The 115,343-nt window shown below is 41.4% G+C and carries 106 protein-coding genes, 1 tRNA gene and 3 pseudogenes (2 of these 110 running past the window's edge); 67 read left to right on the top strand and 43 right to left on the bottom strand.

What is annotated here, in order from left to right; all coding sequences use genetic code 11:
* The 5 genes from V7K84_RS08625 to V7K84_RS08605 form a co-directional block, all read right to left on the bottom strand.
* Positions 1 to 610, bottom strand: the 5' portion of a protein-coding gene (locus V7K84_RS08625; protein ID WP_334837375.1) for a glycosyltransferase family 2 protein. The gene continues 359 nt to the left of window position 1, outside the view; only the first 610 of its 969 coding nucleotides appear in the window; the start codon lies at positions 608 to 610; its stop codon lies off the left edge, out of view.
* Between the two features lie 153 nt (positions 611 to 763).
* Positions 764 to 1,828 (bottom strand): polysaccharide pyruvyl transferase family protein, encoded by a 1,065-nt coding sequence (locus tag V7K84_RS08620; protein WP_334837374.1) that lies wholly within the window; start codon positions 1,826 to 1,828, stop codon positions 764 to 766.
* 156 nt (positions 1,829 to 1,984) lie between these two features.
* The gene (locus V7K84_RS08615; RefSeq protein WP_334837373.1) at positions 1,985 to 3,223 is read right to left on the bottom strand and encodes a lipopolysaccharide biosynthesis protein; all 1,239 of its coding nucleotides are present in this window, start codon (positions 3,221 to 3,223) and stop codon (positions 1,985 to 1,987) included.
* Between the two features lie 47 nt (positions 3,224 to 3,270).
* Entirely contained in the window at positions 3,271 to 4,563 is a 1,293-nt protein-coding gene (locus V7K84_RS08610) for an O-antigen ligase family protein (protein ID WP_334837372.1), read from the bottom strand.
* Positions 4,563 to 6,008, bottom strand: coding sequence for a GumC family protein (locus V7K84_RS08605; RefSeq protein WP_334837371.1), 1,446 nt, complete (start codon positions 6,006 to 6,008; stop codon positions 4,563 to 4,565). Before V7K84_RS08605 ends, V7K84_RS08610 begins: the two co-directional genes overlap by 1 nt.
* A 309-nt stretch (positions 6,009 to 6,317) precedes the next feature.
* Here V7K84_RS08605 and V7K84_RS08600 point away from each other — a divergent pair, with 309 nt between their 5' ends.
* From V7K84_RS08600 to V7K84_RS08590, 3 genes are all read left to right on the top strand, one after another.
* Positions 6,318 to 8,456: a WD40/YVTN/BNR-like repeat-containing protein gene (locus tag V7K84_RS08600; RefSeq protein WP_334837370.1), complete on the top strand. Its 2,139-nt coding sequence runs from the start codon at positions 6,318 to 6,320 to the stop codon at positions 8,454 to 8,456.
* A 385-nt stretch (positions 8,457 to 8,841) separates the two neighbouring features.
* Complete coding sequence (locus V7K84_RS08595; RefSeq protein WP_334837369.1) at positions 8,842 to 10,281, top strand: ATP-binding protein; 1,440 nt, start codon at positions 8,842 to 8,844, stop codon at positions 10,279 to 10,281.
* A gap of 5 nt (positions 10,282 to 10,286) precedes the next feature.
* Complete coding sequence (locus V7K84_RS08590) at positions 10,287 to 10,967, top strand: response regulator transcription factor (RefSeq protein ID WP_334837368.1); 681 nt, start codon at positions 10,287 to 10,289, stop codon at positions 10,965 to 10,967.
* A 2-nt stretch (positions 10,968 to 10,969) separates the two neighbouring features.
* On the opposite strand, the gene V7K84_RS08585 is transcribed toward V7K84_RS08590, so the two are convergent.
* Positions 10,970 to 11,263, bottom strand: a complete 294-nt coding sequence (locus V7K84_RS08585; protein WP_334837367.1) for a hypothetical protein — start codon at positions 11,261 to 11,263, stop codon at positions 10,970 to 10,972.
* Positions 11,264 to 12,481: 1,218 nt separating this feature from the next.
* On the opposite strand from V7K84_RS08585, the gene V7K84_RS08580 reads away from it, so the two are divergent.
* The 4 genes from V7K84_RS08580 (at position 12,482) to V7K84_RS08565 (ending at position 15,305) form a co-directional block, all read left to right on the top strand.
* On the top strand, positions 12,482 to 13,366 hold the full coding sequence (locus tag V7K84_RS08580) for a WecB/TagA/CpsF family glycosyltransferase (RefSeq protein WP_334837366.1): 885 nt from the start codon (positions 12,482 to 12,484) through the stop codon (positions 13,364 to 13,366).
* 102 nt (positions 13,367 to 13,468) lie between these two features.
* Positions 13,469 to 13,804 carry an STAS domain-containing protein gene (locus V7K84_RS08575; RefSeq protein WP_334837365.1) on the top strand — a complete coding sequence of 112 codons (336 nt, stop codon included), beginning with the start codon at positions 13,469 to 13,471 and terminating at the stop codon, positions 13,802 to 13,804.
* Between the two features lie 203 nt (positions 13,805 to 14,007).
* Positions 14,008 to 14,667, top strand: a complete 660-nt coding sequence (locus V7K84_RS08570) for a sugar transferase (RefSeq protein WP_334837427.1) — start codon at positions 14,008 to 14,010, stop codon at positions 14,665 to 14,667.
* A 362-nt stretch (positions 14,668 to 15,029) separates the two neighbouring features.
* The gene (locus V7K84_RS08565; RefSeq protein WP_334837364.1) at positions 15,030 to 15,305 is read left to right on the top strand and encodes a hypothetical protein; all 276 of its coding nucleotides are present in this window, start codon (positions 15,030 to 15,032) and stop codon (positions 15,303 to 15,305) included.
* A gap of 76 nt (positions 15,306 to 15,381) precedes the next feature.
* On the opposite strand, the gene V7K84_RS08560 is transcribed toward V7K84_RS08565, so the two are convergent.
* Positions 15,382 to 16,179, bottom strand: coding sequence for a hypothetical protein (locus V7K84_RS08560; RefSeq protein WP_334837363.1), 798 nt, complete (start codon positions 16,177 to 16,179; stop codon positions 15,382 to 15,384).
* A 373-nt stretch (positions 16,180 to 16,552) separates the two neighbouring features.
* Between V7K84_RS08560 and V7K84_RS08555 the strand changes: the two genes are divergently transcribed.
* Entirely contained in the window at positions 16,553 to 16,999 is a 447-nt protein-coding gene (locus V7K84_RS08555; RefSeq protein ID WP_334837362.1) for a TOBE domain-containing protein, read from the top strand.
* Between the two features lie 219 nt (positions 17,000 to 17,218).
* Here V7K84_RS08555 and shc read toward each other — a convergent pair whose 3' ends face one another.
* Positions 17,219 to 19,135, bottom strand: coding sequence for a squalene--hopene cyclase (gene shc / locus V7K84_RS08550; RefSeq protein WP_334837361.1), 1,917 nt, complete (start codon positions 19,133 to 19,135; stop codon positions 17,219 to 17,221).
* A 177-nt stretch (positions 19,136 to 19,312) separates the two neighbouring features.
* On the opposite strand from shc, the gene V7K84_RS08545 reads away from it, so the two are divergent.
* Positions 19,313 to 20,578, top strand: a complete 1,266-nt coding sequence (locus V7K84_RS08545; protein WP_334837426.1) for a glycosyltransferase — start codon at positions 19,313 to 19,315, stop codon at positions 20,576 to 20,578.
* Between the two features lie 157 nt (positions 20,579 to 20,735).
* On the opposite strand, the gene V7K84_RS08540 is transcribed toward V7K84_RS08545, so the two are convergent.
* The 4 genes from V7K84_RS08540 to V7K84_RS08525 all read right to left on the bottom strand — a co-directional run bounded on the left by V7K84_RS08540 (position 20,736) and on the right by V7K84_RS08525 (position 22,808).
* Positions 20,736 to 21,350 carry a pentapeptide repeat-containing protein gene (locus V7K84_RS08540; RefSeq protein WP_334837360.1) on the bottom strand — a complete coding sequence of 205 codons (615 nt, stop codon included), beginning with the start codon at positions 21,348 to 21,350 and terminating at the stop codon, positions 20,736 to 20,738.
* A 120-nt stretch (positions 21,351 to 21,470) separates the two neighbouring features.
* A complete protein-coding gene (locus V7K84_RS08535) occupies positions 21,471 to 21,884 on the bottom strand; it encodes an HNH endonuclease (RefSeq protein WP_334837359.1) in 414 nt (137 codons plus the stop codon).
* 1 nt (position 21,885) lies between these two features.
* Positions 21,886 to 22,266, bottom strand: coding sequence for a hypothetical protein (locus V7K84_RS08530; protein ID WP_334837358.1), 381 nt, complete (start codon positions 22,264 to 22,266; stop codon positions 21,886 to 21,888).
* Between the two features lie 191 nt (positions 22,267 to 22,457).
* On the bottom strand, positions 22,458 to 22,808 hold the full coding sequence (locus V7K84_RS08525; protein WP_292812728.1) for an ArsR/SmtB family transcription factor: 351 nt from the start codon (positions 22,806 to 22,808) through the stop codon (positions 22,458 to 22,460).
* Between the two features lie 80 nt (positions 22,809 to 22,888).
* Between V7K84_RS08525 and trxA the strand changes: the two genes are divergently transcribed.
* From trxA to V7K84_RS08505, 4 genes and pseudogenes are all read left to right on the top strand, one after another.
* Entirely contained in the window at positions 22,889 to 23,212 is a 324-nt protein-coding gene (gene trxA, locus V7K84_RS08520) for a thioredoxin (protein ID WP_012412473.1), read from the top strand.
* A gap of 132 nt (positions 23,213 to 23,344) precedes the next feature.
* Positions 23,345 to 24,139 (top strand): SDR family NAD(P)-dependent oxidoreductase, encoded by a 795-nt coding sequence (locus tag V7K84_RS08515; protein ID WP_334837357.1) that lies wholly within the window; start codon positions 23,345 to 23,347, stop codon positions 24,137 to 24,139.
* Between the two features lie 205 nt (positions 24,140 to 24,344).
* Positions 24,345 to 25,457: an alkene reductase gene (locus V7K84_RS08510; protein WP_334837356.1), complete on the top strand. Its 1,113-nt coding sequence runs from the start codon at positions 24,345 to 24,347 to the stop codon at positions 25,455 to 25,457.
* A gap of 177 nt (positions 25,458 to 25,634) precedes the next feature.
* Positions 25,635 to 25,751, top strand: a pseudogene (locus V7K84_RS08505) (nitroreductase family protein); the annotation flags it as partial.
* Here the strand turns inward: V7K84_RS08505 and V7K84_RS08500 are convergent.
* Positions 25,739 to 25,939 (bottom strand): hypothetical protein, encoded by a 201-nt coding sequence (locus V7K84_RS08500; protein ID WP_334837355.1) that lies wholly within the window; start codon positions 25,937 to 25,939, stop codon positions 25,739 to 25,741. The pseudogene V7K84_RS08505 and the gene V7K84_RS08500 sit on opposite strands and share 13 nt — an antisense overlap.
* On the opposite strand from V7K84_RS08500, the gene V7K84_RS08495 reads away from it, so the two are divergent.
* Together V7K84_RS08495 and V7K84_RS08490 are read left to right on the top strand one after the other, a co-directional pair.
* Entirely contained in the window at positions 25,938 to 27,227 is a 1,290-nt protein-coding gene (locus tag V7K84_RS08495) for an MFS transporter (RefSeq protein ID WP_334837354.1), read from the top strand. The genes V7K84_RS08500 and V7K84_RS08495 overlap by 2 nt on opposite strands.
* 143 nt (positions 27,228 to 27,370) lie before the next feature.
* The gene (locus V7K84_RS08490) at positions 27,371 to 28,258 is read left to right on the top strand and encodes an NAD(P)-dependent oxidoreductase (RefSeq protein WP_334837353.1); all 888 of its coding nucleotides are present in this window, start codon (positions 27,371 to 27,373) and stop codon (positions 28,256 to 28,258) included.
* A gap of 112 nt (positions 28,259 to 28,370) precedes the next feature.
* On the opposite strand, the gene V7K84_RS08485 is transcribed toward V7K84_RS08490, so the two are convergent.
* Positions 28,371 to 31,079 carry a PAS domain S-box protein gene (locus V7K84_RS08485; protein ID WP_334837352.1) on the bottom strand — a complete coding sequence of 903 codons (2,709 nt, stop codon included), beginning with the start codon at positions 31,077 to 31,079 and terminating at the stop codon, positions 28,371 to 28,373.
* 267 nt (positions 31,080 to 31,346) lie between these two features.
* Entirely contained in the window at positions 31,347 to 32,648 is a 1,302-nt protein-coding gene (locus tag V7K84_RS08480; protein WP_334837351.1) for an adenylate/guanylate cyclase domain-containing protein, read from the bottom strand.
* Positions 32,649 to 32,780: 132 nt separating this feature from the next.
* Here V7K84_RS08480 and V7K84_RS08475 point away from each other — a divergent pair, with 132 nt between their 5' ends.
* The 4 genes from V7K84_RS08475 to V7K84_RS08460 are packed head-to-tail and all read left to right on the top strand — an operon-like array spanning position 32,781 to position 36,088.
* Complete coding sequence (locus V7K84_RS08475) at positions 32,781 to 34,403, top strand: DEAD/DEAH box helicase (protein ID WP_334837350.1); 1,623 nt, start codon at positions 32,781 to 32,783, stop codon at positions 34,401 to 34,403.
* Positions 34,306 to 35,520 carry a DUF790 family protein gene (locus V7K84_RS08470; RefSeq protein WP_334837349.1) on the top strand — a complete coding sequence of 405 codons (1,215 nt, stop codon included), beginning with the start codon at positions 34,306 to 34,308 and terminating at the stop codon, positions 35,518 to 35,520. The genes V7K84_RS08475 and V7K84_RS08470 overlap by 98 nt, the downstream gene beginning before the upstream one ends.
* A gap of 15 nt (positions 35,521 to 35,535) precedes the next feature.
* Positions 35,536 to 35,778, top strand: coding sequence for a hypothetical protein (locus V7K84_RS08465; RefSeq protein ID WP_334837348.1), 243 nt, complete (start codon positions 35,536 to 35,538; stop codon positions 35,776 to 35,778).
* Positions 35,759 to 36,088, top strand: coding sequence for a type II toxin-antitoxin system VapC family toxin (locus V7K84_RS08460; RefSeq protein WP_334837347.1), 330 nt, complete (start codon positions 35,759 to 35,761; stop codon positions 36,086 to 36,088). The genes V7K84_RS08465 and V7K84_RS08460 overlap by 20 nt, the downstream gene beginning before the upstream one ends.
* A gap of 368 nt (positions 36,089 to 36,456) precedes the next feature.
* Here the strand turns inward: V7K84_RS08460 and V7K84_RS08455 are convergent, their stop codons facing one another.
* On the bottom strand, positions 36,457 to 37,146 hold the full coding sequence (locus tag V7K84_RS08455; RefSeq protein ID WP_334837346.1) for a PD-(D/E)XK nuclease family protein: 690 nt from the start codon (positions 37,144 to 37,146) through the stop codon (positions 36,457 to 36,459).
* Positions 37,147 to 37,562: 416 nt separating this feature from the next.
* Here V7K84_RS08455 and V7K84_RS08450 point away from each other — a divergent pair, with 416 nt between their 5' ends.
* Positions 37,563 to 37,985 (top strand): hypothetical protein, encoded by a 423-nt coding sequence (locus V7K84_RS08450; RefSeq protein ID WP_334837345.1) that lies wholly within the window; start codon positions 37,563 to 37,565, stop codon positions 37,983 to 37,985.
* A gap of 123 nt (positions 37,986 to 38,108) precedes the next feature.
* Positions 38,109 to 40,258, top strand: a pseudogene (locus tag V7K84_RS08435) (tetratricopeptide repeat protein).
* A 179-nt stretch (positions 40,259 to 40,437) separates the two neighbouring features.
* Here the strand turns inward: V7K84_RS08435 and V7K84_RS08430 are convergent.
* The 4 genes from V7K84_RS08430 to V7K84_RS08415 all read right to left on the bottom strand — a co-directional run bounded on the left by V7K84_RS08430 (position 40,438) and on the right by V7K84_RS08415 (position 43,458).
* Positions 40,438 to 40,572 carry a hypothetical protein gene (locus tag V7K84_RS08430; RefSeq protein WP_334837343.1) on the bottom strand — a complete coding sequence of 45 codons (135 nt, stop codon included), beginning with the start codon at positions 40,570 to 40,572 and terminating at the stop codon, positions 40,438 to 40,440.
* Positions 40,573 to 40,645: 73 nt separating this feature from the next.
* A complete protein-coding gene (locus V7K84_RS08425; RefSeq protein WP_334837342.1) occupies positions 40,646 to 40,918 on the bottom strand; it encodes a type II toxin-antitoxin system HicB family antitoxin in 273 nt (90 codons plus the stop codon).
* A gap of 655 nt (positions 40,919 to 41,573) precedes the next feature.
* Entirely contained in the window at positions 41,574 to 41,708 is a 135-nt protein-coding gene (locus tag V7K84_RS08420; RefSeq protein WP_334837341.1) for a hypothetical protein, read from the bottom strand.
* Complete coding sequence (locus V7K84_RS08415) at positions 41,695 to 43,458, bottom strand: Rieske (2Fe-2S) protein (RefSeq protein WP_334837340.1); 1,764 nt, start codon at positions 43,456 to 43,458, stop codon at positions 41,695 to 41,697. The genes V7K84_RS08420 and V7K84_RS08415 overlap by 14 nt, the downstream gene beginning before the upstream one ends.
* A 573-nt stretch (positions 43,459 to 44,031) precedes the next feature.
* On the opposite strand from V7K84_RS08415, the gene V7K84_RS08410 reads away from it, so the two are divergent.
* Both V7K84_RS08410 and V7K84_RS08405 read left to right on the top strand, forming a co-directional pair.
* Complete coding sequence (locus tag V7K84_RS08410; RefSeq protein ID WP_334837339.1) at positions 44,032 to 45,672, top strand: metallophosphoesterase family protein; 1,641 nt, start codon at positions 44,032 to 44,034, stop codon at positions 45,670 to 45,672.
* A 75-nt stretch (positions 45,673 to 45,747) separates the two neighbouring features.
* Positions 45,748 to 46,500 (top strand): hypothetical protein, encoded by a 753-nt coding sequence (locus V7K84_RS08405; RefSeq protein ID WP_334837338.1) that lies wholly within the window; start codon positions 45,748 to 45,750, stop codon positions 46,498 to 46,500.
* A 499-nt stretch (positions 46,501 to 46,999) separates the two neighbouring features.
* Here V7K84_RS08405 and V7K84_RS08400 read toward each other — a convergent pair whose 3' ends face one another.
* A complete protein-coding gene (locus tag V7K84_RS08400) occupies positions 47,000 to 47,932 on the bottom strand; it encodes a serine hydrolase (RefSeq protein WP_334837337.1) in 933 nt (310 codons plus the stop codon).
* Positions 47,933 to 47,941: 9 nt separating this feature from the next.
* On the opposite strand from V7K84_RS08400, the gene V7K84_RS08395 reads away from it, so the two are divergent.
* The 3 genes from V7K84_RS08395 to V7K84_RS08385 all read left to right on the top strand — a co-directional run bounded on the left by V7K84_RS08395 (position 47,942) and on the right by V7K84_RS08385 (position 51,204).
* Positions 47,942 to 48,646, top strand: coding sequence for a C40 family peptidase (locus V7K84_RS08395; protein ID WP_334837336.1), 705 nt, complete (start codon positions 47,942 to 47,944; stop codon positions 48,644 to 48,646).
* Positions 48,647 to 48,660: 14 nt separating this feature from the next.
* On the top strand, positions 48,661 to 49,674 hold the full coding sequence (locus V7K84_RS08390) for a glycosyltransferase family 2 protein (RefSeq protein WP_334837335.1): 1,014 nt from the start codon (positions 48,661 to 48,663) through the stop codon (positions 49,672 to 49,674).
* A gap of 276 nt (positions 49,675 to 49,950) precedes the next feature.
* Positions 49,951 to 51,204, top strand: a complete 1,254-nt coding sequence (locus V7K84_RS08385) for an MFS transporter (RefSeq protein WP_334837334.1) — start codon at positions 49,951 to 49,953, stop codon at positions 51,202 to 51,204.
* 38 nt (positions 51,205 to 51,242) lie between these two features.
* Here V7K84_RS08385 and V7K84_RS08380 read toward each other — a convergent pair.
* A tRNA-Arg gene (locus tag V7K84_RS08380) sits at positions 51,243 to 51,316 on the bottom strand.
* Between the two features lie 34 nt (positions 51,317 to 51,350).
* On the opposite strand from V7K84_RS08380, the gene moaC reads away from it, so the two are divergent.
* Positions 51,351 to 51,857, top strand: a complete 507-nt coding sequence (moaC, locus tag V7K84_RS08375; RefSeq protein ID WP_334837333.1) for a cyclic pyranopterin monophosphate synthase MoaC — start codon at positions 51,351 to 51,353, stop codon at positions 51,855 to 51,857.
* 173 nt (positions 51,858 to 52,030) lie between these two features.
* Here the strand turns inward: moaC and V7K84_RS08370 are convergent, their stop codons facing one another.
* On the bottom strand, positions 52,031 to 52,723 hold the full coding sequence (locus tag V7K84_RS08370) for a Uma2 family endonuclease (protein WP_334837332.1): 693 nt from the start codon (positions 52,721 to 52,723) through the stop codon (positions 52,031 to 52,033).
* A 124-nt stretch (positions 52,724 to 52,847) separates the two neighbouring features.
* Here V7K84_RS08370 and V7K84_RS08365 point away from each other — a divergent pair, with 124 nt between their 5' ends.
* The 3 genes from V7K84_RS08365 to V7K84_RS08355 all read left to right on the top strand — a co-directional run bounded on the left by V7K84_RS08365 (position 52,848) and on the right by V7K84_RS08355 (position 54,027).
* Positions 52,848 to 53,105: a hypothetical protein gene (locus tag V7K84_RS08365; RefSeq protein ID WP_334837331.1), complete on the top strand. Its 258-nt coding sequence runs from the start codon at positions 52,848 to 52,850 to the stop codon at positions 53,103 to 53,105.
* 118 nt (positions 53,106 to 53,223) lie between these two features.
* The gene (locus V7K84_RS08360; RefSeq protein ID WP_334837330.1) at positions 53,224 to 53,532 is read left to right on the top strand and encodes a DUF3181 family protein; all 309 of its coding nucleotides are present in this window, start codon (positions 53,224 to 53,226) and stop codon (positions 53,530 to 53,532) included.
* A gap of 279 nt (positions 53,533 to 53,811) precedes the next feature.
* Positions 53,812 to 54,027: an acetyltransferase gene (locus tag V7K84_RS08355; RefSeq protein WP_292731719.1), complete on the top strand. Its 216-nt coding sequence runs from the start codon at positions 53,812 to 53,814 to the stop codon at positions 54,025 to 54,027.
* Positions 54,028 to 54,113: 86 nt separating this feature from the next.
* On the opposite strand, the gene V7K84_RS08350 is transcribed toward V7K84_RS08355, so the two are convergent.
* Together V7K84_RS08350 and cobW are read right to left on the bottom strand one after the other, a co-directional pair.
* The gene (locus V7K84_RS08350) at positions 54,114 to 54,596 is read right to left on the bottom strand and encodes an ABA4-like family protein (RefSeq protein ID WP_334837329.1); all 483 of its coding nucleotides are present in this window, start codon (positions 54,594 to 54,596) and stop codon (positions 54,114 to 54,116) included.
* A gap of 110 nt (positions 54,597 to 54,706) precedes the next feature.
* Positions 54,707 to 55,747, bottom strand: a complete 1,041-nt coding sequence (gene cobW, locus V7K84_RS08345) for a cobalamin biosynthesis protein CobW (protein WP_292809685.1) — start codon at positions 55,745 to 55,747, stop codon at positions 54,707 to 54,709.
* Between the two features lie 107 nt (positions 55,748 to 55,854).
* On the opposite strand from cobW, the gene V7K84_RS08340 reads away from it, so the two are divergent.
* The gene (locus tag V7K84_RS08340; RefSeq protein ID WP_334837328.1) at positions 55,855 to 57,090 is read left to right on the top strand and encodes a tetratricopeptide repeat protein; all 1,236 of its coding nucleotides are present in this window, start codon (positions 55,855 to 55,857) and stop codon (positions 57,088 to 57,090) included.
* A 159-nt stretch (positions 57,091 to 57,249) separates the two neighbouring features.
* Here V7K84_RS08340 and V7K84_RS08335 read toward each other — a convergent pair whose 3' ends face one another.
* From V7K84_RS08335 to sfnG, 3 genes are all read right to left on the bottom strand, one after another.
* On the bottom strand, positions 57,250 to 58,434 hold the full coding sequence (locus tag V7K84_RS08335; protein ID WP_334837327.1) for an acyl-CoA dehydrogenase family protein: 1,185 nt from the start codon (positions 58,432 to 58,434) through the stop codon (positions 57,250 to 57,252).
* 174 nt (positions 58,435 to 58,608) lie between these two features.
* Complete coding sequence (locus V7K84_RS08330) at positions 58,609 to 59,817, bottom strand: SfnB family sulfur acquisition oxidoreductase (protein WP_334837326.1); 1,209 nt, start codon at positions 59,815 to 59,817, stop codon at positions 58,609 to 58,611.
* Between the two features lie 256 nt (positions 59,818 to 60,073).
* Positions 60,074 to 61,171: a dimethylsulfone monooxygenase SfnG gene (gene sfnG / locus V7K84_RS08325; RefSeq protein WP_334837325.1), complete on the bottom strand. Its 1,098-nt coding sequence runs from the start codon at positions 61,169 to 61,171 to the stop codon at positions 60,074 to 60,076.
* Between the two features lie 385 nt (positions 61,172 to 61,556).
* On the opposite strand from sfnG, the gene V7K84_RS08320 reads away from it, so the two are divergent.
* A complete protein-coding gene (locus tag V7K84_RS08320) occupies positions 61,557 to 62,039 on the top strand; it encodes an LLM class flavin-dependent oxidoreductase (protein WP_334837324.1) in 483 nt (160 codons plus the stop codon).
* A 170-nt stretch (positions 62,040 to 62,209) separates the two neighbouring features.
* On the opposite strand, the gene V7K84_RS08315 is transcribed toward V7K84_RS08320, so the two are convergent.
* Complete coding sequence (locus V7K84_RS08315) at positions 62,210 to 62,926, bottom strand: biliverdin-producing heme oxygenase (RefSeq protein WP_334837323.1); 717 nt, start codon at positions 62,924 to 62,926, stop codon at positions 62,210 to 62,212.
* Positions 62,927 to 63,498: 572 nt separating this feature from the next.
* On the opposite strand from V7K84_RS08315, the gene glmM reads away from it, so the two are divergent.
* From glmM to pnuC, 3 genes are all read left to right on the top strand, one after another.
* The gene (glmM, locus tag V7K84_RS08310) at positions 63,499 to 64,971 is read left to right on the top strand and encodes a phosphoglucosamine mutase (protein ID WP_334837322.1); all 1,473 of its coding nucleotides are present in this window, start codon (positions 63,499 to 63,501) and stop codon (positions 64,969 to 64,971) included.
* Between the two features lie 287 nt (positions 64,972 to 65,258).
* Complete coding sequence (locus V7K84_RS08305; protein WP_334837321.1) at positions 65,259 to 66,287, top strand: AAA family ATPase; 1,029 nt, start codon at positions 65,259 to 65,261, stop codon at positions 66,285 to 66,287.
* Between the two features lie 11 nt (positions 66,288 to 66,298).
* Positions 66,299 to 66,946 (top strand): nicotinamide riboside transporter PnuC, encoded by a 648-nt coding sequence (gene pnuC / locus V7K84_RS08300; RefSeq protein ID WP_334837320.1) that lies wholly within the window; start codon positions 66,299 to 66,301, stop codon positions 66,944 to 66,946.
* Between the two features lie 403 nt (positions 66,947 to 67,349).
* On the opposite strand, the gene fdhD is transcribed toward pnuC, so the two are convergent.
* Positions 67,350 to 68,189, bottom strand: coding sequence for a formate dehydrogenase accessory sulfurtransferase FdhD (gene fdhD, locus V7K84_RS08295; protein WP_334837319.1), 840 nt, complete (start codon positions 68,187 to 68,189; stop codon positions 67,350 to 67,352).
* A gap of 143 nt (positions 68,190 to 68,332) precedes the next feature.
* Here fdhD and V7K84_RS08290 point away from each other — a divergent pair, with 143 nt between their 5' ends.
* Positions 68,333 to 69,514: a serine hydrolase domain-containing protein gene (locus V7K84_RS08290; RefSeq protein WP_334837318.1), complete on the top strand. Its 1,182-nt coding sequence runs from the start codon at positions 68,333 to 68,335 to the stop codon at positions 69,512 to 69,514.
* Positions 69,515 to 69,551: 37 nt separating this feature from the next.
* Here V7K84_RS08290 and V7K84_RS08285 read toward each other — a convergent pair whose 3' ends face one another.
* Positions 69,552 to 70,262 (bottom strand): Uma2 family endonuclease, encoded by a 711-nt coding sequence (locus tag V7K84_RS08285; protein WP_334837317.1) that lies wholly within the window; start codon positions 70,260 to 70,262, stop codon positions 69,552 to 69,554.
* Positions 70,263 to 70,593: 331 nt separating this feature from the next.
* Here V7K84_RS08285 and V7K84_RS08280 point away from each other — a divergent pair, with 331 nt between their 5' ends.
* Entirely contained in the window at positions 70,594 to 71,043 is a 450-nt protein-coding gene (locus tag V7K84_RS08280) for an orange carotenoid protein N-terminal domain-containing protein (RefSeq protein ID WP_334837316.1), read from the top strand.
* A gap of 210 nt (positions 71,044 to 71,253) precedes the next feature.
* Here V7K84_RS08280 and V7K84_RS08275 read toward each other — a convergent pair whose 3' ends face one another.
* The 5 genes from V7K84_RS08275 to V7K84_RS08255 all read right to left on the bottom strand — a co-directional run bounded on the left by V7K84_RS08275 (position 71,254) and on the right by V7K84_RS08255 (position 79,107).
* Positions 71,254 to 73,485 carry an FdhF/YdeP family oxidoreductase gene (locus V7K84_RS08275; protein ID WP_334837315.1) on the bottom strand — a complete coding sequence of 744 codons (2,232 nt, stop codon included), beginning with the start codon at positions 73,483 to 73,485 and terminating at the stop codon, positions 71,254 to 71,256.
* Positions 73,486 to 74,416: 931 nt separating this feature from the next.
* Positions 74,417 to 74,722: a hypothetical protein gene (locus V7K84_RS08270; protein ID WP_094352832.1), complete on the bottom strand. Its 306-nt coding sequence runs from the start codon at positions 74,720 to 74,722 to the stop codon at positions 74,417 to 74,419.
* Positions 74,723 to 75,009: 287 nt separating this feature from the next.
* Positions 75,010 to 77,229 (bottom strand): CHASE2 domain-containing protein, encoded by a 2,220-nt coding sequence (locus tag V7K84_RS08265; protein WP_334837314.1) that lies wholly within the window; start codon positions 77,227 to 77,229, stop codon positions 75,010 to 75,012.
* Positions 77,230 to 77,352: 123 nt separating this feature from the next.
* Positions 77,353 to 78,102: a DUF928 domain-containing protein gene (locus V7K84_RS08260; protein ID WP_334837313.1), complete on the bottom strand. Its 750-nt coding sequence runs from the start codon at positions 78,100 to 78,102 to the stop codon at positions 77,353 to 77,355.
* 327 nt (positions 78,103 to 78,429) lie between these two features.
* On the bottom strand, positions 78,430 to 79,107 hold the full coding sequence (locus V7K84_RS08255; protein ID WP_334837312.1) for a Mo-dependent nitrogenase C-terminal domain-containing protein: 678 nt from the start codon (positions 79,105 to 79,107) through the stop codon (positions 78,430 to 78,432).
* A gap of 481 nt (positions 79,108 to 79,588) precedes the next feature.
* Here V7K84_RS08255 and V7K84_RS08250 point away from each other — a divergent pair, with 481 nt between their 5' ends.
* The 9 genes from V7K84_RS08250 (at position 79,589) to V7K84_RS08210 (ending at position 87,117) form a co-directional block, all read left to right on the top strand.
* Positions 79,589 to 79,717, top strand: a complete 129-nt coding sequence (locus tag V7K84_RS08250) for a hypothetical protein (RefSeq protein ID WP_334837311.1) — start codon at positions 79,589 to 79,591, stop codon at positions 79,715 to 79,717.
* Between the two features lie 24 nt (positions 79,718 to 79,741).
* On the top strand, positions 79,742 to 80,842 hold the full coding sequence (locus tag V7K84_RS08245; RefSeq protein WP_334837310.1) for a glutamate-cysteine ligase family protein: 1,101 nt from the start codon (positions 79,742 to 79,744) through the stop codon (positions 80,840 to 80,842).
* A gap of 556 nt (positions 80,843 to 81,398) precedes the next feature.
* The gene (locus V7K84_RS08240; RefSeq protein ID WP_334837309.1) at positions 81,399 to 81,755 is read left to right on the top strand and encodes a hypothetical protein; all 357 of its coding nucleotides are present in this window, start codon (positions 81,399 to 81,401) and stop codon (positions 81,753 to 81,755) included.
* 291 nt (positions 81,756 to 82,046) lie between these two features.
* The gene (locus V7K84_RS08235) at positions 82,047 to 82,586 is read left to right on the top strand and encodes a Dps family protein (RefSeq protein WP_334837308.1); all 540 of its coding nucleotides are present in this window, start codon (positions 82,047 to 82,049) and stop codon (positions 82,584 to 82,586) included.
* 334 nt (positions 82,587 to 82,920) lie between these two features.
* The gene (locus tag V7K84_RS08230; protein ID WP_334837307.1) at positions 82,921 to 83,688 is read left to right on the top strand and encodes a ChaB family protein; all 768 of its coding nucleotides are present in this window, start codon (positions 82,921 to 82,923) and stop codon (positions 83,686 to 83,688) included.
* A 365-nt stretch (positions 83,689 to 84,053) separates the two neighbouring features.
* Entirely contained in the window at positions 84,054 to 84,287 is a 234-nt protein-coding gene (locus V7K84_RS08225; RefSeq protein WP_292783841.1) for a hypothetical protein, read from the top strand.
* Positions 84,280 to 84,561, top strand: coding sequence for a hypothetical protein (locus V7K84_RS08220; RefSeq protein WP_334837306.1), 282 nt, complete (start codon positions 84,280 to 84,282; stop codon positions 84,559 to 84,561). Before V7K84_RS08225 ends, V7K84_RS08220 begins: the two co-directional genes overlap by 8 nt.
* Positions 84,562 to 85,686: 1,125 nt before the next feature.
* Complete coding sequence (locus V7K84_RS08215; RefSeq protein ID WP_334837305.1) at positions 85,687 to 86,244, top strand: hypothetical protein; 558 nt, start codon at positions 85,687 to 85,689, stop codon at positions 86,242 to 86,244.
* Between the two features lie 321 nt (positions 86,245 to 86,565).
* On the top strand, positions 86,566 to 87,117 hold the full coding sequence (locus tag V7K84_RS08210; protein WP_334837304.1) for a L,D-transpeptidase: 552 nt from the start codon (positions 86,566 to 86,568) through the stop codon (positions 87,115 to 87,117).
* 114 nt (positions 87,118 to 87,231) lie between these two features.
* Here V7K84_RS08210 and V7K84_RS08205 read toward each other — a convergent pair whose 3' ends face one another.
* From V7K84_RS08205 to V7K84_RS08185, 5 genes are all read right to left on the bottom strand, one after another.
* Positions 87,232 to 88,461, bottom strand: coding sequence for a glycosyltransferase family 4 protein (locus V7K84_RS08205; RefSeq protein WP_334837303.1), 1,230 nt, complete (start codon positions 88,459 to 88,461; stop codon positions 87,232 to 87,234).
* A 25-nt stretch (positions 88,462 to 88,486) separates the two neighbouring features.
* A complete protein-coding gene (locus V7K84_RS08200; protein WP_334837302.1) occupies positions 88,487 to 90,019 on the bottom strand; it encodes a hybrid sensor histidine kinase/response regulator in 1,533 nt (510 codons plus the stop codon).
* The gene (locus V7K84_RS08195; RefSeq protein WP_334837301.1) at positions 90,019 to 95,985 is read right to left on the bottom strand and encodes a hybrid sensor histidine kinase/response regulator; all 5,967 of its coding nucleotides are present in this window, start codon (positions 95,983 to 95,985) and stop codon (positions 90,019 to 90,021) included. Before V7K84_RS08195 ends, V7K84_RS08200 begins: the two co-directional genes overlap by 1 nt.
* A 368-nt stretch (positions 95,986 to 96,353) precedes the next feature.
* On the bottom strand, positions 96,354 to 96,986 hold the full coding sequence (locus V7K84_RS08190) for a response regulator transcription factor (RefSeq protein WP_334837300.1): 633 nt from the start codon (positions 96,984 to 96,986) through the stop codon (positions 96,354 to 96,356).
* A complete protein-coding gene (locus V7K84_RS08185; protein WP_334837299.1) occupies positions 96,983 to 97,819 on the bottom strand; it encodes a S1C family serine protease in 837 nt (278 codons plus the stop codon). Before V7K84_RS08185 ends, V7K84_RS08190 begins: the two co-directional genes overlap by 4 nt.
* A gap of 56 nt (positions 97,820 to 97,875) precedes the next feature.
* On the opposite strand from V7K84_RS08185, the gene V7K84_RS08180 reads away from it, so the two are divergent.
* Positions 97,876 to 98,139, top strand: coding sequence for a hypothetical protein (locus V7K84_RS08180; protein WP_334837298.1), 264 nt, complete (start codon positions 97,876 to 97,878; stop codon positions 98,137 to 98,139).
* Here the strand turns inward: V7K84_RS08180 and V7K84_RS08175 are convergent.
* Positions 98,107 to 99,009, bottom strand: coding sequence for a S1C family serine protease (locus V7K84_RS08175; protein WP_334837297.1), 903 nt, complete (start codon positions 99,007 to 99,009; stop codon positions 98,107 to 98,109). The genes V7K84_RS08180 and V7K84_RS08175 overlap by 33 nt on opposite strands.
* Positions 99,010 to 99,322: 313 nt before the next feature.
* On the opposite strand from V7K84_RS08175, the gene V7K84_RS08170 reads away from it, so the two are divergent.
* From V7K84_RS08170 to V7K84_RS08135, 9 genes and pseudogenes are all read left to right on the top strand, one after another.
* Positions 99,323 to 99,841 (top strand): pentapeptide repeat-containing protein, encoded by a 519-nt coding sequence (locus V7K84_RS08170; protein WP_334837296.1) that lies wholly within the window; start codon positions 99,323 to 99,325, stop codon positions 99,839 to 99,841.
* Positions 99,842 to 100,168: 327 nt separating this feature from the next.
* Complete coding sequence (locus V7K84_RS08165) at positions 100,169 to 101,032, top strand: uroporphyrinogen-III synthase (protein ID WP_334837295.1); 864 nt, start codon at positions 100,169 to 100,171, stop codon at positions 101,030 to 101,032.
* Between the two features lie 109 nt (positions 101,033 to 101,141).
* Entirely contained in the window at positions 101,142 to 101,453 is a 312-nt protein-coding gene (locus V7K84_RS08160) for a ferredoxin (RefSeq protein ID WP_334695450.1), read from the top strand.
* A 25-nt stretch (positions 101,454 to 101,478) separates the two neighbouring features.
* Complete coding sequence (locus V7K84_RS08155; protein ID WP_334837294.1) at positions 101,479 to 101,637, top strand: hypothetical protein; 159 nt, start codon at positions 101,479 to 101,481, stop codon at positions 101,635 to 101,637.
* Positions 101,638 to 101,762: 125 nt separating this feature from the next.
* Positions 101,763 to 101,996 (top strand): hypothetical protein, encoded by a 234-nt coding sequence (locus V7K84_RS08150; RefSeq protein ID WP_334837293.1) that lies wholly within the window; start codon positions 101,763 to 101,765, stop codon positions 101,994 to 101,996.
* Between the two features lie 62 nt (positions 101,997 to 102,058).
* Positions 102,059 to 102,271, top strand: a pseudogene (locus V7K84_RS34240) (endonuclease domain-containing protein).
* A 53-nt stretch (positions 102,272 to 102,324) separates the two neighbouring features.
* Positions 102,325 to 103,014, top strand: a complete 690-nt coding sequence (locus V7K84_RS08145) for an SDR family NAD(P)-dependent oxidoreductase (RefSeq protein ID WP_334837292.1) — start codon at positions 102,325 to 102,327, stop codon at positions 103,012 to 103,014.
* A 34-nt stretch (positions 103,015 to 103,048) separates the two neighbouring features.
* On the top strand, positions 103,049 to 103,825 hold the full coding sequence (locus tag V7K84_RS08140) for a class I SAM-dependent methyltransferase (RefSeq protein WP_334837291.1): 777 nt from the start codon (positions 103,049 to 103,051) through the stop codon (positions 103,823 to 103,825).
* 64 nt (positions 103,826 to 103,889) lie between these two features.
* Positions 103,890 to 104,588: a glutathione binding-like protein gene (locus tag V7K84_RS08135; protein ID WP_334837290.1), complete on the top strand. Its 699-nt coding sequence runs from the start codon at positions 103,890 to 103,892 to the stop codon at positions 104,586 to 104,588.
* A 34-nt stretch (positions 104,589 to 104,622) separates the two neighbouring features.
* Here the strand turns inward: V7K84_RS08135 and V7K84_RS08130 are convergent, their stop codons facing one another.
* Entirely contained in the window at positions 104,623 to 104,763 is a 141-nt protein-coding gene (locus V7K84_RS08130) for a hypothetical protein (RefSeq protein ID WP_334837289.1), read from the bottom strand.
* A 44-nt stretch (positions 104,764 to 104,807) separates the two neighbouring features.
* On the opposite strand from V7K84_RS08130, the gene V7K84_RS08125 reads away from it, so the two are divergent.
* The 11 genes from V7K84_RS08125 to V7K84_RS08075 all read left to right on the top strand — a co-directional run.
* Positions 104,808 to 106,112 carry an O-acetylhomoserine aminocarboxypropyltransferase/cysteine synthase family protein gene (locus tag V7K84_RS08125; RefSeq protein ID WP_334837288.1) on the top strand — a complete coding sequence of 435 codons (1,305 nt, stop codon included), beginning with the start codon at positions 104,808 to 104,810 and terminating at the stop codon, positions 106,110 to 106,112.
* Positions 106,113 to 106,288: 176 nt separating this feature from the next.
* Complete coding sequence (gene metX, locus V7K84_RS08120; RefSeq protein WP_334837287.1) at positions 106,289 to 107,368, top strand: homoserine O-acetyltransferase MetX; 1,080 nt, start codon at positions 106,289 to 106,291, stop codon at positions 107,366 to 107,368.
* Between the two features lie 91 nt (positions 107,369 to 107,459).
* On the top strand, positions 107,460 to 107,582 hold the full coding sequence (locus V7K84_RS08115; protein WP_334837286.1) for a hypothetical protein: 123 nt from the start codon (positions 107,460 to 107,462) through the stop codon (positions 107,580 to 107,582).
* Between the two features lie 194 nt (positions 107,583 to 107,776).
* A complete protein-coding gene (locus tag V7K84_RS08110; RefSeq protein ID WP_334837285.1) occupies positions 107,777 to 108,412 on the top strand; it encodes a YybH family protein in 636 nt (211 codons plus the stop codon).
* Between the two features lie 8 nt (positions 108,413 to 108,420).
* Complete coding sequence (locus V7K84_RS08105; RefSeq protein ID WP_334837284.1) at positions 108,421 to 109,725, top strand: glycosyltransferase; 1,305 nt, start codon at positions 108,421 to 108,423, stop codon at positions 109,723 to 109,725.
* A 13-nt stretch (positions 109,726 to 109,738) separates the two neighbouring features.
* Complete coding sequence (locus V7K84_RS08100; RefSeq protein WP_334837283.1) at positions 109,739 to 110,155, top strand: XisH family protein; 417 nt, start codon at positions 109,739 to 109,741, stop codon at positions 110,153 to 110,155.
* Entirely contained in the window at positions 110,143 to 110,478 is a 336-nt protein-coding gene (locus tag V7K84_RS08095; protein ID WP_334837282.1) for a XisI protein, read from the top strand. The genes V7K84_RS08100 and V7K84_RS08095 overlap by 13 nt, the downstream gene beginning before the upstream one ends.
* Before the next feature lie 181 nt (positions 110,479 to 110,659).
* Positions 110,660 to 111,445 carry a hypothetical protein gene (locus V7K84_RS08090; protein WP_334837281.1) on the top strand — a complete coding sequence of 262 codons (786 nt, stop codon included), beginning with the start codon at positions 110,660 to 110,662 and terminating at the stop codon, positions 111,443 to 111,445.
* A 92-nt stretch (positions 111,446 to 111,537) separates the two neighbouring features.
* A complete protein-coding gene (locus V7K84_RS08085; RefSeq protein WP_334837280.1) occupies positions 111,538 to 112,425 on the top strand; it encodes a hypothetical protein in 888 nt (295 codons plus the stop codon).
* Positions 112,426 to 112,581: 156 nt separating this feature from the next.
* Positions 112,582 to 114,288, top strand: coding sequence for an N-acyl-D-amino-acid deacylase family protein (locus V7K84_RS08080; protein WP_334837279.1), 1,707 nt, complete (start codon positions 112,582 to 112,584; stop codon positions 114,286 to 114,288).
* 72 nt (positions 114,289 to 114,360) lie between these two features.
* On the top strand, positions 114,361 to 115,343 hold the 5' portion of the coding sequence (locus V7K84_RS08075; RefSeq protein WP_334837278.1) for a type IV toxin-antitoxin system AbiEi family antitoxin. It continues 100 nt past the right edge of the window; the window shows 983 of its 1,083 coding nt (coding positions 1-983); it begins with the start codon at positions 114,361 to 114,363; the stop codon falls past the right edge of the window.

Raw genomic sequence — 115,343 nt, 5'->3', positions numbered from 1 at the left:
AAGAGTGACGATAGAGAATTTGAGGTTTGGGAACTACTGCAAAATCCCAGCGCTGTGCTACACGAAACCAATAATCCCAATCTTCCACAGAAGAAAGTGTTGGGTCAAATTCTCCAGCAGATTCAATTGCTTGTTTACGAATTAAAGGATTGGAACCATTGGAAATAAAGTTACTGAGTAATAATTTTTCATACACATTACCTTCATAGACTACATTATGGCCGGGGTGAAAAATCTCTGCTGTTTCACTCATGTTCAGAGTCCAGCTATAAGCAAGTCCTGCCTCTGGATGTTTTTGCAATATTGCTAGTTGTAGCTCTAATTTATCAGGTGTCCATAAGTCATCGGCATCGAGAAATGCCATAAACTCTCCAGTGGCATGAGAAATACCACGATTACGAGCTACTGATAGACCAGCATTGCTGTATGAAAAAATCTTGAGACGAGAATCTTCAATAGTCTTCAATAGTTCTAAAGTCCCATCGGTTGAGCCATCATTAATAACAATTAGCTCAAAATCAGAAAAGGTTTGTTGAAGAACGGATTTTATCGTTTCTAAAATAGTGCGTTCAGCATTGTAAGCAGGAATAATAACGGATATAGTTGTCACGTCGCTTCGCTCCGAATTCAAAATTTAAAATTCAAAATTAATGATCCCCATAAATAAATTTAGTTGCTCTGTATCCTTTTCGTTTTTGGTCATAGAGTTTATGGAAAGTAAAAGGATTTTTGTAAGTCCTAGTGCAGGTGGAGCATAAACCAGTTAGTTTGGGAATAGTTCCAAGAGTTCTTGTGCAGCCACCTGAATTTGTGAAGGTTCTTTTACAAATCTGCAAAAGGGAATTGAGTAAGTCCAAGCTTGATAAAATGCCTCATTTTTATGGTAAGCATTAGGTAGAAAGACATGAGGAATACCCATAACAATGCAAAGAATATGCCCATGCAAGCGGTTTGTAATAATTAGACGATGCTGCTTGAATTGATACATTCCATGATGCATATAACTTAAGGATTTAAGATGCATTGAGGAGTTATATAAGCTATTAAATCCAAAGGAATAATGATGGAAGTATTTCCAGAGATGTCGGTATATCCACTCACCAGGAATCACTGTACCTTTTTGCAAGCCTTCCCGAATTCGCTCCATGCGTTCAGTTGTGTCATATTTGAAAGAAGTCCAATCTTCTACAACTAAATTAGGGAGTTCGATAGAAGTCTGAGAATTACTTGGATTCAACTCTTTGTCATTTCTATAATGATACAAAATAGAGTTGCTGCGGTTAGACCTAGATAATAAACCAGGTAAGTTGACCATTTGAAAAGCCATATCAGGTGCTTTAATTACCTGACAGTTGTAGAAATATTTTAGAGCAAGTTCATAGCTGTATTCGTCCCGGACAAACAAAGTCAAATTAGGATGTGAGTTGAATACATTTGCTGCTTCCATTAAATTGCTTGGTTCAACAAAATAAATACTTTGTGGTAGGATAATTATTGGTCGATCCTGGTATTTGGAAATAATCTGTTCGCGAAATTTTTGATGAGCAGTCCAAAGATCGCCTAAATTCCCTCCTCCTTGCAGGAAAATAGGAGATTTTCCAATTCTTTCTTCCATTACTTGGCTAGAAAAGTTGTTAGGACTAGCAGTATATTTAATTTTTGTTTTTTGCACATTGATTAAATAGAGTACAGTACCTAACCCAATAAGATGATCGCCAATATTAGGATAGTCGGGATAGTCTAATAATGCACACTCTTCAAATGTCTCTAATTTCCCTAGTGATTTATGCAGAAGTTCTTTCAGCTGTTCCGGTTGGGGGGTAGCCATTAATTTTAGTTCCTCGTTGTTATTCGTTATTTATCAATGAATGAGTGTAGCTAGAAGAAGCTATTTTTATAAAAAGCCAAATTTTTACTTAGCTTTAATTAAATCTTGAGAGCCATTTAATTTTTATTTTGCGATTGATAAAGATTGAGTTCTAGATCAAACATATTTACTAGCCCAAATGCTGTAAAGAGGTAACGCTAATAGATGAGTCATTAGCACTGCAACAGCTACCCAAAAAATTCCCCATTTCACAGCTACTAGTAATGAAATTGTAAAAATTACAGTAAAAATTAGGTTCCAATAAAGATTAATGTGACTTTTATCTACAGAGTTAAGTAACATAGAAGCAGCATCAGCAAATGGGCGTGGTAGCGCTGACAAACAGATAACTATCAATATTGGAATTGCTGTTACCCACTTTTGCCCAAAAACAATTGGGACATAAAATGGAGCTAGACTTGACTGTAGCAAAATTAATGGGAATACAATTAATGCAAATGTTTTTAGGCTACTAAAATAACGTTCTTGAAACTGCTTAACGTTTCCGCGAGCAGCACAAAGATGGGGGTATAAAGACCAAGTCATTGTATTTATGACATTCATGCTGATTCCTAACCCAGCATTGAAAGCGAAATAGTAAATTCCTAGCGCTTGGACTCCTAAAAAACGTCCAATGATCAGGTAATCAAGATTCGCTCTTAGCTTATTTAGTAACTCAACTCCAAGAATATTTCTAGCATAACTAACAACTTCTTGCCACTTATTAAAACTAAACGACATGGTAGGACGCCAAGGATGATTCATCAAATTGATAACAATCCATACTGGAGTCGTAATAACAATAGGTATAACAACAGCCCACATTCCCATCCCTAATAGAGCTAAAGCTATAGTGAGAATATTGATTAGAATCGACTGCGTGGCATTGCATAATGCTGTAATTTTCAGGCGGTTCTCTCGCTGGATTAAGGCAGACTGAACTGCAAAGATTGGTAGCATTAAGTAGACTAATGCCATAATGCAGATAGGTAAGATAACTTGGTTATTACTATAAAACAAAGCAACTGGTAAAGCGGCAAGACACTGAAGAATAAACATTACTCCACATAGTATCCAATTAAGGCAGTAAGATGTCTGACAAATAATTTTTAGATCCTTCTCTGCTGCCTGAACAATCTTAGATCCAATTCCAGCTCTTAAGGTAAAAACAGTTGCAAATTCATTGGTAGTCAAAACGATTGCTATCAATCCATAATCGTAGGGATTTAACAGTTGAGATAAAGTAACTGTTGTTCCCAATCGGAAGACACGATTCACTAACTCTGCTCCCCCCATCCAACCAATATTACGCACATATTGACTAGATACTTTTTGCCTTAGCTTTTTGATTAACATGAGGGCATCCTTAAGAGAAAATTAGATATTTTTTATCAATTTAAAATTTAAATATAAGTAGCTTCAGGCTTTTTATGAAGAGAAGAGTTAGGAAGCTGCACTTCTTCTTTAAATGCAATTCCCATGATAATTAAACCGGGATAGTATAAGTAACCTAAAACTTCTTGGCTATCATTGAATGTAAAAAGTAATAGAGTGACAAGAAAATACAATGCTACCCTAGCAGTTGTGCTTTTCTGTGCTTTAATCAGCAACACTATAAAACTCAATAAAATTGGTACTAAAAAAGCAATGAAGCCAACTATCCCTTTAACAAACAAGAGACCAAACCAAGTATGGTGAGAGCCGATAGGCATTTCTGCTAATGCTTTAGGCCCTGGTGCTTCTCGAAAACCATGACCCCAGATAGGAGCTTCTTTCCATTTATCCAAGGCAATCATACCTAAAGCTTCATGCACTCGTGAAGAGTCCGGTCTAGCATTATAAAATGCTTCTTTAACATCCTTAATAGTACCAAGAAGTGCCGTGCTAAAAATACCTGCTAAAAAGCTAACAAACCCGATCGCAATTTGCGTAGTAGGTTTAGTAATTTTTGTAAGCAACAAAATTAATATGAAAACTATTGGTAAAGCTATAAAAGATAAGCGAGAAACAGATACTATACTCATAGCTAAAGAGCCGACTATACCAATGAAGCGCCACTTATTGTTACGTTCTTCAAGAGCAAGAAAGAAGTAGATGTTTCCAATAAGACCTAGCGCAGGTGCCCAAGGTGCAAATAGAAATAGACGGACATTATTCGTACCGTAATCACTACCATAGAGATTGACATTGTAAAAAAGCGCACCATTCTGGATTAATCTTTCAATTGGAGAAGAATATAGGTGTGCAGGCAAGTGTACTATCCAAGCTAGATAAAAGAAGGGAATTAAAATCAAACTTTGAAGGCATAAGATACAGACGGCTCTATAGATTAGTTGTGGTCGAATATTCAGACAGCCGCTTAATGGAAATAGTGCTAGCAAAGCCCAATCTGTAAACCAATTAATTAATGACCTAAGAGTTTGATTTGTACCTACATCATAATTTATACAGCCGACAATTGTAGCGATCGCTATGACCAGAATAGAGACAATCCAAACCCAATGTATCCAATAAACTTTGATTATTTTGTCACTACTAGTGTGCGCTGTTTGGTTCCAAAGTCGCTTACATAGGTAAAAAAACAGTATCCAAGCTAATAAAAAATTTACAGGATATAAAATACCAATAAAATAAAATACATAGGTACTAATTATCCAATACCAAACAAGACTTTCTTCAAAGTTTTGAGGTTTCATTATTCCATTCTCTTCCTCTCTGTACTTCCAGTCTTATCAGATATTAAATTTTTACGTTCGCGCCACCAAAGTAACACCAGTCCAAGGGATACGAAAAGGGAGCCTAAAGCTGAACCTAGTAAAACCAATTTATCTTTTGGTGAAGTCGGTTTCTCAGGTAATGTAGGCTGTATAACAAGTTGAATCAGTGGATAAGATCCAAAAGTATTCGACTTGCCAATATCCAGTCTGGTCAAATTGGAGGAAAAGACCGCTCCAGCAATTTGCGTATTTCGCTTCAGCGAATCCAAGGTGCTTTCCAACTGTGTTAAATTTTTGAGCCTACTTTCAAGCTGGTTAAGCTGTTGTTCTATTGCTTGAGCTTGAGCGGTGAATCCCTTTTGGTCTGCCTGAACTATAACTAGTTCTTGGGAAAGAGCGTCTCGAGGAGCGTTGTTACCAGAGTTATTGCTACTAAGGCTTAACTGCTTTAGAACTGCCAAAGTAAATTTTCGCCCTAAAAGAGACTGACCTCGAACTATCAGGGCCTGTTGAGCAGCGTCTCTTTTCGCTTGCTCTGCAATTAATGTCGGATGGTTAGGCAAAAATTTTGATTCTAAAACAGTCACAGAAGCGCTAGCATCACTATAATTTTTTAAGTTCTGTTGAAATATCTGGTCTGTTTGAAGGGTAAAAGCATCTGTAGCTTGTCCAGCAGATAGCTTTAAATTATTCGATAATTCTGCTAGACGAGTAGTAGCCTGTTGCTGTTGACCGATTATTTCAGCTCGTTGTCTGCGGAGCTGTTCAATGTTGGTTGTCAGATCCTTAATTTGATCTTCAGAGTTCAAACCCGAACGTGCTTTGTAATCGGAAAGCCGCTTATGAGCATCTGCTAATTTTTTTTGCGAAGAAATCAGGGAAGTTTGATAACCTATATCTCTTTGAACAGCTTCTTGATTTCGTAGCATGTTGAGTCTTGCTTGCAAGGCTTTGTAAAAAGCTAAAGATTTATTTTGAGCTTCATCGGGACTTGCACCTTCAAAGTCAACGCTCATCATGGAAGTATTAATTATTAGCTTGAGCCGAGGTTTGCCAAACTCTTCTAAAGACATATTAAGTTGATCCGCTGCCGCTTTTAATATAGGGTCGCTTTCAGCAATAAATTTATAAATTTCTCTGGGATCTTGAGAAGAAAGAGCAGCGTATGGAGACACATTTTCATAATTAGCATAGCCAATGTCTGGTAAATTAATATTGGCATTTGACCATGCTCCTGGCAGATTAATCGCTGAAGAACTAGTATAGGTCGGTGGTGTAAGCTTTAGATAAAGAAAAGTTGCAGTCCAAAATGCTATGTTGGTAGCTAGACCTAGAAGTAAGTAACGCTGCCAAGATGCTTTTTTGGTTACTGATTTTCTCAAACTGCTAGGGTAACCCGCAGAGATTTCTGTATGATTGGCCATTAAAAATCCTCTAAAGTCGGGAACTGGCTGCGGAATTACAAAATCTAGGTGGGGTTTTGCGATTCGCCTAAGTAAACTTACAGGATCGTACTACATGGTTGCTTCAAAATTTATTAATAATTCTTATTAAAGTTTCCTTCTTAAACAGCAATGACAAAACTGCCTGATGGTCAATATTGTCTCAATGCAGACAGCATCCTCTAGGGTTCAATAAAATTATCCACCCAGATATCCACCTACCTGTACCCGATTTACTTTACTTTAATTTACTTCTTGTAAAGTAACTTAAAGTAAATACTTGCAAATCTTATGAAAATAGCAATGAGCGATCGCCGTTTCTGGAGGCTGCTAGCGCAAACAACTTGTATTGCTATACTTGCGCTGGCTATTGTCGTCAATTTTACACCCCTTAAATCTACTTGGAGTACTACATCAGGCTATCACTGGGCTAATGTATCTATTGGAGGAGGTGGTTATGTTACAGGCATTTATTTGCATCCACAAGAGCGAAATTTAGCCTACATCAAAACTGATATGGGTGGCTTTTATCGTTGGAATTCAAAAGACTACAAATGGATTCCGCTAACAGATATATTTAGCTTGCAACACAGCAATTACTACGGGGGAGAAGCCTTAGCACTTGACCCAAATAATCCAGATATTGTATACATCGCAGCAGGTAAATATACTACTAGTTGGGGTGGATTAGGAACAATTTTTAAATCGAGCGATCGCGGTCAAACCTGGAATAAGCTGAAAATAGACTTGCCAATGGGCGGCAATGAAACTAAACGTTGGCTAGGAGAGAGGCTAGCCGTGAATCCCTTTAATTCCAATGTTATTTTATTTGGTTCGCGATTGAATGGGCTATGGAAGTCTTCAGATGGTGGTACAACATGGGGCAAGGTTAGCTCCTTTCCCGAAAAGTCGGAAGCAAAGATTGGAATTGCAGGTATTGTATTTAGCAAAAATGTATCTGGACTAGTCTATGCCAATGCCTATGGAGATGGCATATATAAATCCACTGATACGGGTGTTACCTGGAGCAAAATATCAGGAAGCCCATCACACGTGAATCGAATGGCTCTCGCAAAGGACAAAGTTCTGTATGTAACGCATACATCAGGTGTCAGCAAATATGCAAACAGTATTTGGAGCGAGATCGCACCAAGTAACGCGAAAACTACATTTAATGCCATTTCTGTAGATCCAAATAATCCCAATCACCTTTTAATTGTTTATGACCAGTATGTTTCCACAACAAACCATCGTGTAATATTTCAATCTACTGATGGTGGAGCTACATGGCAACAGAAACAGCGTACCTTGAAACCTCAAGTGCCCTGGTGGCCTGAGTGGTATTTTGCCTCCGCAACCTCAGCTATTGAGTTTGACCCAAAAACTCCTGGACGGTTATGGTTAACAGACTGGTATGGAACATGGCGGACAGACAACATCAACGCAGAACCATCTGTTTGGTCGAACTATGAAAAAGGACATGAGCAGATAGTTAGCTTCGCCCTAGCCTCGCCTCGAAGTGGCTCTAAATTGTTGAGCGGTGTTGCTGATACGGATGGGTTTAATCACAGCAATGGGCTAGATGTCTACCCATCTACGCAATTGGGCGGTAAAAATAGTCCTCGGTTCCAGGATACCTATGGCCTTGCTTATAGCGAAAGCAATCCTTCACGAATGGTACGTGTTGGTGGTAATCGATGGAACAATACTTATACAGGAGCAACTTCGGGGGATGGGGGAGTGACATGGAAAAAATTTTCCTCGTTTCCAAAGAACACAATACCGTTGCGTGTAGCCATGTCAGCAACAAATTCAAATCTATTTGTCGCAATTATTCATCAAGGACAGCCTATTCGCACAACCAATGGCGGATTTTCTTGGAGCAAAGTATCAGGATTACCCAAAGGCCCCAAAGGGCCGTGGTACTGGGGTCAACCATTAGTAGCTGACAAATTAGATGGCAACACTTTTTACTATTACAGTGGTGGCAAGTTATACCGTAGTAAGAATGGAGGCGCATCTTTTAGGATTGTAAACTCATCATTGCCTTCAGAAAGTTGGTCTATGCTCAAAACAGTTCCGGGAGTTAATGGCGAAGTCTGGCTCAGTCTTAATTCTCACGGACTTTATCGCTCAACAAATGGCGGTGTGAACTTTGCCCAGATTCCGAAAGTGAAGAAAGCTCATTTATTCGCCCTTGGTAAGGCACAAAAAGGAAGTAAAATTCCTGCACTGTATTTGTATGGGGAAATTGCTGGTATAGGCGAAGGAGTATTTCGCTCTCTCGACAAAGGAAAAACATGGATAAATATCGCCTTTTTACACCAACCTATGGGCAATGAGCCTAATGTAATGGAGGCTAGCTGGCAGAAATTCGGACTAGTCTTTATTGGCACTAATGGTAGAGGGATATACCGAGGTAGTCTGTAAAAAAATACTATTGTTTGTACAACTGACATCAGTTGTATGAAAACCACAAAGCTAAAAGATTATTAATTTTTATGCTCTATGTTAATTTTTGTAAAAAACAGAGTAGGATAATTTTTGCAACGTTATTTAATACAATTAGGTTGTTAATATGAGGTATACGGATATGTAGTATATGTATAGTTAACGCTTATGGAATCACAGCTTAACATCAGCAAAGCTTTTAGGGGTGCTGTAATATACAGGTTTTAAGTAGTATTCTAGGTAACTTTAATTAAGGTGGTAGAGATATTAGATAGTGATAGCTATTAGCTTGATACCTTTCTTAATTCATTCATCTAGGAAAGGTAATTTTTTAAACCCTCTGCATACTAGTATTTTCCTGCTAGTGTTGTATTTATTCGGACAGCAAGTCTTCAACCTCTTGATAGCACACCTAAATCATGAAGTATATGACCGGGTAACTCATGCTTTAATCGTAGGGCGAGAAGGAGAACGTCTACTCAATGCTGTGATAGATAATCAAGAAAAAGGTTTTCTAGAAAATTCCACTCAGGGACAAACTAATCCTACAGATTATCGTCAGAAGAGGCCCAGCTTCCACAACAGCTTCAACCATCTGTACAATCTCGTACAAGACAACCCCGATCAAATAAAACAACTCGATAAAATTAGATATATCTATAACCAGTGGCAAAGGGAGTTGAAGCAAAAAGCGCTTTCTGGTTCTGCGAGCAACTCTGCTCTGCCAAGAAGCACTTTATTTGATTCCTTGCACTACGAAATTAGGAAACTCATTCAGCACGAAGAGATGCTTTTGAGGGTTCGCAAAAATCGCGTACAGTATTTAAATGATATTAACACTGCGATCAATATTTTCAGCACATTAATCATTTTGTTAGGAGCAATTTTAAATCTCCAGTTATTGCATTGGCGAGTCAAACTTCCATTAAGCAAATTGACACAAGTTTGTAAACTTTGGCAAGCGGGACAAATGGAAGTACAACTCTCCCATTCTTCTCTAGATGAGATCGGGCAACTAGCTGGAGTTCTTAACGCGATCGCTGATAAGACTCGTCACCGTCAACAAAGTATTGAGGTGCGTAACCAACAGCTTGAAGATATGATATCTGCACTTTCCCACGACCTACGTATTCCTTTACTTGCCACTCGTAACACTTTAGATTGTATGCTCAAAGGAGCTTTTGGTTCAGTAAATGACACTTGGAAGGAAGTTTTTCAAGAGTACCATGAAGCTAATGAGGATCTGCTTAAGCTAGTGGAACTGCTCTTAGATATCTCCCGTTATGAAGCACGCAGCGCTTGTTTAATGTGCGATCGCCTGAATTGGGAAAAGATTTTAATTAAAGTAATTAGTCAGATAAAAGCAACATCTACACGTGAGTTAGCCTTCATTTGTAAAACTTCTCAATTGCTGCCAACTGTCTATGGTGATGAACTAGAAATTCAAAGGGTTTTACAAAACTTACTTGATAACGCTGTGCGGGTAAGTAAGCCTAACGGGGAAATTCTGATTGAGATAACGCCTGATGGAGAAGAGCGAGTGCGGGTTTCGGTGCGCGATCGCGGTTCAGGAATTGCACCGCAAGCTCAGGAAAAGCTATTCCACCGCTTTATTCAAGGACGGGGGCATCGTGGGAGAAGTGGGCTTGGTCTGTACTTGTGTCGTCAAATTATTGAGGCTCACGGAGGAAACATTGGTGTTGAAAGTTCTCTTGGAAAGGGAAGTACTTTCTGGTTTACTCTCCCAAGTGCCATAAATCAAGTTGATTGCAACGATGAACAGAATACAACCAAATATATATAGTAATAATGATACCTAATATTGACAAAGAGAAAACTGTGCGGGTTCTATTAGTTGACGATCACGCTTTAATCCGCCGAGGGATGAAAGGGCAATTTAGCCTAGAACCTGGTTTTAGTATAGTTGGAGAGGCATTGGACGGTGGAGAGGCTGTTGAATTAGCTAGCCAACTCCAACCAGATGTAGTTTTAATGGATATCGATCTACCAGTTATGGATGGGATTACAGCCACCCAGCATATAAAAAGTAATTGCTTGACTACTTGTGTTCTAGCCTTAAGTGCCTTCGACGACGATATCCAGGTCATGGGGATGCTTGCAGCTGGTGCTGATGGTTACTGTCTTAAAACCATTGAATGGGAACAGCTCATCGCTGTTATTCAATTGATACTTCAAGGTGGTGCTTATTTAGATCCTCTAATCGCTCAAAAAGTTGCTCGGATGCTTAGGTCAACCGCTGTCGTTCCCGATGTTCCTGTATCTCAGGTAATAGCGCAACCTATTCTCAGTAATCGCGAACGCGAGATTCTTAAACTTATTGCACAAGGACGCTCAAACCAGCAGATTGCAAACCAACTCTACCTCTCACTTGGAACCGTCAAGTCTTATGTACGTATGGTTCTCAACAAACTGAGCGTTGACGATCGCGTTCAAGCAGCAGCTTTAGCTGTACGCCAAGGGTTGATTTAAGCTTAGAGGAATTTATGTAAACAGTCAGATAATTCTGCCAAAGTGGTAGCCAGTGGTGAGATGTTATTCACAAGTTGTTCTGACCACAAAATGTAAGGCTGAAGTAGTTGATGCTGGAATTGCTCAGGTATGGGTAGACATAGCACCAATACATGAGGTTCAAACAAAGCGATCTCTTCCGGCGTGGGAATACAATAATATGGAAAAACTTCTGCATTTTGTTTTAGGCAATGACTGCTGACGCGCTGCACGGTCACGACATTGCTACCAACAACCATAATTCGGTGTCTTTTCATAGTCTTTTCATATCTTTAGACTTATCTGCAAATGGGAAATTCCTACTAGAAAATAGTTTTAGCGATCGTCAGCGTTGAATGGACGTAACCATAAGGCTTTGGGTGGATAAGTTGAGCTAAATCATCAGTTAAGAGCGGAAAGTATAGAAAGAATAAATATTTATTTTTTCCCAGGCAGGCTCAAGTCACGTGGCTTCTCTTCGAGACGCCAAGGGCGAACGCTCTGAATTCAAAATTCAAAATGACGCTCACAGATTCGCTAACGCTGCGCTAACAAAATTCAAAATAAATGATCTCCATAAAGAAATTTAGTTGCTCTGTATCCTTTTTGTTTTCGGTCATTGACAGATAAAGAGCATAAGCAATTAAATTGCAATCGACAAGTCCACAGACTGTCATTATTATCTGACTAGAGAAATGACGCGAGAAACAAAACTTCTCACTCGCTACTTGATTGAAATATTTTCACTCAACATATCATCTGTTCAACACTAATTATGCGTGGCAATAGTTGTTTGTTATCTTAATTTCTGTAGTTATCAAAATCTCTGATTTTTTATCTGGTGTAGTCAGTCAATCGGCGTTGAAAAACCAAGCTATGTAAAGAAATGTAAATTCATCGAATAGCTTACAAATTGGTTATTGTACGGATTTGAAAAAATTAAACATACGTTTGTTTGGTTGTGCCTAATTACCTTATTATGAAATTTAGACTATCTGTACGCTACAGCCAAACGGATAGTTAGCTGGATAATTTTATTCCTCATTAGGATACTGTATAAAAAATAATTTAAGTAGCCATCAGATAGTATTTTCTATCGGTATTTGCGTACGAAAGTATACATATAGTTCACTAAGTTTTGACTCAACCTCGTGAACAAAGTCTCAAGTCCTATCAAATCTTTGGCGTTGTATAAATGCGGTATGAATCGGCAGTTGAAACAATTGAAAAGCCGTTCCAAATTGAGTGAAATCATCCCATAATTCAGCAACACCAAATCTTTTATGGTGCTTATGCGTAGCAATGCAACTGTATTAAAAACTTTGACAGATAAAAATTGAAGTCTGGCAACAGACATTGTTCATACTTTTAGCATTTATATGGTTTGACATCACCCAAACGTAACACTCTTCTAAATATACCTGCATAAGTAGAAAACATCGGCAATGCTCTAAATTTTACTATTTCTCAACTGTAGATAGCGAACTTCAAATTATATGGCACAAAAAAATAGTCTCTTTAACATTCGCTTTGACCGTATTTTCTCATCTGAAACACTCAGTTTTTTCCCAGTACAGCTTTTCAAACATCAGAGTAAATCCTTTGAATGGAACAACAACCAAGTACAAAAGGTTAATCTCTTAAATATTGAGATTAACAATGTCTTGACAACAGAAGTTTTAGAAAATCTTAAATATGGTACTGTATTTACTCCCAATGTAGATCACATAATGAAATTGCAAAACGATCGGGAATTTCTTGAAGCTTATAAAACCGCTGATTACAAACTATGTGATAGTCAAATTTTAATATATGCATCTCGTTTCTTAGGTCAGCCCATCCAAGAAAAAATTTCCGGTTCTGACTTTTTTCCAGCATTTTATAACTTTCACAAACAAAATGAAACAATTAAAATATTTTTATTAGGTGCAGCACAAGGTGTAGCTATTAAAGCTCAAGAGAAAATTAATGCCAAAGTTCATAGAAATATAATTGTAAGCTCGTATTCACCACCTTTTGGATTTGAAAAAAAAGAAGCGGAATGTAGAAAAATAATTGAGATGATTAATTCTTCAGACGCCACAGTATTAGCTGTTGGGCTAGGCGCACCAAAACAAGAAAAATGGATATATAAATACAAAAAGCAACTGCCAAATATCAAAATATTTTTAGCAATAGGCGCCACTATTGATTTTGAAGCAGGTAATATACAAAGGGCACCAAAATATATAAGTAGTATGGGTTTTGAATGGTTATATAGAATGGTATCGGAGCCTAAAAGATTATGGAAAAGATATTTAATAGAAGGATTACCATTTTTTTGGTTAATTTTGCAACAGAAATTTCAGATTAATAAAATAACAAATGATCGAGGATCTTAAATACCTTATCAGTTAATTATCATGAAACGAGCATATGTGGTAAAGCACATAGTTTCATGCTTTTTAAAGTCAGCTTTTTAGCTAATTAAATCTAGAAAACTTATGACTCTGACACAAGAAAGGCAACCGATCGTGATTCAACCTCAGCAATGCTTAGATTTTGAGCATGGTAATACCTTAAGGGAACAGCTATCTAGCTTAGTACCTCACCCCAAACATCTTTGGGCGATCGATCTAGTCAAAGTAAATTTTATGAATAGTTCGGGTTTAGCTGCTTTACTTAAGGGGGTTTCAGCTATACGTTCGGGTTGTCGTTTGATAATTTGCAATCTGCAAGCACCTGTTCGGACGATCTTTGAACTGACTCAGATGGATTCAGTGTTTGAAATTTATGAGAATTATGATGCCGTCGTAACGATGTTCAATGCTCAACCATGAGTATTCACCGCTACTGTCACTGCAAATATCTTAAAGAACAGATTGGTTGGTTATATATTTACTTGCTGAAGCTATTAGAAAATTTTATTCTCACTTTTACTAGTTACTTAAATAAGGAAATGTACAGACTATCGAGTTCATAAACTTACCTACTGAAACTGTAATTACTCATGTCTAATACCTTTACTTCCCATCGTTTTGATATGCAAGTTCTAGATAATACCCATACTCTTCCTAAAGTTAAAGTTCCAGTTCATCCCTCTGTCATCAGTAAAGCCAAGCGACTGATTGACATCTTGGGTGCTGTTATCGGGCTATCGATTACAATATTCGTAGCAATTCCTATTGCGATCGCTATTAAGTTAGATAGCCCAGGTTCTATATTTTACAGTCAAATTCGCTGTGGTTTGAATGGGCGTCACTTCCGAATTTGGAAATTCCGGTCGATGTCAGTCGGAGCTGACCAACTTAAGCATCTAGTTAAGAATGAAGCTCAAAGCGATCGGATATTCAAAAATGAGAATGACCCCCGCATTACCTGTGTAGGAAAGTTTCTCCGCCGCACTAGTTTAGATGAACTTCCTCAGTTTTGGAACGTGCTGCTGGGGGAAATGAGTCTAGTCGGTACCCGCCCTCCCACTCCTAATGAAGTGATACATTACTCAAACCACCACTGGGAACGTTTGAATGTCAAGCCGGGTATGACTGGTGAATGGCAGGCTCATGGTCGCTCCAGTATTAAAGACTTTGAAGATATTGTTCACATGGACTTAGACTACCAACGTAAGTGGTCTATCGTTTATGATATGAGTCTCATCTTGAAAACTTTAAAAGTTGTGTCAAATAAGAGCGGTGCTTGCTAACCTACAGTTTACAGAAAAACAGTTATAAGTTTACTAAAAAATAAGCTTGCAATGGTTGCTCTAAAATTATGTAGGCAAACGCAAGTGTGTCTCTAAGAGTTGCCCGTCGTAGACATCGCAAATGAAGTATTGTCTCTGACTCAATTAGATGATTTCAGAGGTTGTTTGAAAAGTGTTTTGGTGTGACATTAGGTACTTTTAAATCCCCTCTCACCCACTTTAAAAATGGGCTAACTGGAATCAAAGATCCCCTTTAAAACGGGGATTTAGAGGGAGCTAAAACTTTTGATATCGACAACAGAACTTTTCAAACATCCTCTAATATCGAGTTTATTCAAAATTACGTTAAGGCAAGAGACGCGATGAATCGCCGTCTCTACAAAAGAATGATTATTGTAGAGACGGCGATTTATCGCGTCTTTGTGATGATTTATCGCATCTTTAGCGATTTAGAATTTTCATCAAAAAACCTTAATCGAACCCTATTATCTTATAGAGCAAAAACTTTTTCTATGTCACTGATTCACGGTGAAATTGAAAAAGTAAAACTAAGACCCCATATAGGTTTTAGCATTAGCGTTCGTGCAACGACTCCGCAGGAGTATCGCGTTGTGAAAAAATGGATAAAGTCAAGCTAAGTAAGGCGTTATTAGATTTATCGACTCCAGCGGATTTGAGCGGTTGGTTCAATAGTGTTAAAGAAAGCTGACCACTTTACTCAACTTCCTCACAATGAATTAACAGCTTTTCCATCGCTTCTGCTAGAGAAATCAACTCTGTCCAAGAGGAACCGCTAACTAAACTTTGGGCGTGAGCTAATCGGTTTCGCAACTGTTCAGCAGACTTGAGGAAACGTTCGCCAAACCGTTTTGATTTTAGTCCTAGTTGCTGGAGAAGTTCTGGTTGATTTAAAATCAACTCTCGCTTATCACAAAATTGTAGATAATCTAACAAATCCGTGGCTTCGTTTCTTTCCTGACTCTCTCGCCATAGTCTTTGAGCAGCTTCTAAGCGCTCAGGTTTAAGGACTTTTTGCCAAGAATCTTGGGGATAGTAAATCCGCACCAGCCGCAGCAAATTCATTTCTAGCAGCGTTACTAAGCCAAACAGTAGCATTCGCACGGGTGCTTTCTGCAAATCACCACAGGTAACAATACCACTTACTTGATTGCAATCTAAGACAAACAATCGCGGAGTTTGTTGCAAAATGGGTAGCAACTTTATCAGTGGGGTGGAAATGGCAATTAGTTCTTTGGGATGAAACACCCGTTGATAGTCGCTACATTTACCTTCTCTGCCTGGGATCAAACTAGAGCGTTCTACATAACCGCTAATAATATCTCCCGTCTCAACGCCAATAACATCAAAATTTTGTGCTTGCATCCAATGCAGCACTTCTTTCGCCTCCGCATCAGCTGGCATAGCTTTCAGGGGTTCTGCCACGTATTCAATGGTGATATTGTTCTCAAATAAACTCCGCAGGTCTTGAGAACGTGATTTTAGGTGTTTCATCCCCCGGCTGTGAACTCACGTTAAATAATCCTACGGCACTCACGCGATGTCTGCGACGGGCTACGCCTACGCCAGTGGAATTTTCTGTTAGATTATCCTTGCGTAAGCGTAGCTATCCCAACAAATACCATAGACCAATGTTATACCATCTTAGTTGGTATCATTTTAGTGATGATTTAGACAATTTCAAGTAACAAAATATTTCGCATCTATAAAAAAACAAATATATATGTAGTTAACTATATGAGAATAGTTGATTAGTTTGTGATAAAAATGCGGAAAATACCGACAAAAAAATGTTATTACTAAAACGACGTATCGAATTAATGCTTGGTAGAATTTTACCAAGATAACCAAAATTGATAATATTATTATGCCAAGAAAAGAACAAGGATGGGTTACATTTCAAACCTCAGAGGACGAGCGGAAGATTCTAGAGGAGTTCTGCGAACAGTCTCAACGCACTAAGACTGAGATTCTGCGGGAACTCGTGCGTAGTCTCACTCAGCAGTCCTCAACACCAATATCACCAGCAACTCAGCAAGAAAAACAGGAAGATATCTATTACACTCAAAAGCCTGACATAGAAAGTAGTATTCACAAGAAATCACTAAAAGTTAGCTCTCGCAATATTCTTAAAGGTGTGGTTAAACGAGTTGTTTATGGAGCAGTTAATAGTGAGGTTACTTTGGAAATTATTCACAAAGTAGAATTAACTTCGATTATCACCAGAGCTTCCGCAGAAGAGTTGGAATTATCTGAGGGAAAAGAAGCTTATGCAGTTATTAAATCTAACGATATTGTCATTGCTAGAGAATAGAAATACGTTGATTTTGGACGTTAGATATTAAGAGAATAAACTTTCTTCACTAAGATTTTGAAGAATTGAGTATATATAGTTGATGCGATCGCTTATGTAATATAACCCTCTTTCAAGAAACACATTCCGTGGAGTGAGAAATAGGGATAATAGCTGTTTTCGTATAAATGGAATACACGATAAGGTAGCATAGGTGTGCTACCTTACTGAAAACGAATATTAACCTTCTTTAATCGCTGCTTGATAGCGACCTAGTGCGATTAAAGGAAAGTATTGTTGATACAGATGATACTTAAGATAAAAATGACAAGGGAAGCCAGTACCTGTAAAGTCTGCCTCAAACCAAGTACCATCGGGCTGTTGAGTTGCCACCAAATAGCCAATTCCCCGCTCGATCGCATCAAGAGCTAATTTACCAGTAGCTTCACCTGCTGCTATCAACCCAATTAAAGCCCAAGCAGTTTGAGATGCAGTACTATTTCCTTTGCCTTTGAGACTGGGATCGTCGTAGCTGCGGCAAGTCTCACCCCAACCACCATCTGGATTTTGGCATCCAACTAACCAAGCTGCTCCCCGTTCTATACTTTTTTTATGCCTTTGAGGATCGATTAACGCCAAGGCTGATAAAACGCCACTGGTGCCGTAAATATAATTTACACCCCAACGACCAAACCAACAGCCTTCAGTTTCTTGTTCGCGCAAAAGATAAGTTAGCGATCGCTCCAAATTATCACTATCAATTGACAAATCACAAGCACCCAGCATTTCTAGTACCCTAGCGGTAACATCTGCGGTGTTTGGATCGATCATGGCTTTCAAGTCGCCATAGGGAATTGAGTTAAGCCAATCTTGGTCGTTATCTAAATCAAAAGCAGCCCACCCGCCTGGTTTACATTGCATAGATGCAATCCAGTTTAACGCACGAGCGATCGCAGCCTGCTTGATTTTTTCATTAGGGAGTTTCGCCAAATGTAGAGCCATCACCACCACAGCCGAGTCGTCTACATCGGGATAAAAGCGATTCTCAAACTCAAATGCCCAAGCCCCTGGTTTTCCTTGGCGATTTTTGACAGCCCAATCTCCGTAATCTAAAATTTGTTTTTGCAACAACCATTCTCCAGCCTTGACTACAGCTGGATGATCTGGTGCAAAGCCAGATTCTACTAAAGCACGCATCGCCCAAGCTGTATCCCAAACGGGTGAAATACAAGGCTGTATCCGGTAGCTATCCTCGGTTTCAATGGCAAAGTTATCAATTGCTTGCAAACCTCGTTCCACAATGGGATCGTTTCGGTCATAATCAAGACACCACAAAGCTAGCATTGAATTCAACATCGCCGGAATAATGCCGCCCCAGTCGCCTGTAGCTTCTTGGCGCTCTAAAATCCATTTTTCGGCGGCTTTGATACCTTCTTCACGGAAGGGTACTAAATTAAGGCTTTCTGCAAACTTGAAACCTTTATCGAGAGTGAGGAATAAATCTGTCCAATCACCACTTTGAGGTAATTCCCACTGGACTCGATCGACACCTTCAGCGTATAGCTCATCTAGATTGATTGCTGAGTCGGTGAGATAAACAGGTTTGCGATCGCATACAATCAACAACGGCACTGTGCTGGAACGCGCCCAACTAGACATCTCGTAGATATTGACAGGGAAAGCTTTTGGCAACAGCATTATCCAAGGTGGCAGCGAGGGAATACCGCGCCAGTTGTAGCAGCCAATCAAGGCAAGGTGTAACTTGGTAAAAATCCGAGTTTTGCTGATACCACCGCGTTGGAGAATAAACTTTCGCGCCCGAATCATCGCTGGATCGGTTGCTGGTACGCCTAGCAATCTTAGCGCCATGTAGGCTTCAACTGAGGTGCTAAGTTCTCCGCCATCACCATAGTAAAGTTCCCAACCGCCATGCTGTCGTTGCTGTTGACGCAAATATGCTGCAACTTTGTGCAAAGGTCTGGTTTGGTCTGTTCCCCAAATTTTATGTAAAAGGACGACTTCAGCAGTGATGGTGACATTAGATTCTAACTCTGCCCACCAATAACCTGCCGGATTTTGAATTGAAAGCAGATATTCTTGGCTAGCTGCGATCGCATCTGCGACTTGATTGACTTTTACCCTGTCTTGTGTTTGCATCAAATCCTGTTTAACCTCAACACCCAACCTAGTTATGAACGCGGCACTACAGTGAAAAATTTTTTTACTCTATTCAGTAGACATAGTATTGTGTCTGAGTCACTGAAAATTTGCAATAGGTCATTCTTTTTTTTTAATTTTTAATTTTGAATTTTGAATTGGAGCGAAGCGACGGTCATGGATGTAATTGTATTAGGATTGATGCTCTTATCCTTGACAATTTGGTTAGGATTACTGTGTTTTTGGGGACAGTTTTGGCGGACAGACCAGCAATTAGAGGTTACAGAAACTCAGCTACAATCGTTACCTGTGGTTTGTGCGGTCGTTCCAGCGCGTAACGAAGCTGAGTTAATACCAACTAGTTTGCGATCGCTCCTACTTCAAGATTATCCTGGTTCTTTCAACGTGTTTTTAGTAGACGATCGCAGCACAGATCGGACAGCAAATTTTGCCGAAGGGGTTGCACACGCTGTCGGTAAACCCCAGCAATTGCATATTATCTCAGGCGTTTCACTACCTCCTGGTTGGTCGGGCAAACTTTGGGCAGTTGAGCAAGGTATAAAGAGCGCGAGTTTATTTGCACCCGATTATTTTTTGCTGACTGACGCAGATATCGAACACGATCCTGGTAATCTTCGCCGACTGGTTGCGAAGGCTGTGCAGGAAGATTTAGACATGGTTTCTGTAATGGTACGACTCAGGTGTGAAAGCTTTTGGGAAAAACTTTTGATTCCAGCTTTCGTTTTTTTCTTCCAAAAACTCTATCCTTTTCGCTGGGTGAATAATCCCAACAATCCCATAGCAGGAGCCGCTGGAGGATCTATTCTGATCGCCCGTGAAGCTTTAGAGCGAATCGGAGGTATTCAAGTCATTCGTCAAGCTTTAATTGACGATTGCGCCTTGGCGATGGCTGTTAAGAAGAGTGGGGGAGCAGGGGAGCAGAGGAGCAGAGGAGCAGGGGAGCAGGGGAGCAAGGGATACAAGGAAAATAACCATACCCCATACCCAATGCCTAGTCAAGGGCGTATCTGGCTAGGATTGAGTAGCTTGACTCGCAGTTTGCGTCCTTATGACTCACTGGCGACGATTTGGGATATGGTTGCTCGTACTGCCTATACCCAACTGAATTATTCTCCATTACTACTATTGGGAACTTTGGTGGGAATGCCACTGATTTATTTAGCTCCACCTGTGTGTGTAATTCTGGGTGCAGTTTGGGGTAATTGGGCGATCGCACTTACAGGTATATTAGGATGGCTATTAATGACTTTTGCTTACTACCCGACAATCCGCTTTTATAAATGTTCTGTCTGGTTCGCTTTTAGTTTACCTGCGATCGCTTTTCTCTATACTTTAATGACTCTAGACTCAGCACTACATCACTGGCAAGGACGCGGCGGCGCTTGGAAAGGAAGAGTTTATCCCAACTCAGATAATTTATAGCTGGGATAAAATTAGATTTAAAAATTTGAATCAAGAAGCAAAAGACCTTATTCAAAATAAGATGGCTTTACGTGTTGATAATAAAAACAAGCCCATTGATTCACCGCCTAAATCATCTTTACTAGCTGAGACTTCAATAACTGATGATTTGGTAGAATTAGGGATTTCTGTAGTATGGACCTTGGATGATCTCACCATCTGGAAACGAGGTTTCCAAGAACAGAGCGCCTCTGCTACTGGGGAAGAGCATTCCAGTTTGTTCCAAGGATGGAATACCCAATTTCTTGGCTCCACTGAAATCAGTATTGGTCAGGATAGTCCAATCCAAATTAATTCCAGCAAATTCAACATTAGTCAAATTAGCACTGTCCAAAACAGCCCCCGAAAAATCACCATTGGTCAGGTTAGCGCCATCCAAGGAGGAGCAAGCCAAATTAGCACATCTCATGTTAGCGCTGGTCAAGTTGGCATTAGACAAAATTGCTCCTCTCAAATCAACACCTCGCAAATTGGCGTAACTCAAATTGGCACGCATCAACCTAGCATCTTCAAGATTGGCACCGATCAGGTCAGCCTCTTCCAAGTTGGCATCCTCCAGAAAAATATATGCCAAATTAGCTTCTCTCAAACTAGCTCTAGCCAAATTCGCTCCCCTCAAGTTGGCTTCACTCAAATTAGCTCTAACCAAGTTAGCTCCTTCCAAGTCAACCCCACTAAAATCCCTTTCACCAGCAGCATATCGCTGGAGCAACTCCTCAGCAGTTATCCTCATCTATAGACCTCCGCAATAAATTCTGGAATGAACTATATTTGGATTTTAGTAACATTAACATCTCTTAAGTTTACTAAATTCCCTATTGCTCTAGGAGCAGAATTGGACTTGATCTTATATCTACGGGTACTGTCCTTGACTTATCAACACTTGTCGAGAAAGCACCCGATTGGGAACATTAAATTGAAGTAACCTTGCAGTCCCTTGACCAATCTGAGTTTTTCCTTCTATCCTGGCATTTTCAAGATAAAAATGTTCATCCCAAACCAGGCGACGCGGATTAAACAATGGGACAATTTCTTGAGTAAATTGGTCTATAGTAGCGAAATCAGAGCCTTTATGACGGTTACAGGATAAACATGAAAGTGCCAAATTCTCAGCAGTAGTTTCACCCCCATGTTTGACGGCAATAATATGGTCTACTTCATGGGTATAAATAGAAAAGTTTTGATGGATTCGGCAATATTCACAGCGTCCTGAAGTTCTCTGCGTCACTAACCTACGGAGTTCTACAGAAATCGAATTAGAAGTCATGTTAGCTGATTGCAGAATAAGCTCGTGCTTTTAATAAAATCATCAAATGTTCTAGCTGCTCGTAAACATCTAATTCTGCTAATTCCATTTGACTGAGTGTTGCAGAGCGATTTTTTTCTAGTAATTCTTGTAGGCGTGTTTGAGATTGAAATGAAACTTTAAAATTAATAATTTGTTCTGGTTTTGGTCCCTTAATTAAAAAATCAATAACTTCTTGATAAACTGCTGGAATATTTGTAGTCTCAGAGTTAACTTTTGGCTCAATGGTTATTGGTACATTAACAATGTCTAGTAATCGCCAAAGCAATTCGGGTAAGCGATTTTGCAGAGGTTCTAAACGTTCAGCTAGTTCATCGGGAATTTGAATGGTGAATTCTGCCATTGGTGCTTTTGTTGCTATTTTGCACTCTTAAGAATATGGACTATAGCAGTCCTAAATCATTTTTGAAAATTATATATCTCTTTCTTCTTTCTTTCCTTTGCGGTTCGTTTTAAAATTTCATATTTTTCACGAATCAAATAGGACTGCTATATATCATAATTGTAGCTTTCAAACCTCTCCATCCAATGCCCCTAAATCCTTGAAGCTATTTGTTTCGTACTAACAGGGCTAACAGGTAATGGTTGAGCAGCTTTCAATACCACATCCAACAACCCTGGAAACAGCACCTCTAAATCTTCACGCCGCAGGATGTTAATATGGTGTGTCCCTTCTTTGCGTGTCAAGACTATCCCCGACTCCCGCAAAATCTTAAAATGATTGGACATCGTAGACTTAGCGATCGCAAAATCAAACTTCGCACAGCATTGTTCCCCCTCAGTCGCCAACAGCCGCACAATCTCTAGCCGCACCGGATCGCCCAATGCATACAACACGCCCGGTAAAGAAATATTTTTTCTATCTGGATGATAAAGGAATCTCATAGTTGCATTATCTCATCAGGTGGCATATATTTTTATTATTCGATATTATCGAATTATAGAATTAATTAGGAAGGCAATTTATGTCATCCATTACAAACGTCACAGAAGCCACATTCAAGCAAGAAGTCTTGGAAAGTGAAATTCCGGTATTAGTGGACTTTTGGGCACCGTGGTGCGGCCCTTGCCGGATGGTGGGCCCAGTCGTCGATGAAGTTGCTGCTGAATACGAAGGACAGGTGAAATTTGTGAAGTTGAACACAGATCAAAATCCTACTGTCGCTAGCCACTATGGAATTCGCAGCATTCCGACGTTGATGGTTTTTAAAGGAGGTCGCCAGGTCGATACTGTCGTAGGGGCGGTTCCAAAAACTACCTTGAATAAGACCTTAGCACAGCATCTTTAATCTAGGTACTATTGTGAGATGCATTTAGTTTGCAGTCTTCTTTAGAGGGAGCCAGGAGTCTAAATACATAAGACTCCTGACTCCTGACTTCTGAATTCTGAATTCTGTTTCAACTAATGGGGAAAGAGCGAAATGGACTTGAAATTGCATGGTAAATCCGCCCTGGTCAGTGGCTCAACCGCAGGTATTGGTTTGGCGATCGCTCTTGGGCTAGCTCAAGAGGGTGCATCAGTGATTGTCAACGGTCGGTCTGAAGAACGAGTAGCTCAAGCGATCGCTAAAATTAAGCATTCTACACCCGACGCAAAAGTTTCTGGTGTTGTTGCTGACGCAGGTACTACATCAGGGGTAGAGAAACTCATTCAAGAGGTTCCTCACGTTGATATACTCATAAACAATCTGGGTATTTATGAGCCAAAAACCTTCTTTGATATTACTGATGAAGACTGGTTAAAGATATTTGAGGTTAACGTCCTCAGTGGAGTCCGTTTGAGTCGGCAATATCTGCAAAAGCAGCTAGAGCAAAACTGGGGGCGGATAATTTTTATCTCCAGCGAATCTGCTATTCAGATCCCAGTGGAAATGATTCACTACGGCACAACTAAGACGGCACAACTTGCCATTGCCAGAGGTCTAGCAGAAATGACTACCGGGACTGGAGTTACAGTAAACTCCGTCCTCCCAGGGCCAACACGTTCAGAAGGAGTTGAAGATTTTATCACCAACTTGGCACAGGAACGTGGTATTAGTCCAACAGAAGTTGAGGCTGAATTTTTTCAAAATGTGCGTCCAAGTTCCCTAATTAAACGCTTTGCAACGCCTGAAGAAGTAGCAGCGATCGTAGTTTACCTTTCTAGTCCCGTAGCATCAGCAACGAATGGTGCAGCTTTGCGGGTAGATGGTGGCGTTATTCGGTCGATTGTTTAGTATTTGAACCACAACCGCATAGTCTATTTATCTGAAATAGCTGTAATGCGCTGTACGCAAAATTGGGTATGAGGAAAACTCTTTCCTTATTTTCCCGATCTCGCAGATGCGGGGTTCCAAATTTTGAATACTTCTCCTGGCGGAGAGGCTACGCCAACGACAAGCTCAGTACAAGTTTTGAATTTTGAATTGGAGCGAAGCGACCGTGACTACTGATATCAACTTATTTTCTCCTTACCAATTAGGAAATCTGGAATTACCTAACCGGATAGTAATGGCACCCTTAACCCGAAACCGGGCAGGTGAGGGAAACGTACCACACCAACTGAATGCTACCTACTACGTCCAACGTGCTTCCGCCGGACTGATTATTTCTGAAGCAACACAGGTAACTCCTGAAGGACAGGGCTATCCCGCGACACCAGGAATTCATTCACCAGAACAGGTGGAGGGATGGAAGTTAGTAACCGATGCCGTACATCAGCACGGCGGCAGAATTTTTCTGCAACTATGGCACGTCGGCAGGATTTCTCACCCCGATTTACAACCGAATGGAGTTTTACCTGTAGCACCTTCTGCCATTACTCCTAAAGGTGATGCCTCAACTTATGAGGGGCCAAAACCTTTTGTTACTCCCCGTGCTTTAGAAACATCGGAAATACCGCAGATAGTCGAACAGTACCGTCAGGGAGCGGCAAATGCCCTAGCGGCTGGGTTTGATGGCGTGGAAATTCACGCGGCTAATGGTTATTTAATAGATCAGTTTTTGCGCGATCGCACCAATCAACGTACAGATAAATATGGAGGTTCTATTGAGAATCGTGCCCGATTCCTGTTGGAGGTGACAGAGGCGGTAACTAGTGTATGGGATTCTAACCGAGTTGGGGTACGTTTTTCTCCCAGTGGGACTTTTAACGATATAGGTGACTCCAATCCCCTGGAGACATTCGGTTATGCGGCTCAAGCGTTAAATCAGTTTAATTTGGCATATCTGCATATTTATGAGGCAACAGAGGCAGATATTAGACATGGTGGGATAATTGTACCCACCAGTCATATACGCGATCGCTTTACAGGTACACTCATCGTCAATGGTGGTTATACCCGTGAAAAAGGCGATGCAGTACTGGCAAATAAAGCAGCAGATTTAGTTGCCTTTGGCACATTATTTATATCAAACCCCGATTTACCCCGACGCTTGGCTTTGAATGCACCACTAAATGAACCAAATCAAGCAAGCTTTTACGGTGGTGATGAAAAGGGATATACAGACTATCCATTTTGGTCGCCTGCTAGTGAAGCAGTAGCTAATGCGTAATTCGTAATTCGTAATTCCTAATTTGTAATTCGTAATTGTCCCTTGCGAATAATTTTTGTTTTTGTTTCATGAATAAATTCGCTTGTATGCTAATTACGAATTATTTGGTCAAAATCCAACTATCAGGAGAATCTCATGAGTTCCATCATCCAAACCCAACCTTTAGATGTACCCAGTGCGATCGCTGTTGTAGTTCCCGTTGGCTATGCAGCCGAACCACGCTTAAATCCCGGTCGTTTGCCATTCTCCTCCAACGTCTCTGTGGATAGAATCGGTAATCCTTACGCAGGGTAGTTATCCCTAAATTGGGCATTGGACACAACAGGCAGAGGTGCGGAGGGAAAGGACTTACCGCTCCCCTGCTCCTCTGCTCCTCTGCTCCTCTGCTCCTCTGCTCCCCTGCTCCCCTGCTCCCCTGCTCCCCTGCTCCCCTGCTCCCCTGCTCCCCTGCTCCCCTGCTCCCCTGCCCCCTCCCCAACCATGTCCCTAGCCTCCTTCCTAGCGCGTCGCTCGTTCCACTATGGCTGGATAGTAGCTGGTTTAACATTCCTAGCCTTGCTGGTGGCAGCCGGAATCCGCTCTGCTCCTGGAGTTTTTATAGTGCCTCTCGAACAAGAGTTTGGCTGGAGTAGAGCAACTATATCTTTGGCAATTTCCATTAACTTAGTACTCTACGGACTAATTGGCCCTTTTGCTGCCACAGTTATGGAGCGAATCGGCATTCGTCGGATGATGGTATTCTCACTTGCCATCATTGCGCTGGGTGTCGGTTTAACCACTTTAATGTCAGCTTCCTGGCAACTAGTCTTGCTGTGGGGTGTAGTTGTCGGTTCTGGTAGCGGAGTTATTGCCCTAGTTTTAGGTGCTATTGTTGTCAATCGCTGGTTTTTGTCAAAGCGGGGTCTAGTTCTGGGCATCTTAACCGCCAGTACAGCCACGGGACAACTAGTGTTTCTGCCGATACTAGCCTCAATGGCCGATCGCTTTGGGTGGCGAACTGCGGCTCTGGCTCTGACTGGTGCAGCACTTCTAATTATTCCAGCGATCGCAGTCTTTATGCGCGATCGTCCGGGAGATGTCGGTTTGCGAGCCTTTGGCGACAACAGCGAAACTGTGGAAGTGTTACAACCTAGAGTCAATTCCATTGCTTCCACTCTTAACGCCCTCTGGCTGGGAATGCGTAATCGAGACTTCTGGCTATTATTTGGTAGCTTTTTTATCTGTGGCGCCAGCACAAATGGGTTAATTGGAACTCATCTAATTCCTGCTTGCATTGACCACGGTATTCCTGAAGTCAAGGCTGCGGGTCTTTTGGCAATCATGGGAATATTCGATTTTTTTGGTACTACTATGTCCGGTTGGCTATCTGACCGTTGGAACAATCGCTACTTATTGTGCTGGTACTACGGATTGCGGGGTTTATCTTTGATTTTCTTGCCCTTCAGTTTTAACTTTTCCTTCTACGGACTTTCCATTTTCGCCGTCTTCTATGGACTTGATTGGATTGCTACCGTACCACCGACAGTTCGTCTTGTTGCCAACATCTTCGGTAAAGAAAATGTCGGTGTGATGTTCGGTTGGATTGTCGCAGGACACCAGCTTGGTGCAGCCACGGCAGCATTCGGAGCCGGAGTGTTGAGAACTTGGACGGGTAGTTATTTACAAGCGTTTATTTTATCAGGTGTTCTCTGTTTAATTGCCGCAGTTTGTGTACTGCAAATTGGTCAAACTCCCACTAAGAGTAATTATTTTGTAGAGAAGAATTTGTAGAGTCTGTGTAAATCCTAATAACTTGCTTGTTAAGCTTATCCGTGGTTTGACATAATACGGTATCTACATTCACTTATCGTAGTTTATTGACGACTCAATTACCTGAATTAACTTGTCGCCACGAAATAAATATAAAACTTTCCATGCCTATCCAAACTATTGGTATTTTAAGTCCGGGTGATATGGGACAAGCGATCGCAGCTGTTCTCAATCAACATGGACTGAAAACTATTGCCGCCCTAAACGATCGCAGCGAACGAACTCGGCAATTAGCAGCAGCAGCCAACATTCAAGATGTGGGTTCTCTCACCCAACTGGTAATTGAATCTGATGTGGTGCTGTCAGTTCTAGTCCCCGCAGCGGCTACCCAAGCAGCGAAGCAAGTAGCTGAGACGATTAGCAATGTGGGTAAACCCATTCTCTACGTTGACTGTAATGCGATCGCACCCCAAAAAGTTATAAATATCGGTCAACTCATTGAATCAGTTGGGGGAACATTCGTAGATGCATCAATTATTGGCCCACCACCGCGAGTTCCCAATCGCACCCGGATTTACACTTCAGGAAAACAAGCAAATCAACTCTTACAACTGCGAGATCGTGGCTTGGATGTGCGGGTGATTGGTGAGGAAATTGGTCAGGCTTCTGGGTTGAAAATGTCTTACGCAGCTCTGACAAAAGGACTTACAGCAATCGGCACAGAATTACTAATTGCAGCCCATCGTTTAGGTTTGGACAAAGAATTATGGGATGAAGTATCTAATAGTCAAAAAGAACTTGCTAGCATTTTAACCCGTTCCATTCCAGCGATGACACCAAAAGCCCATCGTTGGGTAGGAGAAATGGAAGAGATTGCAGAAACCTTTAAAGAATTGGGTCTAACTGAGCGCATTTTTGACGGAGCAGCCGACGTTTACCGTTTGGTGAAAGACACCTCTTTGGGTAAAGAAACACCAGAAGAGTCTAATCGCGATCGCCCTTTGGATGAAATCATTACAATCCTTTCCGATGAGGCAATTTCCGACACCTAATCTTGAGTATTTTATCGATGGGGAGCAGAGGAGAAGTTGCAGTAACTTTTTCCCCTCCGCCCCTCCGCCCCTCTGCCCCTCTGCCCCTCCGCCTCTTGCCCCTGCCCCCATCCTAAATAGCTTTCATTGGCAGACTGACAACGAATGTCGCGCCCTGTCCAACTCCTGGACTTTCGGCCGAGACTGTGCCACCGTGTAATTCTACCAAGTGACGGACGATCGCTAACCCTAATCCTAATCCGCCATGCGATCGCGTGCTGGAACTGTCAGCTTGACGGAAGCGTTCAAATACATGGGGTAGGAATTCGGCAGCAATTCCCCCTCCCGTATCACTCACCCGAATTTGCACGTAAGATTCAATGCACTCTAATTGCACATCAACTCTGCCGCCCTTGGGTGTAAACTTGACGGCGTTGGAGAGCAAATTCCACACAACCTGTTGCAAGCGGTTGGCATCGCCTACAACTACCTCTAATTTGGGGTCGAATTTACACTTGATATTAATCTCTTTAGCTTGGGCTGCTGGGTAGACAGTATCGATTGCCGCCTCTACAAGCGATCCAAGTTCAACCCGATCCATACTTAAATGGAGTGTGCCTCTAATAATCCGTGACACATCGAGAACATCTTCAATTAGTTGTGTCAGGGATCTAGTATTACGTTCAATTGTCTCTAGTGCTCGGCCAGTAGTAGCTTGATCGAATTTGCGAGTTCTAAGTAGCTGTGTCCAACCTAGTATAGCGTTGAGTGGTGTACGGAGTTCGTGTGAAAGTGTAGCAAGAAACTCATCCTTCATCCGGTTGGCGGTTTCGGCATCGGCGCGTGCTGCTTGTTCGCGTTTGAGCAGTTGTTCGCGTTCTTGCTCTGCTTGCTTGCGATCGCTAATATCAATCATGAATCCATGTAGTAGCTGCGGCCCATTTTCATCCCGCACCACATTTACAATGTCATATAGCCAGACAACTCTGCCATCAGCAGCCAACATTCTGTATTCAAATTCGTAATTATTCAGTGATAGGGAAGATTCTTGGCAATACTGAATAGCCCACTCCCGATCTTCTGGATGCATATTTTTTGCCCAAAAATTATCGGTGTACCAGTCTGACAATGGATAGCCAAGAATCTCAACAGTTTGTGGTCCTACATAAGTAAAATTCCCAGTAGTGGCATTTACCTCCCAAGGAATCACGCGGACTTTTTCGGTAAGTGTTTTTAACCGTTTCTCGCTTTGTTTGAGAGCTGCTTCGGCTAACTTGTGAAGTGTAATATCTGTGATTAGAGCAACAAATCCTGCAACTTTTCTCTCCTGACTGAACTGGGGAATGTAAGTGACATTCACGTAATGGTTTGTGCCATCTTTATTAGGTAATTGAGTTTCGTAAGTTACTTCTTCTCCTGAGAGTACTGCTTCTACATAAGGAAGAATTGACTGATAAACTGACTCTCCTAAAATTTCTCTAATGTGTTTACCATAAATTTCGGAAGCAGAAACCCCAAACCAGTCTTCATATTCTTTATTATTAAAGCAATAACGCTGCTGACTATCAACATAAGAAATCTTGGCGGGCACAGCATTGGTAATTAGACGCAGTTCATCTTCTCGTTGACGGAGTGCTGCTTCCGCTCGTTTGTGTTCTGTAATGTCGCGTTGAGTTCCCCACGCTCTAACTAAAAAGCCATTTTCAACAATTCCCACCAGATTATTCAAAAAATATTTGGAATTACCTTGCTTATCTATTTCATGAGACTCGGCATCGATTAGTCGGTAGTTAGAACGGATAAAATTACGCAGGTAGGCAATATTATGTGGATCGGAGGCAACAAGAAAGTCTCCTAGTCTGACACCGAGAATTTCTTCGGCACGAGAACAGCCATACATCTGCGCCATAACATTGTTGCATTCTGCCAGGTAAACATATTGGTAAAAATGTTGAATTTGTTCATCTTCTGGACAATCTACTGAAATTGGTACTTCCAGTTCGATGCACCAAATACCTTCTGAACTATGCTCTAAAAAAGCGCGGTAGCGTTCTTCGCTTTTGGAAAGGGCGAGTTCTACTTGTTTGTGTTTACTTAAATCAATCACAAAAGAAATAATATCATCTTGGTTATTTTCTAACAAAGCAGAACCTAACAGGATGGGAACGTGGCTACGATCTTTGCGGATGTATTCGTTCTCAAAAGGCTGACACACACCTTTAGTTGTGAGTTCTGCGTAGGCGTAGCCCGCACTTCGACAAAGCTCTGTTACCACCGTAGGCATCACACTGTTGTTAGTTTCAATATATTCTGGTGGAATCATGTCGCGCCATCGAAGCCCTGCTAGTAAATCCTCCTGCGAATAACCTACCATTTGTAAAAAAGCATCATTAGCCTCTGCAATCGCCCCGTCCATATTGGCTACAATTACCCCAATGATGTTGGACTCTACCAACTTTTTAAACCTTGCTTTACTCACCTGTAGCTTCTGCAAACTCGTTTGAAGATGTTGTTTGGCAGTGCGTAACTCTAAGTTCAGCAAGTTAATAATTGTTGTCACCAGCACAAACAAGCCTAAGCCCAGTATGTTGTCTAGACTCGCAACCAAGAGCGAAAATACTGGTTCTAAGAAAAAGTAGCTGACGGCTAAAATAGACAAAGCAGTAGCCAATAATCCTGCTTCCATGCCCCCATACCAGGCACTAACCGCCACGGCAGCAAAAAACAGCAAGAAAATCGTTTGTTTCAGTAGTGGCTGTAGCAATAGTGTTAGTAGCAATACGCTACCAACAGCCAATAGTGCCACAGCATAAGGCGCTAGAAGGGAACGTGTTCCTTTCAATGTGGCTTCTCCTTTATGCAGCTAGCTAAAGGATTATTCCCAAAATCAGCTAGAAAATGCGTAGGCGTAGCCCTTCTCCTGTCGGAGACGCTGCGCGTAGCTTGCTTCTTTGAAGGAGTACGGCTGCGCTCAGGAACCACCCGTCATGGACATCGCTCAACACTAAATAATGCATCGGAAAAATACATACTAACTTTATGGGTACAATATTCTGGATTCTGAATTCTGTTAGCGCAGCGGGGCGCAGCCCATTCTGACTCCTATTTATTAAGTTTTTAAATTAATTCCCTTTAGTATATAAGTCATCATTTCACCTTTACCTTTCACTTTAATTAAACCTCGTTTCTCCAAGAAGTATGTATCCTTTAAAAGCTGATAACTTGCTTCACAAACCTGGATACTACCTGCAATACCATGTGATTCCATTCTACTAGCTATATTGACTGTATCTCCCCAGAGGTCGTAGGCAAACTTTTTCAGCCCAATCACCCCTGCTACTACTGGCCCTGTACTAATGCCAACACGAATGCTAAAGGATTGGTTATTTTCTTTATTAAAAGTAGCTACAGCATTTTGCATATCCAAAGCCATGTTAGCTATTGCTGGAGCATGATTATTAGATTGATTTGGCAACCCAGCAACAGCCATATATGCATCGCCAATGGTCTTAATTTTCTCTACCCCATGACGTTCTGCTAATTGGTCAAACAGACAGAATATTGTATTTAATAACTCGACTAATTCTGCCGGTGAGGTGTGAGATGAAAGCTCTGTAAAGCCAACAATATCAGCAAATAGCACCGTAACTTCCAGAAAGTTATCGGCAATAGTTGCCGGCTGTTGTTTTAATTGTTCTGCAATCATCTCTGGCAAAATATTTAGTAGCAGCCGTTCTGATTTGTGCTGCGCTAGTTCCATTGCCTTACGAGCGTAAAATTCTTTTTTGCGTAAGCGTTCGTATAAATAGACAGAAAAAACACAAATTATGCAAGTCCAAAAGAAATATAATCCTTGCTCAATATAAAAAGCTGACGGATTTTTCAAGATGGGGCTATATAAAATATATAAAGTTAAATAGCAAAGGATTGTTCCGATTTGAGATATTAAATGCATCCACCATTGGACTGGAATAATTGTAGCTTGAGTGAAAAACATCAAAGTCCAAATATTGTTTCTCGGTTCTAGATTATTGAACAGCAAAGCTATATCAATTTGGACAGAACAAGTTACAGACCAGCATAAACTCAAAAAAAGTAAATCAGGATAGCGGCGACCGATAGGAGTTTTGCATAAACCCCAACAAATAAGAATAAATAGTTCTACTACAAGCCCAATTTTAAAGGCGTATATCTTGCCTTCTAATTGTGAATTTACCCAAAGAAAAAAAGCAATTAAAGTCAAGCCAGCTATTAATATAATCTGCGCCTGCAATTGCAGCCGTTTCAGCAAAAAGGTCTGTCGCTGTTCTTTGTAAGATTCGGACAGGTTATTGTTGGTTTGCCGATAGGACATTCCGTGACTAATGAGCGCATCTAGTTGGGTTTTGTCGGAGTTAGTTGGATGAATCATGCACTTTTTGCGTTATTAGTAATCAAGGGAGTGGGAGGATGAAGGAGATAAGGGAGAAAAGGGAGATGAGAAAGAATAACTCCTAACTCCTAACTCCTAACTCCTAACCCCTAACTCAGCACTCTCAAATAAATGGCTCGTACCCCTACATTAAATTTTGATCGTGGCACATTAATTTTGCATCCACCACCACGTGGCAAAGGTTGGATGGATTATGCTACGTGGGATGATAGAGTTGAAAAATTCCGCATCCCAGCAATTAGATACCGATCGCTAGTAGAAGCACTACAAGCGGAAGATGTGAATTTTATCGATGAGGCCAAGCAATTTTATCCTGTAGATTTGGTTCCTACTCTAGAAATGGAACCCTATCCCCACCAAACTGAGGCGCTAGCGGCTTGGAAACTGGCGGGTAGGCAAGGGGTAGTTGTGCTTCCCACGGCGGCGGGAAAGACTTATTTAGCACAAATGGCGATGCAGTCAACGCCACGCACGACGTTGATTGTAGTGCCAACTTTGGATTTAATGCATCAGTGGTATGCACATTTAGTAGCAGCTTTCCCCGATGCTGAGGTGGGATTGTTGGGAGGTGGTTCGCGGGATAGAACGGCAATTTTAGTTGCAACTTACGATAGTGCCGCAATTCACGCCGAAACGTTGGGAAATCAATATGCGTTGATTGTTTTTGATGAATGTCATCATTTACCCACAGATTTTAATCGGGTAATTGCCGAATATGCGATCGCACCTTATCGCCTGGGACTGTCTGCGACACCGGAACGTACCGATGGTAAACACGCTGACTTAAATATCCTCATTGGACAAGAAGTATATCGCAAACGCGCTGAAGATTTGGCAGGGAAGGCGTTAGCAGAGCATGAAATTGTCCAAATTAAAGTAAAGTTATCGCAACTTGAACGGGAAAGATACAATCAGTTAATTCAAACCCGCAACGACTTTTTGAAGCAATCGAAAATTTCTTTGGGGAGTCTGCAAGGTTGGCAAATGTTCGTGCAAATGAGCGCGCGATCGCAATCTGGACGTAGGGCGATGTTAGCGCACCGAGAAGCGAAAGATATCGCTTTGGGTACTGATGGGAAGTTACGAATTCTGATTAATTTATTGGCAGAACATTATCCGGCACGAATTCTGATTTTTACTGCTGATAATGCGACGGTTTACCGCATTTCTCAAGAGTTGCTCATTCCAGCAATTACTCATCAAACTCCTGTGAAGGAACGGCATGAGATATTAACAAAGTTTCGAGAGGGTAAATATAATACTTTGGTTGCTTCTCATGTGTTGAATGAAGGTGTTGATGTCCCGGCGGCTTCTGTGGCGATTATTTTATCGGGTACGGGTTCGGCTAGGGAGTATACTCAGCGCTTGGGGAGGATTTTACGGAAGGGGAATATTGAGAATAAGCAGGCGATTTTGTATGAGGTGGTGGCGGAGGATACGAGTGAGGAAGGGACTTCGGCTAGGCGAAGAGGGGAGAGGAGAGCAGGGGAGGCAGGGGAAGCAGGGGGAGAAAAAGAGAGGAAGGGGAAGTTACAGGTTGTTTATGGGAGTGGAAAAGAGAAGAGTTTGAAGGCTGCGGAACAGTTAGAAATTAATTATTCAACCGGAAGTTCAAAATCTAAAATCCAGAATTCAGATGTTACCGACAGACTTACTGATGCATCGCCAAAACGGGGAGGAGATCATCCCGAAGAGACTGAAGATCGATCGGGGAACTTCGGAATTGGCGATTGAGTTAATTAATTATTTTCAATCAGCAGTGGGAAAGACTCAAGGTGTGCTTGAGCGACAACTGACTGATTTTGAAGGAGATTCTACAGATTATCGGGTGAAGCGAGGATTAGCTTATATTCTCAAAAGCAGTTTTTGCACTTTTGAGGTGGTTAGTCCTTTGGAACCACAAATGTTAAGAGAACGGGTGTTTTCTCTGGCGGCAAAATCGGTTTCTAGTCGAGAATCTACACAAGTTACTCTGAGTAAAATTGCTGATGAGTTAACTCAAGAACTTGAGCGGGAAGTTTTATTAGAACAGGTTCGGAATGGATTATACGCTGATTTATCTGAAAATAAGATTTTGACAGTGTTTGATGCACCAACAGCGCCAGATTTATTAAATAGATATAACTTATCTCAGGTGCAGGGTGTGTTTTATAAGGCCAGTCAACTGGTGTTAAATGCTCACCGGAATGTTCCGGGTGAATATAAGCTGTTATTTCGCTATCTAAAGTTGTTTCAATTGATGGCTTATATTGAAGGTGATGCTGACCACGGGTTTACAATTACGATTGATGGGCCGACGAGTTTGTTTAATCCTAGTACGCGATATGGGTTAGCGATCGCTAAACTGATTCCGGCTTTACTCCACGTTACTAAATGGAGTCTTTCGTCGATTCTCCAAAGCCGTGATGCCTATACAAATACTTGGAAAACTGGACGTTTCACTCTCAATTCTGAATGTGGTTTGGTATCTCACTATCCACCAGGAAAGCCCTACGATAGTATGTTAGAAGCATCCTTTGCTGATAAATGGGATGCGTTGAAAAGTGGTTGGGCGTTAGAGCGAGAAGTTGATTTGATCCCAATTCCCGGTAGTGTGATGATTCCCGATTTTCGCTTAGTTCATGCTGATGGCCGCACCTTTTTATTAGAAATTGTTGGTTATTGGCGGCCAGAATATTTACAAAAGAAGTTTTCTCAGGTGCGGCGGGCTGGACGTGATGACTTAATTTTAGCAATTTCCGAGCGACTTAATTTAGAAAAGGCGGGAGTAAAATTAAATGATGTCCCCGCCAGAATTGTTTGGTTTAAAGATAAGTTATTGCCGAAAGCTGTGTTAGCTGTAATGGATTGATTAAGGAGGAATGAGATGAAAAGTATAGAAACAATTGCCACAGTTACCAAAGATGGTAAGATTACAGCGCAGTTACCATTGGATATTCCAGAAGGAGAACATCAGGTGGTAATAGTAATTGACGAAAAGCTTTTGACTGAGAAAGCAGAGAGTAAGGAAAAACGTCCTCCTCTAAACTTTCCTGTAGATAATTATGGCCCTTGGCCTGAAAATCTTTCTTTAAGACGTGAGGATATGTATGGTGATTGGGGTCGCTAACTCTGTATTTCTGGACACGAACATTTTAGTGTATGCAAATGTGTCCGAATCTCCCTTTCACCAAACAGCACTACAAGCTATTGAAAATCTTTATGACGCAGGAATTGAATTATGGATTAGTCGTCAGGTGTTGCGGGAATTCTTAATGACTCTTAGTCGTCCACAAGCATTGATGAATCCCCGACCTGTTGCGATCGTAATTGAGCGTACCCGATTTTTTCAAGCTCAATTTCGAGTAGTTGATGAAACCGCTCAAGTGACAGAAAGACTTTTATCTCTAATGGAGCAAATTACTATTGGTGGTAAGTAAGTTCATGATGCAAATATTGTCGCCACGATGCTAGTTTATGGCATTCCTCAGTTACTCACTCACAACACAAGTGATTTTGCAAGATTTTCTGGGTTAATTAGTGTGTTGCCATTACAAGGTTAGAGGTTGTTTTAAAAGTGGTTGGTTGTAATTTTAAGTACTTCTAGATCCCCCCTAGCCCCCCTTTTTAAGGGGGGAACCGGAATCAAAGTCCCCCTTAGAAAGGGGGATTTAGGGGGATCTAGAACGTTTTACTACTGACAAGAGGACTTTTCAAACAACCTCTTAGATTGCTTGTTATTACTACTCGTGAAAATTTACTTCACATTAGGAAATGCAGTCTTTCGGTAATTGTGCAATCCTACTGATTAATCCCAAACGCTTCTGCGTTCCCAATATTCAGCAACTCTTTTTTCCCACTGTTCCCAGTAATCTTTAATGACTGCTGATTCAAACCAAAATACCTCTGCTGGCATTTCTGGAATCGCTACTACCAAGAGAGCGTGCTTTAGCTGAATGCCATAATCTCGATAATATTCGTTAGCTGCTCCTATGTACGCCGTAAGTTGCAGTGGATGTTCATATAAATGCTCAATTGAACCTTTGGGTTTGTCTGCTGTTTTCCACTCGCAAATACAGGGAATACCTTGATAGCTGGCAATACAATCAACTTTGCCAGAATAGCTCAAATTATGATGAAAAACTGAGCCTTCCACCAGTCTAACTGTGTCGATTTGTTCTAAAACTGGCCTGATACTCTCCCAATAAGGGCGACTCGCTTCGGGACAAACAGGGTTTTGTCCAAGAAGGTAGCGCTCAATTTGTTTGTGTGTTTGGGTTCCCCGCCGGCTAGCAGTTGTAGTAATGCGGGTAGCTTCTTCTGTACCAACACGCGCTTTCCAGTTTAATAATCTGTCTCTGTCTGCTTGTGATTTGGTGGCATTAAGTATTGTAGTCACGCTGGGAAAGCGATTTCCCTTGGCATCTACATAATATTGTTTACCATTTTCTCTTTTGGCTGTGGCATTAATGCGTGGTAGCAATTGGGTATCATGCATCAGTTGCTATGTTGATTTTGAGATTCCCTCAAGAAGGAAAGTGAATAAAACCCTATTTCATTGTAAGAAATGGGGCTGAGGATAGGGGTTTGTTAGAGTGCAAAATGTCACTTTTACCGCTTATTTTTTCAAATCATCCGCTACTTAAAATCTATTAAACTCAAGTCCGTAAGTCTAAGATATTGCGTCTGTTGCATTACCCGCCATAGGTTAGAAACCTATGGCTAATAGCTAAAGTCTTCTAAAGAAGACTAAGAAAGGGTTTTAGTCCACTTGAGTGGACTTGGGCTATTAGCCTTGCAATTAATTGCAAGGCGGGATGTGGGATTAATTGCTAAATATGTGTGATATATTTCCGAAATAGAGAGAACTGCATTTGTATCTCCCAGTGCGATGTCGTATTTTATTACTAAATTATGGAACCTGTAACATTAACAGCAGTTGCAACTGCGATCGCTACTATAGTTTTAACTAAAGCTCTAGAAAAAACTGGCGAAAAGCTTGGGGAAGCTGCATTAGACAAAAGTCGTGAGTTAATCGAACAGCTACATAATAAAAATAAGTTACCCTTGCTAGCGGATGCAACACAGCAGCCGTTAGATTATGGCAAAGCAGTGCTGGAGTTAAAAGCAGCAGCAGATGCAGATACCGAAATTGCTCAATCTGTGCGAGAAGTCGAAGCAGCCGCAAATGCCGATCCTCAAGTAGCGCCGAAAGTCCAGGCGTTAGCGAATGACCTAAACTCGCAACCAGCAGGCGTTATTAATTCTACAAAGTTAGCTGAATCTATTAAAAATGTTTTTCAGGGAAATACTTTCACTGGTACTAATATCTTCTGACTACAGTCGCCCGAACAGGAACGGGTAAAGTTAAATCCCTCTACTGAAACACCGCAAAATTTACCTCTGAGTGGAGTGGTGAAGTTTGTTGGACGTGACGCTGAATTGCAAAACCTGCATGAGATGTTGCAGGAAAATAATCAGGTGGTAATTGCTGCGATCGCTGGCATGGGTGGACTGGGTAAAACAGAACTGGCCTTACAATATGCAATGGCTCACCGTGAAAACTACAAGGGTGGAATTTGCTGGTTGCTGGCAAAGGCTGGAGATGTGGGAATTCAAGTTGTGCAGTTTGCCAGAACGCAGCTTGACTTAAACCCACCAGAGGATTTGGATTTACTCGCCCAAGTGCAATACTGCTTTCGGCTTTGGCACGAGGGTAATGTGCTGCTGTAGACGATGTTGGAGAATATCAACAAGTTAAGCCTTATTTACCTTCATCATCTTCTCGATTTAAAGTGTTGATTACCACGCGCCAACACTTAGGAGCATCTATAAAGGAATTATCTTTAGATGTATTGCAACCAAAAGCAGCGCTGGAGTTATTAAAGTCATTTTTTAAAGAAACACCACAGCGAATTGAGCAAGAATTGGCTGTTGCAAATCAGTTGTGTGAGTGGTTGGGATATTTGCCTTTGGGTTTGGAATTAGTCGGGCGATATTTGGCGCGAAAACAAGATTTATCTTTCACAGAAATGTTGCGGCGGTTGGATAAAAAGCGACTAGAACAACCCGCCTTTGATAAACCAGAAGCCGATATGACAGCACAACGAGGTGTGTTAGCAGCCTTTGAGTTGAGTTGGCAGGAATTAGAAGACAGCGATAAGCAGCTTGGCTGTTTGCTGAGTTTATTTGCCGCCGCACCTATATCTTGGAAGTTGGTGGAACAGTGTTTACCAGAGGAAGATGAGGAAGATTTAGAGGAAATTAGAGACGATAGCTTGCTGAATCTGCATTTACTCCAGCGCAAAGGTGAAGGAATCTATCAACTACATCCTCTACTGCGGGAGTTTTTTCAATATAAGCTTACAGATTTAGATAAGGGGGAGGAATTAAAGCGATCGCTTTGTCGGGTAATGGTAGCAGTTGCCAAAGATATTCCTGAATTCCCTACTCTTAAACAAATCAATAATGTTACTCCAACCATACCTCATTTAGCAGAAGTAGCAAAGAATCTCCTTCAATACGTCAACGATGAAGATTTAATTTGGGCTTTCATCGGTAATGCTCAATGTTATCAAGATCAGGGATTGTATAATCAAGCAGTATCTTGGTATGAACAGTCTCTAACAGTCACTAAAAAGCGCTTGGGAGAGTCAGATGTATCTGTTGCCCAAAGTCTGAACAATCTGGCAGAACTATACTACTTACAAGGAAGATATAGCGAAGCTGAACCCCTTTTATTGCAAGCATTAGAACTCAGGCGACATTTGCTGGGAAAGGAACATCTAGATGTTGCACTTAGCCTCAGTAACTTAGCACAACTCTACAACTCCCAAGGAAGATATGGCGAAGCCGAACCCCTGCACCTACAAGCTTTGGAATTAAAACGATCCTTGCTGGGAGAGTCACATATATCTGTTGCCCATAGTCTCAATAACCTGGCGGGACTCTACAATTACCAAGGAAGATACAGCGAAGCCGAACCTCTGTACCTGCAAGCTTTGGAATTAAAGCGATGCTTGCTGGGAGAGTCACATCCAGATTTTGCCCATAGTCTCCACAACCTAGCGTTACTGTACTACTTACAAAGGAGATATAGCGAAGCCGAATCCCTGAATCTGCAAGTATTAGAACTAAGGCGACGCTTACTGGGAGAAGAACATCCAGATTTTGCCTATAGCCTCAACACCCTGGCGGCACTCTATTGTGACCAAGGCAGATACAGCGAAGCCGAACCCTTAAACCTGCAAGCATTGGAACTAAGGCGACGCTTACTGGGAGAAGAACATCCAGATGTTGCAGTTAGCCTTAACAACTTAGCAAAACTCTACAATTGCCAAGGAAGATACAGCGAAGCCGAACCCCTGCACCTGCAAGTATTAGAACTAAGGCGATGCCTACTGGGAGAGGAACATCCACATGTTGCGGTTAGCCTCAACAACTTAGCCGCACTCTATCGTGACCAAGGCAGATACAGCGAAGCTGAACCCTTGTACCTGCAAGCTTTGGATATTTTTGAGCGACGGTTAGGGGTGAATCATCCAAATACTGTTACTGTTCGTGGAGGTTTAGCAAATCTGCGCGATCGCCTCCCCCCAAATCCAGAATAAGCTAGTTTTGTACAAAGCATACTATCCTAAAACTTGAAAGAGCGATCGCTCAAACTCGGACTTTCGTGTTCTGAGGTGGAATGATGGTGTTTTAAAGGCGACGCCGAATAGCCCGTCGTAGACATCGCTCTCCTAAATCTTATTAATATAGACTAAGAGCGATCGCTTCTTGGTAAATCTTAAAGGCTATTCCATTCATCTAGTGTCATTTCCCGCTCTAAAATCATCTCAACTTCCCCAATCATCATCCGCAATTGCGGTACAGAATACTCATCATTAGAGGGAATAGTTAGACGATGTTGGCCATAAACCATAAACTGATGTCTTGTTCCAGAATAAAGCCCCTCAAACCCAATCTGTCGTAATTTCTTCACAAAATCTCGACGCTTACACGGTATCCATCGGCTCAAGGCTCGGCTCCTTGTTGAGGTCAATATTATCAATTACTGGTAGAGAATGTCCCAGCTTTAACCCAAGCAAAATCCAGTCTTCCAGCGTTGAGCGTAATTCATCTTCACACTCGCGCAAAGTCAATGCAAAGGCTATCACTCCTTTGCAAACAGGAATTCTACCTGTAAATGTACCATCTTCTAACTTGTCATAAATTGCCTGGGCGATCGCTCGGTCAACATAGTCGCTCAGAATAAATCTTATCGCCATGAAATCTTGCGTTGTGCTACCAGTTTAATTTTACGTTAAAAAATTTATTGTAAACCCATAAGCGATCGCCTCCCCCCAAACCCAGAATAAGCTAGTTTTGTGCAGAGTTTACCGTGATAAAACTGAAAAGTGCGATTGCCTAGACTAAAATTCATATTGAACTAAGTAAAAATGCCATTTAACTTACTCAAAATGAGCTTTTACTTACTCAAAAGCAGCTTTTACTTTCTCAAACTCCAGTTTGCTTTCTCATTTTGGTGTTTTCCGCAAGCAAAATAAGCTTTTACTTATTCAAACCCCAGTTTGCTTTCTCATTTTAGTGTTTTCCGCAAGCAAAATGAGCTTTGACTTACTCAAAAGAAGCTTTTGCTTTCTCAAACCTGAGTTTGCTTTCTCATTTTGGTGTTTTCCGCAAGTAAAATCAGCTTTTACTTACTCAAACTCCAGTTTGCTTTCTCATTTGAGTAATTCACGCATTCATTTTGGTATATCATTGAGCCGAAAGCTTGCTAACGCTCTAGAAAAGAAGTGTAAATCGACAAGCGATCGCTTAAAAAGGAATCCGCAGGAAGGGGGAACAATTCAAAGCCTCTCTCCTAAAAGGAGAGAGGTTTGGAGAGAGGTCAAAATTGTACTTCACGCTTGTCGAGAACCGCTATAATTGTCCTATTGGTATTCTAGGACGCAACCAGAATAAGCCCCAAATATGTCCACCTGCTGCCCAATGTGCTTCTAAATGAGCCGGCATACTAGCCCGGTTATCTGTTACTAAGAGGTCACGATTCTTCAAATAAGCGAGCGCCTTGATGTAAACGTTCCGCAATTTGATAAGTTTGTCCTTGAGATCGCATTGTCGGAGAATGAGCGGCTAAATACCGAGATGCAGCCACTAGTATATGAATTCCAGCCGAAGTTTGACCGAGGAAAGAATACTGACGAAAAGCGGCTTCCATTTCTTGAATAACATGAAAATCACGGTTTTCTCGCAGCATCAATTTCCCCAGTTTTGCCATCAGTCTTTCAGCACTACCACCACTGTATAAATAATTAGCAACTAATTGTCCTGTCTGGTTTACTTGCTGCTGACGGTTTAATAAATCCGGTAGCTGCTGGAGTAATTGTTCGGGATTTTCCTTGATGTCTTTGGGTTCTGGCAGCCGTGCTGGTGGAACATTCAAAAAACGATTTAAATACACACTCATCGCCCCATCAAACACACCTCTTAGTAGTTCGACTGTTGGTACTCTTCGTAAAGCTTGATGTACGGCATTTGCAAACGTAAATGGATGGTGGGCTGAATTCCAATCTCCAAAATCATTATTAGTGTGGAAACGAGCTACTCGCAATGCTGCTGTATAAGTCACTACACCAGCTAATTGTTCTTCAGTACAACCTGCTGCTAGTGCATTCAATAGCGAGTCTGCGATCGCTTGTGGGTCTTCACCTAATAAAATTGGTATTAGTTCATCTGCTTGTAACCAACTTCCTTGTCGAGATTTTCCCACACTTAATACAGTCGGTAATTGCTCAAATGCCGACTCTAATATTGCCACCAAATCTACAGGGTAGCGCCAAGAGTTGGATTCTTCCATCCGCGAGGCATTGGCTAAACCCGAAACTAGGCTAGCCAGAATTGATTCTGCTCCTTGCCAAGCTATAGTATCAAGTGCTTCTAATGCTTTATTGATAAAATCAACTGTATGCCCAACATCAAGATAGCGCCGATCCGTAGCAGCACAGAAAAGCATATCTGCTATTTGCTTTGAATTAGCTCCTGAACGAACAGCAGATACTAAACATCTTTGTGCCGCTTCCGCATCCCGCACCTGAATAAATTGGCGAAACCAGCTTTTGAGAGTCGCCAAATCTACTTTCGAGTTAGGTAATGGGTGAACAACAAACTCTGGTGGCGCCCCTGCACTATCATTAGCTACTGCCGAAAGTCCGTGAAATAAAGCACGAGGTCTGTCTTCTACATCGAGATAAGGTAGTAGATTCATCATACAGGTATGGATAGTCAAACCTGTACTCCAACCCGCTTTGTTATAACGAGTGCCAAATTCTAGCCCCATGAGAAATGGTTCTGTCGGGTTCACTCCTATATCTAAAAGTGCCAGCGTTGATTTTGCAATCACTAAAGAAATATTCTGCTCTAAACCGTCTTGCAGACGTTGGCGGTGGTGAGTATGAGGGTTAACTGGTGGTGCTAAATTTACCCAAACTTCACCATCACGGATTTCTACCGGGAAACAAGGAACATCATCAGCCCACGAGTCAAAGGTTCCACCACTAGCAAGGTCAAAGCGGGCATAATGCCAAGGACAGGTAACAATACCATCTTTGCAAGTGCTTCCTTGTAAGGGAAAGCCCATGTGAGGACAACGGTTATCAATTGCGTAAACTGTATTATTTGAGTAAAACAAAGCAATCGTATGCTTTTCCTTATGGACTAACAAACTGCCTGCTGTCTGAACTTCTGCAAGTTGAGCAACACGGATATAATCGTCTGTTTTGGTTGCGCCTTCAAATATTTGAGTCATTTAATTGCACGTAGGTAAATGTCAAAACCCTTATTTCTACTCTGGCAAAGTTTTTCAAATTTGAGCATTTATGCATTCTAATTTTTGTTAACTTATACCAATTCCTCAAGGGTTTTCGGCATATTTCTTATAATATTGCACCCCACCCCCAGCCCCTCCCCGCAAGCGGCTATCCATTACCCGGATCTTTCTCAACATTTACGAGAGTATTCACTCACGCTTTTTCTAACCCTGATTCGTTCGTCGTCAATTCTCAATAAAAACCTAATTTTAGCGAGAAGACTAAGAGCCAATCTGTCAAGTATGTTTGACACCTCAGTGTTCAAGATGCCTACAAAACAAGCGTTTCAAGATTGTAAAGAAAGATGTGACTAATGGATAGCCGCTCTTCGGGAGGGGAGACAAAGCATAGCTTTGGCGGGGTGGGGTTCTTCAGATTCAATAAGTAATCTAACGGATATGATATTACTCATGCTCAGACGCTTACGCAGCCGAAAAATTTCCTCAGTAGCGATGCTTGTGCTTGTTATATGCTTTACTCTGGTAGGTGTGCGTTCCTTTGGGCAAACAATTATGACATCAGCACCCCAACTACTCACCGACCCATTTTTGCAATTGCCAACTGCAACTTCAGTGCAAGTAGTTTGGTTTACTGAATTTGCTGGTGTTAATCACACAGTAACCTACGGAGAAAATCTCAAACAAACTGCTAGGGCAAGTACTACTAAACTCAGTCGCACACGTGAAGACCAACAATCAAGAGTTGCAAACCAAACCCAAGACGGACAAGTTTATCAAAAACCCGTCCAAAGGGACATTTGGCGACATGAGGCTGAGGTAACTGGGTTAACTCCTGGTGTGCGGGTTAACTATCGTGTTACGAGCGTGCAAGAAGAGGGCAAAAGTTTTGACAGTGATGTTTTCAGCCTTGCAGCTACTCCCAAATCAGATACACCACTAAAAATTCTACTGACTTCAGATCATCAATTAAAACCGATGACAGCGGCAAATCTGCAAAAGGTGGTAGAAACAGTTGGACGAGTTGATGGCGTATGGTTTGCCGGTGATTTGGTCAATGTTAGCGATCGCGCCTCAGAATGGTTTGATGATAATGTTGGTGGTGCCTTGTTTCCCGGTTTACAAGGTCGTGCTAAATATGAAATGACGCACGACGGTGTTAAGACAACCTACACTGGTGGACAAATAATTCAACACGCACCCATGTTTACTTGCATTGGCAATCATGAGGTGATGGGGCGCTTTGCCAGGACGGGAAGTTTAAATGATGAATTTGATGATACAATTCCCCGTGTCGTTGCTCAAAAAATCTACCCAGATAAATCTTTAATCGATAATTCTTTTAATACTAATACCTACAAAGAGATTTTCTCTTTACCAAAAAGTAAAGAGGGTGGAAAAAGATATTATGCAGTTAGTTTTGGTGATACGCGTTTGGTGGTACTGTACGCTACGAATATGTGGCGGACTCCCAAATTAAATGCAAAGTTTAAGGGTAGATATCGAGAAGCTGAAAAGGATTTAAATAATCCTGAAAATTGGGGTTATGGACAGGTGATTTATGAGCCAATTGCTAAAGGCAGCAAGCAATATAATTGGCTAGAGTCGGAACTTAACAGCCCTGAGTTTCAACAAGCAAAATACAAAGTTGTGATGTTCCATCACCCACCCCATACTTTGGGTGATAATATAGTTCCTGCTTATACAGAACCAGTACAGATAATTGAACGGGATAGCAATAATATCAAAGCAGTGCGTTACGAGTACCCGAAAGACGCAGATTATATTATCCGCGATGTTGTGCCAATACTTGAAGCAGCTAACGTGCAATTGGTATTTTATGGGCATTCCCATTTGTGGAACCGCTTTGTTAGTCCCACTGGAATGCACTTTCTAGAAACATCTAATGTAGGTAATACTTACGGTGCTGCTTGGGGTGATAGAAAGCGAGAAGTACCAATTGGATATCAAGAGGATTATGTTAAGCTTGGCGATCCCAATGGTTTAGAACCGATAGTGCCAACAATTGCCCCGTTGCTGGGTGAAGATGGGAAGCCGATGCCTTATATTGCGAGTAATGATATTACAGTTTTCAGTATCTTTGATACTGGAACGGGTACGATAAGTAGTTATCGTTTTGATACTCGCAAGCCTGATTCGCAAGTCTTGAAGTTTGACGAATTTAAGTTGAAATAGTAGGGCAGCACAGATGTTAGACTGCTTCAAAGGCAAGAATGCCGATCAATTACAAGTTGGCATTAAAGGCGGGATATGTCAGGAGATAGTTATTTACGAAGCATTTTGCAAAAATATACCGTGAATGTTTCTGCCGCAGAAGCAGCAGGAAATTCCATTTACCCTGTTATTCGACAGTGGGGGAATAGCTACCTTGTAAAGGCTGAATTTTCTGGTTCACTTGCCAAGGGTACTGGAATCAGTATTGGGACGGATGCTGATATCTTTATCTCTGTCTCTTCATCAACTCCGGGAACTTTATCCGCTCTATATAACACTTTATACAATGCGGTTTCCCAAGCTGGTTATCCGGCAAGAAAACAAAATGTTTCCATTGGCACCACTGTGAATGGCTACAAAATAGACCTCGTACCTGGCCGAAGGCAATCTCAATATGGAAGTGATCATAGTCTATATAAAAATAAAACTGAAAGCTGGACTCAAACGAATATTGCCACTCATATTATTCATGTTAAAACAAGCAATAGAATTGAAGAAATAAGGCTGGCTAAAATATGGAGGCAGCTTCACAACCTAGAATTTCCATCATTTTACTTAGAAATGGCTGTAATAGATTCCTTAAAATACTCGACGATTGGAGACCTTTCTAATAACTTTCTAAAAGTACTTGAGTTCTTTAGAGACAACTTACCTTCCCTGAGATATGTCGATCCAGCAAATACAAACAATGTAATTTCTGACGATTTAAATACTTCACAGAAATTAGCAGTGGCAAGCCAAGCAAGGTTATCTAGAAACCAACAAACTTGGGGGGGCATAGTCTGGTGACATGAATAAAGTAAAAGTGTGGTGAGGGTGCGTTCCCTAATGGAACTCTTGATTCTTTGCTGATACGTTCTTAGGAACGTACCCAAATTATGAGCTTTAAGCAAGTGATCGCAGTCTAACAAGCCCGTTGCACACCGACCGTACAACAATCTTCTGTCGAGTTCGAGAAGTTATCTGTGGCGGGTGAACGGGGTCGTTAGACCACAAAAGAGTTAGTTATTTAGAGGAGAGAATGATGAAGCTGAAACCAGGAGAGTTATCATTCAACCTGTTGGAGACGAGTGTCGGTGAGCCAGCCTTGTTATTTCTGCACTAATGATTTTGGGGTGCGATTCGTTAGTCAATTCTCATAATGATAATTGCTGCCGTAAAATAAAAGTTAACTGTTTAACGAACCTTCTTTCGTTCTCTTCTCTACGAGAGGCTGCGCCTACAAGACGCTACGCATTGGCATAGCGTCTGATAGAGAAGGAAGAAATACTTAATGAACTTTATTGAATCATAAACTTGCGATCGCATCGGCAACTAGTTTAGAAACAAAGGGTAAAATATCCCGACTCTTAGCTTGGGCTTTACCTTCAGTAAATACCACTAAGAGGTAAGGGCGCTGTTCTGGTAATTCAATATACGCGGCATCATGGTGAACTTGACTTGTCCAACCTGCCTTTGACCAAATTTGAGCATTTTTAGGGAGTCCACCGCCTAAAAAACCTGCTACCTGATCTTCCTCTCTGTCAGTGGGCAAATCGTTGAGAGGACGTTTGAGTAAAGCCATCATTGTTTGCGATCGCGCACTTGAAACTGCCACTCCACCTACAATACTATGCAGTAACCTAGCGATCGCATTTGTGGTTAACATATTACGATTTTCCAGTAACTCACCCACAAACGCCCGTTCCCGTCCATAAGGGCCATCACCCCAAGTTTTTTGACAGACGTTAATCGTCTCCATTTCTTCCCAACCCAAAGATTGGTAATAGCGGTTAACAATATTACGCTGATATTTCCAGGTTTCAAAGGGCCCGGTTGGTAATTGTGGCCCTGATGTGGTGCCACTCAAAATATCCACAACCAAGCTGGTAGCATCGTTACTAGAATCGACAATCATATCCCGCAAAGCTCGCTCCAACTCCTTGGAGGTTTGACTCATGCCTTTTTCTAGCCATTCGTTTACCGCCACTAGGTAAAATAGCTTGACTACACTAGCAGGATAAATCCGCTCAACACCCCGATAAGTGAAACCACGAACTGGGTGATCCCAAAAAGCGTTGGGAGTCAGCGCCCCACCAGTATTTACTCGCACTGGTGGATCGTAAACAACCCAAGTCAAGGCAATTTGGTTACGTGCTAAGGTCGGAAATGCTGCCCAAGTTGCATCTAAAATGCCATTACCAAGATTTTCGAGTTGTTCGTCTTTATTAAAAAAAATCATTCTCTGATAATGTCCTTTAATCTAAAATCCAAAATCCAAAATCCACAATCAGGGGAGTATCAGTGTTTAGCTAACCTGAATTTATATGATTCTCCTGAATGTACGCGTTTAGCAACTCAAGCTGCATCTGGGAGACATTTGTCGGTAACATCAAATCATCAAAATTCGGCGGTTGAGGTGTATTTATGTGAAGATGACTATCCGGGATGGCTATCTGTTTCAGATTTTGATTCATTACAATCTGCTACTGTACCTTATCAGGCTGCAACATTTTCTGAATCGGAGATTAAAAAACTCCTAGCAGAGATTATCGCCTTTACCCAAAAAGCGATGCAACAATCAAATTATTACCTTTGGGGTGGTACGGTTGGGCCAAATTATGACTGTTCTGGGTTAATGCAGGCGGCGTTTGCTTCGGTGGGTATTTGGCTACCTAGAGATGCCTATCAACAGGAAGGATTCACTCAACCAATTACAATTGCAGAATTAGCAGCCGGGGATCTGGTATTTTTTGGAACTAGCCAAAAAGCCACCCATGTCGGGCTTTATTTGGCGAATGGTTATTATATCCATAGTTCTGGGAAAGAGCAGGGACGAAATGGGATCGGCATTGATATTCTCTCGGAACAGGGAGATGCGGTTAGTCAGTCGTACTATCAGCAGCTGCGAGGTGCTGGTAGAGTTTTTAAGAGTTACGAACCACAGAGACGCTGAGGGCGCTGAGACTTATGAGGAGTGGATTGGTTTTTGAAAGGAGTAGTGAGGAAAATGGGGCGATTTCAGCAATTGTTCCAGATGTTTCGGTGGTAGTACCAATACATGACGAGGTGGAGAGTTTGCCACTTTTACTAGAAGCGATCGCCTCTACTTTATCTTCTAGTCAGGTAAATTATGAAATCATTTGTGTGGATGATGGTTCTACAGATGGTTCTGGGGATTTTCTCAAAGAACAGGCGCAAATCCGCACTGATTTAAAAGCGGTGATTTTGCGTCGCAATTACGGACAAACTGCGGCGATGGCTGCTGGATTTTATTATGCAGTCGGTAAAGCGATCGTTACTTTAGATGCCGATCTCCAGAACGATCCGGCTGATATCCCCATGTTATTAGCAAAGCTGGATGATGGTTACGATTTGGTAAGTGGCTGGCGGCAAAAACGCCAAGATGGGGCTGTAAATCGATTACTTCCTTCCAAAATTGCCAATTGGCTAATTCGCCGCACCACTAGCGTGAATATTCATGACTATGGCTGTTCGCTGAAAGCCTATCGTGCAGAACTTTTGGCAGATATGAATCTCTACGGAGAATTACACCGATTTTTACCCGCTTTGGCGTACATCGAAGGAGCTAGAATTACCGAAATACCTGTACGTCATCATGCCCGCCGCTTTGGTCGTAGTAAATATGGAATTTGGCGGACATTCCGGGTATTGATGGATTTGTTAACCATTCTGTTTATGAAAAAATTCCTCACCCGCCCAATGCACGTTTTTGGGCTGTTGGGCTTGATTTCAATGTTTTCGGGCACTGCGATCGGAATTTACTTGACTTTCGTCAAATTGGCTTTAGGTGAGATGATTGGCAATCGCCCCTTGCTGATTTTAGCAGTTCTGCTGCTACTAACGGGAGTGCAGTTGTTTTGCTTCGGACTTTTAGCAGAATTGCTCATGCGTACATACCACGAATCCCAAGGAAGGCCTATCTATCGCGTGCGAGAGGTGGTAGCAAAAAATGTTAAGTAACGTAACAATAGTAGTCATTGGTCATTGGTCATTAGCAAATAATTAAACGTGAGTTCGACAAGTCTTATTTGACCTCTCCCCCAACCCCTCTCCGACGCGGAGAGGGGAGTAAAAAGCTGAATTTTTCGTTGCTCCTCCCTTTCCGTTTCGGAGAGGGAGGCTGGGAGGGAGAGGTTCATCGAACTCACGTTAATTAAGAGTAAATATTGGTTGACTCTAGACAAATGACAAAGGACAAGTGACAAATGACAAAAAACTAGTTAAATTGCATCTACCTTGAAAGCATTTAATACATTTAATGCCGAACTGCGGCACAACCTGCTGATCTTATTCACAGCAGGTTTATTATTCTGGTCGAGCCTGTCTTCGCTCTTGCCAACTCTACCGCTTTACATCGATGATGTGGGCGCAAGCAAGCAAGAAATTGGTCTTGTTATGGGCAGTTTCGCCATTGGTTTATTGCTATCTCGCCCAATGCTAGGACGATTAGCCGATGAACGCGGTCGCAAAATTGTTTTGTTGATTGGTACGATCGTAGCTGCGATCGCACCCTTTGGTTACTTGGCAACCAAATCGATTGGGCTATTAATCCTAGTGCGGATTTTTCACGGCATTAGTGTTGCCGCTTTTACTACTGGCTACAGTGCCTTAGTCGCAGATTTCGCTCCAGCTGAAACTCGTGGTGAAATCATTGGGTACATGACCCTAGCAACTCCCCTTGGTTTAGCAATTGGCCCGGCCTTGGGAGGGTATTTAGAAGCTACAAGTGGTTACGGGATATTATTTCTCTTATCCGCCGAATTAGGTTTTGTTGCCCTCTTAGGGATTTTACAAGTTACGAATCCACCAGTGCAAACGCATGAGCAGACAGAGGGACAAGATCGCAACTTTTGGCAAATTTTGGGCAGTCCACGGGTGAGAGTTCCAACTATAGTTATGTTGCTGGTTGGTTTGTCTGTTGGTGCTGTACATACCTTTGTGTCGTTGTTCCTCAAATCCACTGAGGTGGACTTCAATGGCGGACTGTTTTTTACGGCTGCGGCAATTTCTAGTTTTAGTATCAGGATATTTGCTGGTAAAGCAAGCGATCGCTTCGGGCGGGGTTTGTTTATTACCTTTGGGATTTTTTGCTACGTTTTGGCGTTAATACTGCTGTGGCAGGCTTACAGCCCGATGGTTTTCTTACTGGCTGCGATCGCTGAAGGTGCTGGTGGTGGTACACTGATCTCGATGATGATTACGATGATGGCAGACCGTTCCCTGCCGCAAGAACGGGGGAAAATTTTTGCTATATGCATAGCTGGACTCGATCTGGGAATTGCGATCGCTGCTCCTCTTTTGGGTATCATCGCAGAACTTGTAGGCTACCGCGATATGTTTGGCTACGGTGCTGCAATCACTTCTCTAGCACTTGTCCTCTTCCTCACCCATTCGAGCAAAAACCTATCCAACTCACTGCGCTTTGCACTAGGTCTAGTTCCAGATGCCTACGCTTTGAAAAACTTAAAAGTTAGGAGTGATGAAATTTAATTCATCACTCCTAACTTTCAACTCTTAACTTTTTAAAACGGGCGAGGAGGGATTCGAACCCCCGACACCGTGGTCCGTAGCCACGTGCTCTAGTCCACTGAGCTACACGCCCTTACCGACAATCTATATTAACACGTTCTAACCAAATGGCGCAAGATAATTTTCCAGCTAATTTTGCCAACTTAACCCATCTAGATCCCCAAGGACAGGCACAGATGGTGGATGTGTCTGATAAAGCACCTAGTATTCGCCAAGCAGTAGCAGCTGCCAATGTACGAATGCTGCCAGCCACCTTCGCTGCCATTCAAGCCGGAAATGTCCCAAAAGGGGATGTGTTGGCAACTGCAAGATTGGCTGGGATTATGGCAGCCAAGCAAACAGCCACTTTAATTCCTCTGTGTCATCCGTTGCCTTTGCAAAAAATCGCAGTCGAAATCACACCCGATCCCCAACTACCGGGTTATCAAATTCAAGCCACAGTCAAAACCAAAGCTGAAACCGGTGTAGAAATGGAAGCCTTAACTGCCGTTTCTGTCGCTGCTTTGACTTTATACGATATGGCAAAAGCTTTAGAAAAGTCGATTCAAATTGAATCGATTCGTTTAATAAGTAAAAGTGGCGGGAAATCTGGAGATTATTCGTCGGCAGAGTAATAAGCTACTCTATCCCGGATTTCTCACGCATAGTGTAGGCTTCAGGGGAAGAGGAGTGTGGGAAGTGTGGGGAGTGTGGGGAGTGTGGGGGGTAAGACTTCTTCCCCATCCTCCCACACCTCCCACACCTCCCCACCCCTTGGATTTCTCACTGCCTCATCCCCACTCCCCATTCACGGAAGATTATCAGGATCAATGCCGAGATTACGCAAATATGCTGCTAACTGTTCAGCGCGTTGACGTTCTTGTTCAGCGCGTTGACGTTCTTGTTCTACCAATAACTCAGCCTGTTCAGCCCGTTGATTGAGTTCCAGGGAATTCAAAAATCTCTGTCCATCTGGACGGTAAATTACTAACTCTCCAAGCCCCGTTTGAAATCTAATTCCCAAACGGGGACTGATCCAACTATCCATTTGCCATAGCTTATTCAAATGGTTGTTTTGCCGCAACCAGCCATCTAGTTGAAAACTTTCAGGGTCGTATAAATAGTATTCTTCAACACCATAGGTATCGTAAAACTCCAGCTTACGCTCCATCTCCTTGGTATCATTACTATAAGAAAGAATCTCAAAGACTACTTGCGGCGGAATATTATCCTCTTGCCACTGACGATAAGAACGACGTTTTCCCTTTGATCTACCGAAGACAACCATCACATCAGGTGCAGTCGGTGTAATCAGCCGAGAACGGACAGGATACCACAGCAAATCTCCTGCAATCAAAACATTGTCATTATTAGCAAACAGAATCTCTAAATTCTCCTTAATCAGGACAATCCAACGATATTGCTCTGTATTGTCTGCCATTGGTTTGCCGTCACCATCTGGATAGAGGAGATCGGGATCTATTTGCTCAAAGATAGTCATAGGTTTTAACCCAGCTGTGCTTGACTTTCAATTCAATTATGACTGCTTCTAGAAGTCTAATCGCAACGACTGCACTAAAAACCTTAGAATGAGTAAGGTGTATTTAAATCTGTAACAAATATTTATGCCTCCTCGTTGGCCTCGCAAACCCGATCGCAAAGACCCTGATTACCGCAAGATTGATGACCGGATGAATTTTGCCATCCATGTGGCGATCGCTGCTTGTATTAATTCCGGGTTGTGGTTTTTCCACATTTTGAAAGACACTACCTGGGAGTGGCTGCCTTTGGTAACGCTAAGTTGGACGGGAATAGTGTTAGCACATCTAATTTATATTAGTGCGATCGCCAATTACAGCGAAACTCCACCAAAATCCACCTGAAGACGGATTGCTGATGCTGGGGCGATTGTAACCTGTGGTAGTAGAATCGGCCTATTAATTGAGCGATAATGTAAAAAGCTTGAGATTTCGCACTTTTTCTTAACGTAGGGTTATTTTTATGGCAAAGACTAACACCACAGAACTACTGGAAGCCCTAGCAGCTGAAATTGGCGAAAATGTCTACATAGACATTGCCAAATGGCATCTTTATTTATCTAATGCCAAACTGCACACCCTTGTTGCTGAACAGTTGTATCCCTTAATTACTTCCAACGATGTAAGTGAAGATCGAGTTTTAAAAGTCTTGAAATCAATTACAGTAAAAATTGGCGGCGGTAGAAGCGAACTTCCTTTAAGTGATTTACTACCAGTGCAATGCCAAGTAACATTAGTTGATATTTTAGAAAAATATCAACGCGAAATCTAATATCTACAACCAAGATTATTTGAATTAGACAATTTTCTCGGTCAGTATTTCATGATTTGATTTGAAATGCTGGATTGAGGATTAATTTGTTGTGTCAATTTTATAAAGATAAAAACCACAGAGACACATAGATAAATTTTGTGTAATTTATTTATACATATCTGGTAAAAATTTCCTTTAACAATTAAGGAATCTCGACCTTCTAAATTGGTTGAGACGAGAATGAGTTTATCTTAAACTTGCTCTTAACTTTCATGCAAACTCATTGAGGCAATTTCTATGCTTTTACAAGTCAAAGATAGTGGTGAATTGGTAAAAATTGTTGAAATTCAGGAATTAATTGACCCGAATACTGATGTTGTTCAAGCGAAAGACCAAGAAGGTCAAGAAGAACAGCAACCTGAAACTTTTAAAAAACAAAATCTTGTTTTTCCTTCAGGTGAAGTTCTACCACGCTGCTGGATAGATGCTGACTATAGACACGGCAACGGTTAATGATTTTAAAATGAGATAATTGGTAATGTGAAGTAAGCTATTAGCAATTATCATTAGTAGGGGCGCACAGATGTGCGCCCCTATTGCTATGTGCCAGTTGATGATACTTCTTGTTCTGCTAATGTCGCCTTTTCATTCTGCTGAAACTTTGGGAAAAATCTCTTAGTAATCCAGTCAGTTAAAATGTGAGACAGTAATCCCAAAGGCCCAGCGAACAAAGATAAAGCCAGAGAGTGAATTGTCCAAACACCTGTTTTCTGTCCTTCCCAATAAATCCAGCGACCGACAAATAAATCCATCACTAAAAAATGAATCCAACCTGTTGCCGCAGCTGTTTCATCTGCAAAAAATCGTGCAATATCAGCTAATTGAGGATTCGATAAAGCTTGGGCATTTTCTGGAGTAATGCTGTTAATAAACAAATATAAATATGTCCCTGCTAACAGCACAAAAGGTAGATATGATGACATTACCTGTCGTGTCACTTTCCAGTTCGGCAATAAAATCATCAGCGCCCAAAATGGCAAGACAAAAAGGTTGGCAACATTAAATAGTTGAGAAATCGTCATATATTTGTAAAGTGAAGAATTTTTGTTTTGAATTAACTAATTATTCATAACTAGTAACTCTCAGGAGAAAGATCCCCGACTTCTTAAAGAAGTCGGGGATCTGGGTATAATTATAAAGCTACAAGTTGTGATTCGATTTCTGAAGAATTCAAATCACGCCCAATGAAAACTAAGCGTGTTTGCCTAGCTTCTTCTGGTTTCCAGGGGCGATCGTAAAATTTATCAAATCGAGTTCCCACACCTTGCATCACTAAGCGCATGGATTTATTTGGCACTGCAACAAAGCCTTTAATCCGGTAAATTTCTTGTTGTTGTACTAATGTTTGCAACTGCTGTTGCAGCTTTTCGGGATCAAAGGTACGATCCAAAATTAAGTTAGCTGAAGTAATTTCTTCGTCGTGATTGTGGTCTTCTTCGGTATCGTGATGACTAGGACGAGAATCTAAATTATCTTCGACTGCGGCTTGGAATCCTAATAATATAGATGCGTCTAGTTGAGAACGATCGCTCTCGACAATTTTCACCACTCTGGGCAACTCTTGCTTAATCAATTCCTCAACTCTGGCTTTTGTCTCGGCATCTACCAAGTCAATTTTATTTAACACCACCAAGTCTGCACAAGCAAGTTGGTCTTCAAACAGTTCTTGCAAGGGTGTTTCGTGTTCTAGATTATCATCTGCTTGTCGCTGGGCTGCGATCGCTTCTGGATCGCTAGCAAATGTCCCCGCCGCTACCGCCGCACAATCTACCACGGTAATTACAGCATCTACAGTGGCGGCGTTGCGAATTTCTTGCCAGCGAAAAGCCTTCACCAGCGGTTTTGGTAAAGCTAAACCAGAGGTTTCAATCAAAATGCAGTCGATGCTATCTCGCCGCTTGATTAACTCTTGCATCGTCGGGTAAAACTCTTCCTGCACGGTGCAGCATAAGCAGCCGTTGGTTAATTCAAAGATATTAGTGTCACCCTCACCATCTTCGGGGCAAATTTGACAAGATTTTAATAATTCGCCATCAATACCGAGTTCGCCAAATTCATTGACTAAAACGGCAATGCGCCGTCCTTCGTTATTTTGTAGCAGGTGGCGAATTAGGCTGGTTTTTCCACTACCTAAGAAGCCTGTGATTACTGTGACAGGAATTTTCGTAGCCATATTTTTGCCTGATTTACCCAGTATGGTAAGTTTTACGGGTTACAAACTTAAATACTGAGATTAAGCTTGGTTTGAAGATTGACTTAGTTATTTTAAGCTGAAAGTCTATGGTAAACCTGAAAATATTGTCGTTTTTGTTGAGTTTAGGTTTGGCTTTAATTCCTCAAATCACTGTGGCACAAACGGTAGAGGAGTTGGAACAAAAAGCAACATCTGCTGAAGAAGTGAAAAATTATGAAGAAGCCGCTAATATTTGGCGGAGTTTGATTGAGCGCGATCGCAAAAATAGCTCTGCTTACGCCAAACTGGCAGATATCCTATCTAACCAAGGCAAGATTGCAGAGACAATCGCTGCTTATCGCCAAGCGTTGCAATTAAATCCCAGTGCTGATAGTTACATCAATTTAGGTAATTTTCTCGCAAAAAAGGGACGACCCACAGAAGCGATCGCCGCTTTTCGTCAAGCTATCAAACTTGAGCCTGACAATAGCACGTATTACTACTACACTTTAGCTTCACAGCTGATGGAAATTGGTAATACACAGGAAGCACTCTTAGCTTACCGTCAAGCGCTGAAACTTCAGCCGGATGCAGATAATTACAACAACTTAGGTAATATCTTGCGTAAATTAGGCAAACGAGAAGAAGCGATCGCTGCTCACCGCGAGGCCTTGAAAATTGATCCCAAGAGTTATCTGGCTTACTACTATCTAGGTGACATGCTGGAATATAAAGAAGCCGTTGATATCTATCGTCAAGCAAATAAAAATGACTCCACAAATGAAGTCTATTATGAGCGTTTGGCATCACTTTCATTAGAGCGTGGCTTCATCAATGAAGCGATCGCTGCTTACCGCCAAGTAATTAAAATCAAACCTGAGACTTCAACATATATAGAACTGGCCGATGTCTTGATGAAACAAGAAAAACCAGAAGAAGCGATCGCTCTTTACCGTCAAGCTGTTGCCAAAGAACCTACGGATTATTATTACAGTAACTTGAGTCAAGCACTAGCTCAACACGAGAATCTAGATGAAGCTATGGGAATTTGCCAAAAGGTGGTAAAAACTGGTGAAGGCAGTTATGACACTTGCTCCAATATAAATTTGCCACTTTACAAGCAAAAAGGCTTTCCTGCTGTCATGGCTTTTTATCAGCCGCTAGCGAATATGATTCCACGTCGCAAAATGGCTGAACTTTACATCAAACTTGGTCGAGAGATTTCCTATGATGAAGGTGATAGCTCAAAACAAGAGGCCACAACAGTTTTTCGGCAAGCATTAAAAATAGATCCAGAAAACGCTGATGCTCAAGACGCTCTCAAAACCTTAATCGCTGAATAAAGGATTTCTAACAAATAAATTAGGCGTTGCTGAATTATAGGATGATTTCGCCCAGAGAAATAGTTCTCACGCCGAAGCCTTGGTGAAATAATCGATATAACTTAATACCAAAACCCTAATGTAGAGACGCGATTTATCGCGTCTTGAAAGACCGATTATCTATGAATAAAAATTAGGTTTTGGCAGTTCATCATTTAACGCCCAATTTCCGATTTCTTGAATTTTGTAATCTACCGGATCGTGGAGAGTAAACGTGCGGAGATTACGCCAATAGCGATCGAAGCCGTACTTTGCCGCAGTAGCGCGTGCGCCCATAACTTCAAAAATGCGGTTGGTAATGTCTAAACCGACTCTAGTCGCTGCAACTTTGGCAGTAGCGACGCAAAGCGAACATTCCCCACGTTGTTCGGCGGTGAGTGACCATTCTTTTTCCCAAGCCGCTTGTAATAATTCTCCTGCTTGCTCAGTCAAGCTCTTAGCTGCTTGGAGTTCAACCCATATTTTGCCATAGTGCTGGAGGATGTAAGGATCTTGGGTTGCACTTTCTACACCTGATGTCAGCCAAGGTTTTGTATTAGTGGCAGTATATGTTTTAGCAGCTTCAAATGCTCCTTGGGCAATTCCCAGGTAGATATTAGCAAGATTCAATTGAGTTAAGCAGGCGCGAATGGTGTTGAAGGGTTGACTGGGTTTTTCTCTACTACCAAGAATTTCGTCAGGGTACACCAACACATTTTCAAAAGTAACGCTACCACTATCTGTTTGACGTTGCCCGATATTATCCCAATCATCACGAACAGTAACGCCTTGCCGTTGGGTAGGAATTACCAAAATATTCAATTCACTAGTTTTTTGATGAATAGCACCGATCGGCAATATATCCGAGTCTTGAGAGCCAGAGCAAAAGCTTTTAATCCCGTTGAGACGGAAATAATCATTTTCCGGTGTCAGAGTAGCTCTTTTATCTAAAGGGTTGAGGGCATTGCACCAAAACCAATTATTTTGAATAGTTGCTGAGTAATATCGCTGTTTTTGCTCTGCCGAACCAAAGATATGCGGAATTACTACACCTAAATGGTGGTAAGAAAAGACGTGAGCAATGGAACTATCAACTTTAGCAAACTCGCGGGTAATTTGCAGAATGGTAATCCAGTTTTGCCCTAAACCACCGTACTCTGTGGGTACGATTAGTTTCAGCAAGTTGCTTTTACGCAAGCGATCGCGTTCATGTTTTGGTGTTCCTCCCTTAACATCCCGCGCTACAGCAGTCTGGGCAAATTCCCCTGCCAAAGACTTAGCTAGATCGAGATAATTTTGAGATTCTTCAGTTTCGATTAATTGCATATCTTGCAACTTCTCCTGTTAGCCCTATTGTGAGGAGCAATTATGAGCAAGCAAATTTATTTGTGGAATCAATCCAAAATCTACAATTCTTTATTCAAGCTTCTGCATTATTACATGGGGTCAATCCAAAATCCAAAATCCAAAATTGATTGACCCCAATAGAAAATACGGCAATTACAGCCAAGGATGCCGTGGAGGGTAGACACCATTGAGGAAGTAGTTGCCAACAGCGTAGTATTTCCAACGGACGGGATCGTGGAGTGTGTGAGCGCGGGCATTTCGCCAGTGGCGATTGTAGTTGAATTGCTCCAATGTGGATTTAGTACCTGCTAGTTCAAATAACTTGTTGGTAGCTAGTAATGCTGCTTCCGTCGCCAATGCTTTGGCTTCAGCAACTGCGATCGATGCTTCAACTACTTTGGGTTCTTCTAAACCTGACTCGTTGGCAATGTCGATAAACTCGCCCGCACGTCGCAGCAACGCTTCAGCAGCGTGAACTTGAATTTGGACATTGCCTAAGTTATAGAGCGTTAGCGGATCTTCATATCCTTTTTCTAAATTGCTGTCAACCCAAGGGCGCGTATGGTTGCGGACAAAGTAGATGGTGTCACGGACTGCGGCTTTAGCTATTCCCACGTCTACGGCGGCTTGGATGATTTGCGCGATCGCACCCATTGGTGTTGCCCTCTCAAAGGATAAGTAGTGCGGAATTACATATTCTGCCTTAACTTTCACATTTTCAATAATGGTAGTGCCACTGGCAGTGGTACGCTGTCCGAAGCTTGTCCAGTCATCAAGTAGCGTCAATCCTGGGGCATCTCTTTCGACAAATGCTACCACTGTCTTACCATCTGGATTGCTGGCAATAACGGGAACCCAATGTGCTAATAGTGCCCCAGCAGAGTAGTATTTGCGTCCGTTGAGTACGAAGTCAGATCCATCTGGTGTTAATTTTGTCTGCACATCGTTGACAGACTTGGTGCCAATTTCCGAAAAGGCGTTACCGAAACGTTTACCTTGTAGAACCAAATCAAAGAAGAACTTTTTCTGCTCATCTGTACCATCCAAGCGGACTGCTTCCACCATATATAGGTGGTTTTGGGGAATTTGACCAAGGCTAGAGTCGGCTTCGGAGATGATTTTAACTACTTCTGCTAATGTGGCATTCGACACAAAAGCACCACCATACTCTTTCGGGACTGTAATTCCCCACAATCCACTTTGAGAAAACTTTTCTACTTCTTCAGCAGGTAAACGTCGATTTTGGTCGCGTTCTGAGTCTCCCTTGGCAAACTCAGCTGCTAATTCATGAGCGATCGCGATCGCTTCTCGATCGTCCCGAATAATATGTGCCTTCTGGTCAGTATTAATTATTGATGTCATAATATAACTCCTTCTTGATTGCGATTAAATAATTGACAACGGAAAAACGAACCATTCCAAGCACAGAGCAGGACACTTGCGGCTTGAACAAAATCTCCGTTACACGTAGGAATTAGAATTTGAAAGTTATTTTGCGTAACTTCTAACAGATTGAATCTGAATTTTTGTAGGGATGGGCTTAACCATTGAACGATTTACCAGTTGCCCGGATAAATTACACAACTACTTGCAGAAGTAGTTAACTCAGGGTAACTAGCTACACCTGAACCAATTCATCAGCTGCACGACGATTAGCTTTCAATTCGCGCACAATTGGTATTACTGTCTTACCAAATGCTGGCAAATCATCTGTGTAGTGTAAGAAGCCGCCAAGAATTAAATCAACTCCCACTTCATGGAACTGGCGAATCTTTTCAGCAACTTGTTCAGCCGTACCAATCAAGCCTGAACGGAAGCCATCGTTATACTGCACTAAGTCTTCAAAATTGGAATTCGCCCACATTCCCTGACCTTCACGACTAGAAGATCCCGCCTGTTTCACCGCTTCGCCAAATCCTTTGACAGCTTCTACATCAGCTTGGGCAATAATATCGCGCAATACTTCATGGGCTTCTGCTTCCGTATCTCGCACGATGATAAAGGAATTCAGACCAAACTTGATTTTGCGTCCTTCTTGACGAGCTAATTCAGACACATCTGCAATCTGCTCTTTCACACCTTCTATGGTGTTGCCATTCATGAAATACCAATCAGACACCCGGCCAGCCATCCGCCGTGCAGCCTTGGAGTTACCACCTTGGAATATCTCCGGGTGGGGATTCTGATTAATTGGTTTAGGTTTCACCCAACCGCCGTTAATCCGGTAAAAGTCGCCCTTAAAGTGAAACTCATCCTCAGTCCATAAACCCTTGAGAACGCGAATAAATTCCTCTGAACGACGATAGCGTTCGTCATGGTCTAACCAATGTTCGCCATATATAGTGAATTCATCTTTGAACCAGCCGCTAACTACATTCAGAGCAAACCGACCGTTAGAGAGAAAATCAATACTGGCACCGATTTTGGCAACTACTCCCGGATGCCACAATCCAGGGTGAACTGCCGCAATTAGCTTTAATTTCTTGGTGACTGGAGCTAAGGCTGACACGGTTGTTAATGCCTCTAGCTGGTACTCAGCGCCATAGCTGGCGATAAATCTGGCTTGTGCTAGAGCATATTCAAACCCGACTTCTTCAGCTGTTTGAGCCAGTTGAGCATTGTATTCATAAGTCCAATCTGTTCGTTGGGGAATTTTACTTACTACTAGCCCCCCGCTAACGTTGGGAATCCAGTATGCGAACTTAATATCTACCATAATTGTACGTTTGTAATTGAAACTGCTTGGTTATTTGTCTAAGTTTGCAATTGAAGCAACAAAGCCTAATTTGCGATCGCTAACAAATCAGCTAAAACTTAATCGGGCAAAATTTTAGTCAAAATCGAAAGCTTGAGAGCGGCTGGATACTGTGAGTTTAGAAGTAGACAATTTCAGGATCTGATGGTCGTAATATACCATAAATCGATCGTACTACCGTAGTTTTGTAATGATCGGACAACAATTTTTCCGATGTCGTGATTGGGCCTAACTATAATGTCGCTGATGCCTGGATTACAGCAGCTTTAGCAAGTTTGAACACCAAGAATATCAAGATTGTTGCGGCTGTAAACCTAGTTTTAAACTACCTGCGGTGGCGGCCAATTTGAGTGCAAACATTCAAAATCAACTCAGTAACGGCAGATTTGCTCTCAGTGGTATTGCAGGTTGGTGGAAATTAGAAATAGAAAGCTATGGAGATATCTGGCTACCCCACAGCGATCGCTACGCGCGATTAGAAGAGTACATTGATGTAATCAAGGGGCTGTGGACAGTCGAAGACTTTAATTACGTTGGTAAATATTACACTATTAAGGGTGGTATTCTCGCAGATAAGCCTATACCAACACCACCTATTTTCATTGCTGGTGAATCAGATCGGGCAATTAATCTAGCGGCTCGTCTGGGAGATTATTTATTTATCAATGCTGACGAGCCACAAAAAACGACAGCATTGGTGCAGAAAGTGAAAAGATTGGCTAGCGATCGCTACGGGCGTCAGATTAAAGTAGCAATGAGTGCGTTTGCGATCGTTCGCGAACATACAGCCCAAGCCGAAGCCAGATTTGAAGCCTTTAATCATAGTTGAGGGGCAATCTCCCAATGCTTGCTTTCACATATCAAAAGCAGTCACAAGGCTATTGCCCCTAAATATTTTGAGCGTCGATCGCTCTTTCGCCAGAAACACCTATGAATTATCCTTCATCAGGCTATCTGAACTTATGACTCCACACACCACACTCCGCAATCTCAACACGATTACTCAGCTGTGACGAGTTCAGTACTACCACGTGTACGACGCCGTGTAAGAGTATTATACAGCATCACACCGATCGCCTTGATCAAATTACCTTCCAATTCCTGGAACAGCTTCATGTTTGTGCCAAAGGCGGCGTTAGCTTCATCAACGATGCGATCGGTTGCCGCCTCGTCAAGGGGTAATTCATCCAAAGTTTGCCGATATTTGGCTTTGAATGCCTTCTCATCAGTAATTTCTGGAAACTCATAAAAAGCTGTTCCTTGTCCATCAGACAAATTCATCGCTGTAACAGCAATATTTTTGAGAATTTGTCCCCCGGATAAGTCACCTATGTAACGAGTGTATGAATGGGCGATCAACAATTCCGGTTCTGTAGCAGATATTTCTCGGATGCGCTGTACATAAGCTTCACCTGCGGGAGATAGTTTGATTTGCTCTCTCCAGTTTGCACCAAAATAATAACTCAGGTCTTGCTCTAAGCTATGCTTGCGGTTTAGCTGAGGAAAGTTAATTTTAGAAACTATTGGGTGCTGGCGGTGCTTTTCTATTTCCTCTTCCATCGCTGAGTAGACGAAGTAGAAGTTAGCAACAAGTTTCCGGTAAGAGTTTTTTTCCACTACTCCTTTTAAAAAGCACTTGACAAAACCTACGTTTTCTGCCATTGTGTGGGCTTTCTTAGTGCCTACACGTAATTTGGTTGCTAAATTGCTGCTCATGCTAAATTTCTCAACTTTAAAAAGTTTACTGCCGGAGTTTTAATTCACTAACGGCTAAAAAAGCCATTAAAACGTTACCTTAAAACTATTTGATGAGAATTTATATTAAAATTTTTTAAGCTGCGATGATTTTGTAATTTTTTACACAGCGACAAGGCTAAGAGAACAGAATTTTAGATTTCAGTATTTTGATTTTTTGTTGTTATTAGCTGAATCTTGCTTTCATTCTCAGCCTGGGTGAAAAATTATGCGCTCCACCAACAGTAATATTTATTACATAGTTACTGAATAATAGGATTGTAAAGTGTGAACTAATACAGATAAAAATCAAAACGAAAATTGTCGGCATAAAAGGAATAATTAGCTAAGATGTGGAGACTTTACTAATAACGTAAAAACCAATACTGACTTTATCAAAGATTTACAATCTAAGAAAGAAAAATTCAGTATTATTACGTAAATATAGCTCGATCTAGAATGAATTTCTAAAGAGAAAAAGCATGTCAAAATTGCTGAATAAAGTCTTAAGTGCTATTTATTTTTCAGTGTGATTGTGTGGAGTGTTTAAAAATATGGTTTCATCTATAACTCGGACATCGGGCATTTCTGGGGGTTCTACTTCTGAAGTTGAGGGATTGGGCAAAGGGATTGAGAGCAGTTTTGGACTGAATTTAATCCCACTACCTGCAAATCCCTTATTTGGCACAGATGGGATTCGCGGGCGAGTCGGAGAATTACTAAGTGCGCCTCTAGCATTGCAAGTTGGTTTTTGGACGGGGATTGTTTTACGTAACCATGCTACTCAAGTAGGGCCAGTCATTCTCGGACAGGATTCTAGAAACTCCAGCGATATGCTGGCAATGGCTTTGAGTGCAGGGTTAACAGCAGCGGGGTTAGAGGTTTGGTATTTGGGATTATGCCCCACTCCTTGCGTTGCCTATCTCACCAGTATCAGTGATGCCATTGGCGGAGTGATGATTTCTGCCAGCCACAATCCTCCAGAAGACAATGGGATTAAGGTTTTTGGTGGTAATGGTGGGAAGTTGCCGCAAATATTGCAGACAGAAATTGAAGCCGGACTGCGTGGCAAGATATCACCGATCGCTAGAGTCAGTAATTGCGGACGGCATTACTCACGTTTCGAGTTAGTGGAAGATTATAGCTCGGCGTTGAAAAAACCCTTGAATGGTGCCTTAAATCTTCAGGGAATGAAGATTGTTTTAGACTTGGCATGGGGAGCCGCAGTTGGGTTAGCACCATCAGTATTTACAGAAATGGGGGCGGAGGTAATCTGCTTGCATAACGAAGCAGATGGCGATCGCATTAATGTTAACTGTGGTTCCACCCACTTAGATATTCTGGCAGCAACCGTACAAGAACACAACGCCGATATCGGCTTTGGCTTCGATGGCGATGCCGATCGCGTCTTAGCAGTAGACAATACAGGCAGACAAGTTAACGGTGATTACATTCTCTACCTGTGGGGACGGCACTTACAACAAAACCAACAATTGCCAGACAACTTGATTGTATCTACAGTCATGGCCAACTTAGGCTTTGAGAAAGCTTGGCAGCAAATTGGTGGTAACTTAATTCGTACCGCAGTTGGCGATCAATACGTGCAAGCCGAAATGCAGCGGACTGGAGCAATGTTAGGTGGCGAACAATCAGGGCATATTCTTTGCCGTCATTATGCCGTAACTGGAGATGGCTTGTTAACAGCATTACACATAGCATCTTTGCTAAAAGAGGCGGGTGTTCCCTTGAGCGAATTAGTAGATCGAAGCTTCCAAACCTATCCACAATTGTTGCGGAATGTGCGCGTTGTCGATCGCGATCGCCGTTTGGGATGGCAAGATTGCCAACCTGTGCAACAAGCGATCGCTCTTGCTGAAGCTGCAATGGGCGATTCCGGCAGAATTTTGGTTCGCGCCTCTGGCACAGAACCAGTCATTAGAGTAATGGTGGAAGCAGCCAATGCCGAACTCACCAACTACTGGACAAATGAACTAGTTTCACAAGTACAGCAGCATCTAATGGACTAAGTTAGCTAATATCTCATCTGAATTCTAGATCGCTAAAGATGCAATAAATCATCACAAAGACGCGATAAATCGCCGTCTCTACAAAAGACTAATTATTGTAGAGACGGCGTTTATTTTTTAATTCCGCCTTGCGGTACTAGATCGATAAGCTTCTTTTGAACCAAGAAAAAACTTAGCAATTGCTGAACGAGCTTCCTTTTCAGGCATAAACTCTTTTGTAATCAATATTTCCTGACCATTGATTATTTCTTTTTTAGAGTAATAAATATCTATAAAAAGTCAAAATTATGACTGGTAAATGCGGACTCACGCTAGGTAAATACGCGCCTCTCCATAAAGGGCATCAATTGGTGATTGAAACAGCCTTAGCAGAGATGGATGAGGTACTTGTGATGATTTATGAGTGTCCAGAAGTGACTGCTATTCCTTTAACAGTTCGAGCGAATTGGCTGCGTCAAATTTATCCACAAATTCAGGTGATTGAAGCGTGGGATGGCCCAACTGAGGTTGGTGATACTCCTGAGATTAAGCAAAAGCACGAAGATTACATCCTGAAACAATTAAAATCCAAAAAAATTACCCACTTTTACTGTAGTGAATTTTACGGTGAACACGTAAGTCAGGCGCTGGGGGCAGTTAATCGGCTCGTAGATTGCGATCGCCAAACTTTTCCAATTTCTGGAACGCAAGTAAGAAGCGACGCTTACGCATTTCGGGAGTATTTACATCCTGATGTGTACCGCGATCTGATCGCCAATATTGTTTTTCTGGGCGCTCCTTCGACTGGTAAAACCACCATTGCATCACAATTAGCTAAAGAGTTTAATACTGTATGGATGCCAGAGTATGGGCGCGAGTATTGGGAAAAATATCAAATTAATAGGCAACTTTCGCTCTCGCAACTTGTGGAGATTGCCAAAGGACATTTAGAACGTGAAGAAGTCTTATTATTGCAAGCAAACCAGTATTTATTTACAGATACTAATGCATTGACAACCTATCAATTCTCCTTGTATTACCACAAAACTGTTGCCCCAGAGTTAGCAGAACTTGCCCATCAAGCCATGTCGCGCTACGATTTAATATTTCTTTGTGATTCAGATATCCCTTATGATGATACCTGGGATCGTTCTGGAGAGGCAAATCGTAATATATTTCAAAAACAGATTCAGAACGACTTAATTATTAGAAAGATTCCATTTTTTCGCATTTATGGCGATATAAATACACGTATTAGTCTGGTTAAAAAAGTAGTGTCATCCTACCAAAAGTATAGCAATTTAGGAAATTTATTTTTCAAAAACATGATTTTATAAAGTGTATTAAAATGATTGAATTTTGGAGTATCAATACTATCGCCTTCAATCTTATGGGATATCCCATGAGTTATGTAGAATTCTTGGGAACGATTTTTTCTGTATGGTCGGTGTGGCTAATTTCTCAGAGGAAGATTCTGACTTGGCCTGTTGGGATAGTCAGCGTCTTGCTATACATGGTACTTTTTTATCAAATCCGTTTGTATGCGGATATGTTAGAACAAGTCTATTACTTAGTTATTAGTGTGTATGGTTGGTGGAGATGGATTACACCTGAATCTGATACTGGTAAAGTTTTACAGGTTCGATATAGTCCACCGCGTAAAATTGTTTTGATTGCAGCAATTACAATAGCAGTTTCATTCGCAACGGGAGCTTTGATGAGTCAAATTCATCTGTTACTCCCTGCAATATTTCTAGAGAAAGCTTCTTTTCCTTATTTAGATGCACTTACAACAATCATGAGTTTTACTGCTATGTGGCTCATGGTACAAAAAAGGATTGAAAGTTGGTATTACTGGATTATTGTTGATGTTATTGGTATTTGGTTGTATTACGTTAAAGAAGTTAAATTTGTTGCTTTTCTTTATGTAATTTTTTTGTTCATAGCAATTAAAGGTTCAATATCTTGGCTCAAGACAGCTAAAATAGTTCATTAGATTTAGGTTGCGTTGAGCAACAGGAAACCCCAACATCGATCGGATCGGGTTAAGAGGTTGTTTGAAAAGTGCTTAGGTGTGATTTTAGGCACTTATTGATCCCCCCTAGCCCCCCTTTTGAAGGGGGGAAAACTTCTTAAAGTCCCCCTTTTGAAGGGGGATTTAGGGGGATCTAAAACTTTTTGCTACCAACAACAAGACTTTTCAAACATCCTCTAAGGCAAGAGACACGATGAATCGCCATCTCTACAAAAGACTGATTATTGTAGAGACGGCGATTTATCGCGTCTTTGTGATGATTTATCCCATTTTTATGATTTAGAATTTTCATCAAAAAACCTCAACCCAACCTACAAATTTGTTTGCAACAATTTAGCCTCGCCACGCCACTATAAAAGTGTTCTTAAGCAGCATTTATTCTTTGTAAACCAGTATAAATATTGAACCGTTCTCCGCGCAGGAATCCAATTAAGGTAATCCCAAATTCCTTGGCGACGGATACCGCCAAACTACTAGGAGCAGAAACAGAACAGACAATAGGAACCCCAGCAGTTGTAGACTTTTGCAAAATCTCAAAACTAGAGCGCCCGCTAACCAGGACAATACAATTATTTAAAGGCAACTCATCACTGAGCAAAGCTGTACCAATCAATTTATCCAAAGCATTGTGTCGTCCAACATCCTCCCACAGGTTTAACAGTTGTCCTTGAATATCGAAGATAGCCGCAGCGTGCAAACCCCCCGTAGCAGTAAAGATACCTTGAGCAGCCCGGAGTTTGTCTGGTAGGCTGTATACGATCTCAGGTGTTACCGTTGGGCCAGAAGGAATCACTGGACATCCCCGCAGACGTAAAGCTTCAAGGCTTGCTTTACCACACACCCCACAGGCGCTACTAGTGTAGAAATGGCGCTCCAAAGGCTGTAAATCTGGAATCAACCCATCCCGCAGTTCCACATTTACGATATTATGGCGCTGCTCACCATCTACCAATTCATCTACGCAGTAGCTGATACGTCGAATATCTTCCCTGCGGCTAACGACTCCTTCGCTGTAGAGGAAACCAGCTGCTAGTTCAAAATCTGCCCCTGGTGTCCGCATTGTTACAGCTACCGTCTTCTGGAAAGGGAGAAGACGAATTTCCAAAGGTTCTTCGGTGGTAAGTTGGTCTAAACGAGGCCGTATTTGACCTTTTTCCACTACCCAAACAGTGGCTTTGGTTTTACTTTTAGTTAGGATTCTCATGTTTGTGAAAGTTGGTGAATTGAAATTTTGATACTAATCTGGAAACAAAGTAATGCTATTTATATGTCAGATGTCAGGTTGATGTTTGCCAATTACTTTGTGCAGTTGAGCTAGAACGGCTATGTTTCTGTTTAGGAAGTAAAATGAACCTAAAACTTTTGGCTTTCAGAAAAATTTTATTTGCAATAGTCTTTGTGATTTCCCTTGGTTTTACAGGATACTTAGTGGCTAATAACATTAGTCAGAGAGTAATTGAAAAATCTCTTGCTAAACAAGTCATGTCTACCTCCACCGTAGGAAAAAGTTCTCAATTACAGAAACTTTTAAATGAAATAGTTGTAGAAGAGAAAATCCCCGGTGCAGTTATGTATATTACTACACCTAAAGGTTCTTGGCTGGGAGCAACTGGTGTGAGTAACTTATCAACGAAAACCCGGATGAAACCCACAGATGGCTTTTCTATTGCCAGTATGAGTAAAACTTTTGTGGCGGTGGTTGTGCTGAAGTTAGTAGAACAAGGGAAGATAGAATTAGATCGGGCGATCGCAACCTACTTACCAAGAGATATTAGTCCTCATATTGTCAACAGCGACAAAATTACAGTTCGTCAACTGCTCAACCATACCAGTGGTGTTGCTGAATACCTAGATACAAAAGCATTTCTTCAAGCTACTGCAAAAAGAAGTCGCTCACAGCCTTGGACAGCCAGAGAAGCTATTCAGTATATGTATCAAGAAGAACCGAAGGCAAATCCCGGAGAAAAATTTATTTATACTGATTGCAACTACATTCTTTTGGAACTGATTGTTGAAAATACCACTAGGGGAACTCTCGCCCAAGCAATCCGCAGTCAGATTTTAAAACCATTAGGATTAAAACATACCTTCACAGAATTGCGCGAACCGACAATTGGAGAAGTAGCTACAGGTTATGGCGATCGCAATAAGGATGGTAAGCTAGATAGCTACGCCGAAGTCAATGATGGCAATGGTTTGGGAGATGGGGGATTGGTTTCAACAGCAGAGGATTTAGCCAAGTTCGCCAAAGCGTTATTTGTCAAAAAAACCTTACTCTCGCCGAAGATAATGAAAGAAATGCTGAAATTTAAAGATAATGGTGCAGGCTATAGCTATGGCTTGGGTGTAGAAAGATTTTCATCTCCTTTAGCAAAAGCAATTGGGCATAGTGGTATAGCTTATGGCTTTGCAACATTGCTTGCATATTTACCCAGTGAGAATACCACTATAGTAGTGTTGCTAAACAATCAGAATGTCGATCTTAAATCAGTAGCTAGGACAGGTATAGAGGTTGTCGAGAATCATTGAGTACTAATTTGTAATTATAATTTTCACCCTACTGGCATTATAAACTTTCTGGGTCAATGTTCAGTTCTCGCAATTTGGCTGCTAGGCGTTCAGCACGTTGCTTTTCTTGTTCAGCGCGTTGTCGTTCTTGTTCAGCACGTTGCTTTTCTTGTTCAGCGACTTCTTCCGGTGTAGGAACTATATTCCCTTCCGCAGTGAAATAGCGCAATTTATGTTCATAAACACCCAAGTACAAATTTAACTGCTGACTCCACAGCCATCCTTGAGGATTAGGTTCTATCGGTTCATAAGTACCGCCAATCAAGATAAAGCCAGCAAATTCTAAATTATTGGGATCGAACCAAAAATATTCTGGTGTGCGAAAGATATCTTGAAAAATTTGTTTTTTCAAACCCTTGTCAGTTGAGGCTGTAGAATTCGAGAGAAGCTCTACAATTATGTTGGGATATTTCCCATCTTCTTCCCAAACAACCCAACTTTTACGGACTTTGCGTTCACATCCCAGCACTACAAAAAAATCCGGCCCCCGAAATTCTTCCGATCTCTTCTGCCGCTGGCTGTAGTAAATTGTTAGATTACCCGCAGCGTAAAAGTCATTGCGGTTTCGCCACCACAATTCCAAAGATTGCAACAGCAGAATTATTTGGCGTAGATGTAATTCGCTTTCCAAAGGTGGTTCGTCACTATATAAATCCCCTAGAGGAAATATTACATCATTTGGGAATTCAAAATCTTTGGCGGCGGACATGGCTGCAAGTCTTGGGGTGAGATGGGTGATTTAAACTTACCGTAATCTAGGTTTGTTTTTCCAGAGGTGCGATCGCATTATAATCAGGAACTCCTTCAAGCGATCGCTTAGAGTCACAGACGTTACTTAGCTTTCATATACATCGAAGCAGGCATTTTTGTAACTAGCAATTTCAGTTATCTATATCTGTCTTATGTAATAAGTCCTATACCTATCCTAAGTAGGGTTATCTATCTATATTTGTTCGTTAAGTTGTATGAAGCACTGAAAGCAATTTTCTCGGTGAGTTACTGAGGAAATCAAAATAGCCTTAACTTAGTTGGAGTTTTTTATGACTTACACAATTGATGAAGCAACAAGACCAGCTTTAGAAACTTTTCAACGCTTTGATGTAGATACTCAGCTAGCCTTACTCTGGTTCGGTTATCTCGATCTTAAAGAGCAGCTACAACCAGCACCTCCTCCAAGCGTTGAAGCTCCTGCCAAAGCAGTGTTTGACAAATTTTTGGACTTGTCTAAAGAAGAGCAACTGCAAGCACAACGCGACATTATTAATGGTGCAGCTAACGATATCAGCCAAACCTATAATAGTCTAAGTCCCAATGCCAAATTAGACGTTTGGTTTCTGCTGGCACAAGGAATGGATAATGGAACCATAATTCAAGTGCCCTCGGACTATCAACTTCCTGGTGAAACGGATGAATTTGTCGCATTGGTCAAAAAACTAGAGTTTGAGCAACGGATTAATTTCATGTTGAGTGTCGTGGAAACGTTCGGTTAGGTAAGTCCAAGAACTTTCAATAGCTTTCTAGAATTGGAGATAACTGAAAGTAGCAAATTAAGCTAGACCTGGCTGTTTTTGCTCTACTTTAATAGTGGTTAACTTAGAACTACCGCAGAGATGCTCATCTTTGCGGTAGTCTTGATGCAAATTATATCAAGCAACGCATCCTTGGGTAAAGACGCGATGAATCGCGTCTCTACAAATGGTCTATTTGTCGCATTTTTTTTCCAAGCGCACGATCGCATTATAATCGGGTACACCTTCGAGCGATCGCTTACTTTTATCTAGTAGCACATTCCCTTCTGGCCAATGTACTTGCAAGTTTCCTGACTGAATTGGGGCAATATAGACTTGACACAACAACTCGCCTAAATCATTCTTAAGAAGGACGCGATCGCTATCTTTTAAACCCAACTGTACAGCATCAGCAGCATTCATTAGCACCGCCTCTCGCATCGCCCCAGTAATTGCATCCTTGCGTTCCTGCACCATACTATTAAATTGTTTGCCTCGGCGGGTTGCTAATAAAAAATAACCTTCTGGTAATTCTCTCTGTCGTGGCAATAATACGCCAAAGTGTGCTTTCCCATCGGCTGTCGGAAAATTCCAACCAAAGCACAAATGCGAGCCACCATATTGAAACTGATCGCCAGCTTGCTGTAAGTGTTGAATACCAGCATATTGCGGGACAACTTGAGCAATTTCTTGACGGATAGCAGCTGTGTTCGCAAAAGCCAGCTTATCTGCCAAATCTGGTTTTACCCGTCTTGCCAATTCTAAAAACACTTCCCACTCAGGACGCGCTTCTCCAATGCGCGGCCCCGGAATTTCTGGATTGAAAATTACCCGGCGTTCGGTGTTAGTTTCTGTGACTCCTCCTGGTATTTCGTAGCGAGTCGTCGCAGGTAACAGCACCACAGTATCAGCAGGTTCCACCAACATTTGGCTGGAGAGAACAATATCTATATGTACCCGCAGGGGTATTTTCTTCAGCGCCGTTTCCACATAATCTGGTTCTGGCAGTACTTCTAAAAAATTCCCGCCCACAGAAACCAACACATCTATTTCCCCCTGATGTGCGGCGTTAATCATTTCTGGAGCAATTAAACCTTTACTTGCTGGCACTTCAAAGCCCCAATGCTGACTCAATTGAGCAGCATTTTCTGAGGTGATGGGTTTACCACCAGGAAAAACTGTGGCGTAACATCCCATCTCTGCACCACCCTGCACCCCAGAGTGACCGCGAATTGGCATTAAACCGCAGCCTTCCCGACCGACAAATCCTTTGGTGAGAGCTAGATTAATGATACTTCGCACGTTATCTTCACCACATTCATGCTGAGTAATACCCATACTCCAAACAAATACGGCTTTATTCGCTTCTTTGACCATTTTGGCAAAAGCGTACATTGACTCGCGGGATGTTCCAGAAAGCCGCTCTAATTCTTCCCAAGATTGGCTTTCTAACGATGCTTTGAGTTCGGCAAACCCATCTGTGTATAAATCTATAAATGACTGGTCTACCCAGTTGTTAGCAATTATATGTTTAATAGTGCCATTTAAAAATGCTATATCCCCGCCCATGTTGATTAAGAAGAAGTCTTCGGCAAACTTTGTACCAAAAACGGCACTTTCTACAATTGAGGGCACCCAGTAGCGCTCCATTCCCGGCTCGCGGTAAGTATTAATAACTACAATCTTTGTGCCAGCTTTTTTAGCATAATGGAGATACTTAACGGTAACAGGCTGATTATTGGCAACATTCGAGCCAATGAAGACTAATAAATCAGTCCCAATCCAGTCTTTATAAGAACAAGTGGTAGCCCCAGCACCCAAAGCAGCTTTCAATCCTGCTGTACTGGGAGAATGGCAGATGCGGGCAGCGTTATCAATATTATTGCTTCCCATTGCCCGCACAGCTTTTTGGGTGGTATAATAAGTTTCGTTGACAGTACCGCGACTGGTAACATAAAAACTGAGGCGGTCTGGTGTAGTGGAGCGGATGCGATCGCTAATTACCCCTAAAGCTTCATCCCAGCTCACACGGCGAAAGCCTTTTTCCCCACGTTGACGAATCATCGGGTAAGGGAGTCTTCCCAAGTCCCGTAATTGGGCACTTTTTTGCTTTTGTAGCTGCGAAACATCTGCCAATAGCACAGGGTCAAAAGCTGGCATCGTATTCATCTGCAACAACCGCAACCGGACATTGCAGAGATGAATCCCATCTAAAGTCCAATCTTTCATCCCGGTTGTTCCGAGAGCGCAACCATCGCAGACACCTTTATTTAGGATATTCCACGTGTATGGTAGTTTGTCACGAGACAGCCAAATTGCCCGAAATACTTCCCAGTAGTTGTTAGGGTACTGTTCGCCAATGCCAAAAGGCTTCCAACTTGCCCAGTGCTGGGGTGTCCAGTGTTTTTTGGGTTTGGGTAACATGATGCAGTGTGTGTGAGTTGCTGGATTATTTAAGGCTACCGTTTTAAGTAGCATTTAAGTAGCAGGCGGTTAAAAATCTAGAGAAAGGAGATGAAGACTGGGAAGATTAGTTTCTTGTCTCTTAACGACAACTTAAATGTTTATAAGTACAACTTCAGCCGTAATAACAACAGCTTAAGTGTTACTTATCAAACTAGAAACGTTATTAACTACAGAAAAAGCTATAGTAACAACGGCTTAAGGGTTAAGTTATAACACCTTAAGCATTGATAACTACTGTTTAAGCAGTATTAACAACAACTTAAGCTTTACTTATTAAACTAGAAGCGTTATTAACTACAGAAAAAGCTGTAGTTAACACATAAAGAGTTGTTGTTATTGCTACTTTAATTTTTTGAGTTACAGTGTTTAGAACTTGTGACAACTGAAGAGCCTTGTTTTTTTACTTTCAACAGATAATATTTTAGAACTTATATCAGGTTCAGTTAAATACTTATAACATCTGTAGGTTGGGTTGAGGAACGAAACCCAACGCTTGATCCTTGTTCATGTTGGGTTTCGCTGCCGTTCAACCCAACCTACATTGATAAGTTTTATTATAAGTAATCACCCGAACTTGATATTATGCATTAACAAAGACAGCCAACTGTGAATTAGCTCTCGTTACAAGGCAGAGCCTTGTAATGCTCTTATGGGAGGCTTTGTCTCCCGTCAAACAAGTAGGCAGAGCCTACTCGATTGCATTCCCAGGCACAGCCTGGGAACGAGGCAGGGTAAGACTTTTAGTTTAACAAGCTGACTCTTCACATAATAGTCAATGTCTAAAGTGCGTAAGTCCTATATTTTATAAATCTTGAAAGCAGTAGTTGAAATAAAAATCCCTGCCACAGACAGCTGACAGGGATAGCAGTTTTTAGTTATGGGTTGTCTCTTAGCTAACAAAATCTTTGTGGGCAGCGACAAGCATCTGAGCTTGTCTTAAAACGTTTCCGAATAAATAAAAAGGAATCTGCCAAGCTGCAACGGTAACTTCTTTGACTATATCCTGTACGCTAATTGCGATTAATTCATGCTCTGGCGGCTCTCCCTCAACTGTACCAGACCAAGTAAAAGCTAATAAGAAATCATCATCTCCAGGCAAGGATGCAATCAAACATTCTTCTGGTGTTGGTTCGCAAATAATTCCATAATCATTTGCAAGTTCTACTAATCTTTGAAATTTGTTTCCGTTTGTCATTTGTTCTTAGGATGTAATTGAATCTCAGTTTTAGAAGAAATCATATTTTTAACTCCAGAACTCAAGTGAGTTGCTTCATAGCAGAAATTACGAATTATTAATTATTCGTTGAAAATTATGAGTTATTGGAGTTAGATCGGGCTTAAGTCCAAAATCTTACCGCGATCGCTTGGTTGTATCAGCAACAATTGTTACTATTTTAGAAAAAGCTAGACTACCTACTTTTTCGGTTTACCCTATTTACATACACCTCCATTTGTTACCATTTCAAGATTGATGCCTTAATCTCACCCAGCCTGACGCAGTGCATTGAGAATTGCGATCGCTTTTGGAGGAACTGCTGTAAACCGAAGCAAAAAAAGATGCTCGTCAACATTAGACTGTTCGATCGCCTTGGCATAGATATCTTCTTCTGTAGCCATTGCTGCTTCAATCAATAACTTGAGTTTGAGATTACTCAAGAGTTCTAAAGAATGTGGCGATTGCAGCTGCGCTCCTTTTTCTGAGAGGCTAATCAATTCACCCATAAATACTGTTCCTACTGTATGTTTCCCCTGCAAAATGGAGTATTCTACAGGCACTTTTTGAGTGAGAACGATCATTTCTTCATCATATTTAGGCAAGAATAAATTATATTTACCGCCAATGCCACGAATTTCACAAATTGTCACAGGGTGTTTTATGCCCTTGGGTTCTATTTGTAATTGCCCAGCAATTTGTAGGTCAATATTGGCATCATTACAGGTATTTTCGGAAATTAAAATTTGTCCTCCCACTGTATAAGATTCAATTCGAGCAGCCAAATTAACATGACTGCCAATGACTGTATATTGAGCGCGTTTTTGAGAACCAACATTTCCCGCTACAGCCTCGCCTGTATTAATCCCAATTCCCATTTCCAGGATTGGGAAATTCATTTGCTGATTTTGTTCATTCACTTGCTGCATTGCCAATTGCATGGCAATAGCACAAGCGATCGCTCTTTCAGAATCATCTTTGCGACTAATTGGCGCACCAAAAATCACAAAAATACCATCACCCATAAACTCATTAATCGTGCCTTTATACTGGTTAATTACATCTGTCATTGTTCCCAAATAAAGATTCAAAATCTTTACTACTTCTTCCGGGGGCAATTGTTCGGAAATAGCCGAAAATCCTCTTAAATCAGACACGAGAACCGTAACTTTTCGGCGTTCTCCTCCTAGCTTTAACCCAGAAGGAGTTTCGAGGATATTGGCGACGATTTCATCAGTTAGATAGCGGCCGAGGGTTTTTCGCATCTCGGTAGCACTTTGAGCAATATACTGAGTAAGTGCGATCGCAGAACCGACAAAAGCCAGCATTGAAGGGATAACGGGAATCCACCAACCAGCTAAAAACGCCAGAAAACTGCCACCAATTAAACCGCCACCTGCCAACAAAACACTAATAGCCATGAGCATTTTCTGGTTGCTACTGTGGCGTTGCAGCCAACACAAGCTAGCACCAATAATTGACCAAATCAAAATTGATAACCATTCTAACGGCTCAGGTAAACACTCGATCTGCGGACGACCTTCCATTGCCGCACTTAAAATTTGACTAATCAAATTAGCATGAATTGTTACACCCGCCATTCGTTCCGGGTCAGTCAAGACATTACTGCTATAAGGCGTATAAAATAAATCCTTCAAACTCTCAGCGGTAGCACCAATTAATACCACCTTATCTCGCATTAAATCTTGTGGGATGCGGTTTTCTTGCACTTCGGTCAGAGAGACTTTAGTAAACTGCTGTATCCGTCCTCGGTAATTCAACAGCACTTGATAACTCCCCGCATCGGCTCGGACGTAACCTCCATCATTAGCTTCAAAAATTGGGAAAACACCCCGATTTAACTGCAAATAATTAGAGTTAGTTGTTGATGGCTTGGTAGTAATACCTTCAGGTTTCAAATACAACAATGCCAGTTTTAGCCCAAAGCTTTCCAGAATCTGATCATTATTTAAATTTACATACAATAATGCTCGCCGAATTTTGCCATCTCCATCTATGGGTAAATCATTCGACCCAATTTGATTAAGTTTCTTCAGTTCTGGAGATGAATCAACCGCCGAACTATCAATCGTATCAGAGACTTTTTGGACTCCAATCAAATTAGGAGTAGATTTGAAAACCTTAAGTAAATCTTGATAACCGGGATTCACGGGTAAATCACGATAAATATCTAAACCAATCGCTCTAGGTTTTTGCTGTTTGATTTTCTCTAACAAACTAGCAAGTTTTCCATCAGGCATAGGCCACTGTCCCTGCTTGCGGACATCTGCCTCATTAATCTCAACTATGACAATGCGGGTATCAGCCGGCTCTTGTGGACGGAGGAGAAAAAATTGATCTAGTGCTGCCAATTCCAACAATTGCAGTAATCCAGTCAAGCGTATTGCAATCACCAGAGCTGTAATATTGGGAACAGCAAGTAAAACACCCCGCCATTGCCAGATGTGCGGTTTCAGCTTTGCCCACATAATATTTAGTGCTGAGTGCTGAGTGCTGAGTTAGGAGTTGGGAGTTGGGAGTTTGGAGTTTGGAGTTGGGAGTTTGGAGTTGGGAGTTTTCCCAATGCCCAATACCCTTTTTTAATTTTGTGGTTAATTCTTAGATGTGCAACAATCAATCAATGGTTCGGAAGCGATCGCATTCAAACCTACAGACTTGAAAAATTGTCTCCAATCCAGCCTTGCTTTGAAATTATTTGGCTCAGTCCGGCGTAGCTGCACCAAACTAGTCAGCGCTTCATGCCAAATCCCAGCTTCTGCATAGATGGTAGGCAACTTGTATAAATTTGCCTTTGCTAACGCTTGCGACAAGGTTGCTTCTGGCTGAGTGCGTTCCACCCAACCATCTACAGTTGGATTTCCACTAGAGTCTTGAGTATTACAAACAATTGTTAGATACCAGTGATAAGTTTTACCTACAGCAAGTGCAGGGGCACTATCAGGAAGTTTAAAGCTAATAATTCCCGGTTTATTTGGAAGTGTAAAAGAGGTTTCATAAAATATGTTCTGGTCTTCAGTCAAGAGCAAAAACTTGGCTGTTTTGAGTTGAGATGGAGGTATATACCAGAAAAATGTTGGATGTTGAGCAAATGTCAACCCTAATTTATCTGGGGGTATTAAGGGAACGATCGGTTTTTTGCCTGTTAGGCAAGAGCTACCACGGGTAGAACCACCAGCACTTGCGGGAGGTTTTCCCCGCTGTGGCGGCTTAAATGTTTGACTTATTTGCCAAATTTTATTGGTATGGTACGACTGAGCTTGTACCTGTGCTGTTAAACCAGAAAGCAAATACAAAGGTAAGGAAAAGGGTACAAAATATAGAGATGGTTTAATCCCTTTCATATTGATGATGCCTGAGTTCTAGATTAGTCAGGTGAATAAATCAAGTATTCCCAAAAGCAGAGTCAGATTTTTCACTCAACTACAGAACTATTTATTGGGCATTGGTGAAGGGGCAGAGGGGCGGAGGGGCAGAGGGGCAGGGGGGCAGAGGGGCAGAGGGGCAGAGGGGCAGGGGGGAAAAACTTACTGCAACTTATCCTCAGTCACTGAGCATAGCCGTTGGCGCAGCCTCTCGTAGAGAAGTGCTGCTCCTCCGCTCCTTCGCTCCCCTGCTCCTCTGCTCCCCTGCTCCCCTGCTCCCCTGCTCCTCCACTCCCTACTCCTCACTCAAATATATGGTGAAACATCTTCACCGCATTTATCTGCTAAATAGGAGAGGGCGCGGAAACGTAAGCCTACCAGTTGCTCATATAACGGGTTGATTTTACACATCGGTGGTATATGCACAATCTTGCGTCCAAATAGGGTGACATCCCGCTCAAAGGGGCACTGGGCGGGAATCATTTTACACAAAAATCGGGCTACTCTTGGGTCTTGGATATCTAGCCTATCGAGCCAGTCTTGCAGGGGGTGTAGGGCATTAATTTGACGCTTTGTCAGCCCAGTGCTGGCGATAGTGGGGGTAATTTGCTGTGGGTATTCCAGAGTTTGGCGAAGGGCTTCGAGTAACTTCTCTGGCTGTTCCAAGGCTTGGCAGAAATGTTGCAAAACCTCATCTTCGCTGGGAGAATAAGTACCATCTGCGATCGCTACCATTATCGCTGTCCTTAAGAAATTTTCTGCGGCTGGTGTACCTTTACCCAACGCTGCGGCTAATTCCTCTGGGGTAATTACCTCTAGTGAGTCAAATTTAATCTTAGGAGCTAATTCATTTTCGGTGATGCTGGCAATTAATTCCTGTTCTTGGTCATCAAAATTACCATCAGCCCAAGCAATAGTAAGCAGTCCACGCAACCAAGCGGCAATCTGTTCGCTGCTGTAGGGGGATTGAACGGTACTTGTCATAAACTCACGTCTCAAGCTTTCCTCAGTCACTACTACGCTACCCTACCCAGTGACTATGAAGATAGTAGAAGCAACACAGAAAATTAACAATTCAAAATTCAAAATTCAAAATTCAAATATTTTAGACATTTTAGACGGGGATTTAAACCCCGACTGAAATGGGTGCTACATGTAGATTGCAGGTTCTTAGGGAACTCCAAGAAATAAATTATCCAATCTTCTGGGGTGGGCAACATGAGCGCTCAGTTTATATGGCGCTCATGTTGCCCACCCCACAATCAATAATTGAATATTTTTTTATTTGTAAGTCCCTTAAACCCTTTAATTTACGATAAATCAGAGAAGTTTTCAAATCGCAACAGTCGGTCTTAAGGTAAAATCCATTTGTACCGTTATTGAGAATTTTTCTACTTAAAGTGAATTCGATTGGAGTATCTCAAATATTTATAAGGTTCAAGACTGTAATTTGCGCTACAGAGTGATGGAGTTTTCTAAGTATGCGAACCTGCCAGCTAAATATCGCCGACGCTTTTCTCTAATGAATCGTTTACTGATGTTACTTGCTTCTCTATGGGATTGCGATCGCTTGGCATTAGTTAAATTAGGTTAACTCTAAAAAATTAAGGTATATATAATGTTTTTCTTTGGCATTGAACATGAAGTCGCTTTCTTGAACAATGAGGGAAAGTTTGCTGATTTTTCACACACAAAATTTGCTGATTTCAATCAAATTATTGCAAGGCTACCTACATACCCCAGTGACTATCCTCAACTCCGCGTCGGCGATGCGGGTATTAAGATGAAGAGATGGTATATTGAGGGATTTGAAAGATTTGCGGATTCTGATGAAGTGATAGATTGTCATGTTAAAGGTATTGAAATTAGAACAACTATCCATTCTAATATTCAAGGCGCTATTACTGAATTATCAGAAAGTTTTGACTTGCTACGTAAGGTTGCCGCTGACTTTGGCTTATCACCAGTTTTGGTTAGTTTCAATCCCTACAATCCAGCTTTTGAGCCTCAACCCCCATTAAACAATTATGAAATCAAACAGTTAGAAGCTTATCCTGACGAACAAACTGCTAATATTCACATGGTATCTTATGGGCCAGATTTAAATATTTCAGTGGCAGATTTGTCAACTGAAGATGTGATTGATATTGGCAAAAAGTTAACTTATTACAGTCCCTATATCGTTCCTTTTAGTTATAGCTCTCCCTTTTATAATGGAGGTTTATGGGATGGACTATCGGTACGAACATTTATCAGAACTGGAAAAAGATCGGCAACTCTGGTTTTTGTTCAAAAAGAAGAACAACTGATTAATAGCATACCTACTTTAACAAAAATCGCCCGCATTCCAGCGGAAGTGGGACGCATCGAATTTAAGGCTTGTGATAGCTGTGATGATTTTTTTATCTACGCAGCTTTGCTGACATTATTGAAAGGTTTGGTATTAGATAAAACCTTGTTAGGTAGAGCAACTGTACCCGATGCAGCCTTACACCAACTTTCCGCAAAAGAAGCATTTGACAACGAAGATATTTTTGAGAATGCCACAGAAGTCTTGCAAGCAGCCGAAGTTGCTTTGGGAGACGATCCAGATGTTCATTATTTGACACCATTAAAAGTGCTACTGGCAAAGCGAAAAACAAGATCCCATGAATTAATAGAAATGTTCCATCGGGTAAGTTCAATAGAAGAGGTAATAAGGCAGACTTATCAAGTTTAAAGAAAAGATTTATTTTTCTCCTTTTATGAAAGGGGATTAAGGAGAATCTTTATAGAAATTGATACTTTACAAATTTCCTCTCAGGTGCATAGTCATTAAAATCCTTTGAATTGGATAAAGTCGAGCTAACTGAACATAAATAGTAGAGCCATTCTTCTGCCAAAACTAGATTAAGTCGATATACCTAGAGGCTGATTTGATTGCAACTAAAGATGCAGTAAACTTCATTCTAGAGATTGATGCAGACGTTAGCTTTTTCAAAGTAAAAGTGTAAATAGGGAACCTGAAACGAAGAATTTCAATTATGAAATCTAATGATTTTGTGAAATCTAATGATTTTGCTAAAGAATTAAGGTGGTATTTGCTTATTATCCCTTACTAATCCAATGCAGAAAGGCAAAAGAAATTTCTTCGTCAGGTTCGTTTTTCAATAACTTCTAAATTGAAGCGGAGCTTGCCAGTTTGATTATTGCTTAAATTTGTTAAGTAAAGATATATGCTTCGCTCTTTTAGTGTAAAATTCTGCGTTGTTAAAGCTGTTATCTGAGGATTTCAAATGAAGACAATTGCTTCTGTTTTATCTATTTTCCGTCCAGTACGTTTTCTAGTAGTGGCTTTTACTTGCGCCCTAGTATTATTCTCTAATGCTTTTCCTGCTTTTGCGATCGATAGCTACCAAAGTGACTCCACCGAAGGTACTACACAACTGCTTGACATTCAGCGCAAAACTGACGAAGCTGCTAAAGAACCACCACAAGGATTGAAAGAGGTTCAAAAAGAGTCCAATAAAGGACTCAACGAGGTTCAAGGAGCGGCTGATATTGACAAGCAAAAGAGTCCTGAAAATTCTCAGGGTGCAACCTCAGTGGAAGAAAAAGCAAAGAATTTGTTAGAGAAAATTACAGGTAAATAACAGAGTTAATACCTTGGTAATTTTTTGCTAGTGATGGGTGATTGCTTTAACGCAATCACCCATCACTACTTATTATTGTATTAATATCTCTATTTTTTAGCTGAGAAAAAACAAGGAAATGTAGCTAATTTGATAAATCATCTATCGATTGAATAGTACTACCTATTAAGGCATAGGTATAACTATGTAATGTAAGAATTAATCTCAACTCATAATGTTTCCTTTGGTTGATGTGGATTATATGGAAAATTTGGCAAATTAATAGATAAGTTTGCTTAGGGATGGAAAATAATGCGTGCGATAAACATTGGTTTGACCGAAGAACAGCGTCAAGGTGTAATTAATCTGTTGAATCAAGATTTGGCAGATGCCTATTTACTGTTGGTGAAAACCAAAAAGTACCACTGGGATGTGGTTGGCCCTCAGTTCCGCTCTTTGCACCAGCTTTGGGAGGAACACTACCAAAAGCTGACTCTGAATATTGATGCTCTGGCAGAGCGGGTTCGTGCTTTGGGTGGTTATCCAGTTGGCACATTGGAAGGATTTCTCAAGCTTGCTACCCTCAAGGAACATGCTGGTAATGTTCCCACTGCAACAGGAATGGTAGCTAATTTAGTGGACGATCACGAGCAGGTTATTCGTAATTTGAGAGACCATGTGGATCAGTCTGGTGAAAAGTTCCACGATCAGGGAACTGCTGACTTTTTAACTGGACTACTCGAACAGCATGAAGAGATAGCTTGGATGCTGCGTTCATTTATTGAAGGCGAAGCACTAGACTCAGATGGTAGACAGCCAGCAGAAGGGGCTAAGACTCCCGTAGGTGTATAGCTGATAAGGTCTGAGTTGAGGATGACTATCTCTGAAACTAGTTAAAAGCAGGAATCAACCCTGCTTTTAAGTGGTGTCAAAGGATTAATGTGCCTGCATCTACCTCTTCACGATGCCAAGCCAATTTTGGATTTTGGAATTGAAAATTGGTTCGTGCGCTAACACAACTTAAGGCGACTAGCGTCAAGTTGGGAGACGTATCCACGCGACTAGCTCCTTTATGTCGGGGAACCCGTCCACCGCGTGGTTTCCCGTTATAAGTGCAGTCAATCTAAAATCCAAAATTAGTTGGTCATCTTTATTGCAAAAACAACATAATACAGGGAGTTTTTAAATGCCAGAAGTATATAAAGCAGAACGTACTATTTCTGCTGTATTCAAAGAGCAGAAGCAAATTGATGATGTAATTCGACGTTTATTAGACAGGGGTGTGCCTAGAGATCATATTTCGGTCATGGGCAGAAATTTCCAGTCGGAAACGAGAATTGCTGGCTTTATTAGTAAAAAAGATGTGATTCTCGGAGGCTTGAGAACAGGAGCAGTTTTTGGTTCCTTGTTTGGTTCCTTCCTCAGCTTACTTACGGGTGTGGGCGTATTGTTTATTCCCTTTGTCGGGCCAATTGTGGCAGCAGGGCCTATTGGTGCAGTGTTGTTGGGGGCTGCTAGTGGAGCGATCGCAGGTAGTGCAGGTGCCGGTCTAGTATCGGTTCTAACTACTTTGGGGATGCCAGAAGATAAAGCGGCTATCTACCAAACTCGCTTACAAGCTGGCGAATTTTTTGTGATGGCAGAAGTGCCGAGCGATCGCACTGGCGAGTTTCAATTACTGCTCGAAAGTGCTGGTGGCGAAGAAATTCACACGATTGAGAAAACTCTGGCTCGTTCTTGTTCTGGACAGTGCAACAGTCCAGCAGACTTGTCGCCTGAAGTTCGCGCTCATCTTTCTGATGAAGCTCAGAGTACATTCATTGAGCGCTATAATGCTGTACTCAATGAAAAAAGTGACGAGTTCACAGCCGAACAAGCCGCTTGGGAGACTATTCACCAACAATATGAAGAAGATGAAAATGGTGTCTGGTCTAAAGCTAAGGTTAAAGCGTGAACGAGGCACGAGTCGAAACACTGCCTCCTGCCTCTGTTGTTAAACTACTGTACAAGACTAGATATCAGGGATTTATAACAAATAAATTATTTAACATTGTGGGGTAGGCTTTGTGGCTTACCCCACAAAAGTAAGTATATGGGCAATAATATTAAAATATTTGTACATATTTATACGTATTATGGCAGGCGATCGCACTTAGATATAAATTGCCCACTCTGGGACTAGTTTGCATAACTTTGGGTACATTACCGCAAATGCGCTGATACTTTAATTTCCCCTCTTCATAAATTCCGCAAAAACACCGTTACGCTATTTGTGTTTGCGATCAAAACTTAGAGCATCCAGTTTATTAGGGCGGATTTATGACCAACCCTGTAAAGACGGTTATCCAAGTCAATCTGGAGATGGCTCTAGAAGTAGCTCAAGAATTGGAGCAAGCTCCATACACTCAACTCGGTGCTTATTGTTTAGAAATTTTACGGGAAATCGGATGTCCTGGTACTGAACTCCCTGTTAACTTACAAACTCGCGATCAGCAGCTAAACTTCATTACAGGCTTTGCATCTTATGCTTTTGGGGAGGTACAAAGTGTATAAAGCATTAATTGATGATATATTTTCTGATTCAGAAGGGGCAGAAGAAACTACTTTTCCTGCCACAGATGAAGATTTATTAATTTTAACAGAAAAATTTTTAGGGTTTGAAATTCCCTCAAAGGTTTTCTTGCAAGCTATAGCCATTGCTGATTACGACGGTGCAGCTGCTTTTCGCTACGTTGATAATTATTTGATTACTCTCAAGAATAAGAATAAGCGTAAGCATAAGAAATTACTGGTGTTAGGTTGTTCGACTAAGTTTGAAAATAATTGATGTGCTGATTCATGAGTTAACTAAAAACCAATACGATTTAGATAAGATCATTTGTACGACCGATGTAGAGACGTTGTATTGCAACGTCTCTGCACATTTGTCCAAAAAAGACAATAAACAACAATAACAATTTATCTAGAGTTAGTGGCAGGGCAAACGCATTTTATTTACTAATAAAAAATAAAAAGGATTCTCAAGTTATCTAATTGAAGAAGGCAGGAGGCAGAGGGCAGAAGACAGTATTCTTTCTGCCCTCTGCCTTTTTCGATAACTGTAAAACTTGATGAGATTATAAACAAAACAAATCCGATCTTCTCGGAAAATATGAATTAGCTTATTTTAAAATATATAACTCTTTAGTAAAAATAAAAAACTCATCAATTGGATACATAACCGTGATATCAAGTCCGGGTAATTAGTTATGATTTCCACAATCATTGCACCCCTCCCCGCAGGCGGGGAACTCGGGGCCCCCTCTGGGGATTAGGGGCAGGGAGACGAAGCGTAGCTTTGGCGGGGTGGGGTTCTTGGGATTTAGTAAGTAATCAAGCGGACATGATATGAGTCATATCTGAACAGGGTCTTGGTGAATTCAACTCTTATCCAGACTTGTCAATATTTAGATGCGTTTGCACTGCTTGCTAATCAGGTGGATTGAGCATCTGGTTATAAAATCGTCTTATTCCTTTCCTAAGAAGGCATTAATCCCTCTTGCAAATATTAAAAAAGTCCGGGTAATGGATAGCTTTACCAAAGAGAGAGGTTGGGAGTGAGGTTTAGCATCGCTAGATTAGGAAATGCTATATGAAATTTAAAACATTATTTTTTTAATAAACAAACAAGTATATTAAACATATATCTAAAGAAATAGATTGATTAAAAATAAATTAAACAAATACTGTCTAAAACATTACAAATTAATTTAACACCAGACCATACTTTAGGTAGAAGGGTAAGAAAATTAATTCAGCTAACTTATTAATTAAATAACAACTTATCGGCTCAATACTTTTGATTTAGATCCTTGCTTGGAGTTGAGAAATAGAAAAACTTTTTCTATTTTTCAACAAATTGCTTAGTAGCATAAGAACCATTTAACTTCAAACTCAGGCTCAGGAGATACCAATGAACTTAAACCACAGTAAAAATTTGCTCAAAATGCTTGCTAGTCTCGTGGGAGTTGCTAGTACTGGTGCTTTAATAAGTCTTCCAGTATACGCTCTGCCCCAACCCATCTCTAAAAATTTGGAAACTAGTCAAGCCCCCATAGGTGATAGATTGTACTCTCAAGCAGGGCAATCTACAGGAGGTGATTCTACCACCGGAACGCAGCAGTATCCAAATAATGGTACTAGTGGAAGTGGTACTAGTGGAGCACAGCAGTATCCAAATAATGGCACTAGTGGAAGTGGTACTAGTGGAATAAATAATGGTACTAATGGAACACAGCAGTACCCAAATAATGGTACTAGTGGAAGTGGTACTAGTGGAACACAGCAGTACCCAAATAATGGCACTGGAACACAGCAGTATCCAAATAATGGCACTAGTGGAACAAATAATGGTACTACCGGAACGCAGCAATATCCAAATAATGGCACTACCGGAACGCAGGACAATACAGGAGGTAACAACACTACAGGTGGACAAAACACTGGTGGAGGTGTCAGAGCGCTCTGGTAATTTCTTAGCCCTATACGATATGGGCTAGAGAGCTTGTTAAAGCTTGCTTCCTCTACTTAGATGATTTCAAATCATGACTGTTATCAACAGTAAATGCAGTAGAAAAGATGAGATTTCCTATCAATTGATTCAATTTCTACTGCAACTACTTTTGACAATTTTATTTTACTTTCCTCACAAAATTACATATCTAATGCTTATACTATTCTGTTCATCAGAATGATTCGTCAAATAACTACAGAGTATAATAAGCTCAAAAATTAAATAATTGATAATTAACTTGGTACTAAAATATTGATAAACAAAATTTAAAATTTGAAAATGTTCAAGCAATTAAATAAGTTAGTTATTTTTATTTGTGCATCTGGATTAAATTTTAATCCGGCTATGTCTTTAGCTTCTGAACTAAGAGTTCCTTCTCATACTTCAACCAAAAATTTAGTCTCTCAAGGGGCTAATATTAATAATAATTTAATTATTCAACCTCTTCACCTAGAGATCAGCCTTCGCAACCGTCGAGTAACTCTATATCGAGGAAAAAACCGAATTAAAAGTTATCCCATAGCAGTAGGTCGCCAAGACTGGGAAACCCCAATTGGTAATTTTCGAGTGCGTACAATGTTAGAAAACCCTACTTGGATAAACCCTTTTACAGGTAAAGCTATCCCAGGAGGAGACCCTGAAAACCCACTTGGCAAATACTGGATTGGATTTTGGACAAACGGTAAAAATTGGGTTGGCTTTCACGGTACCCCTAATCCTGATTCAGTAGGTAAGGCTGCCTCACACGGTTGTATTCGGATGTACAACAACGATGTTAGAGAATTATTTTATCAGGTTAATATGGGAACACCAGTTACTGTGGTGCGATAGCTGATATAAAGTTATGACGAAAGTCTTAGTCGAGGGTAGCTAGTTATTAACCCAAGTTGCGGCTTTTCATTTTAATCCAAAATCTAAAATCTCAAATTGTTCGGTCATTACAAATTACAGATTAGTATTACTTCTCGCAAGACAAACTTGTTCATAACTTTTACCAGCAATATCCCAAGTGAATTCTTTTTCTACCAGTTCTCTGCCATTGTAAGACAATTCTGAACGCAGATGTGGACGATCGAATAGTTGACTAATAGCGGTGACGTACTCTGCTGGTTTATTGGCTCGTAATGCCCGTAATGGATGACTTGCAGCATCTACAGCTAAACCCTCTAAGCCGCGATCGCTAGCTACTACAGGTATACCAGCTGCCATTGCTTCTAAAGTTTTATTTTTAATCCCAAACCCAGTCCGCATCGGTACAACGCAGATGGTGGCTCGATGTAAATATTCTGCCATCGAAGGTACACGCCCCAGCACATTAATTCCTGGTTTTTTATCAAGTGCTAAAACTTCTGCCACTGGGTGAGAACCGACAATATCGAAAGTTGTATCGGGATACAATTTTTGAATTTCTGGCAAGACTTCGTTGCTGAAAAAACAGACAGAATCAATATTTGCTAAATTATCCATTGCACCAATAAAAATTAGGCGATGTCCTCCGGGATCGGTGGTACGCTTAGGGAAAGAAACTAAATCTACGCCATTGGGAATAACTGTAATTTCACTATTGGGGTTAAATTGTTGTAGTTGAATTTTATCTTCTTGTGTTGTCGCCACAATTGCCGAAAATTTAGCGCAGTAGTTTTGCTCATAACGGCGCAAAAGTGGCAGATTAATTTTGTCTCTGAGTGAATTTTCGGAAATGCCTGTTGCCAATTGATTCTGACAGCTAGCATAAACAGAACTATGAACATTAACGATGGTTTTTAGCTGTTTCTGAAAATGTGGCTGCACATAAATCTCATTGACGCTATGTTCGCAGGTAATGACATCACATTTTCCCGCTTCCACCCAGTTATTAACCCATGTTTGCATCTCAACTGAGTAGCGGTTAAGTACACTTGGCGGTGTTCCCTGCTGCAAAAATCTCCCAAATCGCTGTATTTTCTGGAATATTCCGGTGGTTCGAGAATCTGGCGGGCGTTCAAAAATAACTAGACGATCTACACAATCGCGTAATCCTGCTACTTCTGCGTCTGTAACATCGCCCTCGCGTTGAGTTGCAAGGGTGACAGTATGGCGTTGACTTAAGTACTTGAGTAAATTAAATGTTCTAACTTGGGTTCCTCCGCGCGTTGGTGGGTAAGGAAAGGTGGAAGATAGCATTAAAATGTTCATATAAGCGTTTTCAAAAGTTTTTGGTTTAGGCAAAATAGGACGGTGCAGCCACAGTCAATTCTAAAGGGTGCGATCGCATCGGAATTTTAATCATAAATTCTGTTCCCTGACCGGGTGCTGAAAGACACTTTATTTCACCACCATGTTTGGAAACAACAATTTCCTGGCTAATCGACAAGCCTAAACCCGTACCTCTACCTACGGGTTTTGTCGTAAAGAAGGGATCAAATAGGCGATCGCGTATTTCCTCTGTTATACCTGGGCCAGTATCCCTAATCCTAATAGTCACAAATTCATTGTTAGTTACTTCAGTACAAATCCAAATCGTACTGCGGCAAAAGTAAATTTCCTGGGGCGATCGCTCTTTGTCATACTCCTCCAAAGCATCAATTGCGTTCGTCAATAGATTCATAAATACTTGGTTGAGTTGTCCTGCATAACACTCCACAAGCGGTAGATCGCCATAATCTTTAACAAGTTGAATACCTAGTTGGTTAGAACTGGCTTTAAACCGATTGTGCAAAATCAGCAGCGTGCTATCTAGCCCAGCGTGAATATCCACCGGCTTCATTTGGGCTTCATCCACGTGTGAAAAAATCCGTAACGACTGAATAATCTCGCGGATGCGGTCAGCCCCAACCTTCATCGAACTCAGCAATTTGGGTAGGTCTTCACTGAGAAATTCTAAATCTATCGCCTCAGCCAGTTGTTGAATTTCAGGTAGCGGTGAGGGAGTGTACTTAGCATAGAGGTTCAAGAGGTCGAGCAAGCCTTGGGTATATTCATAGGCGTGAGTCAAATTCCCATAGATGAAGTTGATGGGATTGTTAATTTCATGGGCGACACCCGCCACCAATTGTCCCAGACTGGACATTTTTTCACTATGAACCAGTTGGCTTTGAGTTTCTTGAAGTTGGCGAAAGGCAAGTTCTAGCCGATTGGCTTGTTCTCGATAGCGTGCTTCTGATTCTTGCAATGCTTGTTCTGTACAAATACGTTCTTGGATTTCCTGTTGCAGCAGATGATTAGATTGTTCAAGTGCAGCCGTCCTTTCTTCCACCCGTTCTTCTAACTCAGACGTGAGTTTTAAAAGGGCGTTCTCTGCCTTAGTTCGTTCTTGAATCTCCTGCTCTAGATGTACATTTTGCTCTTGCAGTCTTTTAGTCAGATTGCGGATGCTTAAATGGATTTTGACACGGGCTAAAACCTCTTCATGCTGAAGCGGCTTAGTGATATAATCCATCGCCCCAAGATTCAACCCTCTGACCTTATCCACCGTCTCAGAAAGCGCCGTCATAAAGATTACGGGGATGTCTTTAGTTGATTCTTGAGCTTTCAAATGCTGGCAAGTTTCAAACCCATCCATACCAGGCATGAGTACATCTAACAAAATTAGATCGGGGAGAGCATATTCAACCTGTTCAATTGCATCTTCGCCATCCTGCGCCACCAACACTTGGAAGCCAGAATCAGCCAAGAAATCAAATAACACTCCTAAGTTTGTCGGGTTGTCATCAACGATTAAGATAATGCCATTTTCAATGTTTGTAATACTCATTAATTTACTCCTATATTTTTTAAAATTTCACGGATTTTTTTAACTTGAAAACCTTTTGCTAATTGACGCAACTCTAAAGAAAAAGGTGCATATTTAACATCCAATTCCTCCAAGTGAGTAACTCGCTCCACAATTCCTTTGAGATCGCCTTTCATTGCTAAATTCAACAGAGTCGCAATTTCGTCTGCCGAGGGAGCTACCAATGATTGCTGAGAATTTTCTTCTTTGTTACCTTTAGATACTTGCGTTTCCCCATCTTCATAAATCCATTCCAGTTCTAAGTGATACTGTAACTTTTCTAAAAGCTCTGTTATGCGGATGGGCTTAGGTAGAAAATCATTGCAACCCGCCTCCTTACTTTTGTTGAGATCGAAATCAAAAACGCTGGCAGAAGTGCCAATCACGATTGCATTTTTTAGCTCAGGCGATCGCCGAATGCGACGGGTAGTTTCAAAGCCATTCATTTGAGGCATCAACAAATCCATTAAGATACAATCTGGATTCCATTCAAATGCCTTGTTGAGACAATCATGACCATCTGCTGCTTCCACAATTTCAAATCCTAAAGGCGATAGCATCTTAACCAAAATTGCCCGATTTTCTGCTCTGTCATCTGCCACGATAACTTTTCGCTTATAGCCTTTAAAAGTTTGGATATTTCGTTGCTCTTTTTTGACAACATCAGCATATTGAGAAACTTCAGGTAAATCTAAATCAAAGAAGAAAATGCTCCCTTTCCCTAAAGTACTTTTCACCTGGATTTCGCCACCCATCATCTGAACTAATTGGCGGGTAATTGCCAGTCCCAATCCCGTTCCTTCTGCTTTGCGATTGCAATCTCCTACCTGCTGGAACGGTAAAAATATCTCTTCTAATTGCTCTGGTGCCATGCCAATTCCTGTATCTTCCACCTGGAACCGAATTCTACCTTCCTGATAGCCGACTTTGAAAGCCACACCTCCAGTTTCAGTAAACTTAACGGCATTACCTAGTAAGTTAATCAAAGCTTGCCGCAACCGTTTTTCATCAGCCTTGACACCGATAGGAAGTTGAGTAATCTGTTCAAAAATTAAACAAATACCTTTTTGTTCGGCGCGGATACGGCAGATTTCGGCAATGCCTTCGAGAAATTCTGGAAAATGAAAATCCGTTAGGTGGAGTTCCATTTTTCTCGCTTCAATTTTAGAGAGGTCTAAAATATCATTGATCAAGTTCAAGAGGTGGTCGCCACACTGATGAATAATATTCACACCATCTTTTTGTGAATTAGTTAAACTTTTTTCACGCTTGAGGATTTGGGCGTAACCCAAAATGCCATTAAGTGGTGTTCTCAGTTCATGGCTCATGTTGGCAAGAAAATCACTTTTAGCGCGGTTGGCTGATTGGGCGATTTCTTCTGCTTTTTGCAGATGCACATTTTTTTCCTGTAACTCTAAAGTTCGCTCTTGTACTTTAGCTTCTAAGTTAGTGTTGGCTAATTTTAAATCTTTATAAAGACGAGCATTTTCAATAGAAATCGCCGCTTGAGAAGATAACAGTTGTAATACTTCTAAGCGATCTGATGTAAATGCGTCAATGGTGAGATTATTTTCTAAATAAAGGATGCCACTAAGGTTTCCTTGATGGATAAGCGGTGTACATAAAACCGATTTAGGTTGATGGGTGGCGATGTATGTATCTGTGGTAAATGTTCCTTCACGAGTTGCATTGCTGAGGACAACATTTTCTTTAGTTCGGGCTACATAGTTAATCAGTGAAATTGGTAACTGCTGACTGGTTGATACTGGAATTGCTTGTAGCACAGTTATATCATTTTTGTCTACTGCTCCTGATGCTTCTATTAGCAAGTCTCCTGATTTTTCTAAAATTAAATAGCCTGTTTGAGCGCCAGCATTTTCTAGCACAATTGTCATTAATTTAGTTAGCAAATTGCTCAAAACTATTTCTCCAGAAAGAGCTTGAGATGCTTTCATAACTGTGGCTAAATCCAGCGAGTCTGAAGCATTTTCACTCGTAGAGTTAATTATCTGAGTTACGTTCGTACTGACGCTTTCGCGCTTTGATATGCGAAATAGTTGAGGATATCTTTTTTCCAAGTCTTTGACTTTTGCCTTCGCTCCCCAACAAGCATATCCATAGTAGGCATCGTTGAGATAGGTATTGGCAACTTTTTCTCTGCCACAAGCAAAATAGAACTCTGCTGCTAGTTCCGAAGCTAGGGCTTCTTCTTGAATATATCCATGTTCTCTGGCTCCAGTTATGGCTCGATCGTAAAACGCGATCGCTTTGGCATCTTGTTGCAATACTCGCGCCTTTTCTGCTTCCACGAGATCGTATTTATGCTGATAGTTGGCAGGAGAATGCAATGCCCATTGCTTCATTTTTTTCTGCTGCGCTATCACTTGGCTGAAATATTGTTGGCGCTCGCTTTTTGATGCACTGGGATACAAAGCTAGGAGAGTCAGAGAGGAGTAGAACTTGTGTTCGGCTTTGTACATCAACCCTCGTCCACCTTGTTCGTATTTTTCTGCCAGCAAGGCATTCTCGGCAGCGCGATCGTAATTTTTAAATAAATAACCTAGAATCAGTTTAGAAACATAGATAGGATAAATAGCCATATAATTATTGCTATTTATCAGAATTGGCAACATTTTATTCTCATCAAAACTTTCGCCAATTAATCGATATGGTTCCGATGTTTTCTTAATTAGATTCAAACCTGTTTGTCGAACTATCTTAGCATAAATAATTTGAAATTCTTGTTTGGTTCTTTGCATCAAAGCAATATAATGCGCCTGTTTCTGAAGAGCTATTTCTAGATTTTCACCGATAAAAAACAAATGCGTACAATAAAAACAAGCCGAATAAGAAGCATATTCTAAATCTCCTGCTTCCAGCCCTCTTTGGACACCCTCAATTAACGGTTCTATAGTATTAATAGCTGGTTCTTTCCAATGCCTGATAAAATAATTAAATGTTTCATAGATTTTCGCCGTCATCTCCTTAGCATTAAATTGATTTAACAGCTTTAAGCCTAACTGACCAAATTGATAACCAGAATCCATGTCTTCAAAAGCGCCACATAGGAACATTCCATAAAGTACATACGTATAAGATGACATAGGAGAGTTCCCATATTTGAGGCAGAGATTGGTCATTTTAAAAACGACCTGAGGATAAAGTTCGGGAGCTGCAATATAAACCGGAGGAATCAGATTGATCAAGACTCGCAGTGCGGCTAATTTATAAACATCAGTCATTTCTGGCAACTCTGTTAAATCCTCAATCCGTTTTCCTCCTAAATTCAATCTAGTCAATCTCAGTGGAGGTTTTTCTGATAAAGGCAACCCTAGCATTTTCAGAACTTGCAGTCCGGTATTTAACGCAGCTTGCATTTGGTTTTTAGCAATATAAAACTGCATTTTTGTCTCATACACCTGGACTCGGTCGAGCAGGGTTTTTGCCCTTGCCAAAACTACATCAGAAAGCATTTCTGCTCGCTCGAAATTAGTGTTGAGAAATTCTACTGCTGCTGTTTCTACATAGAGGTTGAGTGTCATGTCATACTGACACTGCCAACTATCTGCTGCAAGTAGTTCCAAACCTACATTTAAATATTTAACAGATGATTCATACGCTGTTGCTGCTTTTGCTTTCTGTCCAGCTATAAGATTGAGTTGAGCCAGTCTATCTTTTTGAGGCTGTTGGGTGATGAATTCATCACCAACATTCAGTTGATTGACAATTTCAAAAATGTTTTCTTCAATATCCGTTTCCGAGGTATGTATTAGTAACAATTCACCGATTTTTAGGTGAGTCTGTTTTTTTTGGTCATCTGGGATGAGAGAATAAGACGCTTGCTGCACCCGGTCGTGTAAGAACTTATAGGTAATGGGTGATGGGTGATGAGTAATGGGCGATCGCCTGTTCTCAGTCTCCATTTCTTCTGAGTCGAAAACGAGCGGTGTTTTGTAGGAATTGTTGAGGGGTAGAACCAAACCTGATTGCAGAGCTTCCCACAAATCGGCTGCTGTTTCTGACTGAGATGTTTTATTAATCATCGCCAACATATCTAAAGTAAATTTGTCTCCAATACAGGCGGCAAACTTTAACGCATTCTGTGTTTTATTAGATAACTTTTGAATTTGGCTGACCATCAATTCAACGACATTATCAGTTATATTTACTCTCTGAATAAACTCAATATTCCATTGCCAAAAACCGCGCTCAAAGTCAAAGGATAGCAAGTGATCCTGATAAAGAGATTTGAGTAACTGAGTTAAGAAAAAGGGGTTGCCTTGGGTTTTGGTAAAAACTAACTCAGCTAGCGGCTTTACCTTTAAAAATTCACTACGAAGAGTATCGGCTACTAACTGGTTGACATGAGCGATATCTAAAAGCTGGAGGATAATGTTATTTACGATCGCACCAGTCTTTTGAATCTCCTCCAAGGTCTGAATCAAGGGATGAGTGGCACTTACTTCGTTATCTCGATATGCACCAATTAGCAATAGATACTGGCTATCTGGGTCGGTCATAATTAACTGGATAAGCTTCAGGGAAGCTGAATCTGCCCACTGCAAGTCATCCAGAAACAAAACTAGCGGGTGTTCGGGTTGACTAAATACATGAATGAATTGTTGAAACACCCGATTAAATCGATTTTGTGATTCTGACGAGCCTAATTGAGGAACTGCTAGCTGCGGGCCAATAATTCGTTCTAATTCGGGAATAACGTCTATAATCACTTGAGCATTGTAGCCAAGGGCATCTATTAATTTTGATTTCCAAACAGCTATTTGGTCATCGGTTTCTGTTAGCAATTGCCGCATCAAATCTTGAAATGCTTGAATTAGAGAAGCAAAAGGAATATTCCGCTTGAACTGGTCAAATTTACCGGAGATGAAATAACCCCGCTGGCGCACAATCGGTTTATGAACTTCGGAAACTAAGCACGATTTACCGATACCTGAGTAACCAGAAACTAGCATCATTTCTGTAGTACCAGAACTGACGCGATCGAATGCTTCTAACAAAGTAGCAACTTCTACTTCCCGTCCGTAGAGTTTTTGCGGGATGGAAAATTGGCTGTATGAATCTAGTTGACCGACAATAAAGTGGGAAATCTCGCCATCCGTCTGCAACTGCGTCAGACAGGTTTCTAAATCGGCTTTTAGTCCGAGAGAGCTTTGATATCTATCTTCAGCAGTTTTAGCTAACAATTTCATGACAATGTCAGAAACCGCTGAAGGAATTTTTGGATTGAACTCTTGAGGCGTTATTGGTGTTTTCGCAATATGGCAATGAACAAATTCCAGAGGATCGGCGGCATTAAAGGGCAGCGAACCTGTCAGCATTTCATAAAAGGTAACGCCTAAAGAATAGAAGTCGGTACGGTAATCAATTGACCGATTCATTCGTCCGGTTTGCTCCGGTGACATATAGGCGAGAGTGCCTTCTAATAAATTGGGATTGCTAATGCTTTGATTTTCTTTTTCTAACCGCGACGCAATACTGAAGTCGATAATTTTAACCTGCCCGGTTTTTGGGTTAATAACGATATTGTCAGGTTTAATATCTTTATGAATAATCTTGGCTTGATGCAGTTGAGTGAGAGTGGATGCTAGCTGAATGGCTATTGTGAGAAATTCGGTTAAAGATAATTGGCGATCGCTAATATACTTTTTCAGGGATTCTGCACCAAAGTCTGCCAAAATTAGGGCTAGACCGTTATGATGGTTTTCTAAAGCTAGAGACTTGACAATTCCTTCTATATCTACTAACGTCTGCGATATTTTATATTCATGTCTGAGTCGGGTTAGTTCTTCGAGGCTGGGATACTCGGCTTTCAGGGCTTTAACGATCGCAAGGCTTTTATCTAACTGCTTGGAAGCGCGATAAATAACGGTATTCACACCTTCATGCAGAGCTTCAATAAAGTTGTAACCGGGAAGGACAGGTATCATTTTTGCACGACTGAGTGGTAATGGGCAGTATCCACCACTGTCAAATAAAAGGACAACGAGGTGGCTTATTTAGCATTCCCAGCCAGCCCAAAATTTCTTTAAGGCTAAATAAAGCTCAACATTTGGAAATATACGCTTGGGTTAACCCGGATTTCTCACTACACCTCTTAAAGCCTGCGCAAGTGCCGGGGAGAAGTAAGAAGTAAGAAGTAAGAAGTTTTTACTCATTACTCATTACTCATTACTCATTACTTCTCTTCTGCTCCATCAAACGCCTTGAGAAGAGTGAGAAATGCGGGAACTGAATGCTGACTCCTGAATTCTGAATTCTGTATCGATCGCGATCTCATATTTTTAATGACTAAAGATCAAAGCATAATCAAACCCAGTCGCACACCCACAGCAACAGCCTCAGTGCGGCTAGAGACACTGAGCTTTTGAAAAATGGATGAGAGATGAAATTTGACGGTATGCTCAGAAATATGCAGGTGTTTCGCGATCGCTTTATTTCCCAATCCAGAACCAAGCATTCCTAAAACCTCTATCTCGCGTGGTGTCAAGCTTTGTACGGGATTCGTTACCACTTTTTCGCGGATAGACAGTAATTCTACAGCATCCGGGTGCAGCACCAGTAAACCAAAAGCGATCGCCTCCACAGCCGCGATAATTTCTGACTCTGTACTAGTGTTGGGCAATATCCCGCGGATACCAGAACGTAACGCCGTCTCTAAGTCGATGCTGTCGAGTTCTTCAACAATGACGATCGTTGCAAATGGATATTGCTGTTCTTGAATAACCAGCAATTTTTCCCACACCGCTTGTTGAAAATTCCCGCTCAAATCTATCAGCACCACATCCGGCTGTAATTGCCCAACTTCAATCGCCAAGACATCCAAATCGGATGCACTCCCCACAACCGTCAACCGAGGATTGGTTGTCACCACAGTTGATAACCCTGCTCGCACCACAGGGGAAGTAGCAACTACCATCACTCGGATCATGTCGCCTCCACAGCAGTTTTATCGGACTGCACGGCAACATAAATCACGAATTGCTGCCTACCCCGTAGGAGTTGTAGCGGCACAGATCCTTTACTTTCATGGAGATATTTGGTTAAGTCATTCATGCTAGTGAATAATCGCCCCGAAACTCCAATTAAAACATCGCCGATTTGTACACCAGCATTTTCTGCCGCACTGTTAGGTAAAATTGACAGCACCAATAAACCCAAGCTACGCCTACTTAAAAGCACAGGTTGCAGTGTAACTCCCAGCTGCGGACGACTATTTCCCTGTAAAAAACGCTCAACGGTGTTACTGGGAACTGCCACAGCCAAACCATTAACAATCATCGTATTAATTCCCACAACTCGTCCGAGACAGTCGGCAAGTGGCCCGCCAGAGTTTCCAGGATACAACTGCAAATCAGCCATAACTGCTCGTGGATTATTTGCATAGATAATTCCAGTTGTCACAGCGCCACTGTCAGCAAAGGGATTACCCACCGCCAAGACTAATTCACCCACTCGTAGCGCTTCAGAATTGCCGATAGTTGCAGCAGTTAAATCAGTGGCGACAATTTTCAGGGCGGCTAAATCCTGCTGCGGATCGAATTGGGTACGCACTGCATCAAATACCCTTCCATCTGCCAATTCCACAGTTGCGCGATTGCTGGTTGCCACATGGGCATTAGTGATAATTAGTCCGTCAGGTTGCCAAATTACACCAGAACCGACTCCTAGAGAGCCACTTTTTACTTTGACAGTGCGATCGCGTAATTTAGTAGCTACCTTTGTCAGTTCCGCAGCGACGTTAATTAATGTTGTGTTTGCCATGTTATACAATTTTTGAGCGTGTCAAAGTAAAATCAGTCAAACGTCCGAGCAAAAAGGTGGAAGTTTCAAGTTCAAAGCTTGAACGTTCGAGCAAAAAGGTGGAAGTTCCGAGTTCAGAGGCTCAACGTCCGAGTAAAAAGGTGGAAGTTCCGAGTTCAGAGGCTCAACGTCCGAGTAAAAAGGTGGAAGTTCCGAGTTCAGAGGCTCAACGTCCGAGCAAAAAGGTGGAAGTTCCGAGTTCAAAGGCTCAACGTTCGAGTTCCAAATTACGAATTACGAATTACAAATTACACAGGTCGTTCGCCAACTGCGATCGCTAACTCAATTAAGACTCCACCCCGGACAACTTGCACGTTGATAGTTTTACCAATGCGATCGCTACTATTGAGCAACGCCAACACATCACCTGTATCGCCCACAGTTACGCCATCGAATGTTACCAAAACATCGCCAAGCAGCACACCTGCATTGTCAGCAGGCCCCGCAGCCTCAACGTTGACAACAATTACCCCAGTTGCCGAACTTAAATTGAGAGCAGTTTTCAGGTTATTTGGTAAACGTACAGGTTGCATTCCCACACCCAAGTAGCCCTTAGAAATGCGTCCTTTTGCTACTAATTGGTCAACCACGCGATCGACTGTCGCAGTGGGAATTGTCAGAGCAGTACCACGCCGCCCCGATGTATTCATACCTACCACAAAACCAGCAGCATCTACGAGCGGCCCACCCGCAAACCCAGAGTAAAGGGTGATGTCTGGGCGGATAAATTGGTCAATATTCCCGCCATTCATACTCCGCCAAGCACCGCTAACCACACTCACTGCACCCATAGCCGCCCTTAAGTCACCTTCGCCACCTCTTGCCAGTCCCAGTACCAGATGACCAACTTTGAGCGTTTTAGCATCGCCAACTTTTGCCACAGGTATTTCTGCATTTTCTAGTTTAAAAACAGCTATATCGGTGCTAGAGTCATGACCGACGAGTGTTACTGGTGCAGTACTACCATTTGATAAGGTAATCGTGATATCGTCATAGCGCTGGAGGCACTCATCAGAGGTAACAATGATGCCATTACGCCAATGAATGCCGCTTGGGGAAACACGTGTACCCCCATTCACCGCAACCACAGCACTTCCAGCTTGTTCTACGGTGTCAGCTAAACTGTTGGACAAAGCCAGTAATGAAGACATAAGATTTTTGTGCGAACGTTTTTAGATATTCAGATCGTGCCGTTTGATCGACACAGATGGCATCGGAAAAATGGGGAGTAATTCATCCTAGAAAAATGGCTAGGATTTATATAAACTTTTGACGTTGCTGAATCAAGATATGAATAATTGGCTTTATTGGCTCTTTTATTGAACCTAATACTAGAAAATTGTTGCTTGATAGCTTTATAACCTTACAGTCAAAGTCTTTCATCACATTATTTGATAATAATCTCAGTGGCTCTAGCAACCATAAAATAGGCAGAATAACCCAACTCATTCCTAGAAATGAATTATGGATATTACTACTGAACAGTTGCTCAGAAGATATGTTGCTGGAGAAAGAAACTTTGCTGGTATTGACTTGAAGCTTGCTACTGATACAGCTGGGATAGAGTTGCTTAAAGGCGCTAATTTGAGAGGAATCAACTTGAGAGGGGCTAATCTGCACTCTGCTGATCTTAAGGGGGTGGATTTGAGTAGAGCTAATCTTACTGGCGCTAATTTGTGTAGTGCCAACTTGAGAGGTGCTAATTTGAGCGAAGCTATTCTGGTTGGTACTAACTTGAGAGGTGCTAGTCTTGGGAGTGTTAATCTGACTTGTGCTTGCTTGGAGAGCGCTAATCTCACTAGGGCAAGTTTGAGAGGTGCTAATTTGCTCAATGCTGATTTTAGTTGGGCAATTTTGATTGAGACAAACTTTGGTAGTGCCAGTAACTTGAAAATTAACTCCACTATGTTCTACGTCTTTTTCTGGAAAACCATCCTGCCTGATGGAACTATAGAAGTCGGCCCCAAATACAGTGAGCTTTAGAGGATGTTTTAAAAGTAATTTGCTGTGATTTTAGGCACTTATTGATCCCCCCTAGCCCCCCTTAAAAAGGGGGGAACCGGAATCAAAGTCCCCCTTTTTAAGGGTAGCCAGTGCGGTCTTCTCCCAAGGGGAGACGCCAAGGGCGATGGGGGTTTCCCCCATGAGCAACTGGCGTGGATTTAGGGGGATCTAAAACCTTTTGTTACCGAGAAGAGGACTTTTCAAACATCCTCTTAGACCTCTTGCAAAAGCCCAGGTCTCTATTAGACTCAACTGAAAACCGCTATAAATTCAGCAACGCTCATTCTAAGGTGGAATAGCAATGAAATGGTAGATAAACAAATGCACACTCAATCAAAACAAATCAACCTGCTGACTCCATCGAGAAATTTACCTCTCTATGGCAAGAGAATTTTAGTAACAGCACCGAGAAATTATGCTTATAGGTTATCCGAACAAATCATCAAAAAAGGTGGTTTACCTATTCTCATGCCTACTATCGAAACCTGCTATTTATCAAACTACACTCAGTTAGATGCCGCTTTAGCCCATATAAACGAATTTGATTGGATTCTCTTCACAAGTCGAAACGGAATCACAGCATTTTTTCACCGCATAAATGATTTGAATATTCCTATATCTGTGGTGCAAAAATGTCACTTATGTGCATTAGGAAAAGATGCAGAAAGTTTATTATCTTTTTCTGGCAAGGTAGATTTAATCCCAACAGAATCTAGCCCAGCCGGAATTGTAGCTGAATTAGCGAAAATTCCGCAAATTCATGAGAAAAAAGTGCTGATACCGGCTCCAGAAGTGGTTGGTTTACCTGAGCCTGATGTTGTACCCAATTTAATTACAGATTTGCAACAATTGGGCATAGAAGTAACTCGCGTACCCACATATATTACGCAAGGCTTAGATAAAACTATCTACGGTATGGAATTAAATTTGATGCGTGAAGGAATTATTGATGTAATTGCCTTTAGTAGCACGGCGGAAGTAGAAAGCTTTTTGACAATGGTTAACTCGCAAAGCGATTACGAACATTGTGTTATTGCATGTTTCGGCCCTTATACAACTGCTAATGCCCAAAAGTTGGGTATGAATGTTTCTATCGTGGCTAGAGATTATAGTTCATTTGAGGGATTTTCTGAAGCGATCGCAGCATTTTTTACTCTTACTTCCGATTAAAACTAAGCGTCTCAAGATGTAAAATAATCAACCAGATTTCACTCTAGACTAGCTGCACATAAACCCGTAGTATCAAAAATGGAGTTTATATTGAGTTAGGAATTTTTATATGGCAACTTACAAAGTTACATTACGTATCCCAGAAGGCGATCACGCAGGTGAACACGTAATTGAAGTCCCTGATGATGAGTACATCCTAGAGGTCGCTAACGAGGAATATCATCTGGACTTGCCTTATTCCTGTAACGCTGGTTCTTGCTCTACCTGCACCGGCAAGCTGATTTCAGGTACAGTTAACCAAGACGATCAGAATTTCCTAGACAACGATCAAATTGACGAAGGATGGGTTCTCACATGCGTTGCCTACGCTACTTCTGATTGCGTTATCGAAACCCATCAAGAAGAAGCGCTTAACGCTTAAGAACGGGTAAGGGTTAAGGGGATTAGTGTCATACTTAAGCCCCAACCCTTTTCAAATCTTGTTTCTCCGGCTGAAAATGCTGCTCATTGGGTTACTGCCTCCGTTGCTGGCGGTAGAAGCCGTCCATCGTATACGTTACCTTAAAAAAGGTGTGGAAATTAAGTTGCGATCGCAAATGGGTTAAATGTGCAGCAACTTTTTGGTAATTTGCATTGTCTGAAAGATTAACCAAAACTTACAACCGCTCTAAGTCTGGATAAAAAAGGGGAAAGACAAGGGGACAGATGAGTTTGTTGTAGGTGCAGAATTATGGAATATCAGCCCTCACCCCAACCCTCTCCCAAAGGGAGAGGGAGTCAAGAAGAAGAGAAAGAAGAGAATCAATATCATCAACAAGATAAATCTTGTTCCCCTCTCCCAGAGGGAGAGGGGCTAGGGGTGAGGGCGGAAATTGCTAAATTAGCTGGTAGTAACCGACAAATTCCCAAAGTATTATTAGAACGCGCCCGCAAGTTAAGAAAAAAACAAACACCAGCAGAATAAATATTATGGGAATGTTTAAGAAATAGACTTTATTAAATACAAAATTTCGCAGAGAACATAATATTGGTAGATATATCACTGATTTTTATTGTCACGAAAAATTACTAATTATTTAATTAGATGGTAGTATTCATGCAAATCAACAGGCTCAAGATTTTATCAGAGAAAACTGGCTAAAATCTAATCAATTAACTGTGATTCGCTTTAGTAATGAGCAAATATTTAATAATATCGAGTTAGTTTTACATAGCATTGCTCAAACCCTCATCCCCTAACCCCTTCTCCCTTGAGGAGAAGGGGAACTAAAATTTTAAGGAGAATTGAATTTATGGCAACAACAGCTTTAATTGTCGGTGCAGGTAATGGACTGAGCGCTTCTTTAGCTCGCCTATTTGCCAAAGAAGGATTCACCATAGCTTTAGCGGCTCGCCAAATTGAAAAACTAACTCAATTGAGTAGTGAAATTGGCGCAGTTAGTTTCGCCGCTGATGCCTCAAAGCCAGATGAAGTAGAACAGTTATTTATTGATATTGAGAATAAAGTCGGTTCCCCAAATATTGTCATTTATAATCCCAGTTTCCGGGTGCGGGGGCCTCTTGTCGATCTAGACCCTGGTGAAGTGGCAAAAACCTTAGATGTCACTGCTTATGGTGGCTTTCTTGTGGCTCAAGCTGCTACCAAAAGGTTTTTACAACTTGGTGGTGGTGCTATATTTTTTACTGGAGCCTCAGCCAGTGTTAAGGGTTATCCTCTATCCGCTCCCTTTGCAATGGGTAAATTTGCACTACGCGGTTTGGCTCAGAGTATTGCTAGAGAATTAGCACCAAAGAATATCCATGTGGCGCATTTCGTGATTGATGGTGCAATCCGATCCGCAGACCGCCAAGATCCAGTAGATAATCCTGATAGTACTCTTGACCCGGATGCGATCGCTCAAACTTATCTCAGCATTCTCCGCCAACCCCGCAGTGCTTGGACATGGGAAGTAGAACTACGTCCGTGGGTAGAGAACTTCTAACCTAGACAATTGTTACAAGAATAGTTTTATAGGTATGAAAATTGATTTCGGTGCAACTGCTACTGATTATGCAAAACACCGCGCTGGGTTTCCTAGTTCATTATTTAACAAACTCTCTGAATATGGTATAGGTTTACCAGGGCAGAATATTGTTGATCTCGGCACAGGAACAGGAACACTAGCGCGGGGCTTTACCGATAGAGGTGCTTATGTAATTGGTATAGATCCATCAGCCTCACTTTTAGAACAAGCGAGACTGTTAAGCGAAGCTGTGCAACTTAAAGTAGATTATCGAGTCGCAACTGCCGAGCATACCGAGTTACCAGACGCCAGTGCGGATGTGGTGACAGCAGGGCAGTGTTGGCATTGGTTTGACCGACCACGTGCTGTCCAGGAAATTACTCGTATATTGAGAGTAAATGGCTTGCTTGCGATCGCACATTTTGATTGGATACCCTTAAAAGGTAATGTAGTTCAAGCAACCGAACAACTGATCAAAGCTCATAATCCCGTGTGGAATTTGGACGGCGGTAATGGATTGTATCCCCTGTGGTTGCAAGATATTGGTGAAGGAGGATTCCGAGAAATCCGCACATTTTCTTATGATGTATTTGTCTCTTATACACACGAAGATTGGCGGGGACGAATTCGAGCGAGTGCTGGTGTGGGAGCCAGTTTGACACCAGAAAAAGTAGAAGTATTTGACCGGGAATTGGCAACATTGCTCGAAACACAATATCCTACACCAATTCTTCAGGTTCACCATAGAGTTTGGGCTGCGATCGCAAAAGCACCACAATCTAATTCGTAATTAAGAGATGTCTGTAACACACTATTAACCTACAAAGCAATCGCGCAATTTTAGGAAAAGAACCATGATTGAACTTTACTATTGGGCAACTCCAAACGGTCATAAAATCACAATTTTTTTGGAAGAAGTCGGCTTACCATACACCATAATTCCTGTGAATATTGCGGCTGGGGATCAATTTAAGCCAGAATTTTTGAAGATATCTCCTAACAATCGTATGCCTGCGATCGTTGACCGCGAGCCAACAGATGGAGGTGCGCCAATTTCGGTATTTGAGTCTGGGTCAATCTTGCTATATTTGGCAGAAAAAACCGGGAAATTAATCCCCCAAGATTTACGCGAGCGCACTCAAGTTTTAGAATGGTTGTTCTGGCAAATGGCAGGATTAGGGCCAATGGCGGGACAAAATCATCACTTTAGTACTTATGCTCCCGAAAAGATTGAATATGCGATTAACCGCTACGTGAACGAGACGGGACGCTTATATGCAGTGCTAAATAAGCAACTAGCAGATAAAGAATTTGTGGCTGGCGATTATTCCATCGCCGATATTGCTGCTTATCCCTGGATTGTGCCGCATGAACTCCAAAGTCAAAACCTAGAGGATTTTCCTCACCTCAAGCGCTGGTTTGAGACAATAAAAGCGCGTCCAGCAACAATTCGCGCCTACGAAAAAGCAGAAGCATTCAAAACTGAAGCGCTCGATCCAGATAAGTTACGAGATTTGTTATTTAACCAGTCGGCAAAGACTATTCAGCCTTGAGCCTAATGAAATTGTTACTGTGGCGATCGCTAAGTTAGTTCTGCTTAAAAATAAAAAACTGAGTGAGTAAGTTATACCAAACTTGTTGTGCTAAAGATGAAGAATCCTGGACACAACCAGTTAAAATACGGTAAGCCTTGCGAATTGCCGTTGATTTATCCCAAACAAGGCTCAATTATTATTGCTTGTTTGTATAATTGGAAACTCAAATAACTGCTTATGTCAGAACAATATCGTTTTGAAACCCTGCAAGTTCATGCTGGACAAGAGCCAGCTCCTGGAACGAATGCTCGTGCTGTACCGATTTACCAAACGACTTCCTACGTTTTTGACGACACAGACCACGGAGCGCGGTTATTTGCTCTCCAGGAATTTGGCAACATTTACACCCGCATCATGAACCCGACGACGGATGTATTTGAAAAGCGGATTGCTGCCTTAGAAGGAGGTGTAGCAGCATTAGCAACCGCTAGTGGGCAAGCGGCGCAATTCTTGGCGATCACTACCATCGCTCAGGCTGGGGATAATATTGTTTCCACTAGTTTTCTGTATGGTGGAACATATAATCAGTTTAAAGTTTCTCTACCACGCTTAGGAATTAAAGTCAAGTTTGTTGAGGGAGATGACCCAGAAAGTTTTCGTCAAGCGATCGACGATCGCACGAAAGCATTATACGTTGAAACCATTGGCAATCCGCAATTCAACATTCCCGACTTTGCCGCTTTAGCTCACATTGCCCACGAAAACGGCATTCCTTTAATTGTGGATAATACCTTCGGTGCTGGTGGGTATCTAGCTCGGCCAATTGAACATGGTGCAGATATCGTAGTGGAATCTGCAACTAAATGGATTGGTGGACATGGTACTTCCATCGGTGGCGTAATTGTCGATTCGGGTAAATTTGACTGGGGTAATGGCAAATTTCCTCTATTTACTGAGCCAGCACCCGGCTATCATGGGCTGAATTTCCAAGAAGTCTTTGGCCCCAATGGTTCCTTTGGTAACATTGCCTTTATTATTCGCGCCAGAGTCGAGGGATTGCGAGATTTTGGCCCGTGCTTGAGTCCATTTAACGCCTTTCTGTTACTGCAAGGATTAGAAACTCTCTCTTTACGTGTAGAGCGTCATGTGAGCAATGCCCTAGAATTAGCTCGGTGGTTAGAGCAGCAAGAGCAAGTATTATGGGTTAATTATCCCGGACTTCCTAATCACCCATATCATGAACGAGCGAAAAAATATCTCCGGCATGGCTTTGGGGGAGTTTTAAACTTTGGCATTAAAGGTGGACTAGAGGCGGGTAGAGCTTTTATTAATCATGTGAAATTAGCGAGTCATTTAGCAAACGTTGGTGATGCGAAAACCCTCGTTATTCATCCTGCTTCCACAACCCATCAACAGCTAAGTAATGACGAACAGCTTTCAGCAGGTGTGACACCCGATTTGGTGCGAGTATCAGTGGGAATTGAACATATCGACGACATCAAAGAAGATTTTGAGCAGGCATTCCAGCAAGTTAGAATTTAGCTCTCAATTGGGCATTGGGGACAAGAGGCAGAGGGGCAGAGGGGCAGAGGGGCAGAGGGGCAGAGGGGCAGAGGGGCGGAAACTGACTGCAACTTCTTTCTTGCTCCCTTGCTCCCTTGCTCCCTTGCTCCCCTGCCCCTCTGCTCCTCTGCCTCCCCATCTCCTCACTCCTAGATATGATCTACTCAGACTTCATCTCGCCGCAAACCCAGTTTTACCACCTTACAGTACCATTTCAACTTGAAGGGGGCGAAACATTAATTGGGGTTCAGGTTGCCTATCGCACTTGGGGACAGTTAAATGCTCAAGGCGATAATGGGGTACTAATTTGTCATGCCTTAACTGGTTCGGCTGACGCTGATGATTGGTGGGAACCTTTGTTTGGTTCGGGAAAAGCCTTCAATCCAGAACGCGACTTTATTGTATGCAGCAACATTTTGGGAAGTTGTTACGGCACAACTGGGCCAACTACTATTAACCCCATAACGGGAAACCATTATGGCGTATCCTTCCCTAAGATTACAATCCGAGATATGGTTCACCTGCAAGCTGCACTACTAAAATACATGGGTGTTCAATCTCTGCGGTTAGTAATTGGTGGCTCACTCGGTGGAATGCAAGCACTGGAGTGGGCGTTGTTATATCCAGAAAAAGTGAAAGGAATTGCACCCATTGCTGTTTCTGGCAGACATTCAGCTTGGTGTATTGGATTAAGTGAAGCCCAAAGACAGGCAATTTATGCCGATCCAAACTGGCAAGGAGGGAACTATACCCTCGATGCGCCACCCAACCAAGGACTAGCAGTAGCGCGGATGATGGCGATGTCTACTTACCGTTCTTGGGATAGTTTTACAAGCCGCTTTGGACGCGAGTATGATGCATCTGAGCAGTTTACTATAGTCAGTTACTTACAACATCAGGGTCAAAAGCTGACAGAACGGTTTGATGCCAATACTTACATTATCCTCACCCACGCAATGGATCGCCATAATGTTGCACGCGATCGCACCAGTCCTGAATTGTTAGATTATGAATCTATTTTGCAAAGCATCCAGCAACCGACTTTAGTTGTCGCAATTGATTCTGACATCCTCTATCCTCCAGTAGAACAACAAGAATTGGCAAATTTAATCCCTAATGCTCAACTGGCGTGGCTGAATTCAACCCACGGACATGATGCATTTTTAATTGACATGGCTGTATTGAATGAACTGCTGATCTCTTTTCGGCAAAGTTTAGATTTCTCAGCCTCATAACTCGATAATCTCATTTTGTAGTTTTGTAGAGATTTTAGGTGAGTTAGGAATAAATTCCATAACGCACCCTACCAAATTAAAGCTTGTGTATATGGAAAAAATTTATAGAGTGGCGACAGTCGCGGGAGTTGAGATTTTGCGACAGCGCCAACTAAGACATAGTGTACCAGATTTGCGGCGGGTATCTGCGGAAAGCTTCCTGCCTCCTGCCTGATTGTTGAGCGACTTGCCCTGACTTGTGCCGAGCGGAGCTGAGGTATCGTAGTCGTACCTCTGCGGGGAAGGGAGTCGAAACATCTTTGCAAAAATTCTTTTAATCAGCGCCAGTCAACAGAAGTGGCAGAATGTGGGTATTAAGATTAAAACAATTATCAGTAAGCGTCACCCAATCTACAGGTTTTTTAGCTCATGAAACAGAGATGGGCAAGCATATACAAATGCACTCAGCTACTTTGGAGTATTACGTTAGTGTTGGTAATTTGGAATCTACCCCAATACGCTCTAGCAGATGTCAACCCACAGGAGATAAATGCAATTATTCGCACGCGGGATATTGCTCTGCAAGCCATAAACACCCGCGATTTTTCCAAAATACAGCCTTACTTGCACCCAAATTTCACAATCACAACAGTTGATAATCAGATTTTTCACAAAGTTCCTGAGTTTGAAAAGTACTGGAATCAGCAGTTTTCCAGTTCCATTAAAGATATCAAAATGCAACTCAAGGGAGATACTCTCAGAACATTTCTTACTCCAGAAATAGATGTTGCCTCTGGAGAAGCGATTGCATCTTTCTCTTTCAAAGATGGCAAAGCGGCTGATATGGCCTTGCGATGGACAGCAGTACTGCAAAAACTCCAAGATAAATGGACGATTCAATCGCTGCATTTCTCCTCAAATCTCCTGAATAACCCAGTGTTGAATGCTGCTCAACAATTGGGGCGCATTCTAGCAGTTGCAGCAGGGGTAGGCGGTTTCCTTCTGGGAGCAGCAACGATGTTACTATTACGCCGCAGGACTAAGCCACGAACCCAAAGGATATAACAAATAAAGTGGGAAGAAGCACCTATCAGCTCAGTAAAAATACTAGCTTTCATCGCCGTCTCAAAGCAACCATAGTAGTTTTATTAGTTTGGGGTGGCGTGAGTTTGCTGCACTGGCTACCAGAAACACAATGGTTGATGCTGGGATTAACGGCAGTCCTGACTGTGCAAACGTTACGGATGCTGTTAGCAAAACCAGCCGTGGCGGTGATGGAGAGTGAGATTTATTTACCGCCAGTCTCGATTTTAGTTCCGGCTAAAAATGAAAGTTCAGTCTTGGCTAATCTAGTTTACAGCCTATGCCACTTGAATTATCCCAGCGATCGCCTAGATATTTGGGTTGTTGATGACGGCAGTACTGATGAAACCCCCCAAGTTTTGAGAGAATTACAAACTCAATTTCCATCTTTACAAGTTCATCGACGAGAATCAAAAGGTGGTAAATCAGGTGCGTTGAATGCGGTGTTTCCCTTTACCCAAGGGGAGATTATCTTAGTCTGTGATGCGGATGCTCAGTTACCTGCCAATTTTCTTCAGCAAACAGTACCTCTGTTTCAGAAGCAAGCGATCGGTGCAGTGCAAGTACGAAAAGCGATTTCTAATGCTAATACCAATTTCTTAACCCGTTGCCAGCAGATGGAAATGAACTGTGATAGCTTTCTGCAAACCCATCGCATTGCTATTGGTGGAATGTCTGAACTGCGTGGTAATGGGATGTTAGTTCGTCGGGAATTGTTAGAAAAGTGTCAAGGTTGGAATGAGAACACTGTCACCGATGATTTGGATCTTTGCTTCAAACTCTATTTAGCAGATGCAGAAATTGAGTTTGTTACAGTTCCATCAATTCAAGAAGAAGGTGTAACTACTTGGGAAAAACTTTGGCATCAACGCTGTCGTTGGTCTGAAGGTGGCTATCAGCGTTACTTGGATTATTTTCCTCAAATTCTTACTTTAGGTTGGGCGAAAGAAATTGATTTACTATTGTTTTTCTTATTGCAATTTCTTCTACCAATTGGACTAATACCAGACTTACTTTGGACAATATTTTATAGCCATCATCCAGTTCTGTTTCCCCTCCAGACACTACTCAGCATCATTTTGACAATTGCTTTTATTGCTGGACTTTATCAATTTCAAAATTTACGAGGATGGTCTTTGGTTTGGGCAACAATTCAAGGTTCATTATACATGATGCATTGGATTCCTGTAATGATTGTGACAACTTTAAAGATGTGTGTGCAAAGGGAGCGATCGCGCTGGGTTAAAACTGAGCATCGTGGTCAAATTCCTGACAGTGATTATAGAAATAAATAAAATAAAATCTAATATGCCTGCAAAAGATATCTATCACGATGCTGTTAAAAATTCTTTAATTAAAGAAGGCTGGATAATTACAGATGATCCCCTGCATTTAAAATGGGGTCAAAAAGATATGTATGTAGATTTAGGAGCAAAACAACTTTTAGCCGCAGAACAAGGAACTAAAAAAATAGCAGTAGAAATTAAAAGTTTTGTCAGTCCTTCAGAAATGGCAGACCTCAAAAATGCCATCGGCGGATTTATTCTGTATCGTGCTGTTATCAGTCGCGTAGAGCCTGATAGAATATTATACCTAGCAGTGCGTGAGAGCGTATTCACAGCTTTATTTGAAGAACCAATTGGTACACTTTTAATAGAAAGTGAAAATCTAAATTTACTTGTTTTCAATCCTGAAACTGAGAGGATTATCCAATGGATACCTTAGATAACTATCGACGCATCATCAAAGAGGTGTTAGTACCTTATACACAAATTCCTTATTCCTACGCAGTTATTGAGTGTAAAACAGTCTTTGATAGCGAAAATGACAGCTATTTGCTGATAACTATTGGTTGGGACGGTGTTAAAAGAATTCACGGTTGCTTAGTTCATATTGATATTATTGATGGCAAAATCTGGGTACAACGGGATGACACAGAAGATGGTGTTACCTATGAATTAGAAGCTGCTGGAATTCCTAAAGATAAAATTGTCTTAGGATTTCACCCGCAAAATGTTAGGCAATATACGGGATATGGTGTTGCATAAGTTTAGCTGAGGAAATCGTAAGAATGAGCGATCGCACTGGGTTAACACTGAACATCATGGTCAAAATGCCTGATAAAAACGAAGTATAACGTTGACCTGGCAGAATTGCGTGCGTACAAGCTAAAGTAAAAATAGTGTTCTCTGTTTTCGGCTTCAATAGTATCTAAATTAATAGAGCAAAATGCCAAAGTACCAGCATCCTAAAATTCTATTTATTGATATGGCTGAAGATGCAGCCAAAGTTTTAGAAGCTAAAGGTTATAACGTATCAGTAGGTAGTCTAGGAGATCCTTACAAGGTTAAACAAAAAAACGATTTATTTCCTCTGTGTCGCACGTTAAGTTTACCTCATGATTATAAGGAACAGGAAATTATAGTTATTGATATGTGTTATGACCTTAGCTGCGCTTCTATAAAGGAAGATATAGAAAAGCCACAAGAGGATATAGACCAATGGTGGGTTGAGCATGGACAAGGCTATGTCAACCCACGACCTTTTTCGAGTTACTTGGTAAAGCCTGATTTTGACAGAATTTTAAACACAGGGGGAATCTTTGTAATTTTCGCAGATGCCCTTGAAATCCAAAATTATTACTGGGGTTACAAAAACTACTACTCAATGTTTCACCCTAAAAAAGAAACAAATTCTAATAATTGGAATTTTCTGACTATCCTTGGTGATCAAGCTAACTATAAAATTGGGAATGATCATGGTGCGATGCTCAACTTTCCTCAACAGCTTCCTAAAAATTGGCCAATTATATTATTGCTATCGGAACATTTAGAAGAAGCAACTTATAATTGTACGCTTTCTTTAGGTTCATGGTTAAAACAAGAATGGCTACCATTGTTAAAAAATAAATTTGGTAATGATGTCGCTGGCTTAATGTTCCCATCAGACGGAAGAAAAGGATGGATTCTGATTTTACCTAATCTGAAGAAAAAGCGGCTTTTACTACTAAATTAATTGAGCAGATATTACCAGATTTAGTACCATCTCTATTCCCAGAACAAGAATATGCAAGTTGGATACATCGAGTTGAATATACTTTACCTCAAGTGAATAGATTACATCAAAAGATAGTTGGAATACGTGAAGAAGCAAATTTAAAGGTGGCAGTTTTAGAACAAGAAATAGAAAATGAGAAAAATACTAATGCTTATCTATTTAATCTACTGACAGAAACAGGAGATGCACTAGTCCAGGCAATCATAAAAACTTTGCAAATACTAGGATTTAAACAAATTAAAGATGCCGCTCAGGAATTAGCAGCGCAAGGTATCGAGAAGCAAAACAGGGAAGATTTGCAGATTCATGACTATGAAACAACGCTACTACTTGAAGTGAAGGGAATCAAAGGCTTTCCTTGTGATGATGATGCTCTAGCAGTGCAAAAGTACGTTGTACTGCGGATGAGAGAATGGGAAAGCGTTAAGATTCAGGGTTTAACCATAATTAACCATCAGAGACATATTCCACCTCTTGAACGGGATAATGCTTTACCTTTTAGACAAGAAATTTTAGATGTAGCCAAAGAACAACAAATTGGACTTCTAACGACATGGGATTTGCATCGACTAGCAAGAAGTTTTGTTCAAAATAAATGGAATCATAAACAAATAAAAGATTTATTCTACCAAGTAGGACGAATAAATATTTTGCCAAGTCACTATGAGTTTATTGGCACAATAGAACGTTTTATAGAAAGTAAAGGAATTTTGGGTATAAAAATTGAAGCATCGTCCCTCAGACTTGGAGATAGGATAGCTTTTGAGCTTCCAGTTATCTTTGAAGAGCAAAAATGTGAGTCATTGGAGTTTGAAAAGAATCTTATTGAAGTTGCAGAAGCAGGAATGCTCGTTGGAACTAAAACTCATTTAACTAAACAGGATCTTCGCATTGGTATTCACGTATATAAAGTTATCTACAACAAAATGGAAGAGTAATAAGTTCCATAACAGATGGAATGCACTCGCCAATTAACCACAGGTTATCGGCAAATTGATGATTATTTAAATACAAGCGATCGCCATTTCCAATAAATTCCCAGCCTATAATTACCCTAAACAGATCCAATAACAACCAAAAGGCAACAAAGAATCATGTTGGATTTGCTGATTCAAAACGGATTAATTTTTGATGGTTTGGGATCTGCACCTGTTCGCGGCGATGTTGGGATTGAAAATGGACAGATTGTGGAAATTGCTTCATCTTTACCTGTTGAAGCCCGTGAAGTGTTTGATGCTTCTGGATTATGGGTGACACCTGGATTTATAGATATTCATACTCATTACGATTTAGAGTTGGAAATTGCACCAGGATTGAGCGAATCAGTGCGTCATGGTGTTACCAGCGTGGTTATTGGTAACTGTAGCTTGTCTGTTGCGATCGCAGAACCCCAAATCCTGGCTGATATTTTTCAGAGGGTAGAGACACTTTCACATCGGCTGATTGCAAAATGGCTACAAAAGTCGGTTTCCTGGCAGACACCAGCAGAATATTTACAGCATTTACAACAATTACCCCTTGGCCCTAATGTTGCCCCAATGTTTGGACACAGTGCCTTACGCGCTCATGTGATGGGATTAGAACGCAGCTTAACTGTTCAGCCGACAAAATTTGAACTAAATCTTATGCAGCGCATAGCCAGAGATGCAATAGATGCTGGCTTTATTGGCATTTCTATTGATATGTTTCCCTGGCATCGGATGAGTGGAGAATGGCAAGGCTGCACAATTCCTTCTCAACACGCCAAATTTAAAGAATATGCAATGTTGGCGAATTTGTGTCGGCGGTGCGATCGCGTTTTTCAAGTCACACCCAATTTACAACGCCTTGCTTCCTTTGTGGATATTTTGCGTATGGGTTCAGGAATTGGACAAAAACCACTGCGGCTAACAGTCCTCTCAGCCTTAGATGCCGTACACGATCGCAAATTATGGCGAATATTTTCCCCTCTACTGTTTATTTGGAATCGGCTTCTAAATGGGAATGTGCGCTTTCAAACCCTAACCGAACCCTTCACTATTTACTCTGATGGATCTGTGACTCCCTTATTTGAAGAATTCTCCACAGGCGCACAACTCAATGGCTGTCAGTCACGAGAACAAAGGCAACAACTATGGGCATCGGAAATATTTCGTCGTCAGTTTCGCCAAGAATGGCTGAGTAAATGGCGTAAATCATTCCATCGTCGGTTAGATTTGATGGAAGTTATTCACTGTCCTGAAGCAAGTTGGCAAGGGTTAAGTTTTGCCCAAATTGCTCGTCAAAAGCAACAAGAACCAGTAGATTTATTTATCCACGCATTACAAAAATACGATACAGATTTACGCTGGGTGGCGACAGGAGCAAACGATCGCCTAAAACCCCGTTTAGCGATGATGCAGCATCCGCATATTTTGCCTGGTTTTACCGATGCTGGCGCTCATGTGCGTAACCTGGGCTACTATGATGGAGCTTTGTCTTTGCTCAAACAAGCAGTTGCAACCAAGTTTCTTTCACCTGAAGCTGCGATTTGCCGCGTTACCGGAGAACCTGCTGGTTGGTTTCGTCTTGATACGGGAGTTCTGAAAGTTGGTGCGAAAGCGGATATAGTTTTACTCGATCCCAATGCTTTAAATCAGCCAATTAGCCCGCAGGTGCAGATATCAGATCCGGTTTTAGATGGTGAACCTCGGATGGTTAAGCGTGGTTCGGATGAGATTGTGCAAGCTGTTTATATTAATGGGGTTCGGGTTGTTTATAGGGGTGAAGTGAGCGATCGCTTGGGGCGTGAAAAATTGGGAACAGTTTTGTTTCCCGGTTGAACTGGATTAATTATTAAAATAATAATCGAGAGTTATAATTAACTTTATATGTCGTTAGGTGGTGAATAATTCATGCACCCAAGTAACCCACTGTTTCAGAAATGTCTTGCTTATCTTGAATCGCTACCCAATATTAAGGCAGTCATCAAAGAAGAACCTTATTGTTCTAATGAAGCTTTAGCAGATGGGCAATTAATTATTAACACATCTCATACAACTGTCAATTATATATGTGAAATTAAAACTGGACTTACCAATGATTTAATTGAGCAAGTTGCAGAATATTTTGCAAATTTAGGTAAAAAACTAAATCATGGACAAAGACCTTTGCTCATTACACGTAGGTTATCTAGTTTAGTTGTCGATCAACTTTTAGAAAGAAATATTGAGTTTATTGATGTTGATGGCAACATTTATTTGAATAGTCCAGAAATTTATATAGTAGTTCGCAATCAAGTTTTAAAAGACAGCACAAATAAATCTTTAGAAATTACGGCTGCCGCTTTGCAAATCATATATGTTTTGCTGAAGGAGCCAAGATGTATTTCTGTGAAAGAATATTTAGATGAAAAAATCGCTTACATTTCTGGTGTTACTCCAAAAACAATAAAAAACACACTTACAAAACTTCAAGAGCTAGATTATATTAGACGTAAAAATAGAGGATATGAAATCATTAATTATGTTAAACTTCTTGAGCGATGGGAGTTAGGATACTCTGAAATATTACGTGCAAAATTACTACTTGGAACATTTACTCCTATAGGGAAACGAAATTTCTCCGAGGTTGAAGCTGAGATTAAAGAATATGCAGATGTATATGGATACTTAATAGGTGGTGAACTTGCTGCCTCAATAATAACCCAATATCTTCGCCCTATTAGTGCGACGCTACATCTCAATAAAAATATCAATGATCGTCAGATAGCAGTCAAGCTAAAGCTAAAGCCTGATTCTGAGGGGAAGATTGTGTTGCTTCAAAGTTTTGGTCACGACAACTGCCAACAAAATGAATTTAGAAACTTGGCAAAGAATATTGTTCACCCATTACTAAT

This window comes from Nostoc sp., assembly GCF_036917315.1.
Taxonomy (GTDB): domain Bacteria; phylum Cyanobacteriota; class Cyanobacteriia; order Cyanobacteriales; family Nostocaceae; genus Nostoc.
This window is presented reverse-complemented; position numbering and strand designations above follow the sequence as displayed.

Excerpts from the sequence above, each read along its gene's own strand:
- V7K84_RS08620 (WP_334837374.1), bottom strand. The coding sequence starts at position 1,828 with ATGGCTACCCCCCAACCGGAACAGCTGAAAGAACTTCTGCATAAATCA.
- V7K84_RS08615 (WP_334837373.1), bottom strand. The coding sequence starts at position 3,223 with ATGTTAATCAAAAAGCTAAGGCAAAAAGTATCTAGTCAATATGTGCGT.
- V7K84_RS08610 (WP_334837372.1), bottom strand. The coding sequence starts at position 4,563 with ATGAAACCTCAAAACTTTGAAGAAAGTCTTGTTTGGTATTGGATAATT.
- V7K84_RS08605 (WP_334837371.1), bottom strand. The coding sequence starts at position 6,008 with ATGGCCAATCATACAGAAATCTCTGCGGGTTACCCTAGCAGTTTGAGA.
- V7K84_RS08600 (WP_334837370.1), top strand. The coding sequence starts at position 6,318 with ATGAAAATAGCAATGAGCGATCGCCGTTTCTGGAGGCTGCTAGCGCAA.
- V7K84_RS08590 (WP_334837368.1), top strand. The coding sequence starts at position 10,287 with ATGATACCTAATATTGACAAAGAGAAAACTGTGCGGGTTCTATTAGTT.
- V7K84_RS08585 (WP_334837367.1), bottom strand. The coding sequence starts at position 11,263 with ATGAAAAGACACCGAATTATGGTTGTTGGTAGCAATGTCGTGACCGTG.
- V7K84_RS08580 (WP_334837366.1), top strand. The coding sequence starts at position 12,482 with ATGGCACAAAAAAATAGTCTCTTTAACATTCGCTTTGACCGTATTTTC.
- V7K84_RS08575 (WP_334837365.1), top strand. The coding sequence starts at position 13,469 with ATGACTCTGACACAAGAAAGGCAACCGATCGTGATTCAACCTCAGCAA.
- V7K84_RS08570 (WP_334837427.1), top strand. The coding sequence starts at position 14,008 with ATGCAAGTTCTAGATAATACCCATACTCTTCCTAAAGTTAAAGTTCCA.
- V7K84_RS08565 (WP_334837364.1), top strand. The coding sequence starts at position 15,030 with ATGAATCGCCGTCTCTACAAAAGAATGATTATTGTAGAGACGGCGATT.
- V7K84_RS08560 (WP_334837363.1), bottom strand. The coding sequence starts at position 16,179 with ATGAAACACCTAAAATCACGTTCTCAAGACCTGCGGAGTTTATTTGAG.
- V7K84_RS08555 (WP_334837362.1), top strand. The coding sequence starts at position 16,553 with ATGCCAAGAAAAGAACAAGGATGGGTTACATTTCAAACCTCAGAGGAC.
- shc (WP_334837361.1), bottom strand. The coding sequence starts at position 19,135 with ATGCAAACACAAGACAGGGTAAAAGTCAATCAAGTCGCAGATGCGATC.
- V7K84_RS08545 (WP_334837426.1), top strand. The coding sequence starts at position 19,313 with ATGGATGTAATTGTATTAGGATTGATGCTCTTATCCTTGACAATTTGG.
- V7K84_RS08540 (WP_334837360.1), bottom strand. The coding sequence starts at position 21,350 with ATGAGGATAACTGCTGAGGAGTTGCTCCAGCGATATGCTGCTGGTGAA.
- V7K84_RS08535 (WP_334837359.1), bottom strand. The coding sequence starts at position 21,884 with ATGACTTCTAATTCGATTTCTGTAGAACTCCGTAGGTTAGTGACGCAG.
- V7K84_RS08530 (WP_334837358.1), bottom strand. The coding sequence starts at position 22,266 with ATGGCAGAATTCACCATTCAAATTCCCGATGAACTAGCTGAACGTTTA.
- V7K84_RS08525 (WP_292812728.1), bottom strand. The coding sequence starts at position 22,808 with ATGAGATTCCTTTATCATCCAGATAGAAAAAATATTTCTTTACCGGGC.
- trxA (WP_012412473.1), top strand. The coding sequence starts at position 22,889 with ATGTCATCCATTACAAACGTCACAGAAGCCACATTCAAGCAAGAAGTC.
- V7K84_RS08515 (WP_334837357.1), top strand. The coding sequence starts at position 23,345 with ATGGACTTGAAATTGCATGGTAAATCCGCCCTGGTCAGTGGCTCAACC.
- V7K84_RS08495 (WP_334837354.1), top strand. The coding sequence starts at position 25,938 with ATGTCCCTAGCCTCCTTCCTAGCGCGTCGCTCGTTCCACTATGGCTGG.
- V7K84_RS08500 (WP_334837355.1), bottom strand. The coding sequence starts at position 25,939 with ATGGTTGGGGAGGGGGCAGGGGAGCAGGGGAGCAGGGGAGCAGGGGAG.
- V7K84_RS08490 (WP_334837353.1), top strand. The coding sequence starts at position 27,371 with ATGCCTATCCAAACTATTGGTATTTTAAGTCCGGGTGATATGGGACAA.
- V7K84_RS08480 (WP_334837351.1), bottom strand. The coding sequence starts at position 32,648 with ATGATTCATCCAACTAACTCCGACAAAACCCAACTAGATGCGCTCATT.
- V7K84_RS08475 (WP_334837350.1), top strand. The coding sequence starts at position 32,781 with ATGGCTCGTACCCCTACATTAAATTTTGATCGTGGCACATTAATTTTG.
- V7K84_RS08470 (WP_334837349.1), top strand. The coding sequence starts at position 34,306 with ATGTTACCGACAGACTTACTGATGCATCGCCAAAACGGGGAGGAGATC.
- V7K84_RS08465 (WP_334837348.1), top strand. The coding sequence starts at position 35,536 with ATGAAAAGTATAGAAACAATTGCCACAGTTACCAAAGATGGTAAGATT.
- V7K84_RS08460 (WP_334837347.1), top strand. The coding sequence starts at position 35,759 with ATGGTGATTGGGGTCGCTAACTCTGTATTTCTGGACACGAACATTTTA.
- V7K84_RS08455 (WP_334837346.1), bottom strand. The coding sequence starts at position 37,146 with ATGCATGATACCCAATTGCTACCACGCATTAATGCCACAGCCAAAAGA.
- V7K84_RS08450 (WP_334837345.1), top strand. The coding sequence starts at position 37,563 with ATGGAACCTGTAACATTAACAGCAGTTGCAACTGCGATCGCTACTATA.
- V7K84_RS08430 (WP_334837343.1), bottom strand. The coding sequence starts at position 40,572 with ATGGTTTATGGCCAACATCGTCTAACTATTCCCTCTAATGATGAGTAT.
- V7K84_RS08425 (WP_334837342.1), bottom strand. The coding sequence starts at position 40,918 with ATGGCGATAAGATTTATTCTGAGCGACTATGTTGACCGAGCGATCGCC.
- V7K84_RS08415 (WP_334837340.1), bottom strand. The coding sequence starts at position 43,458 with ATGACTCAAATATTTGAAGGCGCAACCAAAACAGACGATTATATCCGT.
- V7K84_RS08410 (WP_334837339.1), top strand. The coding sequence starts at position 44,032 with ATGACATCAGCACCCCAACTACTCACCGACCCATTTTTGCAATTGCCA.
- V7K84_RS08405 (WP_334837338.1), top strand. The coding sequence starts at position 45,748 with ATGTCAGGAGATAGTTATTTACGAAGCATTTTGCAAAAATATACCGTG.
- V7K84_RS08400 (WP_334837337.1), bottom strand. The coding sequence starts at position 47,932 with ATGATTTTTTTTAATAAAGACGAACAACTCGAAAATCTTGGTAATGGC.
- V7K84_RS08395 (WP_334837336.1), top strand. The coding sequence starts at position 47,942 with ATGTCCTTTAATCTAAAATCCAAAATCCAAAATCCACAATCAGGGGAG.
- V7K84_RS08390 (WP_334837335.1), top strand. The coding sequence starts at position 48,661 with ATGAGGAGTGGATTGGTTTTTGAAAGGAGTAGTGAGGAAAATGGGGCG.
- moaC (WP_334837333.1), top strand. The coding sequence starts at position 51,351 with ATGGCGCAAGATAATTTTCCAGCTAATTTTGCCAACTTAACCCATCTA.
- V7K84_RS08370 (WP_334837332.1), bottom strand. The coding sequence starts at position 52,723 with ATGACTATCTTTGAGCAAATAGATCCCGATCTCCTCTATCCAGATGGT.
- V7K84_RS08365 (WP_334837331.1), top strand. The coding sequence starts at position 52,848 with ATGCCTCCTCGTTGGCCTCGCAAACCCGATCGCAAAGACCCTGATTAC.
- V7K84_RS08360 (WP_334837330.1), top strand. The coding sequence starts at position 53,224 with ATGGCAAAGACTAACACCACAGAACTACTGGAAGCCCTAGCAGCTGAA.
- V7K84_RS08355 (WP_292731719.1), top strand. The coding sequence starts at position 53,812 with ATGCTTTTACAAGTCAAAGATAGTGGTGAATTGGTAAAAATTGTTGAA.
- V7K84_RS08350 (WP_334837329.1), bottom strand. The coding sequence starts at position 54,596 with ATGACGATTTCTCAACTATTTAATGTTGCCAACCTTTTTGTCTTGCCA.
- cobW (WP_292809685.1), bottom strand. The coding sequence starts at position 55,747 with ATGGCTACGAAAATTCCTGTCACAGTAATCACAGGCTTCTTAGGTAGT.
- V7K84_RS08340 (WP_334837328.1), top strand. The coding sequence starts at position 55,855 with ATGGTAAACCTGAAAATATTGTCGTTTTTGTTGAGTTTAGGTTTGGCT.
- V7K84_RS08335 (WP_334837327.1), bottom strand. The coding sequence starts at position 58,434 with ATGCAATTAATCGAAACTGAAGAATCTCAAAATTATCTCGATCTAGCT.
- V7K84_RS08330 (WP_334837326.1), bottom strand. The coding sequence starts at position 59,817 with ATGACATCAATAATTAATACTGACCAGAAGGCACATATTATTCGGGAC.
- sfnG (WP_334837325.1), bottom strand. The coding sequence starts at position 61,171 with ATGGTAGATATTAAGTTCGCATACTGGATTCCCAACGTTAGCGGGGGG.
- V7K84_RS08315 (WP_334837323.1), bottom strand. The coding sequence starts at position 62,926 with ATGAGCAGCAATTTAGCAACCAAATTACGTGTAGGCACTAAGAAAGCC.
- glmM (WP_334837322.1), top strand. The coding sequence starts at position 63,499 with ATGGTTTCATCTATAACTCGGACATCGGGCATTTCTGGGGGTTCTACT.
- V7K84_RS08305 (WP_334837321.1), top strand. The coding sequence starts at position 65,259 with ATGACTGGTAAATGCGGACTCACGCTAGGTAAATACGCGCCTCTCCAT.
- pnuC (WP_334837320.1), top strand. The coding sequence starts at position 66,299 with ATGATTGAATTTTGGAGTATCAATACTATCGCCTTCAATCTTATGGGA.
- fdhD (WP_334837319.1), bottom strand. The coding sequence starts at position 68,189 with ATGAGAATCCTAACTAAAAGTAAAACCAAAGCCACTGTTTGGGTAGTG.
- V7K84_RS08290 (WP_334837318.1), top strand. The coding sequence starts at position 68,333 with ATGAACCTAAAACTTTTGGCTTTCAGAAAAATTTTATTTGCAATAGTC.
- V7K84_RS08285 (WP_334837317.1), bottom strand. The coding sequence starts at position 70,262 with ATGTCCGCCGCCAAAGATTTTGAATTCCCAAATGATGTAATATTTCCT.
- V7K84_RS08280 (WP_334837316.1), top strand. The coding sequence starts at position 70,594 with ATGACTTACACAATTGATGAAGCAACAAGACCAGCTTTAGAAACTTTT.
- V7K84_RS08275 (WP_334837315.1), bottom strand. The coding sequence starts at position 73,485 with ATGTTACCCAAACCCAAAAAACACTGGACACCCCAGCACTGGGCAAGT.
- V7K84_RS08270 (WP_094352832.1), bottom strand. The coding sequence starts at position 74,722 with ATGACAAACGGAAACAAATTTCAAAGATTAGTAGAACTTGCAAATGAT.
- V7K84_RS08265 (WP_334837314.1), bottom strand. The coding sequence starts at position 77,229 with ATGTGGGCAAAGCTGAAACCGCACATCTGGCAATGGCGGGGTGTTTTA.
- V7K84_RS08260 (WP_334837313.1), bottom strand. The coding sequence starts at position 78,102 with ATGAAAGGGATTAAACCATCTCTATATTTTGTACCCTTTTCCTTACCT.
- V7K84_RS08255 (WP_334837312.1), bottom strand. The coding sequence starts at position 79,107 with ATGACAAGTACCGTTCAATCCCCCTACAGCAGCGAACAGATTGCCGCT.
- V7K84_RS08250 (WP_334837311.1), top strand. The coding sequence starts at position 79,589 with ATGGAGTTTTCTAAGTATGCGAACCTGCCAGCTAAATATCGCCGACGC.
- V7K84_RS08245 (WP_334837310.1), top strand. The coding sequence starts at position 79,742 with ATGTTTTTCTTTGGCATTGAACATGAAGTCGCTTTCTTGAACAATGAG.
- V7K84_RS08240 (WP_334837309.1), top strand. The coding sequence starts at position 81,399 with ATGAAGACAATTGCTTCTGTTTTATCTATTTTCCGTCCAGTACGTTTT.
- V7K84_RS08235 (WP_334837308.1), top strand. The coding sequence starts at position 82,047 with ATGCGTGCGATAAACATTGGTTTGACCGAAGAACAGCGTCAAGGTGTA.
- V7K84_RS08230 (WP_334837307.1), top strand. The coding sequence starts at position 82,921 with ATGCCAGAAGTATATAAAGCAGAACGTACTATTTCTGCTGTATTCAAA.
- V7K84_RS08225 (WP_292783841.1), top strand. The coding sequence starts at position 84,054 with ATGACCAACCCTGTAAAGACGGTTATCCAAGTCAATCTGGAGATGGCT.
- V7K84_RS08215 (WP_334837305.1), top strand. The coding sequence starts at position 85,687 with ATGAACTTAAACCACAGTAAAAATTTGCTCAAAATGCTTGCTAGTCTC.
- V7K84_RS08210 (WP_334837304.1), top strand. The coding sequence starts at position 86,566 with ATGTTCAAGCAATTAAATAAGTTAGTTATTTTTATTTGTGCATCTGGA.
- V7K84_RS08205 (WP_334837303.1), bottom strand. The coding sequence starts at position 88,461 with ATGAACATTTTAATGCTATCTTCCACCTTTCCTTACCCACCAACGCGC.
- V7K84_RS08200 (WP_334837302.1), bottom strand. The coding sequence starts at position 90,019 with ATGAGTATTACAAACATTGAAAATGGCATTATCTTAATCGTTGATGAC.
- V7K84_RS08195 (WP_334837301.1), bottom strand. The coding sequence starts at position 95,985 with ATGATACCTGTCCTTCCCGGTTACAACTTTATTGAAGCTCTGCATGAA.
- V7K84_RS08190 (WP_334837300.1), bottom strand. The coding sequence starts at position 96,986 with ATGATCCGAGTGATGGTAGTTGCTACTTCCCCTGTGGTGCGAGCAGGG.
- V7K84_RS08185 (WP_334837299.1), bottom strand. The coding sequence starts at position 97,819 with ATGGCAAACACAACATTAATTAACGTCGCTGCGGAACTGACAAAGGTA.
- V7K84_RS08175 (WP_334837297.1), bottom strand. The coding sequence starts at position 99,009 with ATGTCTTCATTACTGGCTTTGTCCAACAGTTTAGCTGACACCGTAGAA.
- V7K84_RS08170 (WP_334837296.1), top strand. The coding sequence starts at position 99,323 with ATGGATATTACTACTGAACAGTTGCTCAGAAGATATGTTGCTGGAGAA.
- V7K84_RS08165 (WP_334837295.1), top strand. The coding sequence starts at position 100,169 with ATGGTAGATAAACAAATGCACACTCAATCAAAACAAATCAACCTGCTG.
- V7K84_RS08160 (WP_334695450.1), top strand. The coding sequence starts at position 101,142 with ATGGCAACTTACAAAGTTACATTACGTATCCCAGAAGGCGATCACGCA.
- V7K84_RS08150 (WP_334837293.1), top strand. The coding sequence starts at position 101,763 with ATGGAATATCAGCCCTCACCCCAACCCTCTCCCAAAGGGAGAGGGAGT.
- V7K84_RS08145 (WP_334837292.1), top strand. The coding sequence starts at position 102,325 with ATGGCAACAACAGCTTTAATTGTCGGTGCAGGTAATGGACTGAGCGCT.
- V7K84_RS08140 (WP_334837291.1), top strand. The coding sequence starts at position 103,049 with ATGAAAATTGATTTCGGTGCAACTGCTACTGATTATGCAAAACACCGC.
- V7K84_RS08135 (WP_334837290.1), top strand. The coding sequence starts at position 103,890 with ATGATTGAACTTTACTATTGGGCAACTCCAAACGGTCATAAAATCACA.
- V7K84_RS08125 (WP_334837288.1), top strand. The coding sequence starts at position 104,808 with ATGTCAGAACAATATCGTTTTGAAACCCTGCAAGTTCATGCTGGACAA.
- metX (WP_334837287.1), top strand. The coding sequence starts at position 106,289 with ATGATCTACTCAGACTTCATCTCGCCGCAAACCCAGTTTTACCACCTT.
- V7K84_RS08115 (WP_334837286.1), top strand. The coding sequence starts at position 107,460 with ATGGAAAAAATTTATAGAGTGGCGACAGTCGCGGGAGTTGAGATTTTG.
- V7K84_RS08110 (WP_334837285.1), top strand. The coding sequence starts at position 107,777 with ATGAAACAGAGATGGGCAAGCATATACAAATGCACTCAGCTACTTTGG.
- V7K84_RS08100 (WP_334837283.1), top strand. The coding sequence starts at position 109,739 with ATGCCTGCAAAAGATATCTATCACGATGCTGTTAAAAATTCTTTAATT.
- V7K84_RS08095 (WP_334837282.1), top strand. The coding sequence starts at position 110,143 with ATGGATACCTTAGATAACTATCGACGCATCATCAAAGAGGTGTTAGTA.
- V7K84_RS08090 (WP_334837281.1), top strand. The coding sequence starts at position 110,660 with ATGCCAAAGTACCAGCATCCTAAAATTCTATTTATTGATATGGCTGAA.
- V7K84_RS08080 (WP_334837279.1), top strand. The coding sequence starts at position 112,582 with ATGTTGGATTTGCTGATTCAAAACGGATTAATTTTTGATGGTTTGGGA.